This window comes from Paraburkholderia sediminicola (assembly GCF_046030555.1).
GTDB lineage: Bacteria > Pseudomonadota > Gammaproteobacteria > Burkholderiales > Burkholderiaceae > Paraburkholderia > Paraburkholderia sediminicola_E.
Genome location: NZ_JAQQCH010000030.1, coordinates 1 through 83,969 on the forward strand (window position 1 = coordinate 1; position 83,969 = coordinate 83,969).

At 60.3% G+C, this 83,969-nt stretch carries 69 protein-coding genes, 2 tRNA genes and 4 pseudogenes; 58 read left to right on the top strand and 17 right to left on the bottom strand.

The features are described 5' to 3' along the window. Positions 1-62: 62 nt before the first annotated feature. Positions 63-527 carry a hypothetical protein gene (locus PQQ52_RS30085; RefSeq protein WP_408219749.1) on the bottom strand — a complete coding sequence of 155 codons (465 nt, stop codon included), beginning with the start codon at positions 525-527 and terminating at the stop codon, positions 63-65. Between the two features lie 200 nt (positions 528-727). Next, positions 728-1,573 (bottom strand): FadR/GntR family transcriptional regulator, encoded by an 846-nt coding sequence (locus PQQ52_RS30090; protein WP_408219752.1) that lies wholly within the window; start codon positions 1,571-1,573, stop codon positions 728-730. Positions 1,574-1,839: 266 nt separating this feature from the next. Between PQQ52_RS30090 and PQQ52_RS30095 the strand changes: the two genes are divergently transcribed. From PQQ52_RS30095 to dhaK, 9 genes are all read left to right on the top strand, one after another. Then, on the top strand, positions 1,840-3,048 hold the full coding sequence (locus tag PQQ52_RS30095) for an ABC transporter substrate-binding protein (protein ID WP_408219755.1): 1,209 nt from the start codon (positions 1,840-1,842) through the stop codon (positions 3,046-3,048). Between the two features lie 93 nt (positions 3,049-3,141). Continuing rightward, on the top strand, positions 3,142-4,002 hold the full coding sequence (locus PQQ52_RS30100; RefSeq protein WP_408219758.1) for a branched-chain amino acid ABC transporter permease: 861 nt from the start codon (positions 3,142-3,144) through the stop codon (positions 4,000-4,002). After that, positions 3,999-5,066 (top strand): branched-chain amino acid ABC transporter permease, encoded by a 1,068-nt coding sequence (locus PQQ52_RS30105; RefSeq protein ID WP_408219760.1) that lies wholly within the window; start codon positions 3,999-4,001, stop codon positions 5,064-5,066. Before PQQ52_RS30100 ends, PQQ52_RS30105 begins: the two co-directional genes overlap by 4 nt. After that, a complete protein-coding gene (locus tag PQQ52_RS30110) occupies positions 5,063-5,830 on the top strand; it encodes an ABC transporter ATP-binding protein (RefSeq protein ID WP_408219763.1) in 768 nt (255 codons plus the stop codon). The genes PQQ52_RS30105 and PQQ52_RS30110 overlap by 4 nt, the downstream gene beginning before the upstream one ends. Beyond that, a complete protein-coding gene (locus PQQ52_RS30115; RefSeq protein WP_408219765.1) occupies positions 5,827-6,528 on the top strand; it encodes an ABC transporter ATP-binding protein in 702 nt (233 codons plus the stop codon). The genes PQQ52_RS30110 and PQQ52_RS30115 overlap by 4 nt, the downstream gene beginning before the upstream one ends. Positions 6,529-6,561: 33 nt before the next feature. Continuing rightward, positions 6,562-7,842 carry a Zn-dependent hydrolase gene (locus PQQ52_RS30120; protein ID WP_408219768.1) on the top strand — a complete coding sequence of 427 codons (1,281 nt, stop codon included), beginning with the start codon at positions 6,562-6,564 and terminating at the stop codon, positions 7,840-7,842. Further along, entirely contained in the window at positions 7,839-9,329 is a 1,491-nt protein-coding gene (locus tag PQQ52_RS30125) for a M81 family metallopeptidase (protein ID WP_408219770.1), read from the top strand. Before PQQ52_RS30120 ends, PQQ52_RS30125 begins: the two co-directional genes overlap by 4 nt. A 123-nt stretch (positions 9,330-9,452) precedes the next feature. Then, a tRNA-Val gene (locus PQQ52_RS30130) sits at positions 9,453-9,529 on the top strand. A 359-nt stretch (positions 9,530-9,888) separates the two neighbouring features. Continuing rightward, positions 9,889-11,595, top strand: a complete 1,707-nt coding sequence (dhaK, locus tag PQQ52_RS30135; RefSeq protein WP_408219773.1) for a dihydroxyacetone kinase subunit DhaK — start codon at positions 9,889-9,891, stop codon at positions 11,593-11,595. A gap of 99 nt (positions 11,596-11,694) precedes the next feature. Here the strand turns inward: dhaK and PQQ52_RS30140 are convergent, their stop codons facing one another. From PQQ52_RS30140 to PQQ52_RS30170, 7 genes are all read right to left on the bottom strand, one after another. Continuing rightward, the gene (locus PQQ52_RS30140) at positions 11,695-11,991 is read right to left on the bottom strand and encodes a YciI family protein (RefSeq protein ID WP_408219776.1); all 297 of its coding nucleotides are present in this window, start codon (positions 11,989-11,991) and stop codon (positions 11,695-11,697) included. Between the two features lie 11 nt (positions 11,992-12,002). Further along, on the bottom strand, positions 12,003-12,287 hold the full coding sequence (catC, locus tag PQQ52_RS30145; protein ID WP_408219779.1) for a muconolactone Delta-isomerase: 285 nt from the start codon (positions 12,285-12,287) through the stop codon (positions 12,003-12,005). A gap of 52 nt (positions 12,288-12,339) precedes the next feature. Next, complete coding sequence (locus tag PQQ52_RS30150) at positions 12,340-13,668, bottom strand: short-chain fatty acid transporter (protein WP_408219782.1); 1,329 nt, start codon at positions 13,666-13,668, stop codon at positions 12,340-12,342. A 103-nt stretch (positions 13,669-13,771) separates the two neighbouring features. Continuing rightward, the gene (locus PQQ52_RS30155) at positions 13,772-14,731 is read right to left on the bottom strand and encodes a 3-hydroxyacyl-CoA dehydrogenase (protein ID WP_408219785.1); all 960 of its coding nucleotides are present in this window, start codon (positions 14,729-14,731) and stop codon (positions 13,772-13,774) included. Positions 14,732-14,733: 2 nt separating this feature from the next. Next, on the bottom strand, positions 14,734-15,435 hold the full coding sequence (locus PQQ52_RS30160; RefSeq protein WP_408219787.1) for an SDR family oxidoreductase: 702 nt from the start codon (positions 15,433-15,435) through the stop codon (positions 14,734-14,736). Positions 15,436-15,468: 33 nt separating this feature from the next. Then, complete coding sequence (locus PQQ52_RS30165; RefSeq protein ID WP_408219790.1) at positions 15,469-16,521, bottom strand: cyclase family protein; 1,053 nt, start codon at positions 16,519-16,521, stop codon at positions 15,469-15,471. Between the two features lie 75 nt (positions 16,522-16,596). Next, the gene (locus PQQ52_RS30170) at positions 16,597-17,340 is read right to left on the bottom strand and encodes an IclR family transcriptional regulator (RefSeq protein WP_408219793.1); all 744 of its coding nucleotides are present in this window, start codon (positions 17,338-17,340) and stop codon (positions 16,597-16,599) included. A 242-nt stretch (positions 17,341-17,582) separates the two neighbouring features. Between PQQ52_RS30170 and PQQ52_RS30175 the strand changes: the two genes are divergently transcribed. Further along, positions 17,583-18,905, top strand: coding sequence for an MFS transporter (locus tag PQQ52_RS30175; protein WP_408219795.1), 1,323 nt, complete (start codon positions 17,583-17,585; stop codon positions 18,903-18,905). A gap of 78 nt (positions 18,906-18,983) precedes the next feature. On the opposite strand, the gene PQQ52_RS30180 is transcribed toward PQQ52_RS30175, so the two are convergent. From PQQ52_RS30180 to selD, 4 genes are all read right to left on the bottom strand, one after another. Beyond that, positions 18,984-19,118: a hypothetical protein gene (locus PQQ52_RS30180; RefSeq protein ID WP_408219798.1), complete on the bottom strand. Its 135-nt coding sequence runs from the start codon at positions 19,116-19,118 to the stop codon at positions 18,984-18,986. A gap of 3 nt (positions 19,119-19,121) precedes the next feature. Beyond that, positions 19,122-20,177, bottom strand: coding sequence for a permease (locus PQQ52_RS30185; RefSeq protein ID WP_408219799.1), 1,056 nt, complete (start codon positions 20,175-20,177; stop codon positions 19,122-19,124). A gap of 28 nt (positions 20,178-20,205) precedes the next feature. Continuing rightward, on the bottom strand, positions 20,206-21,273 hold the full coding sequence (gene mnmH / locus PQQ52_RS30190) for a tRNA 2-selenouridine(34) synthase MnmH (RefSeq protein WP_408219802.1): 1,068 nt from the start codon (positions 21,271-21,273) through the stop codon (positions 20,206-20,208). A 130-nt stretch (positions 21,274-21,403) separates the two neighbouring features. Next, positions 21,404-22,468, bottom strand: a complete 1,065-nt coding sequence (selD, locus tag PQQ52_RS30195) for a selenide, water dikinase SelD (RefSeq protein WP_408219804.1) — start codon at positions 22,466-22,468, stop codon at positions 21,404-21,406. Between the two features lie 206 nt (positions 22,469-22,674). On the opposite strand from selD, the gene fdnG reads away from it, so the two are divergent. From fdnG to PQQ52_RS30235, 8 genes are all read left to right on the top strand, one after another. After that, positions 22,675-25,743, top strand: coding sequence for a formate dehydrogenase-N subunit alpha (gene fdnG / locus PQQ52_RS30200; protein WP_408219807.1), 3,069 nt, complete (start codon positions 22,675-22,677; stop codon positions 25,741-25,743). A gap of 9 nt (positions 25,744-25,752) precedes the next feature. Beyond that, positions 25,753-26,685, top strand: a complete 933-nt coding sequence (gene fdxH, locus PQQ52_RS30205) for a formate dehydrogenase subunit beta (RefSeq protein ID WP_408219810.1) — start codon at positions 25,753-25,755, stop codon at positions 26,683-26,685. Next, entirely contained in the window at positions 26,672-27,337 is a 666-nt protein-coding gene (locus PQQ52_RS30210; RefSeq protein ID WP_408219813.1) for a formate dehydrogenase subunit gamma, read from the top strand. The genes fdxH and PQQ52_RS30210 overlap by 14 nt, the downstream gene beginning before the upstream one ends. A 114-nt stretch (positions 27,338-27,451) precedes the next feature. Next, a complete protein-coding gene (fdhE, locus tag PQQ52_RS30215) occupies positions 27,452-28,447 on the top strand; it encodes a formate dehydrogenase accessory protein FdhE (RefSeq protein ID WP_408219816.1) in 996 nt (331 codons plus the stop codon). 27 nt (positions 28,448-28,474) lie between these two features. Further along, positions 28,475-29,905, top strand: coding sequence for an L-seryl-tRNA(Sec) selenium transferase (selA, locus tag PQQ52_RS30220; protein ID WP_408219819.1), 1,431 nt, complete (start codon positions 28,475-28,477; stop codon positions 29,903-29,905). Continuing rightward, positions 29,902-31,815: a selenocysteine-specific translation elongation factor gene (selB, locus tag PQQ52_RS30225; RefSeq protein WP_408219821.1), complete on the top strand. Its 1,914-nt coding sequence runs from the start codon at positions 29,902-29,904 to the stop codon at positions 31,813-31,815. Before selA ends, selB begins: the two co-directional genes overlap by 4 nt. A 48-nt stretch (positions 31,816-31,863) precedes the next feature. Further along, a tRNA-Sec gene (locus PQQ52_RS30230) sits at positions 31,864-31,959 on the top strand. Between the two features lie 324 nt (positions 31,960-32,283). Further along, positions 32,284-32,820, top strand: a complete 537-nt coding sequence (locus PQQ52_RS30235; RefSeq protein WP_408219918.1) for a tyrosine-type recombinase/integrase — start codon at positions 32,284-32,286, stop codon at positions 32,818-32,820. 64 nt (positions 32,821-32,884) lie between these two features. Here the strand turns inward: PQQ52_RS30235 and PQQ52_RS30240 are convergent, their stop codons facing one another. Further along, positions 32,885-33,781, bottom strand: a complete 897-nt coding sequence (locus PQQ52_RS30240; RefSeq protein ID WP_408219824.1) for a LysR family transcriptional regulator — start codon at positions 33,779-33,781, stop codon at positions 32,885-32,887. A gap of 107 nt (positions 33,782-33,888) precedes the next feature. Here PQQ52_RS30240 and mdlC point away from each other — a divergent pair, with 107 nt between their 5' ends. From mdlC to PQQ52_RS30290, 10 genes and pseudogenes are all read left to right on the top strand, one after another. Beyond that, positions 33,889-35,469 (top strand): benzoylformate decarboxylase, encoded by a 1,581-nt coding sequence (mdlC, locus tag PQQ52_RS30245; RefSeq protein WP_408219826.1) that lies wholly within the window; start codon positions 33,889-33,891, stop codon positions 35,467-35,469. 19 nt (positions 35,470-35,488) lie between these two features. Then, positions 35,489-36,673 carry an alpha-hydroxy-acid oxidizing protein gene (locus PQQ52_RS30250; RefSeq protein WP_408219829.1) on the top strand — a complete coding sequence of 395 codons (1,185 nt, stop codon included), beginning with the start codon at positions 35,489-35,491 and terminating at the stop codon, positions 36,671-36,673. Next, positions 36,673-37,748 (top strand): annotated as a pseudogene (locus PQQ52_RS30255) (enolase C-terminal domain-like protein). The gene PQQ52_RS30250 and the pseudogene PQQ52_RS30255 overlap by 1 nt, the downstream one beginning before the upstream one ends. A 109-nt stretch (positions 37,749-37,857) precedes the next feature. Then, positions 37,858-39,207: an MFS transporter gene (locus tag PQQ52_RS30260; RefSeq protein WP_408219831.1), complete on the top strand. Its 1,350-nt coding sequence runs from the start codon at positions 37,858-37,860 to the stop codon at positions 39,205-39,207. 44 nt (positions 39,208-39,251) lie between these two features. Next, the gene (locus PQQ52_RS30265) at positions 39,252-40,715 is read left to right on the top strand and encodes a benzaldehyde dehydrogenase (RefSeq protein ID WP_408219834.1); all 1,464 of its coding nucleotides are present in this window, start codon (positions 39,252-39,254) and stop codon (positions 40,713-40,715) included. Between the two features lie 104 nt (positions 40,716-40,819). After that, positions 40,820-40,996: an SDR family oxidoreductase gene (locus PQQ52_RS30270; protein ID WP_408219837.1), complete on the top strand. Its 177-nt coding sequence runs from the start codon at positions 40,820-40,822 to the stop codon at positions 40,994-40,996. 102 nt (positions 40,997-41,098) lie between these two features. After that, positions 41,099-43,012, top strand: coding sequence for an FAD-binding monooxygenase (locus tag PQQ52_RS30275; RefSeq protein ID WP_408219840.1), 1,914 nt, complete (start codon positions 41,099-41,101; stop codon positions 43,010-43,012). Positions 43,013-43,015: 3 nt separating this feature from the next. Continuing rightward, positions 43,016-43,456 carry a MarR family winged helix-turn-helix transcriptional regulator gene (locus PQQ52_RS30280; protein ID WP_408219842.1) on the top strand — a complete coding sequence of 147 codons (441 nt, stop codon included), beginning with the start codon at positions 43,016-43,018 and terminating at the stop codon, positions 43,454-43,456. A gap of 123 nt (positions 43,457-43,579) precedes the next feature. After that, positions 43,580-44,311, top strand: a pseudogene (locus PQQ52_RS30285) (IS6 family transposase). 54 nt (positions 44,312-44,365) lie between these two features. Next, positions 44,366-44,524 (top strand): annotated as a pseudogene (locus PQQ52_RS30290) (ISKra4-like element ISBusp5 family transposase); the annotation flags it as partial. 50 nt (positions 44,525-44,574) lie between these two features. On the opposite strand, the gene PQQ52_RS30295 reads toward PQQ52_RS30290, so the two are convergent. After that, on the bottom strand, positions 44,575-45,555 hold the full coding sequence (locus tag PQQ52_RS30295) for a LysR family transcriptional regulator (RefSeq protein ID WP_408219845.1): 981 nt from the start codon (positions 45,553-45,555) through the stop codon (positions 44,575-44,577). 181 nt (positions 45,556-45,736) lie between these two features. On the opposite strand from PQQ52_RS30295, the gene PQQ52_RS30300 reads away from it, so the two are divergent. The 12 genes and pseudogenes from PQQ52_RS30300 (at position 45,737) to PQQ52_RS30355 (ending at position 58,247) form a co-directional block, all read left to right on the top strand. Beyond that, positions 45,737-46,837, top strand: a complete 1,101-nt coding sequence (locus PQQ52_RS30300; RefSeq protein ID WP_408219848.1) for a porin — start codon at positions 45,737-45,739, stop codon at positions 46,835-46,837. A gap of 65 nt (positions 46,838-46,902) precedes the next feature. Then, entirely contained in the window at positions 46,903-48,339 is a 1,437-nt protein-coding gene (locus PQQ52_RS30305; RefSeq protein WP_408219850.1) for a carboxylesterase family protein, read from the top strand. A 51-nt stretch (positions 48,340-48,390) separates the two neighbouring features. Continuing rightward, on the top strand, positions 48,391-49,656 hold the full coding sequence (locus PQQ52_RS30310; RefSeq protein ID WP_408219852.1) for an MFS transporter: 1,266 nt from the start codon (positions 48,391-48,393) through the stop codon (positions 49,654-49,656). A 285-nt stretch (positions 49,657-49,941) separates the two neighbouring features. Continuing rightward, entirely contained in the window at positions 49,942-50,949 is a 1,008-nt protein-coding gene (locus PQQ52_RS30315) for a carbon-nitrogen hydrolase family protein (RefSeq protein WP_408219855.1), read from the top strand. A 27-nt stretch (positions 50,950-50,976) separates the two neighbouring features. Next, entirely contained in the window at positions 50,977-52,083 is a 1,107-nt protein-coding gene (locus PQQ52_RS30320) for a cupin domain-containing protein (protein ID WP_408219857.1), read from the top strand. Beyond that, positions 52,080-52,979, top strand: a complete 900-nt coding sequence (locus tag PQQ52_RS30325) for a fumarylacetoacetate hydrolase family protein (protein WP_408219858.1) — start codon at positions 52,080-52,082, stop codon at positions 52,977-52,979. The genes PQQ52_RS30320 and PQQ52_RS30325 overlap by 4 nt, the downstream gene beginning before the upstream one ends. 70 nt (positions 52,980-53,049) lie before the next feature. Further along, entirely contained in the window at positions 53,050-54,126 is a 1,077-nt protein-coding gene (locus tag PQQ52_RS30330) for an aromatic ring-hydroxylating dioxygenase subunit alpha (protein WP_408219860.1), read from the top strand. Continuing rightward, positions 54,123-55,079 (top strand): PDR/VanB family oxidoreductase, encoded by a 957-nt coding sequence (locus PQQ52_RS30335; protein ID WP_408219863.1) that lies wholly within the window; start codon positions 54,123-54,125, stop codon positions 55,077-55,079. The genes PQQ52_RS30330 and PQQ52_RS30335 overlap by 4 nt, the downstream gene beginning before the upstream one ends. 71 nt (positions 55,080-55,150) lie before the next feature. Further along, positions 55,151-55,285 (top strand): hypothetical protein, encoded by a 135-nt coding sequence (locus PQQ52_RS30340; protein ID WP_408219866.1) that lies wholly within the window; start codon positions 55,151-55,153, stop codon positions 55,283-55,285. Between the two features lie 8 nt (positions 55,286-55,293). Then, positions 55,294-56,025: pseudogene (locus tag PQQ52_RS30345) on the top strand (IS6 family transposase). Positions 56,026-56,492: 467 nt separating this feature from the next. After that, positions 56,493-57,140, top strand: a complete 648-nt coding sequence (locus PQQ52_RS30350; RefSeq protein ID WP_408219920.1) for an XdhC family protein — start codon at positions 56,493-56,495, stop codon at positions 57,138-57,140. 576 nt (positions 57,141-57,716) lie between these two features. Next, positions 57,717-58,247: a tyrosine-type recombinase/integrase gene (locus PQQ52_RS30355; RefSeq protein ID WP_408219923.1), complete on the top strand. Its 531-nt coding sequence runs from the start codon at positions 57,717-57,719 to the stop codon at positions 58,245-58,247. Positions 58,248-59,220: 973 nt separating this feature from the next. Here PQQ52_RS30355 and PQQ52_RS30360 read toward each other — a convergent pair. Continuing rightward, positions 59,221-59,808: a TetR/AcrR family transcriptional regulator gene (locus PQQ52_RS30360; protein WP_408219867.1), complete on the bottom strand. Its 588-nt coding sequence runs from the start codon at positions 59,806-59,808 to the stop codon at positions 59,221-59,223. A gap of 353 nt (positions 59,809-60,161) precedes the next feature. Here PQQ52_RS30360 and PQQ52_RS30365 point away from each other — a divergent pair, with 353 nt between their 5' ends. From PQQ52_RS30365 to PQQ52_RS30410, 10 genes are all read left to right on the top strand, one after another. After that, positions 60,162-61,823: a long-chain-fatty-acid--CoA ligase gene (locus PQQ52_RS30365; RefSeq protein WP_408219869.1), complete on the top strand. Its 1,662-nt coding sequence runs from the start codon at positions 60,162-60,164 to the stop codon at positions 61,821-61,823. Then, positions 61,820-62,641 carry an SDR family oxidoreductase gene (locus PQQ52_RS30370; RefSeq protein ID WP_408219872.1) on the top strand — a complete coding sequence of 274 codons (822 nt, stop codon included), beginning with the start codon at positions 61,820-61,822 and terminating at the stop codon, positions 62,639-62,641. The genes PQQ52_RS30365 and PQQ52_RS30370 overlap by 4 nt, the downstream gene beginning before the upstream one ends. Before the next feature lie 67 nt (positions 62,642-62,708). Further along, a complete protein-coding gene (locus tag PQQ52_RS30375; protein WP_408219875.1) occupies positions 62,709-63,575 on the top strand; it encodes an alpha/beta fold hydrolase in 867 nt (288 codons plus the stop codon). A gap of 236 nt (positions 63,576-63,811) precedes the next feature. Then, positions 63,812-64,891: a porin gene (locus PQQ52_RS30380; RefSeq protein WP_408219878.1), complete on the top strand. Its 1,080-nt coding sequence runs from the start codon at positions 63,812-63,814 to the stop codon at positions 64,889-64,891. A 66-nt stretch (positions 64,892-64,957) separates the two neighbouring features. Next, positions 64,958-66,028 carry an ABC transporter substrate-binding protein gene (locus PQQ52_RS30385; RefSeq protein ID WP_408219881.1) on the top strand — a complete coding sequence of 357 codons (1,071 nt, stop codon included), beginning with the start codon at positions 64,958-64,960 and terminating at the stop codon, positions 66,026-66,028. Between the two features lie 8 nt (positions 66,029-66,036). Then, positions 66,037-67,605: a sugar ABC transporter ATP-binding protein gene (locus tag PQQ52_RS30390; RefSeq protein WP_408219884.1), complete on the top strand. Its 1,569-nt coding sequence runs from the start codon at positions 66,037-66,039 to the stop codon at positions 67,603-67,605. Beyond that, positions 67,602-68,519: an ABC transporter permease gene (locus tag PQQ52_RS30395; protein ID WP_408219887.1), complete on the top strand. Its 918-nt coding sequence runs from the start codon at positions 67,602-67,604 to the stop codon at positions 68,517-68,519. Before PQQ52_RS30390 ends, PQQ52_RS30395 begins: the two co-directional genes overlap by 4 nt. A gap of 2 nt (positions 68,520-68,521) precedes the next feature. Further along, a complete protein-coding gene (locus tag PQQ52_RS30400) occupies positions 68,522-69,508 on the top strand; it encodes an ABC transporter permease (protein ID WP_408219889.1) in 987 nt (328 codons plus the stop codon). Positions 69,509-70,091: 583 nt separating this feature from the next. Continuing rightward, positions 70,092-70,523, top strand: coding sequence for a zinc-binding dehydrogenase (locus tag PQQ52_RS30405; RefSeq protein WP_408219891.1), 432 nt, complete (start codon positions 70,092-70,094; stop codon positions 70,521-70,523). Positions 70,524-70,582: 59 nt separating this feature from the next. Further along, on the top strand, positions 70,583-71,125 hold the full coding sequence (locus tag PQQ52_RS30410) for a helix-turn-helix domain-containing protein (protein WP_408219893.1): 543 nt from the start codon (positions 70,583-70,585) through the stop codon (positions 71,123-71,125). A gap of 27 nt (positions 71,126-71,152) precedes the next feature. Here PQQ52_RS30410 and PQQ52_RS30415 read toward each other — a convergent pair whose 3' ends face one another. Continuing rightward, positions 71,153-71,296, bottom strand: coding sequence for a hypothetical protein (locus tag PQQ52_RS30415; RefSeq protein ID WP_408219895.1), 144 nt, complete (start codon positions 71,294-71,296; stop codon positions 71,153-71,155). A gap of 516 nt (positions 71,297-71,812) precedes the next feature. On the opposite strand from PQQ52_RS30415, the gene PQQ52_RS30420 reads away from it, so the two are divergent. The 8 genes from PQQ52_RS30420 to PQQ52_RS30455 all read left to right on the top strand — a co-directional run. Further along, positions 71,813-74,503, top strand: coding sequence for a winged helix-turn-helix domain-containing protein (locus PQQ52_RS30420; RefSeq protein WP_408219897.1), 2,691 nt, complete (start codon positions 71,813-71,815; stop codon positions 74,501-74,503). A 386-nt stretch (positions 74,504-74,889) separates the two neighbouring features. Continuing rightward, positions 74,890-76,968 (top strand): hydantoinase/oxoprolinase family protein, encoded by a 2,079-nt coding sequence (locus tag PQQ52_RS30425; RefSeq protein ID WP_408219900.1) that lies wholly within the window; start codon positions 74,890-74,892, stop codon positions 76,966-76,968. Positions 76,969-76,985: 17 nt separating this feature from the next. Beyond that, complete coding sequence (locus PQQ52_RS30430; protein ID WP_408219903.1) at positions 76,986-78,647, top strand: hydantoinase B/oxoprolinase family protein; 1,662 nt, start codon at positions 76,986-76,988, stop codon at positions 78,645-78,647. Between the two features lie 39 nt (positions 78,648-78,686). Continuing rightward, positions 78,687-80,075 carry an aminopeptidase P family protein gene (locus tag PQQ52_RS30435; RefSeq protein WP_408219905.1) on the top strand — a complete coding sequence of 463 codons (1,389 nt, stop codon included), beginning with the start codon at positions 78,687-78,689 and terminating at the stop codon, positions 80,073-80,075. Positions 80,076-80,257: 182 nt separating this feature from the next. After that, on the top strand, positions 80,258-81,151 hold the full coding sequence (locus PQQ52_RS30440; RefSeq protein WP_408219908.1) for a hypothetical protein: 894 nt from the start codon (positions 80,258-80,260) through the stop codon (positions 81,149-81,151). Between the two features lie 85 nt (positions 81,152-81,236). Further along, a complete protein-coding gene (locus PQQ52_RS30445; RefSeq protein WP_408219910.1) occupies positions 81,237-82,055 on the top strand; it encodes an aspartate/glutamate racemase family protein in 819 nt (272 codons plus the stop codon). 67 nt (positions 82,056-82,122) lie between these two features. After that, on the top strand, positions 82,123-83,532 hold the full coding sequence (locus tag PQQ52_RS30450) for an MFS transporter (RefSeq protein WP_408219912.1): 1,410 nt from the start codon (positions 82,123-82,125) through the stop codon (positions 83,530-83,532). A gap of 195 nt (positions 83,533-83,727) precedes the next feature. Beyond that, positions 83,728-83,969: hypothetical protein (locus tag PQQ52_RS30455; protein WP_408219915.1), on the top strand; the 242-nt coding region annotated here is incomplete at its 3' end.

The window sequence follows — 83,969 nt, forward strand, 5'->3', positions numbered from 1 at the left end:
TATTGCCACGAAGTCGCCGACGCGGCTCGCCTCGGCATTCTGTTCCACGCTATGCGATCCGACTAGGCCCGTTTTCGCATCGGCGCCTGATATGACATGCCTGCGGTAAAACGGTCGAGTCGTTCGCTGGCATCGGTGATCGCCCAAAGCGGGGCACTGTGCAGTTGTCGATCGTAATTCGTTGCGATTTCGGCGAAAAGCGCGAAGCCTGCGCTGTCCAATCTCCACTCGCCGGTTTCGCGGCCGGTATCAAAAATCGTCGACACCGTGCGTTCCGCCGCACCGAGTTGATCGCCGGTCATCGAACCAAAGCCGGATTCAGCCAAAAAGCCCGTCAACAGCATGACCTGCGTGAGCGTTTGTGCATCGCTCGTGCTGCCAGCGCCGCGGCGCAAGGCATCGAGCGCCAGATGCACGCGCAGGGCAAGGTCGTCGGCGATTTTTCGGGCGATCGGCAGCAGCATGGCTTTGTCATGCCGGGCACGTGAAGCGCCGGAGTTGCGGGAAAACGGAATAGGTTGTGCCATGACGGTCCAGTGTTATGCCTCTGCAGATGCAATAACGGCGCGGATCGCAAAAGGTTGAGCCCTCACGCGACTACAGTAGTCCAATTGGCCGTCTTCAGCAGTAGGACGGCTGCGCACAAGCTAATCGCCAGTCAGTCGACTGGGGTGCGTTCGGGCTTTCATTTTGCCCAGCCGGATCCTTTCGATTCTCCTTGTCGACGTCACTCCTGATCCGTCTCATCTGCCGGCGCAACGCTACGCGCCCTCACACGCCGGCGAATCTCCGAGTCGAGAATCAGCCGGCCGCGCAGCTTGCCCTTCATCCGCTTCACATAGCGTGGCGCTTCGGTCATGTGGACCACCATCAACTCGCGTACCTTTTCCACGTCACGTTCGCGCGCCGCTTTCGTGATCGCTTTGTGAATCTTCACGTTGGCGAGGCCGAAGCGTTCGTGTTCGATTTGCGGTGTGTCGTTACGAAACTCGATTAACTGTCGGATCATTTCGTTAATCAGCTCGCAACTGAAGCGCAGAAACGGATTCGGATTTGCCGCCGCGAGAATGTCGTGAAAATTCACGTCTTCCTGACGTTGCCGCACGATGTCCTGTCCGCCGCGCGACGAAGCCGGTCGATCGCAGCACGCAATGCTTGCATCGAGTGCCTCGAAATCCTGCTCCGTCAGATGTGGCACTGCGCCTGCCGCCAACTCCGGCTCTAGCAATTTACGCACGGTGTAAATGTCGTCGATCGATACATCCTTGAAGAACAGGTAGTTTTGCAAGAGCTGTAACGTGCGGTCGAGCGGTACTTCGACCACCATGCCGCCACCGCTTGGACCTGTGGTCACCTTGATGAGACCTTGTACCTCGAGCGACTTCAGCGCCTCGCGAATCGTACTCTTGCTCACCGAAAAGAGCTGCTGCAGTTCCACCTCGCGCGGCAGGCGGTCACCCGGTTTCAGGTCTTTCTCCGTGATGAGCCGCTTGATCTCCTCGGCGACCAGATCGCCGCGCTTTTGCTGCTTGATCTCTATCGCGGCGCCAGCTCTCGCGCGGTCCATGGCCATTTTCGTTACTCCCTGTTTTGTCCTGCATGCTCTTTCAACGGGCTCGTCATGGCACAGAAAGCCGTGCCCTTGCGGCCAGGAATTTTGCCTTATTGACACTCGAATTTATTGTACCTACGATCGAGTCCAACCTATTTATCATGATAAATAGAACAAAGCCGGTGTGGTGGAAAACTTCTCGGCGGCCATCAAGCTTCGTAGTCGTTCGCGCAGTCTTTCAGTTTCGCAGTCGGTCAGTGCGTGTCTCTTTCTTAAGGAGCGTCATTTTGAATCGCCGAAATATGTTGAAGCTGGCCGCGTTGTCGGCCGTTCCGGGGACGTTGGGCTCGCTGGTCGCGCGTAGTGCGTTCGCGCAGGCCGGGGCGCTGCAGTTCGCCTGTCCGGTGCCGATGTCGGGCCCGTTCGCCGCGAACGGCAAGTACGCGGACCTCGGCATGAAGCTCGCTATCGAGCAGTACGGCAAGGTACTCGGCCAACCGCTTGCTTATACCGTGCTCGATACGGAAGGCAAGCCAGCGACAGCCGTGCGTCGCGTGCAGGAAATCGCACAGCAGAAGAATGCGCGCTTCTTTGCCGGCGGTATTTTGTCCTCCGAAGCTTTGGCGATGGGCAAGGAAGTCCAGAAAGCAGGTGGCATCTTTATCACCACGGCAGGCGCAGACGAAATCACCGGCAAGGACTGCAACGACGCGACTTTTCGCTGGTCCGTGCCGACCTACGGTGCGATCGAACAGACCGTGCGCCCATTGATCCAGACGATGCCCAAAGCAAAGCGCTGGTACACCATCACGCCGCAATACGTGTTCGGCGACGGTTTGCTATCCGCGGCCAAGGCGATTTTCAAGGAGAAGGGTATTGAGCATGTGGGCAATAGCTACCACTCGCTCAACGAGAAGGAATTCAGCGGTTATCTGACGAATGCAGTCGCCGCGAAGCCTGACGTCCTGCTGATTCTTAACTTTGGGTCGCAATCGTCCGATACGTTACGCCAGGCCGTGAGCTTCGGTATGAAGAACAATTGCACGATTCTGCTTGCGTGGGCCTCCGGCCTGGAGCAGTTCGAATCGCTAGGGGCAGACCTGTGCGAAGGCGTCTATTTCGGCGCACAGTATTGGCACGACATCGACTCGCCGCTCAATCGCGATCTCGTCAAACGCAGCAATGCCGCGTTCAAGGCGAATCCCAATTACAGTCTCGCGGGTTCTTACATCTGCACGAAGATCTTGCTCGATGGCATCGTGAAAGCGGGCACGGTCGATCCAAAGAAGGTGGTCGCGACGCTTGAGGGCATGAAATATGACGGCTTGACCGGCCCGGAAGAAATCCGCAAGGGCGACCATCAGGTACTAAAGAACTACTATCTGTTGAAGGGCAAGGCGAAGAACAAGATGAAAAACGCCGATGACTACGCAGATATCGTGAGTTCCGGCCAGTCGTTCCTGCCGCTCGACAAGACCGGCTGCAAGATGGCCTGATGTATCCGTGCCGCAGTGCCGCACGTGAGCGCGAGCGCGAGCGCAGTACGCCCATTAGCGATACCCCATCGCTACATCCTTTAGACGGACGCCATGAACGTTTATCTCCTGCAGATCGTCAACGGCATCGGAGTGGGGATGCTGTATTTCCTGCTCGCGGTTGGTTTGTCGATCGTGTTCGGCCTGCTGCGCTTCGTGAATTTCGCGCACGGCGCCTTCTATCTGCTTGGCGCGTATTTCTGCTACCAGGCAATGCAGTGGTCGGTGAATTTCTGGACCGCACTCGTCGTCGTGCCGCTCGTCGTCGGTGCGCTTGCGTGGGTTGTCGAGAAGCTGGTCTTGCGGCACGTCTACGCGCAACAGCATGAGTTTCATATTCTCGCGACGGTCGGTCTTGCTCTCGTCGTGCAGGAATGCGCGATTCTGATCTGGGGTCCGCTCGGCGACAACGTGCCGGTTCCCGACATGCTGAACGGCGTAGTGATCTGGGGCAGCTTCGTGTATCCGAAGTACCGCCTGTTCGTGATCGGATTCACAGCCTTACTGGCTGCGCTGTTGTGGTGGGTGCTGGAAGGCACACGGCTCGGTAGTGCGGTGCGCGCCGGTAGTGAATCGACGGAAATGGTGTCGCTGCTGGGCATCAACGTGACGCGCGTCTTCAGCCTGGTGTTTGCGCTGGGCGCCGCCACTGCCGCATTGGCGGGTGTGCTCGCCGCACCGATTCGTGGCGTCGACCCGTTCATGGGCAGTGAGGCGCTCAGCGTCGCGTTCGTCGTGGTGGTGGTGGGCGGAATGGGCAATTTTCTGGGGGCGCTTGTCGGCGGGTTGCTGGTTGGAGTCGTGCAGAGCGTAATGAGTACGCTGTGGCCGGAGGGCGCGCGGCTGATGATCTATGTCGCGATGGCCGCAGTGTTGCTGCTACGGCCGAACGGCTTGCTCGGGAGAGCGGCATGATCGACACGTCGAAGCCTGGTGTGCAAGCCGCTTCCTCCCGACCGGCTCACCGCAGCTGGAAGCACGCGGTGCATCGCTATCGCTTCCTGTTGCTTGCGCTGCTGGTCGTATGCGTGTTGCCCCTCACGCTGCGCTCCGGATCGCTTGCTACGGAAGTGCTGGTGTTCGCGCTCGCCGCACTCGGTTGCAATCTGCTGCTCGGCCATACGGGCTTGCTCTCGTTCGGACAGGGGATTTTCTTCGGACTCGGCAGCTATTGCGCGGGGCTGGTCCTCACTAAAACGGCGATGCCGATACCCGTGGCACTCCTTGCCGCGATCGTGACCGGCGCGGCTGCCGCCGCACTGGTGGGCTGGTTTTCGATTCGTCAGCGCGGCACGTACTTCGTGATGTTGACGCTCGCATTCGGGCAACTCTTCTACTTCCTCGCCTACACCACGCCCGATCTGACCGGTGGTGACAACGGTTTGCTCGACATCCCACGTCCTGCGCTGGGTCTGTTCGGCAAAGCACTCGTGCCATTGACCTCGCCGTGGCAGTACTATGGTTTCGTCGCTGTGCTGTTCCTCGTGGTGTTCTGGTTGCTGATGCGTGTCTCGCACTCGGTATTCGGCCGGACGTTGCTGGCGATTCGAGACAATGAAGCGCGCGCGGCCGCCGTCGGCTACGACGTCAAACGCTTCAAACTTATGGCGTTCGTGATCTCTGGCGCGGTGACGGGCCTCGCTGGCGCGTTGCATGCACTGATGACCGGTATCGCGCCACTGTCCAACATTGATTACCACACGAGCGAGATGATCCTCGTGATGACCGTGATCGGCGGAACGGGCAATCTGTTCGCGTCGGTGCTGGGCGCAGCGTTCTATGTGCTGTTCGCCGATTGGCTTTCCACGCTGTGGCCGCGCTGGCTGTTGCTACTCGGTATCGTGCTGATCGCCGTCAGCCTCTTCGTGCAGCGCGGGCTATGGGGTTTGGGCGAACGAATCTGGCAAGCACTGCGGCGCAAACCATCCGCCGATGCTGGCAACGGTACAGACGACCACGCAGCCAGGGAGCGCGTATGAGCGAAGCGATTCTGCAAGCGAGCGGTGTGGTGAAGCGGTATGGCAAATTCACAGCGCTCTCCGAAGTCAATCTGTGCGTCATGCCGCGTACCGTGCATTCGGTGATCGGCCCAAATGGTGCGGGTAAGACGACGCTGTTTCACGTGTTGACGGGCACGTTGCCCATCACCGAAGGGAAGATCATCTTCGACGGTCATGACGTGACGCACGAACCCGACTATAAACGCGTGCGCCGCGGCGTCGCGCGGTCGTTTCAGGTGACGAGCCTGTTCGCCAATCTGAGCGTGCGGGAAAATCTGCGGCTCGCCGCGCAAGGTGTCGACGCGGTGCGTGCGTTGAATGCGTGGACGCCGCCGCATGGCGCACTCACCCATGCGGACACTGTCGACAGTGTGCTTGAACGCCTCACGTTGCAGCGCTTCAGCGAGGTGCCTGCGGGCGCGCTGTCGCACGGTCAGCAGCGGCGGCTCGAAGTCGGTATGGCGCTCGCTGCGCGGCCTAAGGCGATCTTTCTGGATGAGCCGACTTCCGGCATGGGCATCGACGACCTCGACGACATGAAGCAACTGATCCGCGGCCTGCGCGACGATTACACCGTTGTCCTGATCGAGCACAACATGGGCATCGTGATGGACATCTCCGACACGATCACTGTCATGCAACAAGGACGCGTGCTGGTGGAAGGACGCCCAGACGATATTCGTGGCGACGAGCGCGTACGCAGCGCCTATCTCGGCAACATGATCACCGGAGGCCGTGCATGATTCTCGATGTGCAGCAGATTCACGGCTTCTACGGCAAGAGTCACATTCTGCAAGGTGTGTCCCTGCAAATCAACGATGGTGAGACGGTCACGCTGTTAGGCCGTAACGGCGCAGGTAAGTCGACCACGCTCAAAGCCATTGCGGGTGTCGTGACACCGCAGCAAGGTACGGTGACGTTTAACGGCGTTGCAATCGGCAGCATGCCGTCGCACAAGATCGCTTCGCGCGGCGTGTGCTTCGTGCCCGAACATCGCGGCGTATTTCGTCTGCTGACCGTCGAAGAAAATCTGCGGCTCGGCGCGCGCAAGGATTCGCCGTGGCAACTCGACGACATCTACCGAATTTTCCCGCGTCTGAAAGAACGGCGCACGAACGGTGGTGGACAACTCTCCGGCGGCGAACAGCAGATGCTCGCGATCGGTCGCGCGTTGATGAATCATCCGCGGCTGTTGATGCTCGACGAACCGGTTGAAGGTCTCGCGCCGGTGATCGTCGAAGAGATCGTCGCGCAACTCAAGTTGATCCGTGAAGCGGGCGTCGCGATCCTGTTGGTCGAGCAGAATCTGGAAGTCTGCACGCAACTTGCGGATCGTCATTACATCATCGAACAGGGCGTGATCGTCTACGAAGGCGACAACGCTGCGTTCGCCGCCGACGATTCGATCAAGGACCGTTATCTGGGCGTCGGCGTCGTCTGACGCACACGCTGTCTTGACTATGAGGAAGCATCGATGCAAGCTCGTGAATCAACAACCGTCGGGACGCTCGCTGATCTGCGTATCGACGGTGCGCGGCTCTGGGACAGTCTCATGCAACTCGCGCAAATCGGCGCGACGAATAAAGGCGGTGTCTGCCGGCTCGCGTTGACCGAACTGGACCGTAAGGCGCGCGACCTCTTTATCGCGTGGGCAAAGGAGATTGGCTGCAGCGTGCGGGTCGACGCGATCGGCAATATCTTTGCGCGCCGCGCGGGTTTGAATGACGGCCTGCCCCCGGTGATGACAGGCAGCCACATCGATACGCAGCCTACGGGTGGCAAGTTCGACGGCAACTACGGTGTGCTCGCCGGCCTTGAAGTATTGCGCACGCTGGCCGATGCCAACGTACGGACGCTCGCGCCGCTGGAAGTCGCTGTATGGACCAACGAAGAGGGCTCGCGTTTTGTGCCGGTGATGATGGGTTCAGGCGTGTTCGCCGGGGCGTTCACCTTGGAGCATGCGCTTGAACAGCGCGATCGCGAGGGCATTTCGGTGCGCGACGCGCTTGCCGCAATTGGTTATGCGGGCGAAAACGGCATGCCCCATGCAGTCGGTGCGTATTTCGAAGCGCATATTGAACAGGGGCCCGTGCTGGAGGCACATGACACGATGATCGGCGTCGTCCAAGGCGCGTTAGGCCAACGCTGGTACGACGTGACGGTGCACGGCATGGAAGCGCATGCGGGCCCGACGCCGATGGAGCTGCGCCGCGACGCGTTGCTCGTCGCGGCGGATCTGATTCATGCGGTGAATCGGATTGCCCTCGATCACGCGCCGCATGGACGCGGGACGGTCGGCTGGCTCGACGTGCATCCGAATTCGCGCAATGTGATTCCAGGCCGCGTCACCCTCACGGTCGATCTGCGTGCCGCGAATGATATCTCGCTCACGGAGATGGATGCCGCGCTACGCGCTGCTTGCGCTGCCGCGAGTGAGCCAGCCGGCATCACCGTCGACGTCGAACAGGTGGTGTATTTCCCGCCCCAACCGTTCGCGGCGGACCTGGTCGCCGCAGTTCGGCGGGGGGCGGACACGCTCGGCTTTTCGTCGATGGACGTCATCAGCGGCGCCGGCCACGATGCCGTCTATCTCGCACGTGTGGCGCCGGCCGCCATGATCTTTGTGCCGTGCAAGGACGGCATCAGCCATAACGAAATCGAAGACGCGCGCCCGGATCACCTGGAAGCTGGCTGCAACGTGCTGTTGCAGGCCATGCTGAACGCCGCTCAAACGGCAGGGAGCACCCAGGGATGAAGATCCTGATTGCAAGGATGAACCACGAGACCAACACGTTCTCGCCGGTGGTCACTCCGCTTGCAGCGTTCGGCCGCAACGGCCCCAGCTACGGCGAAGATGCGTTCAACGAAAACAAGGGCATGCAGACAGCAATGGCCGCGTTCATCGACGCAGCCGAGCGCGAGCGTGCCATGATCGCAACGCCCATTTCCGCATCGGCGAATCCGAGCGGGCGGGTCGAGGCCGCCGCTTATGACGCGATCTGCGATGCGATCGTTGTGGCCGCAACCGGCTGCGATGCCGTGATGCTCGACCTGCATGGCGCGATGGTCGCCGAGAATTCGAACGACGGTGAGGGCGATCTGCTCGAACGCGTGCGCGCCGCATTGCCCACTGCACCGATTGCTGTTGCTCTCGATCTGCATGGCAACGTCACGCAGAAAATGATCGACAACGCCGACGTGATCGTCAGCTTCAAAACTTATCCGCACGTCGATATGTACGAGACCGGCGCGCATGCGGCGCGTCTGATGTTCGATCTGGTCCACGGCAAGTCGAAGCCGGTGATCGCATGGCGCCAACCGCCATTGCTCACGCATACGCTGCGCAGCGCGACGGCCGAAGGTGCGATGAAACGTGCCGTGGATGCCGCACGCGCAGCAGAGGCCGATGGCATGCTCGCGGTGTCGGTGTTGTCCGGCTTCTCGCTAGCCGATATCGAGGCGCCCTGTATCAGCATCGTCGTGGTAGGCAACGGCGAGCGTGAGCAGGCGGAAGCGGTAGCAGAGCGCATTGCGAGGCAGATCTGGAACGAGCGCGAGGATTTCGTCTATCGCAGCGCGCCGCTGGCGGACTCGGTGGCGCAGGCCGCAGCGCTCGCGCAGGGGGCGGACAAACCGGTGCTGTTGCTCGATCATGGCGACAATTGCATGTCCGGTGGGACGTGCGACACGATGGATCTGCTGGAGGAAGCGCTCAAGCAGAAACTCGAAGGGATCGTGAGCGGGCCGTTGTGCGATCCGCGGGCCGTCGCGGCGCTGATGGCGGCAGGCGTAGGCAGCACGGTGACAGTGACGATCGGCAACAAGGTCGCGGGCAGCGCGGTGACCCCGCAGCCGCCGGTTGCCGTGACCGGTGTGGTGCGTGCGCTGACCGATGGCGAGTATGTGATCAGCGGCCCGACCTATACAGGTCAGCGTGCGTTCATGGGGCGCGCGGCGGTGCTCGACACCGGTACGGTCAAGCTCGTGATGACGGAGCGCACGCACGAACCATGGGACCTCGGCGTATTCGAGAGTGTCGGCATCGATCCGCGTCGAGCGCGTTTCCTCTTGCTCAAATCGCGTATGTACTGCCGGCCGGTTTTTGTGCCGATCGCCGCTGCGTTGGTGGAGTGCGATAGCCGCGGCGTGACGAGTTCGGATTACGGGCTGTTCAAGTTCAAACACGTGAGACGGCCGGTTTTTCCGCTGGATACGCAGACCGAATGGGCGTCAACGAACTGAAGCGAGTTGAACAACGCCTACGCTACTTACTGCGCAACGAACCAAAGGATCCCCGCTCGTGAACATACTTGCCGTGTGGGACTTGTGCGACGCGTTCGGAGTCTCTATAATTCGCGCCTCTAAAGGCTCGTAGCTCAGTTGGTTAGAGCACCACCTTGACATGGTGGGGGTCGTTGGTTCGAATCCAATCGAGCCTACCAACGCATAGGTGACGCAGAGGAAAGCGGCTTCGCTTTCCTCTGCTGTCATGTTCTCGCGTTCCGGACGCACATCGTCATCGTGTGCACTGTCCTGTTAGTCTCTCCCTTCCGCATTGCCTATATTTCGCCACAGCTTGACTCATCCGCTGATGTCCTCGCGTGCTCGCGTTCGCCGCATGTCGATGCGTTTGCGCCGGCGCGTGGCGGTCAACGTGCTGCGGGCATTTGCGTGAGTACCGTTGGCGCTTCACGTCGCATTCTTCCAATGCTTGGTACAGTTGAGTCTTCAGGTCTCGCAACTGCATAAACTGCCGTGAGCTCGCGACACAGGGCCGGCAGCTTAATAGGAAGCCGACGCAATGAAGAAGCTCATCAACGACGTCTCCGCAGTCGTCCCCGACATGCTCGACGGCCTCGCGGCGCTCAATCCCAATCTTTTGTTGTTGCAAGGCAGCACGATTGTCGTGCGCGCCAACGCCGAGGCTGTTGCCGCGCGTGGAGAAGTCGCGCTGATCTCGGGCGGCGGCTCGGGCCACGAACCGGCGCATGGTGGCTACGTAGGTCATGGCATGCTAAGTGCCGCGGTAGCGGGCGAAGTGTTCACGTCACCCTCCACGGATGCCGTGCTCGATGCGATCCGCGCAGTTGCCGGCGCCGCGGGTGTTCTGCTGATCGTGAAGAACTACACGGGCGACCGCTTCAACTTCGGCCTCGCCGCCGAGATCGCACGCGCGGAGGGCATCCCCACAGAAATGGTAATCGTCGCCGACGACGTCGCCTTGACGGCGAGCGGTGACCACGCGGGCCGTCGTGGGCTCGCGGGGACCGTGCTGGTGCACAAGATTGCCGGCGCGGCCGCCGCAGCGGGACGTCCATTGGCCGAGGTTGCACAGATTGCGCGCGAGGTAGCCGCTTCGCTCGGCACGATGGGCGTCGCGCTCACGCCATGCACGGTGCCGGCGGCCGGCAAGCCGGGCTTCGAGCTCGCCGATGGCGAAATCGAATGGGGCCTCGGCATTCACGGTGAACCCGGTGTAGAGCGCGGCGCGATGGAACCCGCCGACGCGATCGTCGAAAGACTGCTGACGAAGATTGTCGGTGACTTATCGTTGCGACCTGGCGCGCGCGTGGCTTTGCTGGTGAATAACCTCGGCGGCACGCCTGCGAGCGAATTGAGCATCGTTGCCGGGTCCGCGCTTCGTCATCTGGCGGCAGGCGGCATCCATGTCGAACGTGCATGGGCCGGTACATTCCTGAGCGCACTCGAGATGTCGGGCGTCTCGTTGACACTGCTGCGCGTGGACGACGAGCGGCTCGGCTGGCTCGACGCCGCCGCGCACACCAGTGCATGGCCCGCGCTGAGCGGTCGCGTCGCGCAGGTTTCTGTGCGGCCCGCACCCGCTGCGCCCGATCGCTCAACCGGCGCGACGCTCACGCGCGAGGCGACGTTGCGCCACGTGATCGAGGCGGTTTGCGCGAGCCTGTTCAAAGCCGAACCGACCTTGACCGACATGGATCAACGCGTCGGCGATGGCGACCTCGGCATCAGCCTGTCGCGCGGGGCGCGCGGCATTCTCCATGAACTCGATACCTATCCTGCGGAAACAGCACCGGGCGCCGTGTTGCGCAGTATGTCCGCAACGGTCCGGCGCGTGGTCGGCGGCACCTCGGGCCCGCTTTACGCTGTGATGTTGTTGCGCGGTGCGGTTGCGCTCGAACAGGCAGATGGATCGTCGGCGAGGGCGTGGTCGGCGGCGTTCAGTGAGGGCGTCGCTGGATTGATGGCGTTAGGCGGTGCGCATCCGGGCGATCGGACAATGGTCGATGCTCTGAAACCTGCCGCCGATGCATTGCAAGCTGCGCTCGCCAAGTCAGACGGCGGGCTCGATGCGGCACTGAAAGCCGCGGTCGATGCAGCAACTGAAGGCGCGGCGCGAACCGCGTCGATGCATCCACGGCGCGGGCGGTCGAGTTACGTTGGTGATCGCGCGCTCGGTCACGCGGACCCTGGCGCACATGCCGTGGCGTTGTGGCTCGCTGCGATTCGCGCCGCGCTCGCTGATTGAGCGGCTAATTCGTGAACGGGGAACCGAGAACCGGGAACTGCAGAAACGCAACGCAAAAGCCCATACGACTAACGCCGCACCCACGCCTGCACCCCTGGCTTAAAGAAAGCACTCGCCATCGAAATACGCCTTGCGCCAGCGCGTGATCGTCACGCGCTCGAACAAGTCGACCTGAGAGAACGGATCGGCCGCAATAAACTTTTCGGCCTCCTCGCGCGTTTCCAGATCGACGACATACACGCCGCCGCCCGCGCCGGTACCGTCGTCGTTCAGCTTTGCGCCGCAGGCGAGCAGCAGCGCCTTGTTTTTTTCCAGAAACGCCAGATGCGTCTCGCGCTCGCGCGTGCGGACGTCGGCGTGACCGGGCTTGTCAAACGTTTCGATGATATACGGCATGCGTGCTCCTCTCAGTTCGGGGCGATAGCGGACGGATGCTGCGCGAGCGGTGTGACGTCGACAACCAGATACGGAAATAGCGGTAGCGAACTGAGCAGCGTATGCAGTTCATCGTTCGACTCGACGTCGAACACGCTGTAATTCGCGTACTGCCCGGCCACGCGCCACAGGTGGCGCCACTTGCCCTCATGTTGCAGCTTCTGCGAGAACACTTTCTCTTCGGCCTTCAGGCGATCGATAAGTGCCTTGTCGGCGTCGGCAGGAATCTGAACCTGCATATGAACGAGATACAGCATTCAAACCTCTCTATCGAATGAATAGACCGCCTTGCGGCGGCCGCATGTTTGCTCAACCCCAGGCGAGAATCGCCACGGTGTACACGATGCCGATCCAGAACATCATGATGACCGTATAGCCCATGATGTCCTTCAGTTTCAGCTTCGACAGCGCGAGCGCCGGCAGAATCCAGAACGGCTGCACCAGATCGTTCCATGCATTGCCGAGCATCACGGCGGTCGCGGTATGTCCCACCGATGCGCCGATCGACTTGGCCGCCTCGATCATGAACGGCCCCTGAATCACCCAGTGACCGCCGCCCGACGGTGCGAAGAAATTGATGAAAAACGAACTGATCAAGCCCCAGAACGGCAGCGTCGCAGGCGTCGCGATCTTGACGAAGAAATGTGAGAACGTATTGACCAGACCGGACGATGCCATGATCGCCATAATGCCCGCATAGAACGGGTATTGCAGAATGATGCCGCTGATCGTACGAATGCCTTCGTTCAGCTTCTCGACATAGCGAATCGGCGTGCCGAGCAGAATAATGCCGAGGAACAGAATGATGAAGTTGATCAGGTTCAGGTCCATCGAACCGCCGCCGTGGAAGTACAGCACCACGTAGACCACGCCGATTGCGCCGATCAGGTAGCTCAGCAGACGGCTGTTGTTCAGGCGACTGGCAATCGTGTTGCTTTCGCTGATATCCACTGCCGGTGCGGTGGTTTTTGGCGCGTCGTTCAGCGTGCGGTCGATCTCCGTAACCGGCTGGCCCGGCTTCGGATGCAGCCAGGCATTCAGCAGCGGCAGCGTGATGATGACAACGAGGCTTGTGATCAGCATCGCAGGCGAGAAAATCGTTTCCGACAGCGGAATCACACCCATCTGCGCTTCCATCGGGTGCCCCTTGGTGGAGATCAGCACCGGAATACTTGCCGATAAACCAAGACCGTACATCGTAAAGCCGCTGTACGCCGACGCGATGATCAATGGGTAATGTACCCCCTTGATGCTCATCGCCAGCTTGCGCGCGACGATCCCGCCGATCACCAGGCCAAAGCCCCAGTTCAGGTAACTGCCGATCCCGCCCACCAGCGTCGCGACGATCACCGCCATGCGCGGATCGTGCACCCGCGCGACGAGTCGATCGAGAAAGCGCTCGGTGAGCGGCGCGGTGGCGAGCACATAGCCCATCGCGAGAATCACAGCCATTTGCGTCGTGAACGCGAGCAACGCCCAGAAGCCCTTGCCCCAACTCAGCGTGAGCGCGCTCACCGCCTGGCCCTGAACCAGCACGGCGAGAATCATCGTGAGCAGGGTGAGGCCGATAGCGAAGACGAACGGGTCGGGCAGATACTTGCGCATCAGCTCCGTGAAGAAAGCGGTGATTTTCTGCATGTGACTGTCTCTAGCTTTGGTCGAATAGTATTTATCGGGTCATGCGGCGGGTACTGCGAATACGACGGGTACAACGGGTACAGCGGACAAGGCCGGATATGACTTATGAATCGTTTTGAGCGGAGTCCTTGCGATAGCGGGCCAGCCTCATCAATGCGCGGTCGCGCCACGCAACGCGTTCTTCCCACTGTTCTAGCGGCAGCGCACTACGGCGCGCAGCGGCCACGCCGGCGACGAGTTCCGGTGTCCACGGATCGTTCTGGCCGCGCTCCGCGCCCATGCGCGCATACGACGGCCCCATCTTCTGCGCATGTGAAGCGATACCGCCGCGCGTGTTCAGATCGATGGTTTCGAACGGACCGATCACCGACCAGCGCAATCCCAGCCCTTCGCGTACGACGGTATCGACGTCGTCCACTGAGGCAACGCCGTCGCGCACGAGGCAATACGCTTCGCGCAATAACGCGCCTTGCAGCCGGTTGAAGATGAAGCCTTCCACTTCCTTCGCGACGCGCACCGGCTTGAGGCCGGCCTCGGTGAAAAGGTCGATTGCATGGGTAACGGCGTCGTTGTCGGTAAAGGGCGCGGGCACGATTTCGATGACAGGAATCAGATACGGCGGATTGCCTGGATGAGCGACGAGGCACCGGCCACGACCCGGCAGCGTTTCATCGACAAAGCGTGAAGCCGCAAGAAACGACGACGCGCTCGCCAGAATCGCGTGCGGCGGCGCAGCGCTATCGAGCTCGATGAACAAGTCACGTTTGAGCTCTTCACGCTCGGGTGCGCATTCCTGCACGAGATCGGCGTCAGCTGCCGCCGCTTCTAAAGTCGCAGCGATTTCAACGCGCGCGGCCACATCGTCGGTGGATTCATCGAGCAGACCGAAGCGCGTCAACTCGATAAGCCGTTGCATGACTTCCACCGGCGCAAGTTCACGCCGCTCGGCCGCTGGATCGAATAGACGCACTTGCCAGCCGGCCCGCGCGAAGACGACGGCGAAGGCAATGCCGATGCTTCCACCACCGATGATTCCCACACGCCGCGTAGCCCGTGCGTCCATGCTCAGACTCCCGCGACGCCGACAGTCATACCACCGCACACGTACAACACCTGGCCGGTGACGAAACCGCTGCGTGCATCGAGCAGGTACGACGCGGCATGCGCGACGTCTTCCGGCGTTCCCACACGTTTGACCGGCACGCTGTCGATGATCGCGCGCGTGCGCGGTGCATCCGGCGGATTCGCGCGATCGAACAACTCCGTACGGATCGGGCCCGGGCCGATCGCATTGGCGGTGACGCCGAACGCGCCAAGCTCGAGCGCCCACACACGCGTCATGCCAATCAGTGCGGCTTTGGTTGCCGAATAGGCGGTGCGCAATTCCTTGCCGAGCGCCGCCCGCGACGACATATTCACGATCCGGCCGAAACCCTCTGCCTTCATGCCCGGCAACAACGCCTGCATGCATTGCAGCGAACAGCGCACGTTGAGCGCCCAAGCGCGTTCGAGTTCTTCGAGCGTTTGCTCTTCCGCATTCGCTGGCACTACAACGCCGACGTTATTCACGAGACGCGTGATCGGACCGTCTTCGAGTGCGCGTTCGAGCGCCGCCGCGGTTGCCTGCGGGTCCGACAGATCGGCGATCAATCCATTGCCGACGCGATCGATCACGACCACGTCGTAACCATCCGCCTTGCAACGCTCAGCGCATGCCGCGCCGATGCCGGCAGCCCCACCGGTAATCAAAACTCGTTCTTTGGTCATGTTTCGGATTCAGGGTAATAAAAGAGGAAAGGCTCAAACGGTGGCGATTGGCGTGACCGGCGAACCCATCGCGCCCGGCAATCTGAGCGGCGGCGCCGTCAGCATGAAATGCGAGCGGCCGTTTGCGCGCAGCCACGCGGCGAGGTCGCGCAAGTACCAGAGTTCGCCAAGCGGCAAGCCGAGCTTGAAGAGGCAATGGTGATGCAGCGGCATCAACGGGTGCTCGCCAGGCGTGGCCGGTGCGCGTGCGGGATAGCGTTCCACGGCGTAGTTGTCGGCGGCGAGCGCGGCGATGCCTGAGTCGGTGATCCATTGCAGCAGGCGTTCGTCGCGGCCGTCGAGTGCGCAGCAGTGGCTGTTGAGCACGCTTTCGTCGGGCTGGCGATTCATTTCCAGCACCATCTCGGCGAAACCGGTACGCAGCACCAGCATGTCGCCGCGTGCGATCTCGACGCGATCGGCTTCGATCGCAAACATCAGATCGTCGTAGCCGACCGTTCGATGTTCGCGCGCATAGTGCGCCGCCAGATCGACTAGTACGCCGCGGCCTTGCATGCCCTTCACCGCGAGATTTTCGATGCCGAGCACGTCGGCGTGACTGTGCTCGCCGCCGCAGACATGTGGCGCGAAGCCTTCGTCCGCCCGATACTCGATCGGCCCGACGATATCTGTATTGGCGCGATAGCCGTTGTAGTAGACGCTTTCCGGCACGCCGTCGCCGTCTGCGTCGAAGCGTGCGCCCACGTGCGCGAGCGAGTCCCATTGCGTCGAGTACTGCAGGCTCAGCAGCACCTGGTCGTCGCTGACCACGTCGGTCGCGCCTGCTTCGTTGCGCGCGAACGGGAAGTTGACGTAGGGCAGGCCGTCCTTGAACGTCGGCCGTAGCACGGGGGGATGACGGCGCACGTTGAGCTTGCTGTCGCCGGGAAAATCGAGTGGCAACGACAGGCAGAAACTCAATCCCGCACGGATTTCACGCGCGCCTTTGAGGACCTGTTCCGTGCCGATCAGATTCGGTCTGCCGAGTTGGTCGTCGGGGCCGAAGTCGCCCCAGTTCGATCCTTCGGGTTTGTTCTTCCAGCGCATTTCACCTTCCTTTGCTGACCTGGCCTAAGCGCTGCACGGCTCGCACAAACGGGCATTGAACGGAGGAGCGCGCCGTCACGCGAGCAGTGCGGGCGGGATCTGGCCGTAAATTTCAAGCAGCGCTTCGATCGCGCGGGGTTCGTTTTTCAACAGTCGCGCCTTCGGGCCGCCAATCACGAGCGCGAACGCCTCGCCGTGAATCAGGAAACCGCGCGCCAGTCCGGCCACGTCTTCGACGTTTTCGCCCGTCGAGCGATGCCAGCCGTTCTTCACGCCTTGCTCCACTTCGACCTCCAGCGTCTTTCGGTCGATCACCGAACCATCGGTCGATGCGGTCAAGGGCTCGCAACTGTCGAGCAGCTTGCGCCGCGCGTCTGTGGAAAGGGCGCCGAGCAAAGCCTTGCCCGCGGCGCTGGCATGCAGGTACATGAAGCCGCCAGGCTCGTCGCTATAGCGGATTTTCTGGCGCGACTCCATCACGTCGAGATAGACGACGCGGTTGCCGGCCAGCGTGGCGAGCGCCGCGGTCTCGCCGGTGGCGTCGCGCAGGGAGGTGAGCAGCGGCTGGAACAGCAGCGTCAGCGGGTCCTCGCTGCAAATGTCGCGAGCGACATGCAACAGCCGTTGCGTTGGGTAATAGCCGGCCTTCACACCGGGCGCGTAGAGATAGCCCTTGGCCACCATGGTTTGCAAAAGCGCGTGACAACTCGACAGCGGGATCTCGGTTCGACGCGCGATCTCGCTATAGATCATGGGTTGCCGCACTTCGGCAAAGAGATTTATCACGTCGAAGACGCGTACTGCAGTTTTCACATCCATGAGAACATTATCGGTATTTCGACAACCCGATGGCAATAGGGTACGGGGTATACACCTATGCCATGGGTGTCCTGCTATGGAGTGACTGCAGGGTAATCCCTTAATTGACGCCTGTTACGAGCGATCCTTATAGTCGCGCTTCTGTTCGCTAAAGGAAAGTAAGTTCTTTATGCGAACAATGGCGATGAGCGGGCGCTGGGTCCCTCTCGTGCATTCGCGACACAAAATGGAGACTTACCACGATGGCGCTCACGCTCGAAACGCAACACCGGAATGCCCGCAAAGCGGGCATTGCATCATTCGTTGGGACAACGATCGAATGGTATGACTTCTATGCGTACAGCACGGCGGCGGCGCTGGTGCTCGGCAAGATCTTCTTCCCGACAACCTCGGCACTGGCCGGTACGCTCGCGGCATTCGCAACTTTCTGGGTCGGCTTTCTGGCGCGGCCGATCGGCGGGATCATCTTCGGCCACCTCGGCGATAAAGTCGGCCGCAAGAAGACGCTGATCATCACGCTGATGCTGATGGGGTGTTGCACGACCGGCATGGGTCTGCTGCCCACCTATAACCAGGTTGGGCTAGTGGCGCCCGCGCTGCTGATTCTGCTCCGTCTGATGCAGGGCATTGCGATGGGCGGCGAGTGGGGCGGCGCCGTGGTGCTGTCGTCGGAACACGCGCCGAAGGGCAAGGAGATTCTCTATTCCGCTTTCGCGCAGCAAGGCTCGCCCGCGGGCAACCTGCTGGCGACCGTGGCGTTCCTGCTGACTTCGATGTTGCCCGATCACCAGTTCATGACGTGGGGCTGGCGCATTCCGTTCCTGTTCTCTGCGTTGCTGGTGGTGGTCGGCATGTTCATCCGCATGAGCGTCGAAGAGTCGCCGGCCATGCAGGAATTGAAGGACAAGAACAAGGTTGCGAAACTGCCGATCGGCGAAGTCTTGCGCAACCACAAAGGCCTGGTGGCGATGGGCGTGGGCGCTTGCGTGATCGGTCTGTCGGCAACTTACTTCAAGACGACTTTTGCGTTGTCATGGGCCGTAACGAGCATCGGCTTCGATCGCACGCAGTTTCTCACGGTGATTACCGGCGCGATCATCGTGCAACTCATCGTGCAGCCGTTCGGCGCGGTGCTCGCCACGAAAATGGACCTGAAAAAGGCGGTCATTTACATGCTGGTGCCTGAAATCGTCGCGCTGCCGCTGATGTTCTCGCTGATCGCCACCGGCTCGACGAAACTGGCAATGCTGGGTATGGCACTCGCCTCGATTCCGCACTCGCTGTACTACGCTGCAATGGCCGGCATTCTGGCGAAGTCGTTTCCGGTTCAGGTGCGCTACACCGGTATTTCGCTTTCCTATCAGATTTGCGGCATGGTGTTCGCCGGCACCACACCGATTCTCGGGCAGTATCTGCTGGGCGCGACCGGATCGATTCTTTCGGTCGTCGCGCTGGGAATCCTGCACGTGCTGATTACGCTGTTCTGCGCGCTGGGATTGATCACGCGTATGCATCAGGAGGGCGCGCGCGAGGCAGCCCGTTCGGCTGCGCTGGCGCAGAGCTGATCGCAAGGACCGACTGCCTGGTCAGTCAGCAGGTGTTTTGAAAGAGTCCGCCGCCGCCCGGAAAGCGCGGCGGATTTGTCACGGACGGAGCAGATCGAAGCCGGCCAGCGCGACAACCCCGCTGACGACGATCAGGGCCACCGAATGCTGTCCGAAGTAGAGAAAGCCCGCGGCCGACCAGCTCGTTAGACAGAATGCTGCGATACGTTTCATCGTTTAGAAGCCCAAAGCGACAGCCAATAACCCACTGACCACCCCGCAAGCCACCACCGCCAGCGTCACCACCGTCAGCACGCGCCTGTGAAAGGAGCGGCCGAGCATCGCCATTGAAGGCACGCTGATCAGCGGCAACGTCAACAGCAATGCGCCAGCCGGCCCGGCGGCCATGCCGAAGGAGAGCATGGCCTGAATGATCGGCACTTCGCCCGCGGTCGGAATCACAAATAACGTGCCGGCGATCGACAAAGCAATGATCCACAGCAGGCTGTTATCGATGCTGGGTCCGATGTGCGGAAACAGCCATGCCCGTGCCGCGCCGAGAATCAGCACCAGCACGATGTATTCAGGAATCAGCCGCAGCGTCATGGTTCCGAGGATCTTCACCCAGCGCGTGAACGCGGTACCCGGATCGTCGGTCGTGACCAGTTGCGCCATGGCTTCGCGCGATGCTTCGGCTTCTTTCGGCGTGACCATGCGGTTCACCAGATAGCCGAGTCCGAACACCATCACGAGGCCTAGGGCGAGCCGTAAGCCCATCCATTGCCAGCCGAGCACGAAGCCCATGAAGATCAAGGTGGCCGGATTGAGGGCCGTGTTACCCAGCCAGAACGCGATCGCCGCGCCCGGTGCCGCCTGCCGGGCGCGCAAGCCGGCCACGACCGGCGCCGCGCAGCACGTGCACATCATGCCCGGCAACGACATCAGGCCGCCTTTCACCACGCTGCTGAAGTCGGTCCGGCCGAGCGCACGCGCGACCCATTGTGGCGGAATCAACGCCTGCACCGCCGAGCCCAGCAGAAGGCCCAGCACCATGGCTTGCCAGATCGCCTTGCCGTAGGCCAGCGCGTAATCGATGGCCGCCTGCCAGGACGCCGCTGGCGCGCTCGACGACGTACCCATCAGGATCGACTTGCCGATGGAGTGCTGGCTCGCGGCGACGAAGGCGCGGTTGTAGTACGGGAACCACTTCACATAGAAGAGGCCGACGACGGCGATCAGCAGAAATACGATCCAGCCAAGGGCGACACGGGGCTGCCGAAGGGTTGATTGCATGATGGATGGTCTTGACTTTAGTTTTGGATCAGATGACGGCGAGCGCGCTGTTATCGAGCTGAGCGAGAAGTGCCTTTGCCTGCTCGACGACATCGGCGTCGTTGGGCCGAAAATTCATTTGCAACGCACGCGGCAGGTGGACGAAATGCTGATGGCTGCTGCGCGCGTATGCCGGATCATAGTGCCGTTCGATCAGCTCGCGGGCGAGTTCGGCCCGCCTATTTTCATCGACGAGGTGTTGCCAGCCCGTGACGCGCTCCCGGCTATGCAAACCGATCATCTTCTGCAGCTGCGCTTTCAGCGATTCAGGATCGTCGAACAGATGAGCGTAGTCGTGCAGCAGGAACGCCGCCCGATCTTCGTGGCTCGACAACACTTCGACGCAGGCGCCCTCATGAAACGTATCGAGGAGCGCGAGCGGCAGCGAAATCGAACCAATCCGCCGGCTTTCCGCTTCGACGAATACCGGCCGGTTGGGATCGAACGTGCGCAGGGCGGTCACCAGCAGCGTGTCGAAGCGCTTTTGCGACGGTTGCGTAACGCCTGCCCATGCGCCGAGCAGCGAGCCGCGATGGGCCGCCAGCGCTTCGAGATCCAGCGTCTGCGCACCCGCCTGATTCAGTGCTTCGAGCAGGCGCGTCTTGCCGCTGCCTGTCGGGCCTACCAGCGCGATGTAGTTGAATGCCTTCGGCAATGAGTCGAGGGTGTCCAGCGTTGCGCGCCGATAGCCTTTATAGCCGCCGTCCAGCTGACGTGCCGGCCAGCCGATCATATTGAAGAGCGTCGTGACCGAACCTGAGCGCTTCCCACCGCGCCAGCAATAGATCAGCGGCCGCCAGTTGCGTGGCCGGTCGGCAAAAGTCGTTTCCAGGTGATGCGCGATGTTGCGCGCAACGAGTGCCGCGCCGATCCGCGTGCCTTCGAACGGCGAGACCTGTTTGTAAGTCGTACCGACCAGAACACGCTCTTCGTTGCTCAGCACAGGCGCATTGAGCGCGCCGGGAATGTGGTCTTCGGCGAATTCGAGAGGCGTGCGCACATCGATGATTTCATCGAAATCACCGGCTTGATCGAGGCAGACGAGTAGGTTTTTCAAGGGGTTACGGACGAAACGAACCGGCGGGAGGAGCGAAATTATCGCATGCGCCGTGAATGCCGGCTGGCGGGCCGTTCGGCCCCGCTTCCAGACCCTGCGCTTCGGCTTACGCATAAACCCCGCTTGCTGCTCAGATCACCTCGACTTGCTTTTCTCCGCTGACCATTTCGCCAATCACGCGCGCCTCGTCGAAACCGTCGGCGCGGAATAGGGCGAGCACCTCGTCGACCGCTTCCTGCGCGCATGAAACCAGCAGACCGCCCGAGGTTTGCGGATCCGTGAGCAGGGTGCGGGCAGTCGACGGCAATGAGGTCGGCAACACGATGTCTTTACCGTAAGCGTCCCAGTTTCGCCCCGAAGCACCGGTAAAAATGCCGGCCTCCACGAAGCTGACCACGTCCGGCAACCAAGGCAAATCCGCATAGCGCACGCGGGCAGTCAGATTCGAACCGCGGGCCAATTCCAGTGTATGACCGAGCAAGCCAAAACCGGTGATGTCCGTCAGGGCATGCACGCCATCGAGCCTGGCCAACTCGGCGCCCGGCCGGTTGAGCTTGGTTGTGGCCGCAATCATCGCGGCATAGCCGTTTGAATCGAGCCGGTCCTTTTTCAACGCCGCCGACAGCACGCCCACGCCCAGCGGCTTGCCGAGGATCAGTACATCGCCCGCTCGCGCACCGGCATTGCGTTTGACCCGCCGCGGATCGACCACACCGATCGCAACCAGGCCGTAAATGGGTTCCACCGAATCGATCGAGTGGCCGCCGGCGAGCGGAATGCCTGCTTCGGCGCAGACCGACTCGCCACCCTTCAGCACCGCAGCGATTACGTCGTGCGGCAATACATTGATCGGCATGCCGACAATCGCCAGCGCCATGAGAGGCTTGCCGCCCATGGCATAGACGTCGGACAGCGCATTGGTTGCGGCGATGCGGCCGAAGTCGAACGGGTCGTCGACGATCGGCATGAAGAAGTCGGTGGTGGCGACGATCGCCTGCTCGTCATTGAGCCGGTAGACGGCAGCGTCGTCGGCGGTATCGTTGCCCACCAGCAGGTCAGGAAAGAACGGCAGCGGTGCGCTCCGCTTGAGCAGATCGGCAAGCAGTCCGGGGGCGATCTTGCAGCCGCAACCGCCGCCGTGAGACAGGCTGGTCAGGCGGGGTGAATGGCTTGGGGCAGGGAGGGTATCGGTCATTATGGCGCGGATTTCGGGCTTCGAATGACCGCATTATGGCGGTTGTTCGCACGCGGTGCAGGACTGCGGGCACCCACCGGCTTCGTTGAAATCGGCTGCGGCGCTTCATATTTAACAATGTTAATCAGGTGCGCAGTCTCGCTGCAGGACTTCATATCGCCTTCTATAATCGATTTTAGTATCCCCAAAAAAGCCGAGGCCATTACATGACCCACATGTCCCGGCGACAGTTTCTGAAGGTCTCCGCCAGCACGCTCGCCGGATCAAGTTTGGCCCTCATGGGCTTCTCTCCGGCACCCGCACTAGCCGAAGTCCGTCAGTACAAACTGTCGCGCACAACTGAAACCCGCAATACTTGCCCGTACTGTTCGGTGGGCTGCGGCATCCTGATGTATGGACTTGGCGACAACGCCAAGAACGCAAAGTCCAGCATCATCCATATCGAAGGCGATCCCGATCACCCGGTGAATCGCGGCACGTTGTGCCCGAAGGGCGCGAGCCTGATCGACTTCATTCATAGTGAGAGCCGTCTGAAGTATCCGGAGTACCGCGCGGCTGGATCGAATGAATGGACGCGGATTTCGTGGGAAGACGCGCTCGACCGTATCGCGAAGCTGATGAAGGAAGACCGCGATGCCAATTTCGTCGAGACGACGGAGGACGGCAAGAAGGTCAACCGCTGGCTGACCACCGGCATGCTCGCTGCATCGGCCGGTAGTAATGAAGTGGGATATTTGACGCACAAGACTGTCCGCAGTCTTGGCATGCTCGCATTCGATAATCAGGCACGTGTCTGACATGGCCCGACGGTGGCAGGTCTTGCCCCGACGTTTGGCCGTGGAGCGATGACGAACCATTGGGTCGACATCAAGAACGCGGACGTGATTCTGGTAATGGGCGGCAATGCGGCCGAGGCGCACCCGTGCGGTTTCAAGTGGGTCACGGAAGCGAAGGCGCATCGCAAGGCAAGATTGATCGTGGTCGATCCGCGCTTTACGCGTACGGCATCGGTCGCGGACTACTACGCGCAGATTCGGACCGGCTCGGACATCGTGTTCCTGGGCGGGGTGATCAACTATTTGCTCACCAACGACAAGATTCAGCACGAGTACGTCAAGAACTACACGGATATGCCGTTCATCGTGCGCGAGGATTTCTCGTTCACAGACGGGCTTTATTCAGGCTACAACGCTGACAATCGCAAGTACGATCAGAGTTCGTGGGATTACGAACGCGGCGGCGACGGCTTTGCCAAAATCGATCCCACGCTTCAGCATCCGCGCTGCGTCTACAACCTGATGAAGCAGCACTACTCGCGCTATACGCCCGAGCAGGTCGAAAAAATCTGCGGCACGCCGAAGGAAAAATTCCTCAAGGTGTGCGAGATGCTGGCATCGACGGCCGTGCCTGGGCGCGCCGGTACGATCCTGTATGCGCTCGGCTGGACGCATCACTCGGTCGGCTCGCAGATCATCCGCACCGGCGCAATGGTGCAATTGCTGCTGGGCAACATCGGCATTGCGGGCGGCGGCATGAACGCGCTGCGCGGTCACTCGAACATCCAGGGCTTGACCGACCTCGGCCTGATGTCGAACCTGTTACCAGGCTACATGACTTTGCCGATGGAAGCCGAGCAGGACTTCGACGCGTACATCATGAAACGGGCAACCCAGCCGTTGCGCCCGAACCAGCTCAGCTACTGGCGTAATTACCGCGCGTTCCACGTCAGCTTCATGAAGTCGTGGTGGGGCGATAACGCGACTGCCGGGAACAACTTCGGTTTCGACTATCTGCCGAAGCTCGATAAGTCATACGACATGCTGCAGGTCTTCGAGCTGATGAATCAAGGCAAGATGACCGGCTACATCGCGCAGGGCTTCAACCCGCTTGCCGCGGCGCCCAACAAGGCGAAGATCGGTGCCAGTCTGGCCAAGCTGAAGTGGCTCGTCATCATGGATCCGCTCGCCACTGAAACTTCTGAGTTCTGGAAGAACTTCGGCGAGTTCAACGACGTCGATCCAGCCACGATCCAGACGGAAGTGTTCCGATTGCCGACTACCTGTTTCGCGGAAGAGCGCGGCTCGCTGGTCAGCTCCAGCCGCGTGCTGCAGTGGCACTGGCAGGGCGCGGACGGCCCGGGTGAATCGAAGAGCGACCTGGAGATCATGTCAGGGCTCTGGCTGCGCATTCGTAAGGCTTATAAGGAGAACGGCGGCAAGTATCCCGATCCGATTCTCAACATGAGCTGGCCGTATTCGGACCCGGAAAGCCCAACGCCTGAAGAAATCGCCATGGAGTTCAATGGCAAGGCACTCGCCGACGTGACCGATCCCGCTGACAAAACCAAGGTGCTCGCCAAACAGGGCGAGCAATTGGCCGGCTTCGCGCAACTTCGGGACGACGGCAGCACGGCAAGCGGCTGCTGGATCTTCTGCGGTTCCTGGACCGAAGCGGGCAACCAGATGGGCCGCCGCGACAACTCTGATCCGACCGGCATCGGCAATACGCTGAACTGGGCGTGGGCGTGGCCTGCGAACCGGCGGATTCTGTACAACCGTGCTTCGTGCGACGTCAGCGGCAAGCCGTTCGATCCCACGCGCAAGCTGATCGCCTGGAACGGCAAAGCGTGGACCGGAGCGGATATTCCTGACTTCAAGGTCGACGAACCGCCTGAAAACGGCATGAATCCGTTCATCATGAACCCGGAAGGTGTCGCGCGTTTCTTCGCGCGAGACGGTCTGGTGGAGGGGCCGTTCCCCGAGCACTACGAACCATTTGAGACACCGCTCGGCTACAACCCCCTGCATCCGGATAACAAGGCGGTTGTCAGCAATCCGGCGGCGCGCGTGTTTCCTGACGATCGGGCCGCGTTCGGCACGCATGAGAACTTCCCGCATACGGCGACCACCTATCGTCTGACCGAACATTTCCACTACTGGACCAAGCACGCGCGTTTGAACGCGATCGTGCAGCCGCAGCAGTTCGTGGAGATCGGCGAGGATCTGGCGAAGGAAGTGGGCGTGGTCGCGGGGGATCGCGTGAAGGTGTCGTCCAATCGCGGGCACATCATCGCCGTGGCGCTCGTCACCAAGCGGATCAAACCGCTGATGATCGAAGGGAAAAAGGTACAGACAGTCGGGTTGCCGTTGCATTGGGGCTTCAAGGGACTCACGAAGCCGGGCTATCTTGTCAATACGCTGACGCCCTCCGTGGGCGACGGGAATTCGCAAACACCGGAATTCAAGTCGTTCCTCGTCAAGGTCGAAAAGGCATAAGGAAAAGAGATGGCACTGCAATCATTGGACATCAAACGCCTCTCGGCCACGACCTTGCCAGAACCGCAAGTGCGTGTGCCGGTCACGGGCACGGTCGCCAAACTCATCGATGTATCGAAGTGCATCGGCTGCAAGGCGTGTCAGACAGCCTGTATGGAGTGGAACGATCTGCGCGACGAGATCGGCACGACGACCGGCATCTATGACAACCCGCGCGATCTGTCAGAGCATTCGTGGACCGTCATGCGGTTCTCGGAGTACGAAAATACCGAGGGTGATCTCGAGTGGCTCATCCGCAAGGACGGCTGTATGCACTGCGAGGATCCGGGCTGCCTGAAAGCGTGTCCTTCGCCGGGCGCGATCGTGCAGTACACGAACGGCATCGTGGATTTTCACGAGGAAAACTGCATCGGTTGCGGGTATTGCGTGACCGGTTGCCCGTTCAACGTGCCGCGCATTTCGAAGAAGGACAATCGCGCGTACAAGTGCACGTTGTGTTCGGACCGCGTGGCTGTCGGTCAGGAACCGGCGTGCGTGAAAACCTGTCCGACCGGCGCGATCATGTTCGGCACCAAGGAGGACATGAAGCAGCAGGCGGCGGATCGGATCGTCGATCTGAAGGAGCGCGGTTTCCAGAACGCGGGGTTGTACGATCCTGCCGGCGTGGGCGGCACGCACGTGATGTATGTACTGCATCACGCCGACAAAGCCAATCTGTATCATGGCTTGCCGCAGAATCCGAAGATCAGCGCAATGGTTTATCTGTGGAAGGGTCTGGCGAAGCCGCTGGCGCTGGCAGGTATCGCGCTTGCAGCGTTGGCCGGCTTCTTCCACTACACGCGCGTCGGCCCGAACGAGGTGACGGAGGCGGATGAAGCCGAAGCACAGCACGAAGCCGATGAAGCACGCCGTTCGCGGGAGGCATCCGATGAAGCACGCTGAAAACCACGAGCACGTCGTGTTGAAAGACGTGAAGGGCAACAGTCTGATCCAGCGCTATACGCCGAATGAACGGACGAATCACTGGATCACCGCCATCACGTTCGTCTTGCTGGCGCTCTCCGGCCTCGCCATGTTTCATCCGGCAATGTCGTGGCTCTACGCGATCTTCGGCGGTGGCCAATGGACGCGAATTTTGCATCCGTTTGTCGGCTGCGTGATGTTCCTGTCGTTCCTGATTCTTGCGTTGCGCTTCTGGCATCACAACTATCTGGACAAAGCCGACATCCAGTGGATGAGACAGATCGACGACGTGCTCAACAATCGCGAGGAAAAGCTCCCCGCGATCGGTAAGTACAACGCCGGTCAAAAGCTGCTATTTTTCACGATGGTGATCTGCCTGCTGCTGTTGCTGGCGAGCGGCATCGTGATCTGGCGGCGGTATTTCTCGTTCTATTTCCCGATCGAGATCATCCGCCTCGCGGTACTCGTTCATGCCGCGGCTGCGTTCGTGCTGATCGTCGGCATCGTCGTGCACATTTATGCGGCGCTGTGGATCAAGGGATCGATCGGGGCGATGACGCGTGGTACCGTGACCTACGGCTGGGCGAGAAAGCATCATCCGAACTGGTTCAAGGAAATAATCGGCAAGTAGGATTGGTAAGAAGCGCCGCGCAGCTTGCCGCGCGCCGCATCCCGAGCCGCCGCCCTTGTTCGATGAACTGCGGCGGCTCTTCAGTTCTCAGTGCAGTTTTTAGAGGTTGATACTTTGGTTCAACGCATTCTTGAAGCCGGCGATATCGAGTCGCTGGATCACACCGCGATTCCCCGCATCCGCACGCCGGAACGGCTGCTGGTCTTTTCGGCGCGCGCCGCGAGGCTGCGCCAGCTCGCGGCGCGCAGCAATCCGATCGCCGGTTATTTGCGCCTGATGGCCGTGCTGGCGGATGCGCAGCAAACCGTGATCACCGGCTTCAAGGCGAAGCCGCCCAGCGCAGAACTGATCGCGAGCGCGCAACAGCATTCCATGCCGCTGATTCCGGCGCTTTCCGGTGTGCGCGATCCGGCATGGCACGATGTTCTGCGTCAATTACTCGACAGGGTGGAAGCCGCGGGTCCGCTCACGCCGCCGCTCGAAGCGCTCATTGAAAAGCTGCGCACACTCGATCAAGCCACGCTCGACACACAGGCTGACGCGATCTTCGCGCAGCGTTTCGGGGAGGTCGATCCGGCGAGCGCACCGTTCATCATGGCCGCGCTGCAAGTGGTGTGGACCGACCTCGCCGCCGATATTGACAAGCGCGAAGTGCCGTACATCGAGACGCTCGGCCTGTGTCCCGTATGCGGATCGCATCCGGTAGCGAGCATGGTGCGTGTGGGCGGCACGTATGACAATTACCGCTACCTGCAATGCGGCCTGTGCGCGACAGAGTGGCACATGGTCCGGTCGAAATGCTCGAACTGCGATTCGACCAAGGGCATTGCCTATCACGCCGTCGGCTCGCAGGACGCCGACGAAGTCACCCGGGAAGCCGATTCGAGGAATGCGTTTTTGAAGGCGGAGTCGTGCGACGAATGCCATACTTACCGGAAGATCGGCATTCAGTCGAAGGACTACGATTTCGAACCGTTCGCGGACGATCTCGCCAGTCTCACGCTGGACCTGCTGATGGGAGCGGAAGGCTATCGGCGCGCGTCGCCGCATCCGTGGCTTTGGCCAGAGCAGGCCGACAGCGCGGCTGAGTCTTCCGGCGTATCGGGCTGAAGCGCGACTGAGAAAAAGGATTGCCTTGTGAGCGATGTAACCGGCTCCGAATTGCGCGCGCTGATGGCGCGTGTGCCGTCGGTGGAAAAAGTGATGGCGTCGGCCGAGTTTGCGGCGTTGCTGACTGAGTTCGGCCGCACGCAGGTGTTGGGTGCCTTGCGTCACGCGCTCGACACCTGGCGCGCCAGCGCGCAGTTGGGCGCAGCGTCGGTGAGCGCGCTTGATGTCGCACAACTGCAGGCGTCGGTCGAGGCCACGCTACGCCGCCGCAACGCGGCGCGCTTGCGCAGCGTCTTCAATCTGACCGGCACCGTGCTGCATACCAATCTCGGCCGCGCCTTGCTGCCGGACGAAGCGGTGCAGGCCGTGATGAAAGCTCTCACGCAGCCGGCTAATCTCGAGTTCGATCTCGGCACCGGCAAACGCGGCGACCGCGACGATCTGATCGACGAACTCATCTGCGAACTGACCGGCGCTGAAGCGGCGACTGTGGTCAACAACAATGCCGCCGCCGTGTTGCTCACGCTATCCGCGTTGGCCTCCAAGAAAGAAGTGATCGTGTCGCGCGGTGAGCTGGTTGAAATCGGCGGCGCGTTTCGCATTCCCGACATCATGAGCCGCGCGGGCGCGAAGCTGCGCGAAGTCGGCACCACCAATCGCACGCATCTGAAGGATTACGACGAAGCCATTGGCCCGCAAACCGCGTTGCTGATGAAAGTCCACGCGAGCAACTATGCGATCAACGGATTCACCAAAGAGGTCGGTGTCGGGGCCATCGCGCCGCTGGCCCACGCACGCGGCATCGCGGTTGCCGTCGACCTCGGCAGCGGCACGCTGGTCGATCTGACGCAATGGGGCTTGCCGCGTGAGACGACGGTGCGCGAAACCATTGAAGCCGGCGCCGACCTTGTCACGTTCAGCGGCGACAAGTTGCTGGGCGGCCCGCAAGCCGGGTTGATCGTCGGCCGGTGTGGTTTGATCGCAAAGATCAAGAAGCATCCGCTCAAGCGCGCGTTGCGAGTCGGCAAGCTGACGCTCGCGGCCCTGGAGCCCGTGCTGCAGATGTACCGTTCGCCGGAAAAGCTCGCTGAGCGGCTGACTACGCTGCGCTTGCTCACGCGTCCGAGCGACGACATCCGGCTCGCCGCCGAGCGTGTGCAGCCCGCGTTGCAGCGTGCGGCTGGAGAGCGCTATGTTGTGGTGGCCGAGCCGATGTTCAGTCAGATCGGCAGCGGAGCATTGCCCGTCGATGTGTTGCCGAGCTACGGCCTCGTCGTCAGGATTGCCGACGGCAAGCGCGGTGGCCGCCAATTGCTCGCGCTCGAGAAGCGCTTGCGCGAGATGGCGCGTCCCGTCATCGGCCGTATCGCGGACGACGCGTTACGCCTCGACCTACGCTGTCTCGAAGCCGCCGACGAAGCGCAACTGGTCGAGCAACTGATGGGCATGCACGCATGATCGTAGGTACGGCCGGACATATCGACCACGGCAAAACGAGTCTGGTGAGGGCCCTGTCGGGTGTCGATACGGATCGTCTCAAGGAAGAAAAAACGCGCGGCATTTCGATCGAACTGGGCTATGCGTACGTGCCGCTAGAAAACGGCGACGTGCTCGGCCTGATCGACGTGCCGGGCCACGAAAAGCTCGTCCACACCATGACGGCGGGCGCGAGCGGAATCGATTTCGCGCTGCTCGTGATCGCTGCCGATGACGGTGTGATGCCGCAAACGCGCGAACATCTGGCGATTGTGGAACTGCTCGGCATCAAGCGTGGTGCGATAGCGTTGACCAAGATAGACCGCGTTGACGCGCAGCGACTGCAGGAAGTGCACGACGAGATTGCGGCGTTTCTGCGCGGCAGCGTGCTGCAGGATGCACCCGTGTTCGATACCTGCGCAACGCGTGACGACGATCCTGGCGTGGCCGCGTTGAAGGCGCACCTGCACGCAGCGGCAGCAGCGTGGCGCATGAAGCGCGACGACGGCCTGTTCCGTCTCGCGGTCGACCGGGTCTTCACGCTTGCGGGTCAAGGCACGATCGTGACTGGGACTGTGGTATCGGGACGCGTAGCGGTAGGCGATACGATGCTGCTCGCGCCAAAAAATCAGCCGGTGCGCGTGCGTGGTATTCATGCGCAGAATCGCCCATCCGAGATCGGACGGGCAGGCGAGCGCTGCGCGTTGAACCTTGCTGGTATCGACAAGAGCGCGATCGACCGCGGCGACTGGATCGTCGATCCACGTCTGTCGCAAGCCTCGGAACGTATTGACGTCATGCTGACGCTGCTTGCTGATGCACCGTTGACGCTGGAGCATTGGGCGCCGCTGCATGTGCATCTGGGCACGCAGCATCAGGTGGCGCATGCCGCGTTGCTCGATGGTGAGACGCTCGGCGCAGGTCAGCGGGCGCGTGTGCAACTCGTGTTCGAGCGGCCGGTGTGTGCGCTTCCCGGCGATCGCTTTGTTGTGCGTAATGCGCAGGCTAATCGCACGGTTGGCGGCGGTCATGTGCTCGATCCATTTGCGCCTTCACGCAAGCGTCGTTCCCCCGAACGGCTGGCGTGGCTTGACGCGATTCAGATCATGCTCGACACGGGCACGCTGGGTCCGCTCCTCGCAAGGGCGCCGCATGGGTTGTCTCGCTCGTTGCTGGAAAGGCTGACGGGCATGCAGGCGACTGCGCTCGCGTTGCCGTCTAACACGCGCGTCGTGGCGCTTTCCGGTAACGATGCGTTGTTGATCGCAGATGCGTCATGGCAAGCCTTGGCTACGCGGCTGACTACGACACTTAAGCACTACCACGAGCGCTCGCCGGACGAACTCGGCCCGGATGGTTCGCGCTTGCGGCGGATCGCAGCACCGCTCGTTGACGACGCTTTGTGGCGGGCGTTAGTCGACGATGCGGCGGCGCGCGGCGAGATCGTCAGACGTGGGCCGTGGTTGCATCTGCCGGACCACGCGGTGACGCTCGACGAAGCCGAACGCGCGCTCGCGCCGGTGCTGCTGACAACACTGAAGGACGGACGTTTCGATCCGCCGTGGGTGCGCGATCTGGCCAACGCGCATGGCGTATCCGAAGATCGCGTGCGGCAGCTGCTGCGCAAGCTCGCGCGGCAGGGCGAGATTTTTCAGGTCGTGCGTGATCTCTTTTATCACCAGGAGGTGATTCGCGAGCTAGCTTTGGTCGCGGCTTCGGAAGCGCAAAAGAACGCGGGTACCGTAGCGGCAGCACCGTTTCGCGATGTCACCGGTCTTGGCCGAAAACGCGCGATTCAGCTTTTGGAATTCTTCGACCGGGTTGGATATACTCGCTTTCACCGTGGCCTGCATCTGATGCGCACGGATAGTCGTTGGCTCGATCTGTTTTGATTCAGCGTTCGAGTTGTGATGTGTAGTTCAGGTAGTTCAATCACCGTAGGAAGGCATTCGTGTCCGGTGGCGCGGCTGGGCTTCAAACCCAGTTGAGGGCGTCAGACGCTCTCAGGTCGGTTCGACTCCGGCTGCCTTCCGCCAGTCAAGGCTTCCTGGCAATTCCAATATCTTCCGAAAACATCCTCTAGATCGCTGATTTCAAAGCGGTTTATGGGTAACGACATGCTTGCTGCTTCCATCAAGGTCCCGCACAATTTCCGCATGAAGTATGGGTAGCAAGATGAGTCTCGGTCCGCTTTCGCGAGTCTCGCTTGGCGAGGTGCGGAAATTGGCCGCCGGATAGCGTGACATGGTCAGAGACCTGATTGATCCCATCCTCGCCCGGAGTGAGCAGCAGCGCCGACAGTTGCTCGATATCTCTTCGGATACCAATGTAACTTTCCGTGAGGCAGCCGAAGCGTTTATATCCGCGTACAGGAACCTCAGTGGCGCAACCGCAAGCATGTCCAGCAGTGGGGCAACACGCTTAGGACGTACGCATATCCGATGATCGGCGAAATCCGGGTGCGTGACATCGATACCTCGATGATCGTACGGATTCTCCAGCCGATCTGGACGAAAAAGGCGGAGACCGCGCGCCGCGTGCGCGGCCGCATCAAGGCCATCCTCGATGCCGAGACTGTGCTGGGCCATCGCACCGGCAGCAACCCGGCGCGGTACGTTGACCATCTACAACTCGTCTTACCGCGGTCGAAGAAGCGGTCGCAAGTGAGACACCATCCGGCGTTGCCCTGGGAAGATATCCCGAGTTTCGTGCGCGAACTGGAGCAACGTCCCCGACGTGCGGCACGGATCCTCCACCTGCTCATCCTCACGGCAACCCCCACGAACGAGGTGCGCTTTGCGAGGCCAGAGGAATTCGACTTGGACAACCGTGGGTGGTCAATCCCTGGCGACCGCACGAAAAGTGGTCGGCCGCTTCGCGTGCCGCTTTGTGAGTGAGCCCTCGAAATCGTGCGTAGTGCGCTTCCCAAGGTGGATAAGCGGGCGTAGCGATTGTTGAATTTCAAACTCCGCTTAGCGTGCGTGTAATCGTGTCGCAAAACCATTGCTGAGCTGCCGAATCTTCTGCGTGCGGCTGCCAATAGAGGTTGACATCGAAGGACGATATCGGAAACGGCAATGGCAGCGTCCGCATCCTTCCGTCGCTGGCAAAAGCACGCGCGACGCGAGTGGGAAGCGTCAGGATAAGGTCAGTCGACGCAATGACTGCAACGATATTTGTGAAGTGCGGCACGCGAAGCGCAATTCGTCGGGACAGTCCCATCTCCGTCATCACGTCCTCCACCAGGTGGTGTCCTGAGAAGGGAGCGACCACTGCATGGTTCGCAGACACATATTCTTGCAGGTTCAGCGTCTCACCGATCGCCGGATGCGCAGCGCTGAGCAAACAGGAATAGGTCTCCGTGAACAGCGTCCGCTTTCTTGCCTGGCCGCCCGTGAGTTGCAGGTTTCCGACGGCCGCGTCAACGCTTCCGGTAGTCAGCCATTCGGTAATCCGTTCGCTGTCGAGCTGCACGACTTCCAATCCCACCGAAGGCGCGATTGTCTGCAGTTCTTTGACAAGAAATGGGAGGAAATAGAGCTCTCCAAGGTCGGATAGCGCAAGCCGGAAGCACCGGGTTGACTGCGTCGGGTCGAAGTCGCGCGTGGCGGAGATGGCCGTCTCGATGCTATCCAGCGCGTTCTTGAACGCTTGAAACAGCTGGGTGGCGTTGAACGTCGGAATCATTCCTTCACGCGTACGCGTGAAGAGCGGATCCTGTAACAGGTCGCGCAGCCGGTTCAAGGCGTAACTCACGGATGGCTGCGTGATGAACAGGCGCTTCGCGGCGGCGCTCACACTTCCCGTCTCATATATAGCAACGAAGGCACGAATGAGGTTCAGGTCGGTTGTGGTCACGATGATTACCATATATAGACAACATCTATTATCGGATAGAAAAATAGACGATTTGATTTATTTTATATCGAGTCCTAGCATCGATGTATTGACTAGGAAAAAATCTCATGACCACCGTTCACCAGGCATGCTATGAAATCCTTCGCGAGCAAGGATTGACCACTTTCTTCGGTAACCCGGGTTCGAACGAGTTGCCGTTCCTCAAGGATTTTCCGAAGGACTTCCGCTACATCCTGGGCCTTCAGGAGGCAGCCGTAGTGGGGATGGCCGACGGTTACGCGCAGGCGACCGGCCGCCCGGGTTTCGTGAATCTGCACTCGGCGGCGGGCACCGGTAACGCCATGGGCGCGCTCGCCAACGCATGGAACTCGCATACGCCGCTGGTCGTAACGGCCGGGCAACAGGTTCGTGCAATGGTCGGCGTCGAAGCATTGTTGGCAAACGTCGATGCAGCAACGCTGCCTCGTCCGCTGGTGAAGTGGAGCTGCGAGCCGAGCTGCGCCCAAGAGGTTCCGCTCGCATTAAGCCGCGCTATTCACACGGCTGCTACGCCGGCCGCAGGACCGGTGTACGTCTCGGTGCCATACGATGACTGGAAACAGGAAGCAGGCCCGGGCGTCGAACATCTGGCGAAGCGGCGCGTCGAGCTGGCGGGCCTGCCGTCTGCGGAATCGCTAGCGGAGCTGGTTGCATCGCTGGAAGGCGCCTGCAACCCGGCTATGGTTGTCGGTCCCGACGTTGATGCGAGCAATGCAAACGCGTTCGCAGTCGTGCTCGCCGAGAAGCTTTCGATGCCGGTATGGATGGCTCCGTCAGCGCCTCGCTGCGCTTTTCCTACCACTCATGCGTGCTTCCGTGGATTGTTGCCGGCTGGTATCGCGAGCATCAGCCGTATTCTCGACGGCCATGACCTCGTGCTCGTCGTCGGCGCGCCAGTGTTCCGGTATCACCAGTACGAACCGGGCGACTACCTGCCGAAGGGCACCCGCCTTATCGCTATCACGTGCGACATCAATGAAGCGACTCGCGCACCGATGGGTGATGCAATCATTGCGGACGTGGCACTAACGCTTCGCGCGCTGAGTGAGAAGGTTTCGCAGAGCACCCGGCCGGTTCCCGCCGCGACGCGTCGCCCGGAGCCAGCACCCGAAGTGCCCGGTCCGCTGACACCCGAGCGCGTGTTCGATATCCTCGATGAGATGGCGCCGCGTGACGTCATTTACGTGAACGAGTCGACCTCGACTACAAACATCCTGTGGCAGCGGCTGCGTATGACCGAGCAGGGAAGCTATTACTTCGCGGCAGCCGGCGGTCTCGGCTTCGCGCTGCCCGCTGCCGTCGGGATTCAACTGGCAAAGCCCGAACGGCAGGTTATTGGTGTGATTGGCGACGGTTCGGCTAACTACGGCATCCAGGCACTCTGGACCGCTGCTCAATACGACATCCCGGCGATTTTCATCATCATGAAGAATGGCACGTATGGTGCGTTGCGCTGGTTCGCCGGCGTCCTTCAGGTCGAAGACGTACCTGGACTTGATGTGCCGGGCCTCGACTTCTGTGCTCTCGCTCGTGGATACGGTGTGGATGCCCTACACGCGGACTCCAGTGCAACGTTGACCGCGGCGCTGCGGCAGGCGCTTGCCAGCAAGAAGCCGGTGCTTATCGAAGTCGATACGCGCACGGCGTGAGCAAGCAACGGAAAGTGAAATGAGCAAGCCTGTGAACGTAGCCGACTTTCGTCTCCTGGCGAAGAAGCGCCTGCCTCGAATGGTGTTTGATTATCTCGAAGGCGGCGCAGAAGATGAACTCGGTTTGAAGCACAACCGGCAAGTCTTCGAAAGCGTTCGGTTCCAGCCGCGCCGTCTGGTCGACGTCAGCAAGCGGAGCATTGAGACAACGCTCTTCGGCAAGCCGTTGAGCGCACCGCTTGTCATCGCCCCGACCGGGCTGAACGGCATTCTCTGGCCAGAGGGGGACCTCGTGCTGGCTCGCGCAGCGGAAAAGTCTGGAATTCCCTTTGCACTGTCGACCGCGTCGACAGCCTCAATCGAGGCCGTGGCAAAGGCATCTGGAGGCGAGCTCTGGTTTCAGCTCTACGTCGTGCACCGGAAGCTGGCCGAGTTGCTGGTCAAGCGAGCTTTGAGCGCTGGATACACCACGCTGATTTTGACGACCGACGTTGGCGTGAACGGGAAGCGTGAGCGCGATATCAGGAACGGTTTCGGGCTGCCGATGAGCTACAGCCCCAAAACTATTCTCGATGGCGCTCTTCACCCTCGCTGGTCATTTGACCTGATACGCCATGGTGTGCCGCAATTGGCGAACTTTGCCAGCGATGACGTGCAGGACACTGAACTGCAGGCAGCATTGATGAGCCGGCAGATGGATGCGAGCTTTTCCTGGGACGGCCTGTCGTGGCTGCGAAGCCTGTGGCCGCACAAGCTCCTCATCAAGGGGATTAGCTGTCCCGACGATGCCGAGCGATGCATAGCGTTCGGTGCGGACGGGGTCATTCTCTCGAACCATGGCGGACGCCAGCTTGATAGCGCCATCGCGCCACTGGAAGCACTCGAGCCGACCGCAGCTCGCCTTCATGCTCCCGTTCTCCTCGACAGCGGAATCCGACGAGGCTCCGATGTTGTCAAGGCACTCGCAAAGGGAGCGAAAGCTGTGCTGCTCGGCCGCGCGACCCTGTACGGACTCGCTGCGGATGGAGCGCGTGGCGTAGACGCGGTGCTGGAAATCATGAAGGACGAGATTGACAGGACGCTCGCCCAAATCGGTTGCCCTTCCGTTTCGAAGCTTTCCAAAGACTATGTCTGGACTGGCAACGCATTGGAATCTTCGCGGGCCGAAGCACCGAGGTACGAACCCGATGTGATGGAGAAGTGATGAGCGACACGAAAATCGTTGGACTGCGCACCCGCGCAGTGAATGTTCCTTTGGAATATCCGGTTAAGACGGCTGTCGGTACGGTGGCAAGTTCCCCGCTCGTCCTGCTCGATCTGCAGACGGATAGTGGTGTTACGGGGCATGCCTACCTCTTCACCTATACGCCTCTAGCCTTAAAGCCAGCGAAACAGATGGCGGGCGAGCTGGCGGTCGTCATCGTAGGCCAACCATTGGCGCCCCGTCACATCGACCAGCTGCTGCAGTCGAAATTCAGGCTTCTTGGAAGTACGGGCCTCGTCCGGATGGCGACGGCCGGCGTTGATATGGCGCTGTGGGACGCGAAGGCCAAAGTGCACGGACGGCCACTTGTTGAACTGCTCGGCGGCCTCGCCCGGCCATTGCCCGCGTATGACAGCCACAGCATGGATGGCGTCGAACTCGCGACGCGTCGCGCGGAGGGCGCAGCGGAGGCCGGCTTCACCGCCATCAAGACAAAAATCGGCTATCCGACCCTTCAGGACGACATCAAAGTTGTTCGGAGCATCCGCGACGCGGTCGGCGATGAGGTTCAAATCATGGTCGATTGCAACCAGGGACCGTTCCGGAAGCTATCCGGCGAGGCCTGGTACTGGAGCAGGAGGGCGTGGCGTGGGTGGAGGAACCGACGTTGCAGCAGAATTACGAAGGACACGCAAAAGTGCGCGCGGCACTGAATGTCCCGATTCAGATGGGTGAGAACTGGTTCGGACCTGACGAAATGAGTCTCGCGATTAGCGCGGGCGCCTGCGACCTGTGCATGCCGGACCTGATGAAAATTGGCGGGGTGACCGGATGGCTCCGGGCAAGTGCGCTTACGGAACAGCACGGGTTGCCCATGTCGAGCCACATCTTCCAGGAATTTAGCGCTCATCTTCTGGCGGTCAGCCCTACGTGTCACTGGCTGGAGCGAATGGACCTTGCCGGGCCAATCCTCGAGCCGACACTGAAGTTTAAAGACGGTAAGGCGCACTTCGGCGAGCTGCCTGGTGCGGGCATCGTCTGGCGAGAGCGGGAAATCGAGCGGTTCTCGGTTTAAACGCGGAACAAAGCGCCGCGCATATCGGGCGGCGCTGTTGCTATATATAAGTAATACTAAATATTTGACGACGTAGAGCGGTTTTGTTTGCCTAAATTTGGAGACAAACATGAGCACCGACATTATCGACGACATGGTCGATGGCACGCGCGTCAACTCGTTTCACGTAATGATTATGTTCTGGTGCTCGATGCTTATGCTGTTCGACGGGTACGACCTGGTCATTTATGGTTCGGTCCTTCCGCAACTGATGGTCGAATGGAAGCTTCCGGCGGTGACGGCAGGCATCATTGGCAGCAGCGCCCTGTTCGGGATGGTGATAGGCGCCCTATCATTGGGAAGCTCGTCGGACAGATTCGGACGCCGCCGGGTGATTCTTACGTGCCTGCTCATCTTCGGTGATGCCGCGTTCGGAAACGGCTTTTGCGAGAACTCGACGCAGTTTGTCATCTGCCGGTTCTTTACCGGGGTCGGTCTAGGCGGCATGGTGCCAAACATCGTCGCCCTGGTGACCGAGATGTCACCGAAATCAAAGTGCAACATCATGGTAACCGTGATGTTGAGTTTCTTCTCGGTAGGCGGGGTAATCGCTGCGGTGTTGGGCAAGGTCATAACACCCACCTTCGGATGGCGAGCCAACTTTCTGATTGCCGGTCCGCCGTTGCTCGCGCTCCCGATTCTATTCCGTTGGTTGCCAGAGTCGATTGCCTTCCTTCTGGCAAATCGGCGTTTCGTCGAAGCCGACCGCATTTTGCGCAAACTCGCTCCGGGGTATCAAGGTAGCGCCGATTCGCTCGCTTCTATGTTGTCTACGACATCGGTGAAGCGGACGCAGTCGCGAACGGTTCAGATTTTCAAGGAAGGACGGGCAGCAGATACCCTGTTTCTTTGGATTGCATTCGGCATGTGCATGCTGATGGTCTATGGCCACGAATACGTGGCTTCCCAAGTTGATGACAGCCAATGGATATTCGCTCGGCTCGCGTCTCACCTTCCTTATCATACTCAACGCTGGCGCCATTCTGGGCGGCCTTGCAAGCGGCTGGCTCGCGGACAATGGGGTGGCAAAGGCACGCTCATCCTGTTCTTTGCGGTTGCCTCAGTGTCAATCGGCCTCCTCGGTTACAGGCAGAACACCTTCAATCTTAATGTTCTGCTCATGCTAGCTGGTGCAACGACTATCGGCACCTTGTGCATCGTGCACGCATTTGCTGCCCAGTTTTATCCGGCGAACGTCCGGTCGACCGGCATCGGCTGGGCTGCTGCGGCCCGCCGATTTGGCGCAGTCGCCGGTCCCGCCTTAGGTGGTTACCTTGTCAGCACGAATCTTCCAATCACTTTCAACTTCATGGTGTTTGCGGTCCTGGGTGTCATCGCGGCTATCGCCATTGCACTCGCCTCTGGGAAGAAAAAGCCGTTGGCAGAGAGCACAAAAATTGTCTTGACGCCTGCGGATTGACACCAATAAACGAGAAATTGAAACCGCTTTCAAAGGAGGTAATTATGAGCACCATCGAAAACAAAACTGTGTGGGAAAGTCATGTCTATTCAGACGGCTGGGTTAGAGCTGCAGGCGGCGTCTCGCCGGTAGTCGAACCGGCGACGGGGGAGACGCTGGCCTGTGTCGGACTAGGCAATCCGGCTGATATCGACCGGGCCGCAAAGTCTGCAGCGATAGCGCAGGAAGCATGGGCATCTACATCGTTTGACCAGCGAGCTGCTGTGCTCAGGGAGGCTGCAAGGCTGCTTAAGGAGCGTGCGCCCGAGATTAACGCGTGGAACGTCAGGGAATGCGGGTCCACTCCGACAAAGGCCCAGTGGGAGTTGCATGCAACTTACGAGCAGTTACTGGCGGCCGCAGCGATGCCCATGCAGCCTGAAGGTACTCTATATCCCTCAACGATGCCCGGCCGCATGAACATTTGCCGACATGTGCCAGTTGGCGTTGTCGGTGTCATCGCCCCGTGGAATTTCCCCATCCTGCTCTCGATGCGTTCGGTCGCTCCCGCGCTTGCCGTTGGCAACGCAGTGGTATTGAAGCCGGACCCGCAAAGCGCGGTTTGCGGGGGATTGCTACTCGCGAAGGTCTTTGAAGATGCTGGCTTGCCCTCGGGCGTTTTGCACGTTATCCCGGGAGCCGCCGAAGCCGGGGATGCTCTCGTGCGTCATCCACAGGTCGGGATGATTTCGTTCACAGGCTCGACAGCCGTGGGACGCTCAATTGGCCGCATCTGCGGCGAGATGCTCAAGAAGGCTGCACTTGAGCTGGGCGGCAACAATGCCATTATCATTCTGGAAGACGCGGACCTGGATGCCGCCAGTTCGAACGGAGCATGGGGTTCGTTTCTTCACCAGGGACAGATTTGCATGCAGACAGGAAGACATCTCGTACATCGGTCGGTCGCCGATGAGTATGCAGACAAGCTGGCTCAGCGCGCCAGAAATCTGCGTGTCGGCAACCCACATACTGAACAGGTTCACCTCGGGCCGCTCATCAACAAGAAGCAACTCGACAGAATCGACGACATTGTGCGTAAGAGCGTGGCGGCGGGGGCCACCCTTCGCGCTGGAGGTGAATTCACGAAGCTTTTCTATTCGCCGACTGTGCTGACGGGGGTGACCGCCGATATGCCAGCATTCCAGGAAGAAATCTTTGGGCCGGTGGCACCCATCACTGTGTTCGATACAGATGATGAGGCGGTTCAACTGGTCAATGGGTCGCCGTACGGTCTGGCTGCGGCATTACATACGCGGTCGTTGTCGCGCGGGCTCGCGCTGTCATCTCGAATCAAAGCCGGCATGGTGCACGTTAACGACCAAACCGTGAACAACGAATTCCATGTGCCGTTCGGCGGTATGGGTGCGTCGGGAAATGGTGGCCGATTCGGAGGTCCAGCAAACCTTCACGAATTTACGCAGACGCAGTGGGTAAGCGCTCTCGACAAGCCAATAATTTATCCATTTTAGGGCGCAGCCGGGAGCAAGCGTATGGCATGCCGACGGGGCTGCGTTAAAAGTGGCGAACGTCGGCTTTGTCCTGCATCTGCTTCCCGACTACTCCGCTACGGGTAATGCCTATCGACCTCAACCTGACAACGCCAGCGGCTGCGCTCGCCAATCAGTCCATCAAGCATTTTGTCGATCCGGCGGACATCGCGGTGCTCGCTGTTTTTCTGGCATCCGATGCCGGGCGTTCCATTTCGGGGCAAATGATCCCGATAGACGGCGATTCACAAAGCGCATCCTGAGATCAGGGTAAACATTTATGACGACACGAAGTGCTTTTAAATAGTTGGTGTGCGGAGTATATTCGTCACCAAGGTGATCAAGACTGATTGGAGGAAGACATCATGCAATTTCATCTCAACGGTTTGCGCGTCGGGGATCCGATGATCGAGCCAGTTGCCGATGGCGCGCCTCGCGTCGAAATGCCCGATACGGTCGATGTGCTCGTCGCCGGAAGCGGTCCGGCCGGGCTCGTGCTTGCGGCTCAGTTGTCGCAGTTTCCGTCGATCACGACGCGTATCGTCGAGCGTCGCTCGGGACCGTTGCTGACGGGGCAGGCGGATGGTGTCGCGTGCCGCACGGTCGAGATGTTCAATGCATTCGGCCTGAGCGACCGCTTGTTGCGCGAAGCCTATTGGGTCAATGAGACGGTCTTCTGGCGGCCCGATGCAAATGATCGTGGCGCGATCAAGCGTACCGGACGTGTTCAGGATACCGAAACAGGCACGTCGGAGTTCCCGCACGTCATCGTTAATCAGGCGCGCGTTCAGGACTATCTGCTCGATGTGATGCGCCGTTCCGCGCAACGGCTCGAGCCGGATTACGATCTCGAAGTCGTGGACGTGCAACGCGATAGCGAGGGCGAGTATCCGGTGCGCGTCACGCTACGCCGCACGGACGCAGCGCGACGCGATGAAAAGGTCGTCGTGCGTGCGCGCTATCTCGTGGGCTGCGATGGCGCGCGCAGTCGCGTGCGCACGGCCATCGGCCAAACGCTGCGTGGCGATGCCGCCAATCATGCGTGGGGCGTGATGGATGCGCTCGCCGTCACCGATTTTCCGGACATTCGGCTGAAGGCTGCGATTCAGTCTGCGAGCAAGGGCAATCTGCTCATCATTCCGCGCGAAGGCGGCTATCTCGCGCGCTTTTACGTCGATCTTGGCGAAGTCACGCCTGAGAATCGCGACACCATCAAGCAGATCACGGTCGAGCGCATCATTCAGACCGCGCAACGGATTCTGCATCCCTATTCGCTCGACGTGAAAGAGATCGCGTGGTTCTCGGTTTATGAAGTGGGACAGCGTTTGACCGATCGCTTCGACGACGCAATCGCGCCCGACGGAACATCTCGCGAGCCACGTGTGTTCATCGCCGGCGATGCTTGTCATACGCATAGCGCGAAAGCGGGTCAGGGCATGAACGTTTCGATGCAGGACGGCTTCAATCTCGGCTGGAAGCTCGGCGCAGTGCTGCAAGGACTTAGCGACATTGACCTCTTGCGCACGTATTCGGATGAACGCCAGCCCATCGCGCAAGAGCTGATCGACTTCGACAAGGAATGGTCCGCGATGATGGCCGCGCCGCCGAAAGATCCCAATCGCCCCGAAGCAGACGGCGTCGACCCAACGGAACTGCAGGACTATTTCGTTCGCGCAGGCCGATATACGGCGGGCGTCGCGACGCGATATCGGCCGGGCGCATTGACGGGTGAATCGACATCTCAATCGCTCGCGAGCGGCTTCACCATCGGCACGCGCTTTCATTCGTCGCTCGTCGTTCGTCTCGCCGACGCGAAGCCGATGCAACTCGGCCATGCGGCACGCGCCGATGGTCGCTGGCGCTTGTACGCTTTTTCGGACGCAAGCGGAAGTGCGCTCAATGCACTGTGCGAACATCTCGCCAAGTCGCCAGATTCGATCTTGCGTCTCGTCACGCCAGAAAATGCCGATGCGGATAGCGTCTTCGATCTTCGCGCCGTGTTGCAGCAGCCTCATCGAGAAGTACGACTCGAAGATCTGCATGCGTTGTTGCTGCCGCGCAAGGGACGCTACGGCCTCATTGACTACGAGAAAGCGTTTACGAGCGACGCAGCGACTGATATCTTCGACGAGCGTGGCATCGAGCGGGAACGGGGCGCGCTCGTCGTGGTCCGTCCGGACCAGTACGTCGCGCATGTATTTCCGCTGGACGCCTATGCCGAATTGAATGCGTTTTTGCGGCCCATTTTCCGAACGAACACTTCTGCGCTACGGGCTTAGAAATTGCCGACCAAACACAACGACTCCGAAACGCTTTCCAAATTCACGGGCAGCCTGGTACGCCGCGCCCAGCAGCGCCACGTAGCGGTATGGCTCAGCGAAGTCTCCGCCGAGATCACGAGCGTTCAGTACGCGGCGCTCGCAATCTTGCAGTTAACGCCCGGCGTCAATCAAAGACAACTCGGCGATGAACTCGACGTGGACCGCTCGACAATCGCCGATCTAGTCGCGCGCATGGTCCGCAATAATTTGATCGAACGCTCGGACGATCCGGTCGACAAACGTAGCTATGTGCTGTTCCTTACTCCCGCCGGTAAGAAGCAGCTTGCGACGTTGCGTCCACGTGTCGAGGAGGTCGAGCGCATTCTCACTGCGAGACTGACACCGACCGAATGTCTGGACTTGCGGCGCCTGCTTTTGGCGCTGTTGCCGCTGGGGGAATAGTGCGTTTGTTACTCGCAGGGGTGTCGTTGCAGTCGCGCGAGTGCAAACGGCTGCTTCGGCCACAAGCGCGCATCCGCTTGAAGGGCTTTGTCACGTTGCCGAGGTGGTCGCGTAAATCGGGAGATGAAAAAGACGAAATCTCTCTATCACGGCCATCGCTTCCCGGCGGTGGTGATCAGTTGTGCCGTTCGCTGGTATTTCCGGTTTCAGTTGAGCTTGCGCGACATTGAAGAGCTACTGTTCGAGCGAGGCATCGTGGTGAGTTACGAAACCGTGCGTCGCTGGTGCGATAAATTTGGCACGGAGTTCGCGCATCGCGTCAAGGCTGTCCGGCGCAAACCGGGCAGTACCTGGCATCTCGATGAGTTGTTCGTGATGCTGCGTGGTGAACCTTATGTGCTGTGGCGAGCCGTCGACGAGCACGGCGCCGAACTCGATATCCTGCTGCAGAAGCGGCGCGACACGGCCGCAGCCGAACGATTCTTCAAGCGCGTGCTTCGTTCGTGCCCGGTGCCGCACAAGATCGTCACCAACCAACTGCGCAGTTATCCGGCCGCGAAGTCCAGGATCCCCGAACTGGCAAACGTCAAACATATGTTCGTCAGGGCTGCAGCCCGCGTGAACAATCGGGCCGAGAATAGCCATCAACCTACGCGTGAACGTGAGCGGCGCTTGCGCGGGTTTCGCGACCCAAAGCGCACCCAGGTGTTTCTTTCGGGCTTCGGACCGATCCGGTAGCACTTCGCGCTCAAGCGACATTTGCTGCGCGCTTCTCTCTACCGCAAACAGCTCGCCCAGCGTTTTGACGCATGGCATCGTTTCACCGAACTCACCCAGAATCCGTCAGCCGTCTGAGCCAATACGCGTCCTCTGTAGATTTGCGCCGCCGATCAGCCAACGTGACAACGCCAGCATATGCGCTGGAGTCGCGTGGACGCACACAGTGTCGTACAACTGCGCGTCGCGCTGTTGAATCAAGAACTCCACGAACTCGCACGGCGACAGTTTCCGTGGATTGGACAGCGACGTGTTACGTGGCCCTGGCAGAGAACATTCCAAGGTTTTTAACGGCTTCCGCCAACACCAGTTGCATGATTGGGCACACACAAACTGGTGGCCTAGCTCTCTCGATCGGTTTGCAAGTCTGACATGGCATGACCGCTCCGCGCGCTGCCCTCACAAATCGTTTTCAATTGGGCGACGAATTTTCCTGCGACAGCTCCTACTGGTCGATCTTTGCGCCAAATGGCCGACAACGGAACTGTGTCGAATGGCAGAGCGAAGTTGATTTTGCGAAGTCCATACAACGCCCCGACCTCGTTGATCGCAAGGCTGGGCTGAAAAGTGATCATGTCGGTCTGCGCACAAATTGCGAGGTTGATCGAGTGCACATCGGAATACGTAACGCGATTCGGCAGCGGCAGTCCGATCGCGTCCAGGATGTTGCGCAAAGTCGCCAGCAACATGCTTGGGGCTTCGGGGAGAAACCAGGGGAAGGCGACCATTTCGTCGAGCGTGACCGCCCTACCAGCAAGGGGATGCTCGGCTCGCGCTACGAATACCGGCCCACCGTCGTAGAACAACGGCTCGAAATGCAAAGACTCATGCGTGTCGACATTCTTCCAGCGCCCGATTACCAGATCCAGCTCTTCAGCCACGAGCGCGGGTAGCAATTGCTCCATCGACCCCTGTCGCAACGTCAGCCGCACTCGTGGCGACAGTGTCTGGAAATCGTTGACGCACTGCGATAGTGAGGCCCATATGCCCACGGGCGTAAACACACCCATCGTCAGCGTGCCCGCTTCGCCTTTCAACAGGGCGTCGCATTCGTCTCCGGCGCGCTCCAGGTCTGTCATGACCCTCGCGCTGTAACGTATGAGGACCTCGCCGAGCAGCGTGGCGCGTGAGCCGAACGGGGTGCGTTCGAACAGTTGCGCTCCCAGGAGCGCCTCCGCTTCTGTCAACGTCTTGGAGACCGCCGACTGGCTAAGTGCCAACTGTTCGCTGGCTTTCTGCAGGCTGCCCGCGCGCCCGATCGCGTGGATGACCGAAAGGTGCCGCAACTTGAGGCGGCCGACGAGCTGTTTGGTGTCTTGCATTCGGTACTCTCCCGGACATGACGAAACGTCATGTCCCACGCCAGTTAATTCGCTTTTTTTGCGTTTCAAAGGCCATCAGACTTCCATCGAAGCCCCACATGGCGACATAGATCCAGTCCCGAGCCGATTATATCGGCAGCGCGCCACTGTCCCAGACAACCTTTTTTCGAGCGGAGCAACGATGGAAATGAAATGGCCACACGGCAGATGGGCGACCGCGATTGCGGTCACGTTCGCCGCGGGCATCACGCAGGTGCACGCGCAAAGCAGCGTCCAGATCGGTGGCCTCGTGAGCGCTGGCGTGAACTACACGACGAATGTCGGCGGCAGCGCTTCAACGTTCATGGCTCCCGCCGGCGTATGGCGGCCGAATATCTTTTTCATTCGCGGCACCGAAGACCTCGGCGGTGGTTTGAAGTCGGTGTTTCTACTGTCCTCGCTGTTCAGCATCGCCAACGGCGGCAATGCCGGCGGGCCGGGCTCGATGTTCTCGCGCGAATCCTACGTGGGACTCTCGAATCAGTGGGGCACACTCACTGCCGGGCAGCATCGAGATTTCATGTTTGACCTGTCCACGCACGGCTATTCGGGTTTATATTTCGCAGGCCGCGTCGGTGGCCACCAAGGACCTTTTGCCAACTTCGGCACTCCGTACTCGGGAGGCGGGTCGGGCGACTTCGATCGCGTCAACGGTGAGCAAATAGACAATAGCGTGAAATTCACGTCCGCGGAACATGCAGGACTGACGTTCGGCGCACTGTACGGCTTCGGCGGGCAAGCCGGCAACTTCGGCGCGTCATCCGCGAGCAGCTTCGGCGCTAACTATGCCAATGGACCGTTCGGCCTGGGTGCGGCCTATACGATGACCAAGGACCCGCAATTAAACGGCGGCAACGACGGCTTTCGCAATATCGGCATTGGGGCCTCATGGCGGCCAGGGTTCTGGAAGCTGGCGGCTTTGGCAACCTGGTCGAGGAACACGGCTACGGGCGGTCAGATTGCAGCGTATGACGCCTCAGTCGGGTACGACTTCACACCCGCGGTGGGCGCCAGCCTCACATACACCTATATGAACGGGAATCAGGTGCTGCAAGACAAGCACTCGAATCAACTCGCGGGCATCGTCACCTACAATTTTTCCAAACGCACGACGGTCTATCTGGACGTCAGCGCGCAGCGCGCGTCCGGGCCGGGCGCGATGGCGCAGATCTACGCCACGCCGGGTGCGTCGAGTTCTGCGTCCCAGGTCATGACGTCAGTGGGTGTCCAGACGGTGTTCTAGGCGGATTGTCACCTGAGTTCACCGCGCGTACTCCTCAACTCTCATTTACATGGTACTGAATCTCTATGGAACACACATCCAACCGTCGCACGTTTGTTACTGAAACTCTGTCGGGCAAGATCCGCGGCGTCCTGGCCGATGGCATCGAAGCCTATCTCGGTGTGCCTTATGGCGCGGCCGTCGGTGACCTCGGCCCCTTCGCTGAGGTCAGTCCTGTACCGGACTGGGCTGGCATCCTCGATTGCACCGATACGCCGGCTGTGTTTCCGCAAGCGCACACCCGCCTCTCGGCGGTCCTGGGGCCGGCCATTGATGAGCATCCGCAATCGGATCAGGCGTTCTCAGTGAACATCTTTGCACCGCACGGCGCCAAAGGGCTGCCGGTGCTAGTGTTCGTTCACGGCGGCGCCTTCTGCACGGGCGGCGGAACTCGCTGGTACGATGGTAGCAGACTGGCGCGCAGCGGCAATATCGTGGTCGTAACGGTCAATTACCGGCTCGGCATCTGGGGCAATATCGCAGCCCCCGGAGCGCCGACGAACAATGCCGTCCGCGACGTGCTGGCTGCGCTGCACTGGATCGCCGCCAATATCGGCACCTTCGGCGGCGACGCAGGTAACGTGACACTGTCGGGCCAGTCGGCGGGCGCGGCGTTGACCCGTTTGCTGACACTGTGCAGTGACGCGGAAGGTCTGTTCAAGCGTGCCATCATACTCAGTTGCCCAGGACACATCGGTGCCACGCACGCCGAGATGGCCGACGTGACAAACCGCGTCATGGAACTCGCCGATGCCTCCGACGTCGTTGCCCTGGCTGGCAAAACGCCTGACCGGCTGCTCGATGCAGTGATGACGGTCACCCGTGATCGAACCGTCCAGGGTTCGGTCATGCCACTGTTTCGCCCCTACACCGATGGCGTGCTGCTTCAAGACTGGATGGACGATCCACAAACATCTGCCGGGCGCGCGCATTGTCGCGAGATAGTAATCGGCCTCACGCGCGAAGAATTTGCACCGTTTTTCTGGGAACAGGCCGATGCAATCAATAGCGCCCCCGAGACCGTGCTGGGCTGGTATCAGCATGTACACGGCGAAAGAGCGGCAACCGCCTATCGGCAAGCGGCGTTACACCGCCCGCGCGCAACACCCTATACCCAATGGATCGACGGCATGCAGGATCAGACTTTCGGGCAGCCCACGCTTGCACTGGCCGGCGCCTACGCCGAGCGTCGGCGGGCGTTCGTCTACCGCTTCGATCTCCAGTCCCGACAACCACATCTATACGCGGCGCACTGTATCGATCTGCCGTTTTTCTTCGACAATCTGTCCGGCTGGTTCGACGCGCCCATGCTGCACGGTTTCGAGCCCGGAGCACTGCAACCCCTCGCCTCGCGCTTCAGCACCTGCATGGCGAATTTCGTGCGCACCGGCGATCCGGGCATCGACGGCTGGCCCCCCTTTACCGAAGCCTCGCCCTATCTCATGCCATTCGACAACGACTAGCAGGACGCGCGCATCGCATTGGCTCTTCTCAAAGCACGTGAAAACGGAATCATGAACCCTCAATCAGCCATGCAGACCCTCTCGACAACACCCAAGGTCGACGCGCGACTGTGGATGATCAGCCTCGTCTGCTTCTGCGTGATGGCAGTCGACGGCTTTGATACGGCTTCAATCGCCTACGTCGCACCAACGCTCGCGCTGCAATGGAAAGTTGCCCATGCGGCGCTAACGCCCGCGTTCGTCATGACGAGCGTCGGCGCGGTGATCGGCTATCTACTGAGCGGCGGCCTCGTGGCACGCTACCGGCGGCGCAACGTCATAGTCCTCACCATGATCGCGTTCGCGCTGCTCTCGGCCGGCACCGCGTTCGCCGGCTCGATCATGGCGATCTCCGTCATGCGCTTCATGACGTCCATCTGCCTCGGCTGCGTCGCGCCAGCCACGATTTCATGCACGGTCGACCACGCGCCCGAACACCGTCGCGCCACGGCAACCATCGTGGCCGGAATGGGCTTATCCGCTGGCGCCGCGCTAGGTGGCTTACTGGCGTCATGGTTGATTGCGCACTACGGCTGGCGGTCGGTCTTCATCACGGGGGGCGCACTGCCGCTTGTGCTGGTACCAATCGTCTGGTCCGCATTGCGCGGCAGCGATGCTAGCGAGGCGGTCATGCCCCCAGCGTGCGACGCGTTACCGCACGGAGATGCCAGACCTCGCATCGGCGCACTGTTTCAACGCCGGTTCGCGCTGTCGACGGTGCTCATCTGGGCGATTGCCTTCCTGAGCTTTCTCGTCACCTATCAGTTCGTTTTCTGGGTGCCGACGCTGCTGGTCTCATACGGCTTCTCGGCAGCGAGCGCTTCACTCGGATCCACGGCCAGTTCAATCGGCGGCATCGCAGGAAGCCTGGCGTTGGTGCTGTTTGTCGGGCGATGTGGCCTGCAACGGTCGTTGATGATCCTCGCGTGCCTCGCCATCGCATGTATCGCCTGGCTGGGCCTCGGCGGGGTCGATCAAGGCGCCGTGTTGTTGCTGATCGCCGGGGTGGGCGCGGGCACGATGAGTGGTTGCGTCGGGCAAGCCGCGTTAGCGGTACTGTTGTACCCGTCCCACCTGCGTACGACCGGGGTTGGCTGCGCCGCCGCGGCCGGCCGGATCGGCGCGATCGTCGGTCCGGCAACCGGCGGAGCGCTGTTTTCACTCGGCTTTACGGCGCAGCAGATCGTGCTGACGAGCTGCCTGCCGTGCTTTGTAATTATCGCATTGCTGACGGCTTCGAAAATACATTCGGCGCGTGCGTCGGAGGCGGGCAAGTGAAAGCGGTCGCTACCCGAGGCGAATGCCCCACCGTCGCTCGCGATCACGTCTCGAGTGACACACACCCGTGCGCACCGGCCGTAACGAACTGGATCGCGCACGGCATGTAAAACACGCCATCGGGCTGGCTGCGAATCGTCGTCGTTTCCGTGCTCTTTTCTAACAGGCGTCACCCAATTTGAGTTCGTAATCCTTAATAATAAATACAATCTGGATTAGTCGGAATGCGCTTGGAGATAGGGTTCGGTTCATCAAGGATAAAGTTGTCGAGGAATAGCGTTGATTATGAAAAAATATCCAAAATCTGTTGTAGCTGCCGTCCAGGCAAGTCCGGTCTTTCTGAATCCCGTCGCCACTGCAGAAAAAGCAGCCGGATTGGTGCGCGAGGCAGGGCGTAAGGGCGCTCAATTGATCGCCTTTCCTGAAGTGTTCATCGCTGGTTATCCTTATTGGAACTGGATGATGAGCCCGCTGGAAGGAAGCCCATGGTTCAAGAAGCTCTATCTGTCATCGATTGATATCGATGGCCCGGAGCTGCAACTGGTCCGGCAGGCTGCGGCGGAGATCAAGGCATCGGTTGTCATCGGCGTCAACGAGCGGAGCCCTACCAGCATGGGGACGATCTACAACACGAATGTGATCATCGGTCCTGATGGCTCGATTCTGGGAAGGCACCGGAAAATCGTGCCCACCTTCGCGGAGAAATTGACGTGGGGTAGTGGGGATGGCAGTTCAATCAAGGTGTATGAGACTGCGGTCGGACGTATTGGAACCCTCGCATGCGGCGAGAATACCAACACATTGGCTCGATTTTCCCTATTAGCACAAGGCGAACAGGTGCATGTTGCCAATTACATCGCCTTCCCCTTCACGGCTGATTACGACATGCCAGATGCCATCAGGATCCGTGCGGGCGCGCATTCGTTCGAGGGCAAGGTTTTCACGGTTGTTGCCTGCTCGGCGATGTCCGAAGAGATTGTCAGCGCGCTCGCTGAGGATGTCGCCTATAGAAACTTGCTTTCCGGAAGTCCTAATGCGTTTTCCGGCATTTTTGGTCCGGACGGGCGGCTAATCGGCGACGGTCTGATCGATAAAGAAGGCATTGTTTTCGCCGAAATCGATCTGGAAAAATCGATCGAGCCCAAACAGTACCAGGACATCATTGGTCACTACAACCGCTTCGATATTTTTGATCTTCGGCTCAATACTCGCCCGCACCAAGCGGTCAATCTTGATGGCTTCCCTGCAGTTGCAGACGAAGACGACAGGATCGAGCAGCGGACCGCTGGTTGAGTTTGGTCAAACGGAAGGACAATTCAAATGGAAGACGACGTGATTGGCAGGGCGAGGGTTGTCGAGACACCCGAGCTGGCTGATTATTACCGGCGCCTGTCGAAGTATGAGGCAGGTGCGCTGTGGACGGTCGCCAACGACATCGAGCCCTGGGAGCCGCGGGCGATCTCAGTCCCGGTCCTCTGGCCCTACGAGGTGATGCGTCCGCTGGTGCTGAAGTCGGCCGAATTGGTCAGCGCCGAGGACGCGGGACGAAGAGTCGTGATGCTGCTCAACCCGAAACGTCGCGACGTGACGGCCACCGTGGGCTGGCTGTACTCAGGTCTGCAGATAGTCAAGCCCGGCGAAATCACCTCGGCCCATCGGCACGGCGCTGCAGCGCTCCGCTTTGTCATGGAAGGCGAAGGAGGCTTTACGGTTGTCGACGGTAGCCTGATCCATGTGAAACCGCGTGATTTCATAATCACACCCAGTGGTGCGTGGCACGACCACGGCAATCACAGCGAATCGCAGAATGTCATTTGGCAAGACGGCTTGGACATCGCCTTGGTTAATGCGCTGGAGGCCAATTATTATGCGGTCCACCCGGAATTGAAACAGAAGGCGACCGGCGCCGCCAATTCTTCACAGGCAACATTCGGTACGGGCGGATTGATTCCTGCCAAGCTGAGCTGGGACAAGCCCTATTCGCCGCTCTGCCATTTCCCATGGGATCGAACGTATGAGGCTTTGAACAATTACGCGTCGGTCTCTGCCGGATGCCCTTTCGACGGCGTGATCATGGAATATGTAAACCCGATGACCGGTGGATCGGTCATGCCGACGATGGGTGCCTGCATACAGCTCCTTCGCCCGGGCGAGCATACCAAGGCACATCAGCACACCGGAAACTCCATCTACCAGGTGGCAAAAGGCCAGGGTTTCTCGGTCATCAACGGAACCAAATATTCGTGGAAGGAGAAGGACATCTTCTGCGTGCCCGCATGGGCAATGCATGAACACGCGAACGGTGATGCGAGTGACGACGCATGCCTGTTCTCGTTCAATGATTTTCCAGTCATACGCAAACTTGGGCTATGGCTCGAGAAGCCCTACCTCGAAAACAACGGTCACCAAACGATTGAGACAGTATGAAGCTTGTAACCATCAAATCTGAATCCGAGCAGCTAGTGGGCGTCGTCCTCGACGACAAGGTGCTGCCTTTGAAGCGGCTGGCGAAGGCCGCTGGCGTGTACCTTCCATCATCGATGCAGGAGCTCATCGAAGAGGGCCAACGGGTCGTGCCCCTGTTGCGTAAGCTGATCGGGCGGATCAACGAGTACAGCCTCGAATACATCCCGCTCGAGCAAGCGAATGTTCTCGCTCCGATTCCGCGTCCCCGGAACAGTATTTTCGGCGTTGGGATGAACTACAAGGCGCACGTCGATGAAGCGCACACCTCCATGGGTACTTCAAAAGCGCTTCCGGCCGCACCGGTCTATTTCACCAAACCATCGCTTGCCGTGGTCGGGCCTGGCCAAGCTATTTTGAATCACAGCGGCGTCACCGGGCAACTCGATTGGGAAGCAGAACTTGCGGTCATCATCGGGCGCGGCGGCAAGGGGATTTCCCAGGAAGTTGCCCTGGATCACGTGTTTGGGTACACATGTCTGAACGACATCAGCGCCCGCGACTGTCGCCGTGAACATCAATGGTTTCTAGCGAAGTCGCTGGATGGTTCTGCGCCCATGGGGCCGTGCATTGTGACCGCTGACGAAATCAGCGATCCGCAGGACCTCTTTGTCACCTTGAGCGTCAATGGCGTTCAGCGTCAGGCCGACCGTACCGAACGCATGATATTCAGCGTCGCCGGGATCATCGCGGATCTAAGTCGCGCAGTCACTCTCGAGCCGGGAGACATTATCGCCACGGGTACGCCCTCCGGCGTTGGGATTAGCTTCACGCCGCCCGTGTTCTTGAATAACGGCGATGTTGTTTCCATGGAGATCTCCAGAATTGGTGTGCTAACTAACCCTGTGGAGGAGGCCTAGTCGGTGAGTCGCTGGCCGGCGATGGTCACCCTCGTCGGCCCTAGACGAACTCGATACGGTTTAGAAGTCTATGAATGAAGCTAAGTCTTTTCCGCTAAACGCCTGGTATGTGGCTGCTTGGGACCACGAAGTCAAGCATCAATTGCTTCCTCGTCGGATCTGCGAAGTTGCGATCGTCATGTACCGCAGGAATGACGGAGGCGTGGCCGCCCTTGAGGATGCTTGTTGGCACCGCCTTCTGCCGCTATCGAAAGGATATTTGAGAGACGAGGAGGTCGTCTGCGGCTATCACGGTCTTGTCTTCAACGCGCAAGGGCGTTGCACCGAGATGCCTTCTCAGGAAACCCTCAATCCATCGGCATGCGTAAGGAGCTTTCCGGTCTGCGAAAGGGACCGGTTTGTCTGGATCTGGATGGGGAATCCTGCACTTGCTGACACAGATTTGATCCCGGACCTGTTCCAAAATTCGGACAGCGCCTGGGCCGGCGATGGTGGCGTCACTTATTTGAAGTGCGACTATCGATTGCTGGTCGATAACCTGATGGACCTGACGCACGAGACGTTCGTCCATAGTTCCTCCATCGGTAATCGCGCTGTTGCAGAGGCTCCGTTCACCGTCAGCCACACGGAGGACCATGCGCGCGTCACACGGTGGATGATCGATATCGACCCGCCCCCGTTCTTCCGTGCGCAACTCAAGGAGGCCACAAAAGTGGATCGGTGGCAGGTTGTCACCTGCTACCCGCCGAGCACCGTGACCATTGATGTTGGCGTGGCTCCCACCGGAACAGGAGCCCCGGAAGGAGACCGAAGCAAGGGATTGACGGGATTCGTGATTCACACGAGTACGCCGGAGACTGACAGGACAACCCATTATTTCTGGGCGTTCCTGCGCAACTATGACCTCGGCAGCCAGCGATTGACGACCGAGTGGCGAGAGGCAGCACGAAGCATTTTTGGTGAAGACAAGGATATTCTGGAAGCGCAGCAGGTTGCCGTGGACGAACATCCTGGCCGTGAGTTCTATTATTTGAACATCGACGGCGGGGCCATGTGGGCCAGACGTTTGATTCAGAAGAAGATCGAACAGGAGTTGGGTTCGTCGGCGCAATCGCAGCGCGTCATTCCTGTCAAGGTGTCGTTATGAGCGGTCCCTTTCAGAAAGCCCATGTCCTTAGCGCAGCAGATGTCGCCGAGGGGGTGAAGGAGATTCATCTTCGCCCTGAGGGCGGGGTCGTTGGATTCGACCCTGGAAGCCATATCGACGTGACGGTCGACGTTGGCAGTGGGTCGTCGTCGAGGTCCTACTCGTTGATCGGGACGCCCGGTCGAGATGGTTACGTCATCGCTGTTCGGCTGGATTCCGGTGGACGTGGCGGCTCTCGGTTCATGCATGGGTTGCACCCTGGTCAAGCAATCGGCATTTCCGGTCCCAAGAACAACTTCCATCTGAGCTACGCGTCGAATGAGTACCTTTTGCTGGGCGGAGGAATTGGAATTACGCCGCTCGTTGGCATGGCGCAGGTCCTGCTGGAGAAGAAAAAGAAGTTCAAGCTTGTTTATGCGGGCCGCAGCCTTGGGAGCATGCCCTTCGTCGAGCAATTGCGGGATGCCCTGGGCCAGAGGTTGGTGGTGCACGACGATACGGCGGACGGGCGACTGAACCTTGGCGATCTGTTCAAAGGCTTGACGAATGGCTCCGAAGCCTACGTGTGCGGTCCAGTGACGATGCTGGAGCATGCCAGAAGGGTCTGGACGGAGGGCGGACGGGAACTCCATCACTTGCGGTTCGAGACCTTTGCAGCGAGCGGTAGCAAGCCCATGCAGGCATTCAGCGTGGAGGTTCCGCGGCTCAATAAATCGTTTGTGGTCCGACACGATCAGACGCTGCTGGAGGCGCTGGAACAGGCCGGAGCCGAGCCGCTTTACAACTGCCGCAAGGGTGAGTGCGGCCTGTGCGCGGTCAAGGTACTCGGCCATTCGGCCGAGATCGACCACCGCGACGTTTTCTTCAGTGATCGCGAAAGAAAAAAAGGCGAGTTTCTCTGCTCGTGCGTGTCGCGGTTGGCGGGTGGTGCTTTGACCTTGGACCTCCCATAGTTTCGCGGCTTTCCCCTCGAGATCGCGTGCCCAAGGACTCGCGGCTGTCTTTTTCAAATTGGAAGTAGCAGATGAACAAACGCAATCTTTTTGCCCTTGCGGTTGCATCTGCGCTCAATACTTCCCACATCGCCCAGGCGCTGGGCCACTGCGCTGCGCGTCAGGGGCCGGACGTGCTTTGTCACGTTGCCGAGGTGGCCGCGTAAATCGGGAGATGAAAAAGACGAAATCTCTCTATCACGGCCATCGCTTCCCGGCGGTGGTGATCAGTTGTGCCGTTCGCTGGTATTTCCGGTTTCAGTTGAGCTTGCGCGACATTGAAGAGCTACTGTTCGAGCGAGGCATCGTGGTGAGTTACGAAACCGTGCGTCGCTGGTGCGATAAATTTGGCACGGAGTTCGCGCATCGCGTCAAGGCTGTCCGGCGCAAACCGGTCAGTACCTGGCATCTCGATGAGTTGTTCGTGATGCTGCGTGGTGAACCTTATGTGCTGTGGCGAGCCGTCGACGAGCACGGCGCCGAACTCGATATCCTGCTGCAGAAGCGGCGCGACACGGCCGCAGCCGAACGATTCTTCAAGCGCGTGCTTCGTTCGTGCCCGGTGCCGCACAAGATCGTCACCAACCAACTGCGCAGTTATCCGGCCGCGAAGTCCAGGATCCCCGAACTGGCAAACGTCAAACATGTGTTCGTCAGGGCTGCAGCCCGCGTGAACAATCGGGCCGAGAATAGCCATCAACCTACGCGTGAACGTGAGCGGCGCTTGCGCGGGTTTCGCGACCCAAAGCGCACCCAGGTGTTTCTTTCGGGCTTCGGACCGATCCGGTAGCACTTCGCGCTCAAGCGACATTTGCTGCGCGCTTCTCTCTACCGCAAACAGCTCGCCCAGCGTTTTGACGCATGGCATTGTTTCACCGAACTCACCCAGAATCCGTCAGCCGTCTGAGCCAATACGCGTCCTCTGCAGATTTGCGCCGCCGATCAGCCAACGTGACAATGCCGCTGGTGCTTGTCCGACTCGGAACAGTATCGTTTTTTGCATTTGTTTGAGGTTCCCGACCGACGCAGCAGAGGGCGGCTTTTCGGTAAAGAAGCCACCTCACGATGAGCTTGAAAATATCGCAATTTCCGATCACCCGCTGGCCGTGACGACGCCTCTAACCCCCGCAGTTCTTTGCAAGCAGTCCATGGCGCAACGTCGTGCCGACAGGCTGACGTAGTGCGCGTTCAGCGTCTCAACGCCGCCGCGGACTGCGAGCTATTTCGAATGCTATTCCCGATGTTCGTGACCTCATTCACCAGCTGCAGGCGAAAGGCCCACCTGGCGAGACCAGGCCTTCGATAGTCGAGTATGGGTTGAACGCAGACGAAGCTCATAGATTTGGGCTGCCATGTGGCGGGACCTTGCAATTGGTGCAGGAAAGGCTCGGCCCTAAAAGTGGACTCGACACTTTGCTTCGCGCGCTAAGAGAAGGCCAGATCGTCCGCGGGACTTTGAGACTTTCCACAGGTGAGGCGCATGTGGCAGACGCCTCAAACGAGCCGGGCGCCATTCGATTCGACAAGGCAACGCTGTCAACGGTTCATGGGCCGACCTGGCGCATGTTGTTGATAGGTGGCGGCAACCTCAGCGTCTATGTCTCAATGATGGCGATACCGCTAGGCTATGCAGTGACGCTATGCGACCCGCGACCGGAATATGCAGCTGAATTGGAGATTCCCGGGGTCAAAGTTGTGCGGACGATGCCCGACGACGCGGTGATCGAGATGAAACTGGATGCGCGCAGCGCGGTGGTTGCGCTTACCCATGACCCAAAGCTTGACGACCTTGCTTTGATAGAGGCACTTAAGACACGCGCGTTCTACGTCAGTGCTATTGCTTCACGCAGAAATAGTGACGCCGCGCTGGCAAATTTGCGCTGTCCGATAGGGCTCTACCTTGGCGGAAACTCGCCTCCTGAGATTGCGCTATCCATCGTCGCCGATGTCACGGCGCGGCGTAACGGTATTCCCATTACCGAGTTGGCGGATGTGCGGCTTGGAAAGACGATTGCTGGGTAACCGACCGGGAGAAACGCCGACTGCACAAGGGGTTCACCGCCAATTGACGATTGAGTGGGGATAGCTGAATGCGGGACCACACTGCGCCGAAAGGACCTTGATCGGACGTGCCATTTGCGCCATTTTCTGGGCTGTCGGCGCTGCTGATATTGCAGTATGGGTAGGATGATGGGTAGGGCGTGGCCTCAAGATGTGGGAGCCAAACCTGGCGCGACTTTGCGGGCCACTGTTGGAATAGGCTGCCTTCCGCCAGACATGGCTTCCTGGCAATTCCAATGTCTTCCGAAAACGTCCTCTAGATCGCTGATTTCAAAGCAGTTTATGGGTAACGACGTGCTTGCTGCTTCCATCAAGGTCCCGCGCAATTTCCGCACGAGGTATGGGTAGCAAGATGAGTCTCGGTCCGCTTTCGCGAGTCTCGCTTGGCGAGGTGCGGAAATTGGCCACCGGATAGCGTGACATGGTCAGAGACCTGATTGATCCCATCCTCGCCCGGAGTGAGCAGCAGCGCCGACAGTTGCTCGATATCTCTTCGGATACCAATGTAACTTTCCGTGAGGCAGCCGAAGCGTTTATATCCGCGTACAGGAACCTCAGTGGCGCAACCGCAAGCATGTCCAGCAGTGGGGCAACACGCTTAGGACGTACGCATATCCGATGATCGGCGAAATCCGGGTGCGTGACATCGATACCTCGATGATCGTACGGATTCTCCAGCCGATCTGGACGAAAAAGGCGGAGACCGCGCGCCGCGTGCGCGGCCGCATCAAGGCCATCCTCGATGCCGAGACTGTGCTGGGCCATCGCACCGGCAGCAACCCGGCGCGGTACGTTGACCATCTGCAACTCGTCTTGCCGCGGTCGAAGAAGCGGTCGCAAGTGAGACACCATCCGGCGTTGCCTTGGGAATATATCCCGGGTTTCGTGCGCGAACTGGAGCAACGTCCCCGACGTGCGGCACGGATCCTCCACCTGCTCATCCTCACAGCAACCCGCACGAACGAGGTGCGCTTTGCGCGGCCAGAGGAATTCGATCTTGACACCTGTGTGGTCAATTCCCGGCGACCGCACGAAAAGTGGACGACCGCTTCGCGTGCCGCTTTGTGAGCGAGCCCTCGAACTCGGCCGGACGCGTGCGAGCATGTCCTGATCCGCTGCGCGAATAGCGCGAGTTCCCCGATGCGGTGCTTCGCGAGGATCGCATGGTAGAAAAAGGCATTTGGGAGTGTCGATGCACGATTGCTCCTGACATGGGCTTGATCGCGCCGGCTGAATCTTGAGACACTTGTCGGGCGTTGTTGCGCAGCATCTGCCGGTCGAGCGGCTACTGCGTTTCGCTCACCACGGTTGCGACGCGCGTTGTATGCTTTCTGAGCGGAGGCGCGACCGCAGTTGGGATCATGGCTTCTTCAAGCTTTGCCAGGATCGCGTTGGAAAGTGGTTGACGGTATCGATGACGGTATCCCCGCAGAAGTGGTATTCGGATGCCCAGTGTTCACGACGTTTGAACGAAAGCTCACGTTGATTCTCCGACGCAGTCTGTCTAAAGCTGATAACTGCCGACTGGAATTTTCGGTATGGCTGACGGTATGGTCGCTACCCGACCGGGCGGAAAGGCCGTCTTCACAAGGGTCCCGATCGACAATTGACGATCGAGCGCGGATTCGGGATTGCGCCACAACGACCGGATCGGAAGCGCCATGCGCGCGAGGTTCTGGTCTGTAGCCGCCATTGAGCTTGCAGTATGGGCGGGATGATGGTACGCCGTGATCGGGCGAAGCGGGTGTCAAACTTGGCAGGCTTTTGCAGGCAACTGTTGGAATCGGCTGCCCACGGCCGATCAAACGCTATCACCCGAATTCTGGATCAACGTGGAGGGCTGCTTTGTCGCGAGTAACTACCGCTATCCGGGCGGCCCAGCCTCGGCTTTCTTCAAGTCGCCGGTGCCGGGTAGTTCGCTATGCTGAATGATCAAGCACCGTCAAGAACATCGCGGCAGGCTGTATTCGAAACAGGCTTTACTCACTTCTTCTGAGATCGCGTGTGGGGGGCTGGGGATGTCCAGTTTGCGCTAAGTCCTCTACGGAAGGAGAGATTTCAACTCGATATTGGGCGTGCGCAGATATCGCGTCATCATGACTTTCAGTTCACGACGCAGTTCAAACCCAAACAGGGACGGCGCGTACAGAATCGACCGATGCGTGAGCGCTTCAACGGCCGATTCGACGATAAAGGCCGCGAGGTGGATATTCGGGCGTTGAACCGGTTCTCCACACGTCACTAAAGCCTGCTCAAGAAGGTCGGTTATCGCAAGCGACACGCGGCTGAGATGGCGCAGCTTGCTCACTCTGCCCATCTGTTCCAGAAGCACACGCTGCAGCGCGACATCCAGCGCATACGCGTCTACTGTGGAGTCGACCCAGGCCTCGACAACGCGCTCGATACCTTGCCCTTCGACAGCCTTGAACGCGTGCGCATACTGCTCAAACAGATAATCGCAGTGGCGCTTGATGAGCTTCGCCACCAGTGCGTCTTTACTGGTGAAGTACTCATAGAGCGAGCCGACGCTGACCCCCGCGGCCTCCGCGATGCGCGTGGTGCTGGTGGCGTCGAATCCATCGCGTGCTAGCAGTTTGCGGGCGGCCTCCAGAATCGCGTCGACGGTCATCAACGAGCGCTCCTGACGGGGTCGGCGCCGCACTGCGATTGGCGCAATCGCTCTCGTCTTTCTGCTGAACGTCACGGCTTCCCCCTCCTGTTGAATGACAGTGCGATCGGGTAGGGCACCCGGTCGCCAATCGGTCGACGATTGGCGTGCAATTGTAGCTGTGGTCATGGGCCAGCCGAAACCGGTCGTCCGGTTTCAAACGGCATATCCGAATGACGCGCGCAATTCAGGCCGACAACGGCGTCGGCCCCAGCCAGCGCGCCTGAGAGCCGGGCGGAGCGGAATCCGAATAGCGTCGCGATGACGGTCTGTCTATGATCCACTACAACAGTTTTACATATCAACGAGGGGACATGTCCGGGCAAATGATGCGAACGCCGCTGCGGGTTATCGACCTGCTGCGGCATGCGAACCGCAACCATCCGCGGGGGGAAATTGTCAGCCGTCGTGCCGAGGGCGACATCCACCGCTACACCTATGCGGACGCTTACAAGCGCGTCTGCCAACTGGCCCGCGCACTGGACAGGCTAGGCATCGCCCAGGATGCGCGGGTCGGTACCCTAGCCTGGAATGGCTACCGGCATGTCGAACTTTACTTTGCAAGCGCCGGGCTCGGCGCGGTCTGCCATACGTTGAACCCGCGCCTGCTGCCGCAGCAGATCGCGTGGATCGGTCAGCACGCAGCCGACGAGATCCTGTTCTTCGACGCGAGCTTTGTGACGCTTGTCGAGGGTATTCGGGATCAACTGACCGGCGTGCGGCATGTCGTTCTGCTGGGCCAGTGCGATAGCGCCGTAGGTGCCGACGCGGCGGCGCGCATTCCCGATCTGCTTTTCTACGAAGACCTGATCAGCGGTGAACTCGCCGACGAACTCGACTGGCCGATCTTCGACGAGAACCAGGCATGCGGCCTGTGCTACACGTCCGGCACGACCGGGGACCCGAAAGGGGTCTGTTATTCGAATCGCTCGACGGTATTGCATGCCTATGCGAGCGCATTGCCCGACTCGCTGGGATTGTCGGCACGTGACGTCGTGATGCCGGTTGTTCCGATGTTCCATGTCAATGCCTGGGGCTTGCCCTACATCATGCCGATGGTCGGCGGCAAGCTGGTGCTGCCCGGTCCGGCGCTCGATGGCAAAAGCCTCTACGAGCTGTGCGAAGCCGAACAGGTGACGATGGCCGCGGGTGTGCCGACCATCTGGCTCGGCTTACTCGATCATCTGCGCACGCATGGCTTGTCGTTCAGTTCGCTGAACCGCACGGTCATCGGTGGCTCGGCGGCAAGCGAAGCGATGATTCGCGAGTTCGAAGAGGTGCACCACGTGCGCGTGCTGCACGCGTGGGGCATGACCGAGACCAGCCCCGTCGGTGCGGTCAATCAGTTCAAACCGGTGCATGACACGCTGGACAGAGACGCGCGTTATCGCTTGCAGACGCGTCAGGGGCGTGAACTGTTTGGTGTCGAGATGCGTATTGAAGCAGAGACCGGCGAGCCCATCGCACGTGACGGCAAGACACACGGTCGGCTGCCGGTGAAAGGCCCCTGGGTGGTCGATACGTATGTCGGCGATGTGGCGGCTGCGAGGCAGGACGGTTGGTTCGACACAGGCGATGTTGCGACGATCGACGCCGAAGGCTACATGAGCGTTGTCGATCGCAGCAAGGACGTCATCAAGTCTGGCGGTGAGTGGATCAGTTCGATCGAACTGGAGAACGCAGCGATGGGGCACCCGGCGATCCAGGAAGCCGCCGTGATCGGGCGGCCCCATCCGAAGTGGGTCGAGCGGCCACTGATGCTGTGCGTGCTGCGGCCCGGGCACGGTCTGTCGAGCGGCGAATTGCTGGCGTGGCTTGGCGAACGCGTTGCCCGCTGGTGGCTGCCCGACGCTGTCGAATTCGTGGACGAACTGCCACACGGCGCCACCGGCAAGCTGCTCAAGGCGCGCTTGCGCGAGCGGTACGCGGCTTACCGATTCAATGACCAGAAGCATTCCACGGAGGATTGTTCGTGAGTTCGGTTTTCAGAGCCAATCTGCTGGCTGGCCAGCATGCCATCATCACCGGTGCGGGAAGCGGCATCAATAAACGCATCGCCGAGCGGTTCGCGATGCAGGGCGCACGCATCTCGATCATTGGCCGCAACGCGGACAAGTGTGCGGCGGCCGCGGCGGAAATCCGCGCGCTGGGCGGCGAGGCCGACGGATTTGCCGCTGACGTGCGCGAGGCCGACGCGCTGGCCGCAGCGTTTGAAGCCGCGTGCGAACGCTTCGGCCCCGTCGACATCTGCATCGCGGGCGCGGCCGGCAATTTCGTCGCCGAGGCGGCGGCAATGTCCGCCAACGCCTTTCGCACGGTGATCGATATCGATCTGATCGGCACGTTCAATACGTTTCGCGCAGCGCTGCCGTTGTTGAGGACGGCACGCGCCAACCTGCTCGCGGTGTCCGCCGTGCAGTCCTCCATGCCGACCGCGGCGCAAGCGCATGTCTGCGCGGCAAAGGCCGGCATCGAGATGCTGGTGCGCACGCTTTCGATTGAATGGGCGGCGCGCGGTGTGCGGTGCAACGCAATCGCACCGGGTCCGGTCGCCGACACGGAGGGGATGAAGCGCCTCGCGCCGGGTGGCGATTCGAGCTGGACCCGTTTGTTGGCCGGCATTCCAATGCGCCGTGCCGCTGAGCGCGATGAAATCGCCGATCTCGCCTTGTTCCTGTGCAGTGGTGCGGCGAGTTACATCAATGGCACGGTCGTGACGATCGACGGCGGCCAGTCGAACCTCGGCTCGCAACCTTTTGGCGACATGCTGCTCGACTCGTTGCAGTCGGCCTGAGTTGAATGCTGAACGCCCGCTGTAGCTGGGTCCTTTTTTGATTCGAACAATACTTGCAGGAGACAGCATGACCGTTACCGAAACCGGACTCACGATCAACGCGCCGGACGGCCATCGCATCGAAGCGTTCCACTGGGCCGGCGAGAAGCCGGTGCGTGGCATCGTGCAGATCGTGCACGGCATGGCCGAGCATTCACGTCGATATCGTCATGTGGCGCAAGCGCTGGCGCAGGCGGGTTATCTCGTCTATGCGAGCGAACACCGAGGCCATGGACAATCCGCCATGGACAACGGCACGCTCGGCGACTTTGGTGCCAAAGGATTCAACGCGCTGGTCGATGACATGGCCACGGTGAGCCGGCATTTGCGCGAGCGCCACCCGTCCGTGCCGCTCGTGATGCTGGCGCACAGCATGGGATCGTTTGCCGCACAAATCTATCTGCTCGATCACGCCGCATTGATCGATGCGGTCGCATTGTCGGGCACGACCGCGCTTGAGCTTCTCGATCCACGCCGTTCCGGCTGGACACTCGAGACGGCCAACGCGGCGATTGCCGAACCGCTCACCGTGGTCGACTGGTTGAGCCGGGACCCGACCGTGCCCGCCGCGTACATCGCGGACCCGCTCTGCGGATTTACGCTCACCGAAGCATCGTTGTTCTCCATCTTCGATCACGGTCTGCGCACCTCGGACATGACGCAGTTCGAGAAGCTCCGCAAGGATCTACCGCTTTATCTGTTCACCGGCGATCAGGATTCGGTGAATGGCTACCTCGCCTGGTTCGATCCGCTGGTCGAGCGGTTGCGCCGCGTGGGCTGTCGCGATCTGTCAACGCACGTCTACGGCGGCGCACGCCACGAAGTGCTCAACGAGACGAACCGCGAAGAAGTGATCTCGAACCTGATTGCCTGGGTGAATCGTGTGACCGCTTAAGCGCCTGAACACCGTCGCGGACCGCAAGATCCGCGCGGTTCACCACGCCGGGCGACAAATCCGACGTATCCCGCGAAAGACGCGATGACGTATGCCGTCACCGCAGGGATTCTTGCGCCTTGCATCTGCTGAATCTGAACACAGGGAGGGACACCGAGAAGCTGGATAGATAAGTCTTCAGTGTAATTAGGTATACAAAATAAAAATCAATTGAAACATGGTTCAGGAGACGCGATATGAAAAAGCGGAATAACAGGACTATAAAACTCGCCGCAGCCGCGGCCAGTCTGCTGGCGGCAGGCGCTTCGCATGCACAGAGCAGCGTCACGCTGTACGGCACACTCGATGCCGGCCTGTTGTATACGAGCCGGACGGTGAGCGCGACCGGCGCCAACGCGGGCCATCAGTTCTCGTTGATCGACGGCGGTTCGGCAGGATCGAACTTTGGCATGCGGGGTAGCGAAGACCTCGGCGGTGGCCTGAGTGCAATTTTCGCTCTCGAAAGCGGCATCAGCATGGCCAATGGTGGCTACGGCAATTCCAATGGAAACTTCTTCGGAAGACAGGCGTGGATCGGTCTGACTGGCGGATTCGGTACGGTGCAGGCCGGCCTGCAATACTCGCCGTTCGTCCTTTCTCTTATCAGTACCGATGCTCGCAACGTATCCTATTTCGGTAGTGGCGCCGCAATCTATGTTGGCAGCGTGCTGGATACCGGGCTGTTCAACCCGAACGCCATTTCGTATACGAGTCCGGTGATCGCTGGTTTTCAGGGTAGCGCGATGATGGCCCTCGGCGGTCAGGCTGGCGATTTCCAAGCAGGTCGGCAGTACAGCGGCCGCCTGAAGTATGAGATCGGCGGACTGTTGATTGATGCGGCGCTCTACAGCGGCAATGCGGGTGGGACGGCAGCGTCGACACCGATTCCGACCACGGTCGCGTTCACGGGGCGAACGATCGGCGCGGGTTACACGTTCGAGTCGCTCACGATCAAGGCTGTGTTCGTCAACTACAAGTTCGCGGGCTCGTTCGACAGTCGCGTCTATGGCGGCGGACTTGGCTATCAGATTACGCCGTCGCTGCTCGCCAATGTCGGCGCCTGGTACACCAGCGATGGTAACGATACGGGCAACCATTCGATTCTGGCCGGCGCCGGCGTGGACTATTCCCTATCTAAACGGACAGCGCTCTACGGTCAAGTCGCCTTCGTCGACAACCACGGCAAGATGAACACGGGACTTTCTCTCAATGGCGCGTTGTATGAAGGCCCCGGGTCGACCACCGGCGTCACCGTCGGGATTCGCCACAGGTTCTAGTGTCCCGTTCCGTTGATCCCAGCCGGGTGTAGCGCTGTCCAGAAAAAGAGAATGGAGACAATCGTGATGTCTGTCGTGAAGAAACTCAAAGCCCCGTTGCTTGCCCTTGCGCTGTCGTGCGCCGCCATGTGCGTGCAAGCCGCCGATGTGCAGTTGTTGCCCGACGGCTTGCTGTCCCCCACCTCCACCGAGCAGACCAAACCGGACGCTTTCAAGAAAGCGCCGCCCTGGCGCATCGGCGTCTCGTTTGCCGGTGTCGGCAATAGCTGGATCGTCCAGATGATCCAGGAGATGCGCCAGGCGGCGGCGCAGAATCCCGACATCGGGCAATTCATTTTTACCGAGGCAGACTGGAAACCGGCCAAGCAGGTGGCCGACGTAGAAGACCTGCTGACGAAGAAAGTCGATTTGCTGATCATCGGGCCGATTTCGGAAGCGATCGGCGCGCCGCTGATCGCAAAGGCCGCGCAACGCGGCATCCCGGTCGTGACGTTCGGCGCGTACGGTCGCGGAACACAGTCCACAACCGAGATCATGGCTGGCGGTCGCGTCTTCGGTCAGCAGGGCGGCGAATTCCTTTGTCAGGAACTGAAGGGCAAGGGCAAGATCTGGGCGTTTCGTGGCGTGCCCGGTGTCGATGAGGAACAGTTGCGCTACGACGGCTTTCGCAAGGCAGTCGATGGGTGCGGTCTGACGATCACCAACGAGGTCTTCGGCGACTGGAGTTACGCGAAGGGCAAGCAACTGTGCGAGAACCTCCTGCTGTCGGGACAACCGGTCGACGGTATCTGGTTTTCCGGCGCGGAGATGACGCGTGCCTGTATCGACGTGTTCAAGGAAACCGGCAAACCGCTGGTGCCGATGACCGGCGAGGCCAATAACGGCTTCTTGCGGGCATGGAAAAGCTCGGGCGTGAAGAGCGTCGCGCCGATGTTCACGCCGGGTCTGGGCGCGGCGGTGGTGCGGGCGTCGGTGGCGCTGCTGCGTGGCGAGCCGGTCTACCGGTCATACTTTTCGGCCCCCACGCCGATCACGCGCGATCAGCTCGACAAGTACTACCGCGCGGATCTGAACGACGCTTACTGGTTCCCGTCGACGCTGCCGAACGCGATGCTCACGCAGATGTTCCACCGTTGAGGCTGGCGATGGACTCCCTCTCTGACCAAGCGGTAACCGCGCAACGCGTCGCGCTGCGCGGCGTGTCGAAAGCATTCGGCTCTACTCAGGCGCTGTCCGGCGTGACGCTGTCCGGACGGGCCGGCTCGGTGCACGCGATCACTGGCGAGAACGGCGCGGGCAAATCCACGCTGATGAAGCTGCTGGCGGGGGTGCACTTGCCGGACGAGGGCGAGATTTGGCTCGATGGGCAATGCATGCGCCTCGCGACCCCGGCGCAAGCGCGGCGCGCGGGCGTGTCCACCGTGTTCCAGGAACTGACTGTGTTGCCGAACCTGAGCGTCGTTGAAAATCTCTGCCTCGGACGCGAGCCCGGCCGTTGCGGCGTACTGGATCGGACCGGCATCCGGCGTGCGGCCGGCGCGTTGCTGGAACGCACCGGCATCGAGCTTGATCCGCAGCGGCCGTGCGGCAACCTGACGATCGCCGAGCAGCAGTTGCTCGAGATCGCCAAGGGTCTAATGGGCGACGCACGGGTTTTTATCTTTGACGAGCCGACCGCGCCGCTCAATCGGGCCGAGGTCGACAAGCTCGAGGCGCTGCTCGCGCGTTTGAAGGCGAGCGGCAAGCTGGTGTTTTACATCAGTCACCGGCTTGAGGAGATCTTTCGCTTCTGCGACACCGTATCGGTGCTGAAGGACGGCCAGCATGTGACGACGCAACCGACGGCTGGGTTATCGGAAGATCGCCTCGTGCAATTGATGGTTGGACGCGAACTGCAAAAGCTATTTCCACCGCGGCGCGACAGCGCCGCTGGCGACATAGCGCTCGACGTCAAGGCATTGACGGTGAAGCCGAATGGCCCCGCCGTTTCATTCGCGCTGAGGCGCGGGGAAATTGTCGGTATCGCGGGGCTGGAAGGGCATGGGCAACGGCAGATCGTGCGCGCGCTGGCGGGCGTCGAACCGCCGTCGAGTAGCGACATGCGCTGCGCGGATCGCAGTGGTGCATTGCGGCGCTTCGATCCGAAGCAGGGGCCAGCGGCTGCGGTGCGGCACGGCGTGGCACTGATGCCGGAGGATCGCAAGTCCGAGGGCTTGTATCTGGATTTGCCGATCCAGGACAACATCTGGCTCGGCCCGTTGCGCAACGTCGCCCTCTGGCGGCGGGCGCGGCGTGACGTGCAGTTGATTCGCCAATTGGCCGCGAGGATGCATCTGCGCAGCCGGCCTACCGACCGGGTGGGATCGCTGTCCGGCGGCAATCAGCAGAAGGTCATGCTGGGACGCTGGTTTGCGGCTGGCGTACAGGTCCTGCTGGTCGAGCAGCCGACACGTGGCGTCGACATCGGCGCGAAGACCGAAATCTACAGTTTGCTGAGGCAGTTTACGGCGGACGGCGGCGCTGTTCTGGCGGTATCGGGCGATCTGCCCGAACTGATTGGCTTGTGCGATCGCATCTTCGTGGTTCGGGACGGCGCGATCGTCGCGGACGTGCAAGCGGCCAACGCCACGGAAGAGAGTCTGCTGAATCTGGCGTTGCGCGAATCGACGGCCGTCGATGAAGGCGGCGCACACCATCTGGGAGACCTGCGATGAATCTGATGCGCTCTGGCTTGACCCGCTATACGGTTGGTCTGCCGGTGATCCTCTGCGTGACGCTGTTGGCGACGACTGCGGATTTTCGTCAGCCGCAGAACCTGATCAACTTCGGCGGCCAGATCGCCGCATTGTTGATCGTCTCACTTGGACAGATGTTCGTCACGTTGACAGCCGGTATCGATCTGTCGGTCGGCTCAGTGGTGAATCTTGCGAGCTGCATTGTCGCGACCCAGCCCGATCCGTTCGCTGGTGTGGCACTGGCGTTGGCAGTGGGTGCGATGGTCGGCCTCGTGAACGGTCTGGGCGTGGCGTACGCGAACGTGCATCCGCTGGTGATGACGCTGAGCACGGCGACCTTTCTGCAAGGCTTGAGCTATCTGGTGCTGCCGATTCCCGGCGGCCACGTTGCGCCGGCTCTGACGTGGCTGGCGACCGGTACCGCGATGGGCGTGCCGCTGTCGTTCGTTTGGTGCGCCGTCGCGGTGGGAGCGGTCGCGGCCGGCATCGGGCGTAGCCGCTTCGGCCTGCATCTGTTTGCGGTCGGCAGTCATCCGCGCAGCGCTCATCTGAATGGCGTGCGCGTCATGGCGACGGTGATTACGGCTTATGTTCTGTGCAGTCTGATGGCCGTCGCTGCGGGCATCTATCTGGCCGCGCGCGTAGCGGCCGGCGATCCGGGACTCGGCGCGGAATTTGGGCTGGAATCGGTGGCCGCCGTGGCGTTGGGTGGCGTGCAACTGACTGGCGGTATCGGGAGTGCCGGCGGTGTACTGGCTGGCGCGCTAAGTCTCGGCTTGCTCACCAATGGACTGAATCTGTTCGGCGTTTCGCCGTTCATGCGCGGCGTCGTCACTGGTTTCTTATTGTTGGCGGCGGTGAGCATGCAACGACGCCGTGTCGTAGGCCTATGACCATGAAAACACTTGCTTTGCGCCGTGCGCCGACGATGACACCGATTCACCGAATGGCTGCGTGGTGTGCGGGGTTGCCGCCCGCCTATGCGGGCAGCGTGCTGTTGCTCGTGTGTGCGGCGCTCACGCGCGCGAACCTGGTGTCGCCGATGCTGTTGTTGCTGATCTTGCGGCAAGCCGCGCCGCTCGGCATGGTTGCGATCGGCCAGTCGCTGACGATGCGTTGCCGTTCGCTGGACCTGTCGGTGGGCGGCGTGGTGCCAGCCGTCTCGTATCTGCTGACGAGCGGCGTGCTGAGCGTGCCCGCTCCGCTCGCGCTGCTGCTGTGCCTGTTGCTGGGGGCGGGTGTCGGTGCGCTCAATGGCGTGCTGATCGTGAGGATCCGCGCTTCGTCGGTCATCGTGACGCTGGCGGTGTCGATGATCCTGTCGGGCGTCGTGATTGCGCTGAGCCAGTTTCACGCACCGGGCGACGCGCCTGTCGTGCTGACCGGGTTCGGCAGTGCGCGAATTGGCGGGGTGCCATTGGCGCCGCTCGTGTGGCTGGCCGTGCTGGTACCGATCGTGTTGTTTCTCAGATTGAGCGCGTTCGGCCGTCTGATGGATGCGATTGGGGCCAATCCGCGTGCGGCCGAATTATCCGGCTTGCCGCATTTGCGCGTGCTGTTCATTGCGCACGTAGTCTCGGGCGTGATGTCGGCGTGTGGCGCATTTCTGCTGTTGAGTTTCGTCGGCGTCGGCGATGTGACGCTCGGCGAGGACCTTGCACTGAATTCGCTGGCCGCCGCCGTGCTGGGCGGCGTGACCTTCGGCAGCGGGCGGGGTGGAATGGCCGGACCGGCAGTCGCTGCTTTCATGATCGTGTTCCTGTTCAACCTCCTCACCAGCTTCGGACTTGGCGCAGCGGGACACCTGATGCTGCAGGGCGCGATCGTGGGTGCGGCGGCGCTGATGTATTCGCTACGCCATGGTGCGGCGACACGGCCTTGAACCTGACTGTAGAGGTGACCCTGAATGAAATGGATGCTCGTACTATTTGCGTTCTTCGGAATGACGGCTCTCGTTACGTCGATTTCCAGTGGATACGGGGAAAGCGCGGAGCGATTGACCGGATACGCTGCGACACTCGTGTTCAGCGCGGTGCTTGGGTTGCTGCTGCGAAACCGGAGGAAACGGAGCGCGAGAAAGCGCGCGCTGAGGTAACGGCAGCGAGGCGGGCGATGGTTTGTTGCCATCTGTCGTCGAGGCCGAATTAGCGCCAGTCGGTCGTTGACTGTGCAAAATCCACACTCACCTTGAATTTCCACGCTGCGATCCGATCGGAAGCACCACACACGGCTTTTTCTGATCTGTTGTCGCTATTGTTCTTGCAGTATGGGTAGAGCCTGTGTTCAGGCAGAGCGGGAGTCAAACCTGGCGCGGTTTTGCGGGCAATTGTTGGAATCGGCTGCCTTTCGCCGGGCAAGGCTTCCCGGCCGTTCCGATATTTTCCTTGGACGTCCTGTAGATCGCTGATTTAAAAGCGATTCATGGGTAACGACGTGCTTGCTGCTTCCAGTAACGATCGACGACATTGTCCCCGTGGGTTCGTACAAGTTTCGCAGCCAAAGCTTCAGCGTTAACCCTCGTCAATCTACCCGAATGGGTAGGAAAAACTGCGGCGAGTGGCAAAACTACCCTACGTCAATGTTGCCCCGAGCATAACGGCTTCATAGAGTCGCCTTCGACAAGCGGTCCATGCCGGATGGGACCCGACATCAGCATCCCGATCTTGGCCGCTGTCCGGTCAAATGCGTCGATTCATCCGTTTTCGATGTTCAACCATGTGCAGTTTGACGATCAGCGAACGCGGGACATCGAATTTGTCATGACGCAGATTCGCGCCGGGAAATACATTCCCAGGATTGACCGGGTATTTTCGCTGCTTGAAACCATCGACGCATACCGCTGCATGTTGGGAAACTCGCCGTGTGGAAAAATCGTCGTCGCCCTGACCGACAGATGAAGGTGCCGGGACTGATTCCATAACGGCCGCGGCGATGTAGCAAAAAAGGTGGATTACGTATGGCAGAACTCGGAGAGAAGATAAGATCGCTGCGCCGTCGGCTCGGGCTAACGCTGGATGGAGTCGCCACAACAGCAGGAATCTCCAAGCCTTTCCTGTCTCAGGTCGAGCGCGGTCACGCTACTCCCTCGATGACATCTCTGATGGGAATCGCAAAATCAATGGGAGTCGCCGTGCAATACTTTGTCGACATCCCGAGTGAAGAAAAAAACGTGCGACGCGCACGCAATGCTCGCTTCTTCACCTTCGGCGACTCGGCTGACATGTATTCCAGCGTGTCCTGCCCGCTTCTGGATTGCCAGCTTGAGGCGCTACTCACGCGTATACCGCCGGGCCGAACAAGTACAGAAGTGACAACGCATGCAGGGGAGGAGTTCATCTACGTTCTTGAGGGCGAACTGCTCATCTGCGTCGAAACGGAATCATTCAGGCTTGTTGCTGGAGACAGCGCCCACTACAAGTCAACGAAGTCCCATAGTTGGCTCAACCCGGCGACGACGGATGCGGTTCTTTTGTGGGTCGGGACGCCGCGGCTTTTATAGCCCAAGCACAGTTCATCGATTTTCGCGTCAGAATTCGATTCCGTCTCCGTCGTCGACGAACTCCAACTCGCTGCTGACAGCCGCCCCGCTGTTCAGCACCTGTGCCGGATAGGCAAGGTCAATGTCGACGACGTGGACGTGGACGCGTTCGTTGGGCCAACCCGGCGACACGGCGTGCTCGCGTAACCCTGGAATGGGTTAACTGGTATTCAACTGCACAACACCGTCTTCCAGACTGATCACCATCACCGAACCTTGCCACCCGTCGCCCCGGTTGCGTCGGTCGCGTAAGATGGCATGTGAAGAAGCCGAAATCGCTCTATCACAGTCACCATTTTCCAGTGAACGTCATCCGTTGCGCTGTGCGCTTTGCTCACCGGGTTCCCGGCAAATTGACAACGCCAGGCTGCGGTAAACTGAAGTTACTCTCGTTCTCGCACCGAACCAGGCAGCCATTCTCTTGTACGAAGAAAGAGCACTCCTCCTATTTGCTTTCTGGAACATGAATATCTATCTATGTACAAGGCTGTCTTTCTCTTGCGCCGCCTGTATTGCGCCGATCGGTGCGCGACAATTTGCGTTGGTCGCACCGGCGAGCGTTCTGCGTGGTGGTGTGGGTAGCTTTTGCGCGAGGCGATGCACGGTCGCCGTCTCTACGGTTTCCCGACTCCAACACGTTGCAATGGCATGAGCGACGATCATACCGAAGGGCTCGACTCTTCCGACGCGTGGATGTGGGTCGGCAAGCTCGCTCCGCCACGAACCCAGCTCGAAACGGTGCCTCGCGATGCGTTGCTGGCGAGGTTGCGGTGTCATGCGAATAAACCGCTGACGCTCGTTGTGTCCGCTCCCGGTTTCGGCAAGACAACGTTGCTCTCGCAATGGCGAGCGGCCTTGGCAGAAGGGGCAGATAGGCCGCCTGTCGCCTGGCTTTCGCTCGACGAAGCCGATGTCGAAGCAAACCGCTTCCTGGTGTATCTCCTGTTGGCGCTGGAGGACGCGGGCCTCGATCTCGGCAGTCTGTCGCCGCTTGCGCACTCCCAAGCGCTGGACGCGCGCCCCCGGCGCACGGTCACGGCCCTCCTCCAGGCGCTGGCTCGGGATAGCCGCTGCTTTACGCTCATGCTGGACGATTATCATCGGGCTGCCTCCAGCGCCGTCGACGAAATCGTGTTGACGTTGATGGAGCACGGAACGCAGTGGCTCCATCTGGTCGTTGCCGGTCGAACCCGGCCGTCGTGGCCGATCGCCACGCTCAAGGCACGCGGTCTCGTGCATGAAGTCGACGCAGCGGACCTGGTGCTCTCGCTCGCGGAGGCGTCGCAGATATTGGGCGCGGATCTTGGCCCAACGGTGCTAGCCACGCTGCATTCGAAGACGGAAGGCTGGGCCGTTGCCGTTCAGTTGGCGCGCTTATGGCTTGCCCGTGGCACCGAATCCGCTTTCGGGCTGCCGTCATTTTCCGGCCGGGCAGCGGAGATGGCCGAGTACATGGCCGAGCAGATTCTCGATAACATGCCTGACGATTGCCGGGACTTCCTGATCGAAACATCGCTGCTGGAGCGCTTCAACGCGGACCTCGCCGATGTCGCGCGCGGCCGTCACGACAGCGGCGAACTCCTGTCCCGGTTGAGGGCGTTCAATGCGCTGCTCGTTCCACTGGACGCAAATTGCAGCTGGTTTCGCTATCACCTGCTGCTCGCAGATTTTCTACGGCCACGCCTCGACGCCCGGCGTGCGCACCAGATTCATCGCGCGGCTGCCGCATGGCTCGCGAAGCGCGGTGACTGGGTTCTCGCCGTGTCGCACGCGTTACGTGCCGACGATACAGAGCTTGGCGTGCAGCTCGTGCAGCAGGCGGGCGGTTGGGAGCTGGTGCTGCGGCATGGCATCCAGTACACGCAGGGTCTGTTGCAACAGTTCGACGATCAGGCGCGCCGCAGCGATCCGGAACTGCTGCTGATGCAGGCCTATCTGCAGGCTAAACTCGGCAACCCCCCGTTAGCAATCGAACTGCTGCGTCTGGCCGAGATATCCGTCAAAGGAGACGTGCGGCTCGAACGCGACTTCACGATCATCCAGGCGCTGTTGCACAGCTACTTCGATATGTTCGATGGCGCCGTGAGTTTCCCTGTCAGCAGTGAAGACGCGAGCCACCGCCTTCCCGACGATCCTTTGGGTCAGGCCACGCTGCTGTGCGTCGGCGCCGTGGGATCGATGGCGCGCGGGAAAATGCAGGACGCGATACAGGCGGCGCGTGCGGCGCGTGTGCAGATGCGGCTTGTCGCCAGTCCGCTGGGCGAGAATTTTTGTCTCATGCACGAGGCGCTCGCCCTCGCGACGACCGGCCAGATTTCAGCTTCACGGCAGCGGGTCGACGAAGCGCTGAAGCTAGCGGAAGCGAACTTTGGTACTGACAGTTCGCTGAAGGCTGTGGTCGGTTGTCTGAAGGCGCAACATCTTTACTGGGAAGGCCTCTGGTTTGAAACGCTGCCCTGGATACGCGAGGGGCAGGAGACGCTGGAGCACACCGATGGCTGGATGGACCTCTTCGCGACCGCCGCCGAAGTGTCGTGGCGTGCGGTGCTGCGGCAACAAGGTATGCAACATGCGCTCGCCGTTCTGGATCACGTCGCACAGATCGCATTTGACCGGCGTCTGCAACGCCTTGCGCGGCTGGTGCATGTCTGGCGTGTCGATCTGCTTGCACAATGCGGTTTAGGCGCTCAAGCGCAGCAGGAGGCGCAGGACTTGGGGCTGGAGAACCTTGTTCGACCAGCGCAAGGTGACGGTCTCGACTGGCGCTTCTGTGAAGCGAGCGCACTCGCGTACGCACGGATGCGGATCTCGACTGGCGCCGCTGCCGCGGCACTTGCGCGGCTGGAACACGATGCCGGCCTACTGGAACGCGAGGGCATCCTGTTGCCCGTCTGGCGCTTGCGCCTGCTTGCGCTGATCGCGGGGCGCAAGGCTCGCGAAGGGGAGGCGGCGAATCCGGACGAAGTCGCGCACGCCCTCGCGCCGGTGATCGAACATTCGATTCCCGGTCTGCTGCTCGATGCGGGGCCGGGCATCCTGCCGCTCGTGCAGCGCATGGGCAGCGCGTTTTCGCCCGCCCTGTTGCCCGCGATCACGCAGCTTCGCGGGTGGCAGGCTCATCCGGTCCGTCCGCGCGCGCTTTTCAGTGCGAAAGAAACGCAGGTGCTCGGGCTGCTGGTAATTGGCCAGACCAACAAGGCGATTGCACGCGCGCTGGACATTTCAGAGAACACCGTGAAATTCCACCTCAAGCAGATCTTCCAGAAACTCGGGGTGGACAATCGCGCGGCCGCCATCACCGCAGCGCTTCAATTGGGGTTCGTAGCCACCCCGGTTTGATCCTGTGTCCGCGCTGCCGCGACGATAGCCGGCAGCTGGACGTCCCTCATCGGCCAGTCAACGTGGCATGCGCCCAGAACCCCCGGCCGCGCCGCTTTAGCGACAACCCTTACTAACCTACCCGTCTGGGTAGGTAGGTGGGTCCGGTACCGCGGACCCTACTCGTCGCCGACGTTGCTTCGACCTTATTGGATTCATAAAGTCCACTCCAACAGCGGCCCGGCCCAGAGTTTATTGCGCTGGATCGTCGCAAGTTGATACGTGGAAAGACGTGCCGAACGTAATATTTAAATTAGTATACCTTAGCATAAAGGTTAGATATCAACGATTTATAACTCATGGTTCATGCTCGATGCGCCGGAACCCATGATGCAAGGAGAAGTGCAATGGCAACGAGTGGAAAGACTGTCCGAGTGGCGACCGACGTCGGGGGCACATTCACTGACCTCGTCTATTTCGAGGTCGACACGGCAACCGGAAAACAGACCATACGGACGGCGAAGGCGGACACCACACCGCCGAACTTCGAGCAAGGCATCATCAACGTGCTACGCAAGAGCGACGTCAAGCTGGAGGAAGTGAGCTTCCTTGCGCATGGCACGACGGTGGTCATCAACGCGTTGACGGAGCGCCGTGGCGTACGCACGGGCCTGATTACGACCGAGGGCTTTCGCGACGTGCTGGAGATCGCGCGTGCCAACCGTCCGGACTTTTTCAATCTGAAATGGGTGAAACCCACGCCGTTCGTGCCACGTCATCTGCGCCGCGAGGTGCGCGAACGCGTCAGCTTCGACGGGCGCGAACGTGAGTCGCTGGATCTGAGCGGTCTGCCGCAGATTCTGAATGACTTCCGTCGCGCGGAAGTGGAGGCGGTCGCGATTTGCCTGCTGCATGCGTATGCCAATCCGGCGCACGAACAGGCCGTACTCGCCGAAGTGCGGCGCTTGTGGCCGGAGGTGTCCGTCGTCGCGTCGCACCAGATCACGCGTGAATGGCGTGAATATGAACGCACCAACACGACGGTTCTGTCTGCGTACGTGCAGCCGAATGCATCGCGTTATTTGAACCGCCTGGAAGAAAGTCTGCGCGCGAATGGCTATGCCGCGCCGTTGTACGTGATGCAGTCCAATTGCGGCGTCGATACTGTCGCGCATGCACGTGAGATTTCGATCACGATGGTCGAGTCCGGTCCGGCGAGCGGCTTCTGGGGGGCTGCGGAACTGGGCCGCCTGATCGGCGAGCCGAACGTGCTGGCGCTCGATATCGGCGGCACGACGGCGAAATGCTCGTTGATCGAGAACGGGCAGGTCACCATTAAGACCGATTACTGGATCGAACGTGATCGCGTGAGCGCGGGGTATCCGATCATGGTGCCGGTTGTCGACCTGGTTGAAATCGGCAACGGCGGCGGGTCGATCGCGTGGATCGATGGCTTCAGCAAACTGCACGTCGGGCCCCAGTCGGCCGGCGCGCTGCCAGGGCCGGCGGCCTACGGCCAGGGCGGCACCCACGCCACGACAACGGACGCAAACCTTACGCTCGGACGGATCAACAAGGATTATTTTTGCGGCGGCGAACTCGTCGCGGATATGGATGCGGTGAATCGCGCGCTTGATCCGCTCGCTGAGAAACTCAACATGTCGCGAGAAGAAATCGCGCGCGGAATCATCCGTATCGCCAATGACAACATGGTGAATGCGCTGAAACTAGTGTCGCTTAATCGCGGTCGCGATCCGCGCGATTTCACGCTGGTTGCGTTCGGCGGCGGCGGCGCGATGCATGCGGTGGCGCTTGGCGAGGAACTTGGCGTAAAGAAAGTGGTGATTCCGCGTGCCGCGTCGGTGTTCTCCGCATGGGGCATGACGATGTCAGATCTGCGTCGCGATCTGTTCGTTAACCGATTCTTCGAAACGACGCATGAACAGACCATTGCCGAGGCGCAGTCCACGCTCGACGAACTGGCTGAAGCAGCGGTTGCCCAGTTTGCCGATGAAGGCGTCGGGCGGGATCGTCTCACGCTCGCCATCCACTGCAAACTTCGCTATCAGAACCAGGAACATTCCGTCGAGGTTCCGCTTCAGCCGGACGAACGGATTGCCACGCACTGGAGCGCGATTGCCGGGCGGTTCCATACCATCTACGAACGGCAATATACGTATCGGCTCGACGCACCGCTCGAGATCGTCGGCTTTCATATCGTCACGACCTCGGAAATCGGCAAGCTGAATCTGGGCGAAATGCCGGTCACGGGTACCGATGTGAGTGAAGCCGTGAAGGGACATCGCGCTGTCGACTACGCAATGGAAGGCATTCACGAAGCCACGATCTACGACAACGCGAAGCTCGAGCCGGGCATGTCGTTCAATGGGCCCGCGATCATCGAAGATGCCGGAACGACGATCGTCGTTCACCCGAATAATGGCGTGAGTGTCGATCGCCTCGGGAACATCCATATCACTCTCTGAGATGACGGAGAATTACCATGAGCAAAGTTGACATCTTCACGCTGGAAATCATCCAGAACTCATTGACGGCGATCGCGGACGAAATGTTCGCTGCGATCATCAAGACCGCAATGAGCCCGATCATCTACGAGGTGCTCGATATGGGCACTGGCATCACCGACGCACACGGCGAGATTGCCAGTTCCGGATCCGGGGCGCCCGGTTTCATTGCCGTGCTTGACAAGGCGGTGAAGCGTATCCTGGCCCAGCATGCGCAGCCTGGCGACATCGAACCGGGTGACGTTTTCATCACCAACGATCCGCACAGCGGCGGTGGCGTGACCCATTTGAATGACGTCATTCTCGCGATGCCGGTATTCGCGAACGGCAAGCTGATTGCGTGGACCGCGAATATCGCGCATTGGAACGACGTGGGCGGCACGGTGCCGGGATCGCTTTCCACTAACGCGACGGATATTTTTCAGGAAGGATTGCGCCTGACGTGCGTGAAGCTGATCTCGAAGGGCAAACCAATCCGATCGGTCATGCAGATCTTGCGCGCCAACACACGCTTGCCCGATTTCATGGAGGGTGATCTTTGGGCGGGCATCGCCGCAGTACGCGGCGGCGCGACACGTATCATCGAGTTGGCCAACAAGTACGGCGCGGATCTGTTCCTCGAAGCGGTGGCGGATTTCATGAGTCTCGGTGAGAAGGTCTCGCTGAGAGCGCTCGACGATGCGCCGCGAGGACGTTTCTCGGCTGAAGAGCCGCAGGACGACGGGCAATTGCTGCGCGTAACGGTGGAAATCACGGACGCGGGCATGATTGTCGACCTGCGTGACAATCCGGCCCAGTCGGCGGGGCCACATAACCTCAGCCGCGACGGCACGGTCGTCGCCGCGCAGATGGCGTTCAAGGCGGTCACCGACCCGCGTGCGGCAACGAACGGCGGTACGTTCCGTCCGCTTACCGTGCTGACCAATCCGGGCACGATGTTCGATGCACGCAGTCCCGCAGCAGAAGGGTTCTACTTCGAGAACCTGATTCGCGCTCACGATCTCATCTTGCGTTGCCTCGCCCCACACTTGTCCGACCGGCTGCCGGCTGGCAATTTTGCGTCGATTTGCGGCACGTTCATCAGCGGCGTGCACCCGGATACGGGGCGTGCGTTCACGCTGGTCGAGCCGGAAATCGGTGGCTGGGGCGCGGAAAACGGTCGCGACGGCAATAGCGCGGTTTATTCCGGCATGCATGGTGAAACCTATAACTGCCCCGCCGAGATCTGTGAAGCACGGTATGGCCTGTACGTCGATCGTATGTCGCTTAATGACGAACCAGGTGGACACGGTCAATATCGCGGCGGCCGGGGCGTTCACGTGGAATACCGGGTCCGCGCCGACAAAACACTGCTGACGTGCGGCTATACACGCTCCAAGGTGCCGCCGTGGGGGCTGGAAGGCGGGGCGGATGGCTCGCTCAACTATATCGAGGTGGTGCGGAAGAGCGGAGAGTGCGAGCGCTATTCAATGGTCAGCGCGCTGCCTCTGAATCGCGACGACGTAATCCGCATCAGGACCGCGTCGGGCGGTGGGTATGGCAATCCCGCCGCGCGTACGCGCGCCGCGGTTGTGGACGACGTCAGGAACGGCTATCTGAATGCCGATCTTGCCAAGGAAATCTACGGCGTCAGCGTGTGAGTACGCTGAAACGTCCACCCAAGCTTAAGGATAGTCATCATGTTTGCAGGTAGCGTGTACATCGAACGGCGCGCGGCACTACGCAAGCGGCTACGCTCGGGCATCGTATTGCTTCCCGGCAACGTCGACGCACCGATCAATTTTCCGCACAACGTCCATGTGTTCCGGCAGGATTCGACCTTCCTGTACTTTTTCGGCGTGAATCGGCCACACATTGCGGCTATTGTCGACATCGATAGCGGCGACGAGACGGTCTTCGGCGACGACGCCAGCCTTGACGACGAAATCTGGCTCGGCAAGACGCCGCGTCTGGCGGCACAGTGCGCACAAGCCGGCTGCCCGGCCGTGAAACCGTACGCCGCGCTGGCGGATGTGATCGCTCATGCGATCCGGCAAGGGCGCGATGTGCATTTCTTGCCGCCCTATCGAGCGGACACTGTCGTCGAACTCTCGCGGCTTCTGCGCTGCACGCCGGATAACGCGCGGGAGCGGGCGTCCCTGGCGCTAATCCAGACGGTGGTGGCTCTGCGGGAAATCAAGAGCGACGTCGAAATCGATGAAATCGAAAAGGCGCTCGCTGTTACCGACGAGATGCATCGTGCCGCGATGCGGGCCGCGCGACCTGGCGTGCTGGAATGCAAGGTCGTTGCGGAGATGCATCGCGTGCTGATGCGTCACGGGTTGCAGGAGGCGTATCAGTCGGTGTTGACGAAGCGCGGCGAAATCCTCCACAACTTCAACTATGACCTTCGTCTGGAAGCGGGCGACCTCGTGGTGAACGATTCGGGGGCATCGAGTGCGCTTGGCTATGCAAGCGACGTCACGCGAACGCTGCCTGTAGGCGGACGCTTCGATTCGCGTCAACGTGAGTTGTATGAACTGCTTGTGCAAGCACAGGAGGTGGGCATTGCGACGTCGCGGCCAGGCGTTCCTTTCGCGAATGCGCACCGCGCCGCGGTGCTGCATTTCATCGAAGGGTTGACGGTGATGGGTTTCTTCAAGGGAAATCCTCAGGACGTGATGTCGTCAGGCGCGTACGCGATCTGCTTTCCGCACGGCCTCGGACACCAGCTCGGGCTTGACGTGCATGACATGGAGTCTTTTGGCGAGGATCACGTCGGCTATGACGAACAGTTCTCCCGCAGCGACCTGTTCGGACTGCGCAGTCTCAGAATGGCGAAGCCGTTAAAGGCAGGAATGGTCATGACCGTCGAGCCTGGGATTTATTTTGTCCCGCCGCTTATCCAGCGCTGGGCAGAAGAGAAACGCCATGCGCAGTTCATCGACTACCCAAAATTCAACAAACACATCGGCTACGGCGGTATGCGCGTCGAGGACGAAATACTGATCACGTCAACCGGTTCACGTGTGATGGGACCAGGAACGCCCAAAACGGTAATCGAACTGGAAGAACTGTTGAGCGACTGATGTCGCTAAGAACGCCGGATTGGTTCGCAATTTGTCCAATCACAACGCGACAATCCGGCGCGACGAAAGGCCCGATTTTGCGGGTCTCGCGAAGGTCCCGAAGGCATCTGTTTGATTTGTATGAAATTTTACAAATTCAATATAAGTAGGATAGCGAAATAACATACTGTTTGGAGAGTGGTATGCAATATCGAAAGGCTTTGGGGATCGGCGCAACCGGTCTGACGGTACTCGCTTTGGGTTCGGCATCGTTGCCTGCCTGCGCCGACGAGTTCATCGGCTACGGTCAGGCGGGCGCGCCGGGGTCATGGGCGCTTGAGGCGTTTCCGGTTTTCCAGCATACGGGGCCGAACTCGAATTCAATCTATTCGTCATTCAACCCGGCGTACTTCACAAAAACTGGCTTTACCGGAACGCACCGGGATCAGTTCGAATTCTGGATCAACGGATCGCTGGGCTATTCGAATCCTCATGGCGCGCCGGGTGCGAATGGTGCAGGCTTCGCGTATCCGAACCTTGGAATCGAGTACTACTACAACGTCGTCGTGCCGGATCAACCCGTGGGAACGCCTGGTTACCGGACGTTCTGGACAAGTCCGACGCTCACGGTTGTGTTTCCCAATGGTAGTACGAAAGGCGCGGGCTTCGGTGCGGGTGCCAACCAGTTTTCATACGGCTTCAATGTGAATAACTACATCCAGATTGGTCGAGTGGGCGTCACGATCAATCCGGTTGAACTGACATACGCGTCGCGAAACCTGAATGCGACTGATATCGGCAACGGTCAGATGGAGCACCTGCGCGGCGGGCTGAGTATGACGCTGATGGACATAGCAGGCGGCTATCAGGTGCGCGACGATCTGTTTATTGGTCTGCATCACGCGTACAGCATCTACAGTATGGCGGGGTCGGATTTTGAAGAGCAGCGCGAAGGGAAAATCGGCCCGGCAATCAGCTACTACGGTCTGGCCAAATACGGCGTGTACATCTCTGGCAATCTCAACTTCGACTACTACACGTCATCGAATCTGAGGCGTTCCGTGTCTTTCACCATGGCGCTCGTCAAGTACTTGTGATGTGCCATTGCGAACACGGCTTGCACCTAGCGGGCCACTGGCAAAGCTTTTAACTCTCAGTTCGCTGATAAATGGAGGTGTCGAAATGAATCATCAATTCAGTGGTCATCCGGTGGATATTCCGGTTTCAGTTCGCTGGCTCAACCCGGTTGGCTATCCGACGTGGAACGAGCCGATTGGGCAGTTGCTCCATGCGATCAAGCAACCATCGACCGAGATCGAAGTCGTGTCGTTCGACATGAACCCTTCTCCGACGCACCTCGAATACCGGACGTATGAGGCGCTCATCGACGAAAGGACGGTGGCGGTTGCGCGGGATTCGGGCCAAAAGAATATTGATGCGCTGGTCGTGGGCTGCTTCTATGACCCAGCTATCGAAGCTGCACGCGAGATATCGGGGCGGACGGTGGTGATCGGGCCGTGTCAGGCCAGCGTGCAGATCGCCACCCAACTGGCGAACCGGTTTTCGGTCGTAGTTGGGCGCGAGAAGTGGATCGAGCAGATGAAAGACCGTATTCGTGGCTATGGACAGATCGATCGGCTGGCGTCGATGCGTTCGCTCGGCATGGGCGTCAACGACTTCCAGGCACAGCCGGAGGTCACCCGTCGCCGGATCATCGAGGAAGCCCGGCGCGCCGTGGATGAAGATAAGGCCGAGGCGGTCATTCTTGGATGCACCATTGAATTCGGCTTTTTCGACGCCGTCCAGCAAGCCGTTGGCGTTCCGGTCATCGATCCCGTTGTTGCAGCGTTCAAGATGGCCGAGTCGTTTGCCCGGCTCAAAAAACAGTTTGGCTGGGCGCCGAGCCGGGTCTGGAGTTGCGAGCCGCCGACCGAAAGCGAGCTGGATGATTTTGGACTATTCCGAGGACCGGTTCCCATTGGCCACACCGTAACATTTTGACCGCACGCGCAACCCGACTGTACTGACACACGGAATCGCGCTGTAACCCTCACAGCAAGGGCATTTCATGAACCAATCCTCACACGATGCGCGAGCGCCGCTCAAGACATCCTACGCGGCAGGTCTAGCACCTGATTCCGTGCATTCACAGCGCGGCGCCCGCGCTCCCAGCGATGCTTTCGTGTCGGTCGGGCAGGTCTTCGAACACCTTCCACTGACCATCGAACATCTGAAGAGTTGTCTCGCACTGTTCTTTGTACTTGTGATCGAAGCGTGGGAGATGATGATCATCGTCTACACATCTCCGCTGATTTCGAAAGACTTCAAGCTGGGCCCGGTTGCAATCGGTAATCTGATCGGTGCAATTTTTGTGGGCATGGGGATTGGGTCCATCATTTGGGGGCCGATTTCGGAGAAGCTCGGGCGCAAGAAATCGATCATTTACAGCATGGTGCTGTACGGCGTGGTTTCCACGCTAAGCGCATTTTCACCTGACTACTCGACGCTTTACGCACTGCGACTCGCGTCCGGCGTCGTGGCTGCTGGCATGCTGGTGGTCACGTTCCCGTACTTCGAGGAATTGCTGCCGGTTCGCTCACGCGGGCCATTTACGGTTTATCTGGCCGCCGGGTGGCCCATCGGCATGTTGGTGGCATTGGGCGCCACCGTGTGGCTGATGCCGATGGGATGGCGGTGGGTCATTGGGGCGAGTTCGGCAGCCGCGTTGTGGGCGTTGGTGGTTGCGTTCTGGGTGCCGGAGTCGCCGTACTGGCTCGCAGCAGCCGGACGTGAGGAAGAGGCACGCGCGGCGATTGCCCGACTGAGTCGCGGTGCGACAGTCGTTCCGCCGCAACAGCGTCTGCACGTTGAGAGCGTGACGCGCAGCATGTGGCGCGATCTTTTTTCCGGGCGGATGTTAGTGGTGACGCTGCTGCAGGTCACGATCAACTTTACGTTTGCCTGGGGCTACTGGGGATTGCAAACCTGGTTACCCACCTTGCTGCAACAACGCGGCTTGAGCCTGCCGCAAAGTTACGGCTTTATCGCGTTCTCGGCGCTCTGCATGATTCCCGGCTATATGACAGCGTCGTATCTGACCGGCAAGCTGGGGCGCAAGAAAGTGATGATCGCGTACGTGGCGCTGTCGGCTGTCGCGGGATACGCATTCGCCAACACGCAGACGATTGGCGGCCTCTATGCGAGCAACTTCGCCCTGGCATTTTTCAGCCTCGGCGCATGGGGCGTGTGGGACACGTGGGTGGGTGAAATGTACCCGACGCGGACGCGAACGATTGGCTACAGCTGGGCGATTTTCGCGCAACGTCTCGCCAATATTGCCGCGCCGATCACCATTGGCATGCTGGTGGCGGGCGGCTCGTCGTTCAATCTCACGACCACCTTCATCAACCTGTTTATGGTCGCTACCGTACTTCTCGCGCTGCTTCTGCCAGAGACGGAAGGAAAAGACCTCGCATGATAGGGCAGGCCGTCCGGCTTGTCTGGACGGTTCGTCTCCTGCTTCTCAACGAGACCTTCGTGGATGTTTCCGCGACATCAAGCGAAGGTCTTCCGAATGCGAGAGGCGGCACACAGTTGCCGCACACGTGGAAGACGAATCGGTTCTGCCGGTGGAGGTGGTCGGCATCCCGGGATATGGAAGGAAAGAGATCAAGTGGACTACGAATTTCCAAAAAGCACGACTGTAGGGGTGAAGATCGACGGAGCGCTGCGCCAGCGGGTACGCGTGGCAGCCCAACGCATACAGCGCAGCCCGCACTGGCTGATGAAACAGGCGATCTGTACGTATCTGGAGAAGATCGAGGGCGATGAAATCCCGCCGCATGTGGGGTGGCCTCGGGTCGCAACATCCTTGCTTCGTGATAGCCCGTCCGAGACTGCTGGTGGCGCTGTCCG

Coding starts and splice junctions, on each gene's coding strand:
- PQQ52_RS30085 (WP_408219749.1), bottom strand. CDS start 527: ATGGCACAACCTATTCCGTTTTCCCGCAACTCCGGCGCTTCACGTGCC.
- PQQ52_RS30090 (WP_408219752.1), bottom strand. CDS start 1,573: ATGGCCATGGACCGCGCGAGAGCTGGCGCCGCGATAGAGATCAAGCAG.
- PQQ52_RS30100 (WP_408219758.1), top strand. CDS start 3,142: ATGAACGTTTATCTCCTGCAGATCGTCAACGGCATCGGAGTGGGGATG.
- PQQ52_RS30105 (WP_408219760.1), top strand. CDS start 3,999: ATGATCGACACGTCGAAGCCTGGTGTGCAAGCCGCTTCCTCCCGACCG.
- PQQ52_RS30110 (WP_408219763.1), top strand. CDS start 5,063: ATGAGCGAAGCGATTCTGCAAGCGAGCGGTGTGGTGAAGCGGTATGGC.
- PQQ52_RS30115 (WP_408219765.1), top strand. CDS start 5,827: ATGATTCTCGATGTGCAGCAGATTCACGGCTTCTACGGCAAGAGTCAC.
- PQQ52_RS30120 (WP_408219768.1), top strand. CDS start 6,562: ATGCAAGCTCGTGAATCAACAACCGTCGGGACGCTCGCTGATCTGCGT.
- PQQ52_RS30125 (WP_408219770.1), top strand. CDS start 7,839: ATGAAGATCCTGATTGCAAGGATGAACCACGAGACCAACACGTTCTCG.
- dhaK (WP_408219773.1), top strand. CDS start 9,889: ATGAAGAAGCTCATCAACGACGTCTCCGCAGTCGTCCCCGACATGCTC.
- PQQ52_RS30140 (WP_408219776.1), bottom strand. CDS start 11,991: ATGCCGTATATCATCGAAACGTTTGACAAGCCCGGTCACGCCGACGTC.
- catC (WP_408219779.1), bottom strand. CDS start 12,287: ATGCTGTATCTCGTTCATATGCAGGTTCAGATTCCTGCCGACGCCGAC.
- PQQ52_RS30150 (WP_408219782.1), bottom strand. CDS start 13,668: ATGCAGAAAATCACCGCTTTCTTCACGGAGCTGATGCGCAAGTATCTG.
- PQQ52_RS30155 (WP_408219785.1), bottom strand. CDS start 14,731: ATGGACGCACGGGCTACGCGGCGTGTGGGAATCATCGGTGGTGGAAGC.
- PQQ52_RS30160 (WP_408219787.1), bottom strand. CDS start 15,435: ATGACCAAAGAACGAGTTTTGATTACCGGTGGGGCTGCCGGCATCGGC.
- PQQ52_RS30165 (WP_408219790.1), bottom strand. CDS start 16,521: ATGCGCTGGAAGAACAAACCCGAAGGATCGAACTGGGGCGACTTCGGC.
- PQQ52_RS30170 (WP_408219793.1), bottom strand. CDS start 17,340: ATGGATGTGAAAACTGCAGTACGCGTCTTCGACGTGATAAATCTCTTT.
- PQQ52_RS30175 (WP_408219795.1), top strand. CDS start 17,583: ATGGCGCTCACGCTCGAAACGCAACACCGGAATGCCCGCAAAGCGGGC.
- PQQ52_RS30180 (WP_408219798.1), bottom strand. CDS start 19,118: ATGAAACGTATCGCAGCATTCTGTCTAACGAGCTGGTCGGCCGCGGGC.
- PQQ52_RS30185 (WP_408219799.1), bottom strand. CDS start 20,177: ATGCAATCAACCCTTCGGCAGCCCCGTGTCGCCCTTGGCTGGATCGTA.
- selD (WP_408219804.1), bottom strand. CDS start 22,468: ATGACCGATACCCTCCCTGCCCCAAGCCATTCACCCCGCCTGACCAGC.
- fdxH (WP_408219810.1), top strand. CDS start 25,753: ATGGCACTGCAATCATTGGACATCAAACGCCTCTCGGCCACGACCTTG.
- PQQ52_RS30210 (WP_408219813.1), top strand. CDS start 26,672: ATGAAGCACGCTGAAAACCACGAGCACGTCGTGTTGAAAGACGTGAAG.
- selB (WP_408219821.1), top strand. CDS start 29,902: ATGATCGTAGGTACGGCCGGACATATCGACCACGGCAAAACGAGTCTG.
- mdlC (WP_408219826.1), top strand. CDS start 33,889: ATGACCACCGTTCACCAGGCATGCTATGAAATCCTTCGCGAGCAAGGA.
- PQQ52_RS30250 (WP_408219829.1), top strand. CDS start 35,489: ATGAGCAAGCCTGTGAACGTAGCCGACTTTCGTCTCCTGGCGAAGAAG.
- PQQ52_RS30260 (WP_408219831.1), top strand. CDS start 37,858: ATGAGCACCGACATTATCGACGACATGGTCGATGGCACGCGCGTCAAC.
- PQQ52_RS30265 (WP_408219834.1), top strand. CDS start 39,252: ATGAGCACCATCGAAAACAAAACTGTGTGGGAAAGTCATGTCTATTCA.
- PQQ52_RS30270 (WP_408219837.1), top strand. CDS start 40,820: ATGCCTATCGACCTCAACCTGACAACGCCAGCGGCTGCGCTCGCCAAT.
- PQQ52_RS30275 (WP_408219840.1), top strand. CDS start 41,099: ATGCAATTTCATCTCAACGGTTTGCGCGTCGGGGATCCGATGATCGAG.
- PQQ52_RS30295 (WP_408219845.1), bottom strand. CDS start 45,555: ATGCAAGACACCAAACAGCTCGTCGGCCGCCTCAAGTTGCGGCACCTT.
- PQQ52_RS30300 (WP_408219848.1), top strand. CDS start 45,737: ATGGAAATGAAATGGCCACACGGCAGATGGGCGACCGCGATTGCGGTC.
- PQQ52_RS30305 (WP_408219850.1), top strand. CDS start 46,903: ATGGAACACACATCCAACCGTCGCACGTTTGTTACTGAAACTCTGTCG.
- PQQ52_RS30310 (WP_408219852.1), top strand. CDS start 48,391: ATGAACCCTCAATCAGCCATGCAGACCCTCTCGACAACACCCAAGGTC.
- PQQ52_RS30315 (WP_408219855.1), top strand. CDS start 49,942: ATGAAAAAATATCCAAAATCTGTTGTAGCTGCCGTCCAGGCAAGTCCG.
- PQQ52_RS30320 (WP_408219857.1), top strand. CDS start 50,977: ATGGAAGACGACGTGATTGGCAGGGCGAGGGTTGTCGAGACACCCGAG.
- PQQ52_RS30325 (WP_408219858.1), top strand. CDS start 52,080: ATGAAGCTTGTAACCATCAAATCTGAATCCGAGCAGCTAGTGGGCGTC.
- PQQ52_RS30330 (WP_408219860.1), top strand. CDS start 53,050: ATGAATGAAGCTAAGTCTTTTCCGCTAAACGCCTGGTATGTGGCTGCT.
- PQQ52_RS30335 (WP_408219863.1), top strand. CDS start 54,123: ATGAGCGGTCCCTTTCAGAAAGCCCATGTCCTTAGCGCAGCAGATGTC.
- PQQ52_RS30340 (WP_408219866.1), top strand. CDS start 55,151: ATGAACAAACGCAATCTTTTTGCCCTTGCGGTTGCATCTGCGCTCAAT.
- PQQ52_RS30360 (WP_408219867.1), bottom strand. CDS start 59,808: ATGACCGTCGACGCGATTCTGGAGGCCGCCCGCAAACTGCTAGCACGC.
- PQQ52_RS30365 (WP_408219869.1), top strand. CDS start 60,162: ATGTCCGGGCAAATGATGCGAACGCCGCTGCGGGTTATCGACCTGCTG.
- PQQ52_RS30375 (WP_408219875.1), top strand. CDS start 62,709: ATGACCGTTACCGAAACCGGACTCACGATCAACGCGCCGGACGGCCAT.
- PQQ52_RS30380 (WP_408219878.1), top strand. CDS start 63,812: ATGAAAAAGCGGAATAACAGGACTATAAAACTCGCCGCAGCCGCGGCC.
- PQQ52_RS30385 (WP_408219881.1), top strand. CDS start 64,958: ATGTCTGTCGTGAAGAAACTCAAAGCCCCGTTGCTTGCCCTTGCGCTG.
- PQQ52_RS30390 (WP_408219884.1), top strand. CDS start 66,037: ATGGACTCCCTCTCTGACCAAGCGGTAACCGCGCAACGCGTCGCGCTG.
- PQQ52_RS30395 (WP_408219887.1), top strand. CDS start 67,602: ATGAATCTGATGCGCTCTGGCTTGACCCGCTATACGGTTGGTCTGCCG.
- PQQ52_RS30400 (WP_408219889.1), top strand. CDS start 68,522: ATGAAAACACTTGCTTTGCGCCGTGCGCCGACGATGACACCGATTCAC.
- PQQ52_RS30410 (WP_408219893.1), top strand. CDS start 70,583: ATGGCAGAACTCGGAGAGAAGATAAGATCGCTGCGCCGTCGGCTCGGG.
- PQQ52_RS30420 (WP_408219897.1), top strand. CDS start 71,813: ATGAGCGACGATCATACCGAAGGGCTCGACTCTTCCGACGCGTGGATG.
- PQQ52_RS30425 (WP_408219900.1), top strand. CDS start 74,890: ATGGCAACGAGTGGAAAGACTGTCCGAGTGGCGACCGACGTCGGGGGC.
- PQQ52_RS30430 (WP_408219903.1), top strand. CDS start 76,986: ATGAGCAAAGTTGACATCTTCACGCTGGAAATCATCCAGAACTCATTG.
- PQQ52_RS30435 (WP_408219905.1), top strand. CDS start 78,687: ATGTTTGCAGGTAGCGTGTACATCGAACGGCGCGCGGCACTACGCAAG.
- PQQ52_RS30440 (WP_408219908.1), top strand. CDS start 80,258: ATGCAATATCGAAAGGCTTTGGGGATCGGCGCAACCGGTCTGACGGTA.
- PQQ52_RS30445 (WP_408219910.1), top strand. CDS start 81,237: ATGAATCATCAATTCAGTGGTCATCCGGTGGATATTCCGGTTTCAGTT.
- PQQ52_RS30450 (WP_408219912.1), top strand. CDS start 82,123: ATGAACCAATCCTCACACGATGCGCGAGCGCCGCTCAAGACATCCTAC.